This is a genomic window from Pseudomonas sp. MWU12-2037 (genome assembly GCF_023242345.1).
GTDB lineage: Bacteria > Pseudomonadota > Gammaproteobacteria > Pseudomonadales > Pseudomonadaceae > Aquipseudomonas > Aquipseudomonas gingeri_D.
The window spans coordinates 1-115,343 of record NZ_JALLIZ010000003.1 but is presented as its reverse complement, the minus strand read 5'-3'; the positions used below and the strand labels follow the sequence as shown (position 1 = coordinate 115,343).

The following is a 115,343-nucleotide window of genomic DNA, read 5'->3' as shown; positions in this document are numbered from 1 at the left end:
TCCAGGTCTCGATGGGCGATGTCACCCATGTAACTTCCGAAACGATCCATGGTTACCGGGTCGTGCGCAGCTTTGGTGGCGAAACCTACGAGAAACTGCGTTTCGAGCAGTCCAGCCAGCGCAATACCGACAAGCAATTGGCAATGACCAAGACCGGGGCCATCTATACGCCGACGCTGCAGCTGGTGACCTACACCGCCATGGCCGTGGTGATGTTCCTGGTGCTGTACCTGCGCGGCGATGCTTCGCCGGGCGACCTGGTGGCCTATATCACCATGGCTGGCCTGTTGCCCAAGCCGATTCGCCAGCTCTCTGAAGTCAGCTCGACCATCCAGAAAGGGGTCGCGGGTGCCGAGAGTATCTTCGAGCAGCTCGACGAGCCTGCGGAAGTCGATGACGGTACGGTCGAGCATGAGCGTGTCGAAGGTCGGCTTGAAGTGCGTCATCTCAGCTACCAGTACCCCGATACCGACAAGCGGGTGCTCGATGACATCAGCTTTGTCGTCGAGCCCGGGCAAATGGTCGCCCTGGTTGGGCGTTCGGGCAGTGGTAAATCTACCCTGGCCAGCCTGATCCCACGTTTCTATCAACACCAGCAGGGACAGATTCTGCTCGATGGCGAGGAAATCCAGAGCTTTACCTTGCGTAACCTGCGTCGCCACATTGCCCTGGTGACCCAGCAGGTCACGCTGTTCAACGATACCGTCTCCAACAACATCGCCTATGGCGACCTCGCGGGGGCTTCGGCCGAACAGGTGCGTAAAGCGGCGACCGAGGCTTATGCCGACGAGTTCATCATTAAAATGCCGCGAGGCTATGACACCCTGGTGGGCGAGGACGGCGTGCTGTTGTCTGGTGGCCAGCGTCAGCGCATTGCCATTGCGCGGGCCTTGCTCAAGGACGCGCCGCTGCTGATCCTCGACGAGGCGACTTCGGCACTCGACACCGAGTCCGAGCGGCATATCCAGGCGGCATTGGATCACGTCGTCAGCAACCGGACGACACTGGTAATTGCTCACCGTCTGACAACCATCGAGAAGGCCGATCTGATTCTGGTGATGGACGAAGGGCGGATCGTCGAGCGCGGCACCCACGCTCAGCTGTTGGCCCAGAACGGTTATTACGCTCGTCTGCACGCCAAGGAATTCCAGGAAGGTGACGAGCCGGGCCCGACCAAGGTGGTGGGTATCTGCTGAGGGGCTTCACCGGTTTGAGCGCGACTATCGACTGCTATTGAGGCAGTCGGCGCTTTTGCCTGTGTTAATATCGCGCCCCTGTTCATTTGTATGTGGGTTGCTCCATGAAGTTGTCCATGCCGCGATTCGATCAAGCCCCTGTCTTGGTGGTCGGCGATGTCATGCTCGACCGTTACTGGCATGGTGGTACCTCACGGATTTCTCCTGAGGCGCCGGTGCCGGTGGTCAAGGTCGAGCACATCGAGGATCGCCCCGGTGGTGCCGCCAACGTTGCCCTGAACATCGCCGCTCTGGGGGCCCCGGCGTCGCTGGTGGGTGTCACCGGTGACGACGAGGCCGCCGACAGCCTGACCAACAGCCTCAAGGGCGCCGGGGTCCGGGCTCTGTTCCAGCGCATTGCGCACCAGCCGACCATCGTCAAGCTGCGGGTCATGAGTCGTCACCAGCAGTTGCTGCGCATCGACTTTGAAGAACCCTTCGCCACCGATGCGCTGGCCCTGGGGGCTGAAGTCGATGGCTTGCTCGAAGGCGTCAAGGTGTTGGTGCTGTCCGACTACGGCAAAGGCGCCTTGAAGAATCATCAGGTCCTGATCCAGGCCGCCCGGGCGCGGGGTATTCCCGTGCTGGCCGACCCCAAGGGCAAGGACTTTTCGATCTACCGTGGCGCGAGCCTGATCACACCGAACCTCAGCGAGTTCGAAACCATCGTCGGCGGTTGTGCCGATGAGCATGAGCTGGTGGCCAAGGGTGCCCAGTTGATGCAGGACCTGGACCTCGGTGCCTTGCTGGTGACCCGTGGCGAGCATGGCATGACCCTGCTGCGCCCCGATCATCCGGCGCTGCACCTGCCGGCCCGGGCCCGTGAAGTGTTCGATGTGACCGGTGCCGGCGATACGGTGATCTCGACCCTGGCCGCGGCCATTGCCGCGGGCGAAGAACTGCCCCACGCAGTGGCCTTGGCCAACCTCGCCGCCGGCATCGTGGTCGGCAAGCTGGGTACAGCGGCCATTAGTGCACCTGAGCTGCGCCGGGCGATCCAGCGCGAGGAAGGTTCCGAGCGCGGTGTGCTGGGCCTGGAGCAATTGCTGCTGGCGGTCGACGATGCGCGGGCGCACAACGAGACGATCGTGTTCACCAACGGCTGCTTCGATATCCTCCATGCCGGTCACGTGACCTACCTGGAGCAGGCGCGGGCCCAGGGCAATCGCCTGATCGTCGCGGTCAATGACGATGCCTCGGTAAGCCGCCTCAAGGGCCCTGGCCGTCCGATCAACAGCGTTGATCGGCGCATGGCCGTGCTGGCCGGCCTGGGGGCCGTGGACTGGGTTATCAGTTTCCCCGAGGGCACCCCGGAGAACCTGCTGGCCCAGGTCAAGCCGGATGTGCTGGTCAAGGGTGGCGACTACGGGATCGACCAGGTGGTCGGTGCTTCCATCGTGACGGCCTATGGCGGTACGGTGAAAGTGCTTGGGCTGGTGGAAAACAGCTCGACCACGGCGATTGTCGAGAAGATCCGCAGCAACTGACTAAGCGCCGGGCCCATGTGTGGAGCCGGCTTGCCGGCGATGAGGTCCTTGACCTTGTGGTGACTATACGGTCGCCATCGCCGGCAAGCCGGCTCCCACAGGGATGGCGTACATTCCTCCCTGTCAGCGCCCGGTTTTCACCGGCACGATCTTGCGCAGGATCTGCCGGGCCTTGCCGGTCAGGCGCCTGATCTTCGAGTCCTTTTCAGGCTCCGCCATCCCCTGCTGCCGGACCCAGTCCTTCCAGCGAATCCGCTCCTCGCGCACCACCCAGCCTTCCTGTCGGGCAAAGCTTTCCGCCAGGTACAGGCCACGGGTACTGGCCGGGTGCAATTGATCCTTTTTCAGGGTGTACAGCTCGGCACACGGTCGTCCGTCCTTGAGTGGCATCAGGTACAGATCGGGACGACTGCGGTCCAGGCGCGCCACCAACTGATCGTTCTCCAATCGTTCGTCGACATGGAACAGGCTCAGGGATTTGGCGTCGCGGGGGACCTCGAGCCGCAGGTCATAGATCAACTGCAGTGAAGCGGTGGGCAGGTGCACGTAGGTCTGCGGTCGTTCCATCAACTGCAGCGCGCCGCAGCGTACCGGCCTTGCCGCGCCGGACAAGGGCGTCAGGCGAAAGGGCAGGGCTTCGCGATAATGCAGCGCCGCGGAGTAGGGCGCCGGCAGCCAGGTGTCGTTGAAGCGCCCGGTCAGCCAGCCTTCCGGGGTTTCCAGCAGGCACTCTTCGGCGATTTCGGCAATCGCGGTGAGCAGCGGAATGGCCAGTTCATGGGCCGGCACATAACCGGAAATCAGCTTGAGCACCACGTCGCCGCGATCCTGGCGGCGCTGGCGGACCAACACCCAGTAGTCGCGGTTGTGCCAGTGCAGGGTCAGTCGCACCGAGACGCCGAGGTTGGCCAGTTCCAGGGTGAAACGCTCGGGGTCGTCCACCGCGACCGGTTTGCGTTTGTGCAGGGTTTGCGCAAAGTTCAACGGCATCCCGACGCTCTGGTAGCTCAAGCCTTCGGGGGTCGCCTCGACGAGTAATGGCAGGGTCTTGAAGTCGCTGGGGTTCTTGCGTATCAGCGTCCGCGGCATCTCGGCTCCTTCTTGCGTCGGGGTCGGCCGCTTGGGCGGCATCAGTTTTGGCGAATGACCCGGGCCACCGTCGCCACATTGTGGGCCAGGTGCAGCGGGTTGATGGTGCCGACAATAGCACTGGCAACACCGGGCTGTGCAAATAGCAGTTCAAAGCTGGCCCGCACCGGGTCGATACCGGGGGCCAGGCAGACGTGGCCGCTGGCCAGGGCCTTTTTCACCAGGATCGCCTTGCCGTGGGCAGCAGCATAGTCAATGACCGGTTTCTCGCCCTGTTCGTTCAGATTGTAGGTGATCATAGCGCAATCACCTTGTTCCAGAGCTTTCAGGCCGCCTTCGACGGTTTTGCCGGAAAAACCGAAAGCACGGATCTTGCCTTCGGCCTTCAAGGCGGCGAGGGTCTGGTAGACCTCGCTGTGTTCGAGGATCGCCAGGTCGTTGCCGTCGGAGTGCACCAGCACCAGGTCGATAAAATCGGTTTCCAGGCGTTGCAGGCTGCGCTCCACGGAGAATCGTGTATGGACGGCACTGAAGTCATGGCTCGACTGGCCGGCTTCGAACTCTTCGCCGACCTTGCTGACGATCACCCACTCCTGGCGCTGTCCGCGCAGCAGCGGGCCCAGGCGTTCTTCGCTGCGACCGTAGGCCGGTGCGGTGTCGATCAGGTTGATGCCCAGATCGCGGGTCAGATGCAGCAGTTGGCGGGCTTGCTGGTCGTCGGGAATCTGGAAACCGTTGGGGTATTTGACTCCCTGGTCGCGGCCGAGCTTGACGGTGCCCAGGCCCAGGGGGGACACCTGCAGGCCGGTACTACCGAGGGCTCGATGCAGGTCGTGCAGGGTCGGCAGGCTCATGGCAGCAGTTGCTCCCAGGGGGTTGGCGCGATGGTCGGTTTCGGCAGTTCGGGCAAGGTGGTTGCGGGGCCGGGGCGGATACCGTCGCGTTCCAGGCTCTTGATCACGCGGTCGGCGAAGTCCGGCGCCAGGGCCAGCTTGGTCGGCCAGCCCACCAGCAGGCGATCCTGCTCGGCGAGGAAGGCGTTGTCCGGACGGGTCAGGCCCGATTGCAGCGGCTCGGCGCGCTCCACCCGCAAGGTAGCCCATTGCGCCTGGCTCAGGTCGACCCAGGGCAGCAGGTTGCCGAGCTCCTTCTGGGCGCTGGCGATCTGGGCGGCGGGCTCGCGGGCGACGCCTTCGGCCTCGGCGATATCGCCGCCGAGGTACCAGACCCACTGGCCATCGGCCGCCGGATGGGTGGTCACGGTAATCCGTGGCTTGGGCCCGCCGCCCAGGCAATGGGCGTACAACGGCTTCAGGCTCGGGCCTTTGACCAGCACCATGTGCAAGGGGCGTGTCTGCATGGCCGGCTGGCTCAGGCCGAGGGCCTTGAGCAACGCGGCGTTGCCCGCCCCGGCGCTGAGCACAATGCGTTGGGCATGGATATCGCGGCCATCGACCCGCAGGCCCACCAGTTGCTCGTTGTCCAGCAGGGGTTCGATATCGTGGCCGGCCAGCAGGCCGTCACCGGCCAGTTCGGCCAGGCGGGTGATCAGGCTCGGCACATCGATCACCAGTTCGGCCAGGCGATAGACCTTGCCCTTGAAGCGCGGATTTTGCAGGGCGGGCGGCAGTTGCTCGCCCTTGACCTGGTCGACCCGACCGCGCACGGCCTTGCTGGCGAAGAAGCTGGTGAGGTTGCCGGCCAGGGTGCCGGGAGACCACAGATAGTGGGCTTCGGAGAGCAGGCGCACGCCCGACAGGTCGAGCTCGCCGTTGCCGGCCAGGGCCTCGCGCCAGCGCCGCGGCATGTCGGCGATGGCTTCCGAGGCGCCGCTCAGGGCACCGTGCAGGGCGTATTTGGCACCGCCGTGGATGATGCCCTGGGATTTGAGGCTCTGCCCGCCGCCGAGGCTGGCGCGTTCCACCAGTACCGTCGAAAACCCCTGGCGGCGCAGGCGCGCGTTGAGCCAGAGACCGGCAACGCCGGCGCCGACAATCAGGACATCGGTGGAGAGAGCGGATGGCATGCGGCGACCTCGGTGTTCAAGACAAGGCTCGCAGTATACAGGTGGCGAGCGGGCTAGTGCCCGGCGGTCTTCGAGAACAGCTGGATCACCACCACGCCGAGCACGATCAGGCCCATGCCGAGCATCGCCGGGATATCCAGCTTCTGCCCATAGAGAAACAGCGCCGCGACGCTGACCATGACAATGCCCATCCCGGCCCAGACCGCGTAGGCCACGCCCACCGGCACCGTGCGCACCACCAGGGTCAGCATCCAGAAGGCGATGGCGTAACCGACGATGATCAGCAACAAGGGGATCGGCGTGCTCAGGCCCTTGACCGCTTTCATGGAGACGGTGGCGATGACTTCGGCGCAGATGGCGATGGCCAGGTAGTAGTAAGCGTGCATGGGACAATCTCTCGTATTTGGGCCTGCTGATAAGGTTGGCATTCTAGAGACTCATCAGATGGGGTAAAGTCATTACCTATCTGAAAAAAAGATGGGTTGCTCATGAGTATTCAGTGGAACCTGGAGCAGATGCGCCTGTTCGTCGGCGTTGCCGAGCAGCGTTCGTTTTCCGCCGTGGCCCGCCAGCAGCGCAAGGCGCAGTCGGCGGTCAGCAATGCGATCGCCCTGTTGGAGACCGATCTGGGGGTGACGCTGTTCGAGCGTAGCAGCGGCCGCCAGCCGAAGTTGACCGAGGCCGGGACCGCGTTGCTGGAGGAGGCGCGGGAAGTGCTGCGCCAGTGCGATCGTCTCAATGGTAGGGCGCTGGCCTTGATGCGTGGCGAGGAAGCCTGTTTGCGCCTGGCCCAGGACGAGGCCATGCCCTATCAGCCGGTGCTCGACAGTCTGGAAGCGCTGTCGGAGCATTACCCCAGCGTCGAGGTGCAACTGGCCAGCGGTGCCCAGGGTGATGTCGCGCGCAAACTGGTGGAGCGACGGGCGGACCTGGGCCTGCTGTTCCACCACGACCAGATGCCGCAAACCCTGGAGCGACGGGCGCTGGGCAGTGTCGAAATGGTCACGGTGTGCGCGGTCAATCATCCGCTGGCGGCTTCGCTGCGGGTCAACCGTCAGCAACTGGCCCGGCATCGGCAATTGCTTATTTCCCCGCAACAGAGCGGTTACCCCGGCGACGAACAGCTCAGTCCGCAGGTCTGGCGGGCGGACTCCTTCTACGTGATGGCCGAGCTGTTGATGCGCGGCCTGGGCTGGGCCTGGCTGCCACGGCACGTGGTGCAATATCCGGCGTACCAGAACCAGATGGTCGAGCTGAGCAGCGAATGGACGCCGCCGGCGCTGGTGGTTGAACTGGTCTGGCGTCGCGACGAGCCCCTGGGGCCGGCGGCGCGCTGGCTGGCCGAACGGTTTGCCGAGCACTTGCAGGCGATCGGCTGAAAAAGTCGATAAACTCCGTCGCCATGAATAGAACTCTCTACAGTTTTTTGTTTCATCTGGGGCTGCCGCTGGTGGCGTTGCGTCTATGGCTGCGGGCGCGCAAGGCGCCGGCTTATGCCCGGCGGGTCGGCGAGCGCTTTGCCCGTGGCCTGCCGACATTGCGCCCGGACGGGATCTGGGTGCACGCCGTGTCGGTTGGCGAGAGTATTGCCGCCGCGCCGATGATTCGCGCCTTGCTGGCGAAGTATCCGCAGCTGCCGATCACGGTCACCTGCATGACGCCCACCGGTTCCGAGCGGATCAAGGCGTTGTTCGCCGACGAGCCGCGCATTCAGCATTGCTACCTGCCCTATGACTTGCCGTGGGCGGCGGCGCGTTTTCTCGAGGCGGCGCGGCCAAAGCTGGCGGTAATCATGGAGACCGAGCTGTGGCCCAACCATATCCATCAGTGCGCCAGGCGCGGGATTCCGGTGGCGTTGGCCAATGCGCGACTGTCGGCGCGTTCGGCCAAGGGTTATGGCCGATTCGCCCGCCTGACCCGACCGATGCTGGAGGAAATGAGCCTGATCGCGGTGCAGACCGAGGCCGAAGCCGAGCGTTTCCGGCAACTGGGGGCACGGCCTGAATGCGTCGAGGTGACCGGCTCGATCAAGTTCGATTTGAGCATCGACCCGCAACTGCTGGTGCGCGCCGCTGAACTGCGTGGGCAATGGCAGGCACAGGAACGGCCGGTGTGGATCGCCGCGAGCACCCATGAAGGTGAGGACGCGGTGGTGCTGGCGGCCCATCGGCAATTGTTGGGCAACTATCCGAACGCCTTGCTGATCCTGGTGCCGCGTCACCCGGAGCGCTTCGACAGCGTGTTCGCCTTGTGCCAGGAGCAGGGTTTTACGACGGTACGGCGTTCCAGCGGCGAGCCTGTCTGTGCGCAAACCTCGGTGTTGCTCGGTGACACCATGGGCGAGCTGCTGTTTCTCTACGCCTTGGCTGACAGCGCGTTCGTCGGCGGCAGCCTGGTGCCCAACGGCGGGCATAACCTGCTGGAGCCGGCGGCGCTGTGCAAGCCGGTGTTGAGCGGGCCGCACCTGTTCAACTTCCTCGAGATCGCTGCGTTGATGCGTGAAGCGGGGGCGTTGCAGGAAGTGGAGGATGCCGAAGGCCTGGCGGTGGCGGTGCAGCGCCTGTTCGAGTTGCCGCGGGATGCGCAGAAGATGGGTGAGGCGGGGCTGAAGGTGATGCGGGCCAACCAGGGCGCGTTGCAGCGTTTGTTGGATGGGTTGGGGCGTTTGTTGTCGCGCTAGAACCTCAATCAAGGATGAACACGATTTTGTGGCCGCAATACGTCCTGTAGGAGCAGGGCTTGCCCGCGAAGAGGGCCTTACTGGCGCCAAAAGCTTCGCGGGCAAGCCCTGCTCCTACAGGTTTCGTGGAGTTCTCAAGGTCCCGATCAATACTTTGGATTGCCCTTGAGATTGGCCGCGGCCGCCTTCGCCAGATCCGGTGGCAGGAAGTCCTTGTCCGGGTTGTAGTCGGCCTTCAGGTAGCGCTGCAGGTCGCTCAGGTCGCCCGGGTTCAAGGTGCCCGCCGCCTGCTTCAGGCGCAGGTTGTCGAGAATGTAGTCATAGCGGGTGTTGTTGTAGTCGCGCACCGAGGTGTACAGCTGACGCTGGGCATCCAGCACATCGACGATATTGCGCGTCCCCACCTGATAACCGATTTCGGTCGCTTCCAGCGCACTCTGGTTGGAGATGATCGACTGCTTTCGCGCCTGCACCTGTTCCACATCGGTGTTCACCGCACGATGCAGGTTGCGGGTGTTTTCCACCACCTGGCGACGCAGGGCTTCACGCTGCTGCTCGGTCTGGCTCAGGCGCGAAGTGGATTCACGCACTTGCGAGCTGGTCAGGCCGCCACTGTAGAGCGGCACGCTCAATTGCAGGCCGATCGTGGTCTGCTTCACTGGGCCGGCGTAGCTCTGGGGCAGCAAGTTGGGATTGCCCAGGCCGAAACCGTCGTTGTCGCCGGCCTCGTACTTGGCCACCGCGTCGAGGGTCGGGGCATGGCCGGCCTTGCGCTGCTTGAGGGTTTCCTCGGCGGCGCTGACGGCGTAGTTGCTCGCCAACAGGTTGAGGTTCTGCCGGGCCGCGGTGTCGACCCAGGCCTTGGCGTCATTCGGGGTCGGCGCCAGCACCGGCAAGGTGTGGACGATGCCCTGGATCGAGTTGTACTGACGGTTGGTCAGGGTGATCAGGGCTTCGAAGGCATCCTCCACCGAGCGCTGGGCAGCGATCCGGTTGGCCCGCGAGGTGTCGTAGCTGGCCTGGGATTGCAGCACGTCGGTCTTGTCCGACAGGCCGACGTCGAAGCGCTCGTTGGACTGGTCGAGCTGGCGCTTGAACGCCGCTTCCTCGGCCTTGGTCGAGGCCAGGGTGTCCTGGGCGCGCAGTACCGCGAAATAGCTTTCGGCGCTTTGCAGGATCAGGTTCTGCTCGGTCGCCGAGAGTTGCAGGGCGGCCTGTTCGTTGACGTCCTTGGCGGCCTGGTACTGGAACCAGCGATCGGCCCGGAACAGCGGCTGGGACAGGGTCGCCTGGTAGGTCGTGGCGCTGCGGTTGAGGTTCATCGACGGCTGGTCGATGGAGGTCTGGACATTGTTCGTACTGGCGCCGGCCGACAGGTTCGGCAGCAGGCCGGCCCGGGCCTGGGGCACGACTTCCTTTTGCGCGTCATAGTTGGCGCGGGCGGCGGCCAGGTCGGCGTTGTTGCCCACGGCTTCCTGGTACACGCTGACCAGATCGGTCTTGGCCGTCAGGGGCGTTTCAGCTGCCCAGACCAGTCCGTTGGTCGCACAAGACACGGCCAGGGCCAGTGAAAGTTTGCGCAGCATGAGGCAGTTCCTAGAGTAAATATTACGGTGGTAATGCGATGGCCGAGGCTACTGCCCGGCCTGCCCAGCGTCAAGAAGTAGCGAGTGTAGTGCCGGGGGCGGGTCGGCAACAATCCTGTATATCTGCCATTTATCCAGACGAATAAGGGGGAGATGGCATTATGTCGCAGTCTTCTCTACACTCGGCTGGTTCTTGTCGGGGTGCCTTGCTGTGAGGCTGAGATCGGATAATTCCGGATCCCGTTGAACCTGATCAGGTTAGCGCCTGCGTAGGGAACAAGATTTCTCGTCCCCCGGCGAGTCCTCTTGTGCTCCGTCCGGGATGTTGTTCGACAATCGAACAGCCTTCACGAGGACCGAGCACAGCACCAGTCCTGGTGCGTCCGTGCCTTTCAGGTTCGTCCCGACAATCCCCCTGGATGCCGTCTGGAGAGCCGTGATGAGTTCAAAATTAAAAGATGCCGCCAACCTCAGCGATTCAGCCAAGGTCGACGAGCAGTCGGTACAGCCTTTTACCCGTTCGCAGAAAATCTACGTGCAGGGCTCGCGCCCGGATATCCGTGTGCCGATGCGCGAAATCAGCCTGGATATCACGCCGACCGACTTCGGCGGCGAGGTCAATGCCCCGGTGCTGGTCTACGACACCTCCGGTCCCTACACCGATCCGAACGTGATCATCGACGTGCGCAAGGGCCTGGGCGATGTGCGCTCGGCCTGGATCGACAGCCGTGGCGACACCGAACGCCTGACCGGGCTGAGTTCGAACTTCGGTCAGCAGCGCCTCGCTGACCCGGAGCTGACCAAGCTGCGTTTCGCCCATGTGCACAATCCGCGTCGGGCCAAGGCCGGCGCCAACGTCAGCCAGATGCACTACGCGCGCCAGGGCATCATCACCGCCGAGATGGAATACGTCGCCATCCGCGAGAACCTCAAGCTGGAGGAAGCCCGCGCCGCTGGCCTGCTCAAGCAACAGCACCCGGGCCACAGTTTCGGCGCGAGCATCCCGAAACAGATCACCGCCGAATTCGTCCGCGAGGAAATCGCCCGCGGTCGCGCGATCATCCCGGCCAACATCAACCACGTGGAGCTGGAGCCGATGATCATCGGCCGCAACTTCCTGGTGAAGATCAACGGCAATATCGGCAACAGCGCCCTGGGTTCTTCCATCGAGGAAGAAGTGGCCAAGCTGACCTGGGGCATCCGCTGGGGCTCGGACACGGTCATGGACCTGTCCACCGGCAAGCACATCCATGAAACCCGCGAGTGGATCATCCGCAACTCGCCGGTGCCGATCGGTACCGTGCCGATCTACCAGGCCCTGGAGAAGGTCAATGGCGTGGCCGAGGACCTGACCTGGGAGCTGTTCCGCGACACCCTGATCGAACAGGCCGAGCAGGGCGTCGACTACTTCACCATCCACGCCGGCGTACTGCTGCGCTACGTGCCGATGACCGCCAAACGCGTCACCGGGATCGTTTCCCGTGGCGGTTCGATCATGGCCAAGTGGTGCCTGGCGCATCATAAAGAGAACTTCCTCTACACCCATTTCGACGAAATCTGCGAAATCATGAAGGCCTACGACGTCAGCTTCTCGCTGGGCGACGGCCTGCGTCCGGGCTCGATTGCCGACGCCAACGACGAAGCGCAGTTCGGCGAGCTGGAGACCTTGGGCGAGTTGACCAAGATCGCCTGGAAGCACGACGTGCAGTGCATGATCGAAGGCCCGGGGCATGTGCCGATGCAGTTGATCAAGGAGAACATGGACAAGCAGCTGGAGTGCTGCGACGAGGCGCCGTTCTACACCCTTGGCCCGCTGACCACTGACATTGCGCCGGGCTACGACCACATCACCTCCGGTATCGGTGCGGCGATGATCGGCTGGTTCGGTTGCGCCATGCTCTGCTACGTCACGCCCAAGGAGCACCTGGGCCTGCCGAACAAGGATGACGTGAAGACCGGGATCATCACCTACAAGATCGCCGCCCATGCCGCCGACCTTGCCAAGGGTCACCCGGGCGCGCAGATCCGCGACAACGCCTTGAGCAAGGCGCGCTTCGAGTTCCGTTGGGAAGACCAGTTCAACCTGGGCCTGGACCCGGATACCGCACGGGCCTACCACGACGAGACCCTGCCGAAGGATTCGGCCAAGGTCGCGCATTTCTGCTCGATGTGCGGGCCGAAGTTCTGCTCGATGAAGATTACCCAGGAAGTCCGTGAATACGCGGCCAACCAGCGGATCGAAGCGGTCGATGTGGAGGCGGCGCAGGGCATGGCGGAGCAGGCGGAGCGCTTCAAGCGTGAAGGTAGCCAGTTGTACCAGAAAGTCTGATCTGATTCGGGATGAGTGGCGCCTGTGCGGGCCTCTTCGCGGGCAAGCCCTGCTCCTACAGTTCGGTGTCGTGCGCCAAATCTGTGTTCGACGCAAAACTGTAGGAGCAGGGCTTGCCCGCGAAGGCGTCCGCACGGGCGCCGCTGCATTCACAATAAAAACACCTATCTCCGAGATACCACTCTTGAGCACACCCAGCAGTACCTACTCCCCCGATCTCGCGGTCCCCTCCGACAAGCGTGTGTTCGGCGCGCGCGATCTGTTCTCCCTGTGGTTTTCCCTCGGCATCGGCCTGATGGTCCTGCAAACCGGTGCCTTGCTGGCACCGGGCCTGGGCCTGTCCGGTTCGTTGCTGGCGATCTTCCTCGGCACCGTGGTCGGCGTCCTGCTGCTGGCCGCCGTCGGCGTGATCGGCAGCGACACCGGCCTTGCCTCCATGGCCGCGCTGAAGCTCAGCCTCGGCCAGTACGGCGCCAGCCTGCCGGCGCTGCTCAACCTGCTGCAACTGGTGGGTTGGGGCGCGTTCGAAATCATCGTCATGCGCGATGCGGCGAGCCTGTTGGGCGCTCGGGCGTTCAGCGAGGGCAGCCTGTTGGCCAACCCGCTGCTCTGGACCCTGGTGTTCGGCGCGCTGGCGACCCTGCTGGCGGTCAGCGGTCCACTGACCTTCGTGCGCAAGATCCTGCGCAAGTGGGGCATCTGGCTGCTGCTGGCGGCCTGCCTGTGGCTGACCTGGAACCTCTTCGCCAAGGCCGACCTGGCGGCGCTTTGGGCGCAGGGCGGTGATGGCTCGATGCCGTTTGCCGTGGGCTTCGATATCGCCATTGCCATGCCGCTGTCCTGGTTGCCGCTGATCGCCGACTACTCGCGTTTCGGCAAGCGCGCGAAAAGCGTGTTCGGCGGCACGGCGTTGGGCTTTCTGATCGGCAACTTCTGGCTGATGAGCCTGGGCGTGGCCTACACCCTGGCATTCGCTCCCAGCGGTGAAACCAATGCCTTGCTGCTGGCCCTGGCCGGTGCCGGGTTGGGGATTCCGCTGTTGCTGATCCTGCTCGACGAGTCGGAAAACGCCTTTGCCGATATCCACTCTGCGGCGGTCTCCAGCGGCATCCTGCTGCGCTGGAAGGTCGAGCACCTGGCCCTGGCCATCGGTGTGCTTTGCACCCTCATCGCCTGCTTCGCACCCTTGGCGCAATACCAGAACTTCCTGTTGCTGATCGGCTCGGTGTTCGCGCCGCTGTTCGGCGTGGTGCTGGTGGATCACTTCATCCTGCGTGGACGCAGTGCCGCGGGCGCCTCGTCGCTGTTGCGCTCGCCGGCACTGCTGGCCTGGTTGGGCGGTGTGTCGACCTACCACCTGCTGGCCAATTTCCATCCGGAGCTGGGCGCAACCCTGCCGTCACTGGTGGTGGCAGGGCTGCTGCAAGGCTTGCTCGGTCGTGCATTCAACGTCGGGCGGGGAACAGCTCGGGCTTGAGCACGCCGTTGAGGCGCTGGTAGGGAATGCTCATTTCGATCAGGCCCATGGCGTAGGGGGCGATGGTCGTCACGTTGTACTTGAGGATCACGCCGTCGCTGGCCAGGGTGACGTTCGGGGTTTGCCGGAAGGGCCAGGACGCAATGAAGTCCTGGTCCAGCCGGTTGTTGATCTGCCAGTTGTTATGGGCGACCTTGGCCAGCTTCCAGAATGTCTCTTCCTGGCCGGGCAGCAGCATGTCCTGCAAGCTCAGGGCCTTGTGATCCTGGCGCGACCAGGTGAGGAAGCCGCGCCCCGGCATGCCGTGCTCGGCACCATCGTCCAGGTAGCTGGCGAGTTCGACGATCACCAAGCCGTCATGCTGCTCACGTACCTTGGCCTCCAAGTAGCTGCTGTGGCCGCTTTCGGCGGTGGCGAGGAATTGTTCCCGATAGAGCTTGAGCGAAGTCGGCAGCGGCGCCTCGGGCGAGGTCCGGCCCATCTGCAGCAACGCCCGCTCCACCGCTGCGTCCAGTTGCGGCTCATCGGGGAAATGCACGGTATTGATATTCACCAGCGGGCAGTCCGGATTGCTGCAGCCCGGCTTGACCTGTTCGGAAGCGTCGCTCTTGACGCTCAGCAGGGTCTTCAGGCTTGGCTGGAACAGGCTCTGGCAGGCGCCCAGGGTCAGGGCGATGAGCGTCAGCGCGGCGATTTTAAAAAACGACATGGGTGTCCTTCGTCAGCGAAAGAAAGGTCAAGTGATCGTGCTTCGACTGTCAGCGGCGTACTCGGTTCGCCACTACGCTAATTAGAGTAGGTTTCAGGGGCGCCCGTCTATCCCGGCGAGGGGAAAGGGCTGCATCATGGCACTTCGGCGCGTTAGGATGGCGCGAAGTCGAGGGAAAGCCTCGCTGCTATCACAATGGGGAACATGATGACGGACAGCACCAGGACCAGCCCGACCACGGTCGAGGTCATCCTCCGGGAGAACTGCTTCAAGGGCTTCTATCGGCTCGATCGCCTGCACCTGCGCCATGAACTGTTTGACGGCGGCATGGGCAATACGATCAATCGCGAAGTCTTTGTCCGGCACGATGCCGTGTGTGTCTTGCCCTACGATGCCCGGCGCGATGAAGTGCTGCTGCTGGAGCAGTTCCGGGTCGGCGCCATGGGCAAGGCGGAGAATCCCTGGATGATCGAGCTGGTCGCCGGTCTGATCGACAAGGACGAACAACCGGAAGAGGTTGCCCACCGCGAGGCACAGGAGGAAGCTGACCTGAACCTGACGGCCCTGTGGCCGATCTCCCGGTACTTTCCGTCGCCGGGGGGCAGCAACGAATTGGTGCATCTGTACCTGGGGCGTTGCGACACCCAAGGGGCTGGCGGCCTGTACGGGTTGCCGGAAGAAAATGAAGATATCCGTGCCACGGTCTGGGCGTTCGAAGACGCCCTGCAAGCCGTGCGCGATGGGCGAATTGCCAACGCGGCGTCGATCATTGCCTTGCAATGGCTGGCGTTGAACCGCGCTGAAGTGAGGGGGCTATGGTCGTAAGTCTGTTGCGCGAACGTTATCGGGTTGACCTGGTGGGGCTGCAAGCGGCCTGCGAGGCCAACTATGCGCGCCTCATGCGGTTGCTGCCGCAGATGCGCGAGCAGCAGCGCGCGCGGCGCATTGCCATGACCCAGGGCGAGCAGATGCTCGGCGTGCTGGCGCTGGAGGTGTTGCAGGACAATCCCTACACCACCACCTTGCTGGTGCGCCAGGAACACAGCCTGCCGTGGTTGCCGGTGCCGCAGTTGCAGGTACAGGTCTACCACGACGCGCGCATGGCCGAGGTGATCAGTGCCGAACATGCCCGGCGTTTTCGCAGTATCTATCCGTATCCGAACTCGGCCATGCACCAGCCGGACGAAAAAGCCCAGCTCAATGTGTTTCTCGGGGAGTGGCTGAGTCATTGCCTGGCCTGCGGCCATGAGTTCGAGGCGGTTCGCTAGTCGAGCTGTCTTGTCCCGGGATTTTACGACGTCGTATTAAACGGCGGTTCTACCTTTTGATTTTCATCCGGCGGCTGGTATACCCTGAAATTCGGCGCGGTTGTTCAGGGTTCAACGTGGCCGCGCGGAGAGTCAGTGTCCTCATTCCTCAAGGCCTGGATCTTCTCGTGGCGCGGTAGTGGATGGGGAGTCCCTTGGGACCGTAACATGGGTAGGGGATAAAGATTTCAGGACCAACAGATGACGACTTGTGAAATTATTGACCTTGTCGCGATAAAAACGACCCCAGTACAGTTATCACCTTTTCCGTATAGCATTATTGATCATGTATTGTCTGATCGGTTTTTGTCGACGCTTCAGCAGGACTTTCCGTCTATTGACGATGCGGGTAGTTTTCCCCTGGCGAGCGTCCGGTATGGGGCGTCCTTCGCTCAGTTGATCGATGAGTTAAACAGCGATGCGTTTCGCCAGGTGATTGCGGAGAAGTTTGCGATTGATCTCGCTGACAAGCCGGTCATGATTACGGTGCGTGGCAAGGCCGATCATAAAGATGGGCGCATTCATACGGACAGCAAAAGCAAACTGATTACCGTGCTGTTGTACCTCAATGAGGAATGGTCGGTTGATACGGGCCGATTGCGTTTGTTATATGGCCCGCATGATCTCGAAAATTATTGTGCCGAAGTGCCGCCGACGGCAGGTACCATGTTGCTTTTCAAGGTCGCTGAGAATGGCTGGCACGGTCATAAACCCTTTGTCGGGACGCGCAAGGTCCTGCAGCTCAATTATGTCGTGAGTGAGGCGATCTTGAATAAACATGCCGCTCGCCACCGGTTCTCTGCAAAATTCAAAGCCTGGCGCCGCTATTTTCTGGGTCAAAAAGCCTCATGAAGGTTCTAGTGGTCAAGCTCACCTCCATGGGGGATTTGCTTCACGCGCTCCCGGCGATTAGCGATGCCGTTAAGGCTATTCCAGGTATTCAGTTTGACTGGGTGGTGGATGAGGCCTTCGCCGAGATTCCCACGTTACATGCTGCGGTTAATACTATCGTGACGACCGCGCATCGTCGCTGGCGTCGTGATATATGGCTCAGTATTAAGCGCGGTGAGCTGGTGGCGTTGTGGAAAAAGGTTCGCGCGAAAAAATATGATGTCGTCATCGATGCGCAAAATAATTTAAAAAGCGCCGCGGTCATGAGCTTTGCCCGCGGCTTACGTCACGGGATGGACAGGCGCAGTGCCCGGGAGTCGTTTGCAAGTTGGATGTGCGATAAAACCTTTACCATTCCACGGGGGTTGCATGCTGTTGCCAGGCAGCGCCAGTTATTTGCCAAGGCCTTAGGGTATGCGCTGCCTGATTCATTACCTGATTTTGGGATTGATCAACAGCGATTACCTGTGTTGCCTGTTGCCTTGCCAGCCCCTTATGTGGTGTTTGTTCACAGTACTACCTGGGCCGCCAAACATTGGCCTGAACGGTATTGGCAACAACTAATAAAGCTTGCTGCGCAAGCCGGTTATCACGTTGTTTTACCGTGGGGGAATCCCAACGAGCAGGCCCGTGCGATTCGACTTGCCGAGGCGTCAGTACACGCCATCGTCTTGCCGCGTTTATCGATCACCCAGCAAGCGACGGTGATTTTACAGTCGCAGGGTGCTATTTGTGTCGATACAGGGCTTGGGCATTTGACGGCGGCGCTTGATAAGCCGGCTGTTCATCTTTATGGTCCAACGGACCCCGCATTGATTGGTGCGACGGGGTTGCATCAGCAGCATCTGACCGCTGAATATGAATGCGCGCCTTGTTATCGACAGCACTGTAAGTTTGGAGTGGACGCTGCCTGTTTTGTGCAGGGTGTGCGCCCGGAGCAGGTGTGGGCACAATTTGTGGCGCGTCTTGAAGTTGCTGCAACGGATAGACAGGCTCTGTCCTCTTGAAGTCTACGAGCTCGTCGCTTCTGCGCAATGGAAGCGATGAGGTCGTGGGTTTCAAAACCGTGGCGAACGCCTGTGCTGATTTCCAGCTTGTATCCGGTTAAATGTGAAGTGTGTCCGGTTCGCCTATTTCCTCTTTGCCGATTCTCCGACCATAATTGCGTGCTGCACGATTTTTAACCGAACCGTTCAGAACGACCCCTCAGCATTTTGCAGGAGAGCCTCTTGCCGAGCGAATCCATTCAGTCGACCACCGCGGACGCCGTGTTGCTGGTGCAACTGTCCGACAGCCATCTGTTTGCCGAGGCGGACGGCACGTTGCTGGGCATGAATACCCGGGACAGCCTGCAACGGGTGATCGATTGCGTGCTGGCGGAGCAACCCGCTGTCGACCTGCTGCTGGCCACGGGTGACTTGTCCCAGGACGGTACGGTGGCGTCCTATCGGCAGTTCCGTGAGTTGAGCGAGGCGATCGACGCGCCGGCGCGCTGGCTGCCCGGCAATCACGACGAGTTGCGGGAAATGGCCGAGGCCGCTCACCACAGCGATCTGCTCGAACCGGTGGTGGATATCGGCAACTGGCGGATTACCCTGCTGGATTCCGCCGTACCGGGCTCGGTCCCCGGCTATCTGCAGGACGAACAGCTGCAGTTGCTCGCGCAAGCCCTGAGCGAAGCGCCGCAGCGCCATCACCTGGTGTGTTTCCACCATCATCCGATTTCCATCGATTGTGCCTGGATGGAGCCCATCGGCCTGCGCAATCCGGAGGCACTGTTCGCCGTGCTCGACCGCTTTCCCCAGGTTCGCGCGCTGCTCTGGGGGCATATCCACCAGGAACTGGACCGCGAGCGCAACGGCGTACGCCTGCTGGCGTCGCCCTCTACCTGCGTGCAGTTCGCGCCGGGTAGCGAGGATTTCAAGGTCGACGACAAGTCACCGGGCTATCGCTGGCTGCGCCTGCATTCGGACGGACGGCTGGAGACGGCGATTTCCCGGGTCCGCGGCTTCGATTTCGAGGTCGACTACGGCGGCACCGGCTACTGATCACTTCTTCTTAATGGGTAGGAAACGTCTCAGGGCGAGTCAGCGCGCCGGAGTCAGGCTAAACTGCGCGTCTTTGCCTGTGCGGTGCCCGGCTCCTGTGTGCGGGAGCCTGCCAATGGAGAACGCTCACATGTCCGGTTCGATCCTGTATATCCACGGTTTCAACAGCTCTCCGCTGTCGAAGAAGGCCACTCAGTTGATCCAGCTGATGGAGCGCCTGGGCCTGGAAGCGCAGCTGCGGGTGCCGGCCCTGCATCATCATCCGCGCCAGGCGATACCGCAGCTGGAAGCGGCGATTGCCGAACTCGGTCGTCCACTGCTGGTCGGCAGCTCGCTCGGCGGCTACTATGCGACGTGCCTGGCCGAGCGCCATGGGCTGAAGGCGTTGCTGGTCAACCCAGCGGTGGCGCCGCACCGGATGTTCGACGGTTTCCTCGGTCCCCAGCAGAACCTCTACAGTGGCGAAACCTGGGACCTGACCCTCGATCACGTGACGGCCCTGGCCGAGCTGGAAGTCCCGGCGCCCCGGGACCCGCAACGTTTCCAGGTCTGGCTGCAGACCGCCGACGAAACCCTGGACTATCGCGCCGCCCAGCAGTATTACCGGGCCTGTGCCTTGCGTATCCAGGCCGGCGGCGATCATAGTTTCCAGGGCTTTGCCGAACAATTGCCGGCCTTGCTCAGCTTTGCCGGCATCGGTGCCGATACATACCAGGCGATCGATTTCTCGCAGCTCTGATGCCCTGAGGCGCGGAGCCCGAGAATGACCCCTATTCACAGACGACTGACGACGAGACCCCATGGCCACTCCCAGCGCTAGCTCTTATAACGCAGACGCCATCGAAGTCCTCTCGGGCCTCGACCCGGTGCGCAAACGCCCGGGCATGTACACCGACACCAGTCGGCCGAACCACCTTGCCCAGGAAGTCATCGACAACAGTGTCGACGAAGCCTTGGCCGGGCATGCGAAATCGGTACAGGTGATCCTGCACGCCGACCACTCCCTGGAAGTCTCCGACGACGGTCGCGGCATGCCGGTGGACATTCATCCGGAAGAGGGTGTGTCGGGCGTCGAGCTGATCCTCACCAAGCTCCACGCCGGCGGCAAGTTCTCCAACAAGAACTACCAGTTCTCCGGCGGCCTGCACGGCGTGGGGATTTCCGTGGTCAACGCCTTGTCGACCCAGGTGCGGGTCCGGGTCAAGCGCGACGGCAACGAATACCAGATGACCTTCGCCGATGGCTACAAGGCCACCGAGCTGGAAGTGGTCGGCACCGTCGGCAAGCGCAACACCGGCACCAGCGTGTACTTTGCGCCGGACCCGAAGTATTTCGATTCGCCGAAGTTTTCCGTCAGCCGCCTCAAGCACGTGCTCAAGGCCAAGGCGGTACTGTGCCCGGGGCTGCTGGTCAGCTTCGAGGACAAGGCCACTGGCGAGAAGGTCGAATGGCATTACGAAGATGGCCTGCGTTCCTATCTGGTGGATGCGGTCAGTGAATTCGAGCGCCTGCCGGACGAACCTTTCTGCGGCAGCCTCGCCGGTAACAAGGAAGCGGTGGACTGGGCCTTGCTGTGGTTGCCGGAAGGCGGCGACAGCGTCCAGGAAAGCTACGTCAACCTGATCCCCACCGCCCAGGGCGGCACCCACGTCAATGGCTTGCGCCAGGGCCTGCTCGATGCCATGCGCGAGTTCTGCGAATTCCGCAGCCTGCTGCCGCGCGGCGTGAAGCTGGCGCCGGAAGACGTCTGGGAACGGATTGCCTTTGTCCTGTCGATGAAGATGCAAGAGCCGCAGTTCTCCGGCCAGACCAAGGAGCGGCTGTCGTCCCGCGAAGCCGCCGCCTTCGTTTCCGGGGTGGTCAAGGACGCCTTCAGCCTGTGGCTCAACGCCAACCCCGAGCTGGGCATGCAACTGGCGGAACTGGCGATCAACAACGCCGGCCGCCGCCTGAAGGCCAGCAAGAAGGTCGAGCGCAAACGCGTTACCCAAGGGCCGGCGCTGCCGGGCAAGCTGGCCGACTGTGCCGGGCAGGACCCGATGCGTGCCGAGCTATTCCTGGTGGAAGGTGATTCCGCCGGCGGTTCGGCCAAGCAGGCGCGGGACAAGGAGTTCCAGGCGATCCTGCCGTTGCGCGGGAAGATCCTCAATACCTGGGAAGTCGACGGCAGCGAAGTGCTCGCCAGCCAGGAAGTGCACAACATCGCCGTGGCCATCGGTGTCGATCCGGGTGCGGCGGACATCAGCCAGCTGCGCTACGGCAAGATCTGCATCCTCGCCGACGCCGACTCCGACGGCCTGCACATCGCGACCCTGCTCTGCGCCCTGTTCGTCCAGCATTTCCGCCCGCTGGTGGATGCCGGACACGTCTATGTGGCGATGCCGCCGCTGTATCGCATCGATCTGGGCAAGGAAATCTACTACGCCCTCGACGAAGGCGAGCGCGATGGCATTCTCGATCGCCTGGTGGCCGAGAAGAAGCGCGGCAAGCCCCAGGTCACCCGATTCAAGGGCCTGGGTGAGATGAACCCGCCGCAACTGCGGGAAACCACCATGGATCCCAATACCCGGCGCCTGGTGCAGTTGACCCTGGACGATTTCGAAGCCACTTCGGAAATGATGGATATGCTTTTGGCGAAGAAACGTGCCGGCGACCGCAAGACCTGGCTGGAATCCAAGGGCGACCTGGCCGAGGTCCTGACCTGATGCGCGGCTGTCCCGGCGGCGAACCACGACTGCCGGGCCCGCGCCTGTTGAACACCCCCGAATTCACCAGCGCGGCGCTATCACCGCCGCGCCAGACAACGAACTGATGAGGCCCGCATGAGCGACTCCCTTGATCTCAGCCTGGATGGCGTAGAACGCCGGTCATTGGCTGACTTCACCGAACAGGCCTACCTCAACTACTCCATGTACGTGATCATGGACCGTGCGCTGCCCCATATCGGCGACGGCCTGAAGCCGGTACAGCGGCGTATCGTCTACGCCATGAGTGAGCTGGGGCTGGATGCCGACGCCAAGCACAAGAAATCCGCGCGTACCGTCGGTGACGTGCTCGGCAAGTTCCACCCCCACGGCGACTCGGCCTGCTACGAAGCCATGGTGCTGATGGCCCAGCCGTTCAGCTACCGCTATACCCTGGTGGACGGCCAGGGTAACTGGGGTGCGCCGGACGATCCGAAGTCCTTCGCGGCCATGCGCTACACCGAATCGCGCTTGTCGCGTTACTCCGAAGTGCTGCTCAGCGAACTGGGCCAGGGCACCGCGGACTGGGTGCCGAACTTCGACGGCACCCTCGATGAACCGGCGGTGTTGCCGGCGCGTTTGCCGAATATCCTGCTCAACGGCACCACCGGTATCGCCGTGGGCATGGCCACCGACGTGCCGCCGCACAACCTGCGGGAAGTCGCCAATGCCTGTGTGCACCTGCTCGATGAGCCCAGCGCCAGCGTCGAGGACCTGTGCAAGTTCATCCCTGGCCCGGATTACCCGACCGAAGCGGAAATCATCACCCCGCAAGCCGACCTGCTGAAAATCTACGAAACCGGGCGTGGCTCGGTGCGCATGCGCGCGGTCTATCGCATCGAAGACGGCGATATTGTCGTGCATGCCCTGCCGCACCAGGTCTCCGGGGCCAAGGTGCTGGAACAGATCGCCGCGCAGATGCAGGCCAAGAAGCTGCCGATGGTCGCCGACCTGCGGGATGAATCCGACCACGAGCACCCGTGCCGTATCGTGATCATCCCGCGCTCGAACCGTATCGACCTCGACGAACTGATGCAGCATCTGTTCGCCACCACTGATCTTGAGTCCAGCTACCGGGTCAACATCAACATCATCGGCCTCGACGGCAAGCCGCAGTTGAAGAACCTGCGCGCCTTGCTGGTGGAGTGGTTGTCGTTCCGCGTCAACACCGTGCGCCGGCGCCTGAAGTTCCGCCTGGACAAGGTTGAGAAGCGCCTGCACCTGTTGGACGGCTTGCTGATCGCCTACCTCAACCTGGATGAAGTGATTCATATCATCCGCACCGCGGAGCACCCGCGGGCCGAGTTGATCGCGCGTTTCGACCTCAGCGAGATCCAGGCCGACTACATCCTCGACACCCGCTTGCGTCAGTTGGCGCGCCTGGAAGAGATGAAGTTGCGCAACGAGCAGGATGAGCTGCTCAAGGAACAGGCCAAGCTGCAAGCGCTGCTGGCCAGCGAAGCCAAGTTGAAGAAGCTGGTCCGCACTGAACTGGTGGCCGATGCGCAAACCTACGGCGACGACCGTCGTTCGCCGATTGTTGCCCGTAGCGAAGCCAAGGCCCTGTCGGAAAACGAGCTGATGCCGACTGAGCCGGTAACGGTCGTTTTGTCGGAAAAAGGTTGGGTTCGCTGTGCAAAAGGCCATGATATTGATGCCACGGGCCTGTCCTACAAGGCCGGTGATGGCTTCAAGACCTCGGCGGCGGGGCGCTCCAACCAGTTCGCGGTGTTTATCGACTCCACCGGGCGCAGCTACTCGGTGGCGGCCCATACCTTGCCTTCGGCCCGTGGCCAGGGCGAGCCGCTGACCGGTCGTCTGACGCCGCCGCCAGGGGCCAGCTTCGAATGCGTGCTGCTGCCTGAAGACGAGGCCTTGTATGTCATCGCTTCCGATGCCGGGTATGGTTTCGTGGTCAAGGGTGAAGACCTGCAGGCCAAGAACAAGGCGGGCAAGACCCTGCTGAGTCTGCCCAACGGCTCCAAGGTGATGCCACCCAAGTCGGTGGCCGACCGTGAGCAGAACTGGCTGGCGGCGGTGACCACCGAAGGCCGGCTGCTGATCTTCAAGGTCAGCGACCTGCCGCAACTGGGCAAGGGCAAGGGCAACAAGATCATCGGCATTCCCGGTGAGCGCGTGGCCAGCCGCGAGGAATACGTCACTGACCTGGCGGTGATTCCGGACGGTGCGACCCTGGTGTTGCAGGCGGGCAAGCGTACCTTGTCGCTCAAGGCCGATGACCTGGAGCACTACAAGGGCGAGCGTGGCCGGCGTGGCAACAAGCTGCCACGGGGCTTCCAGCGGGTTGACGCGTTGTTGGTAGAAGGCCTCGGTTAAAGCGGTTTAGAGCGTTCGTCCAGCGTTTTAGCAGGAAGAACGCTACCGTGGCACTGGAGTCATGGCGCATATTCACGGATGATATGCGCCACTTGCGGCACCCGCGTGGCGGCGTGCCCAAACGAATTTTTGGATCAGACTGTGGCAGGGCCTTATGGCGGCCACCTGGATGGGATGATGACTGTTCTGCGCCTTCCTTTTATTCTGCTGCTGACGGGCCTGCTCGGCCTGGCCGGCTGCAGCGTGCACCAGCCGGTGTCCTTGTATCAGCTGGACAGCGGCACGCCGGGCCAGCCTCAGCAGAGCTCGGGGATGTCGGTGGTGCTCGGGCCGATTTCCCTGGCCGATTACCTGCAACGCGAAACCCTGCTGCAGCGCCAACCTGATGGCAGCCTGACCGCGGCGACCGACGGTCGCTGGGCTGGCAGCCTGTCGTCCGATATCAATCAGTTGCTGGTTCGCCAGCTGGCCTGGCGCCTGGACAGCCAGCGCGTGGTCCTGGCCCCGGCGATTGCCGGGAGCACCCCGGATGTGCAGGTGTTGTTGTCGATTACCCGACTGGATTCCGGCACCCATCAACCGGCGATTCTCGACGCGCAGTGGCGTTTGCTCGACCGTCGTGGGCAGGTACGGGATAACCGCATCGTCCACTTGGAACAGCAGCACACCGGCACCTCGGCGGCACAGGTCCAGGCCCAGGGCGAGCTGTTGCAGCGCCTGGCCGAGCAACTGAGCGTGGCGCTCAAGCCATTGGCCAATCAAGCGCCGCTGGTTGAAAACCGCAAGGCGGCGGCTCCGGCACCGGCCAAACAGGCCGGGCCGGAGAAGCCGAAGATCCCGATGGCTTCGCCGATTCGTACGGATATGGAAGTGTTTCGCTTCTGATTCGACACTTGGTCAGAGCCTCCGCGCCTGGCTGTCAGTGCCAGCCGCCCTCGCTACCAGTAGTCCGGTTTGATGATGGCGGGTTTCTTTGGTAGCGGGACTTTTGGCGGTAGCTGACAAGCCGCTAATTCAGTATCGCTTATAGATCGGCGTATCCAGTGCGAATGGAGTTTGAGTGATCCGGGGGCTTCCCGGGCCAACTCACCATTCTCGCTCCTGTGGGGCACGATCACTCCCAGCGTGAGCTGTGCAAAATCTGTTCTGATGGCGGCTAACGCTGGCGCGAGATCGGTATCTCCTGACACTAGAACGATTTGTCCGATTTGTAGCGGCTCTGCTTGGCAGGCCGCTCGATACATGCCCAGTGCCAGGTTCACATCCGTCTCTTTTTCCTCGAGCTGCCAGATAGCCACTTGGTCAGAGCGTGACGCTTTTTGTCCTTTGACGAATCTGGGGGCGAACCCTCTGGCAAGGCGATGATTACCGAGTACGACCGTGACCCCTTTTGTTTGCAGTGCTCGGATATAGCGGCTTTGAGCGTCATTGGATGCCTGGCCACGGGTTGCCAGTCGAGCAATGACAGGAGAGGTATAGTAATGAACCGACGCCGTTTCACAGGCCGGGTTCTGAGCCTGCAGAATGCGGGAGAGGATGGCCGGCAGGTCCAGCCACTTATAGGGCGAGCCGTGAAGAGCTCCGTAGTAGAGGTTGTACCCGTCTACGAAAAAAGCGGTACGCACAAATTCAGATCCTTGAAAACGAAAAAACCGGCTATTGGGCCGGTTTTTTCACCTGAGGCTGAGGCTGAACTTAATCGGCCCGCCAGAGGTTGAGTCGTGCGCTCAGACTACTCATTTTTGAGCAGTGGAGCAACAGCGCTTGAATCCAGGAGTGATTCAAGTTTTTTCACTGCGTCTTGGCCCGCGTCTCGTGCATCCGCGCCAGTTGCCGTTCCAGCATCGACGGATACGGCTCCATCAAGCGTTCCACGCAGCAGGCACCCTCGGGGCTGGCAATCGGCCGAATACGCGCACGCTGGCGAATCAGCGGGTCATCGCTGATGCGTCGTTCCACCAGCAGCAGGTTGCGGCTGTGTTGCGACAGCGCCAGGGCGTCCTGGGCGGTTTCCGTCAGCAGCAGGTCGATCTGGCTCAGGCCGAACAACTCATCGCCCAACGTAAGACCCAGCTGCAGTTGCAAGGTAATGCCACTGTCGGCCACCTCGATCTGCAACTGATGGCCCAGGGCCCGGAGCAGCTCGCCACAGCAGATGGCGTTGGTCAGGTAGTCATCACCGCTGTCTTCGGTGTGGAAGAGCATCAGGGTGCTGCCGTCGTTCAGCGTGTGCAGATCGCTCTCATACAACGAGGCGGCCTGGTCCAGGCAATCGCGGTAACGGTCCAGCAGTTCCGTCAGGCGCGCGCGTGGCAGGCGCCGCAACTGGTCCTGGGCACCCAACTGCACCGCCAGCACCGCGCTGTGCTGTGGCTGGCTCGGTGCTACCGGCTGTGGTTTCACTGCCGCGCCACTCGCGGGCCGTGGGCTTTCCCGCAGGTCGGCGAACGGGTCTTCGTCGTCGTCCAGTTCGTCTTCCACGTTGCTGACAATATGCCGCGGAGCCGGCTTGGGTGTCGGCGCCGCCGCGGTCTCGTCGAAGCTCGGGTCGCGCAGGTTGCGGACCTGGAACGCCGGCTCGACGTCCTCTTCTTCCTCGACGTAGTCATTCTCGTCGTAGTCGATTTCCGGCTCCGGCTCGGGCTCCGGTTTGACCGGGGCGAAGCGCGAATGCAACTGGCGCGCGAGATCGCCGATTTCATCCTGGCGCTGGGTCGCCGGGGTGTGTTCGTCCATGTCCCGCAGCCAGACCCGCAATTGCAGCAGCGGCGTGGAGATATGCCGGCCCAGGCGCAGGCTCAAGGCCAGGGCCAAGGCCAGCAGGATCGCACTGAGAATGCCCATGCTTTGCAGGCTGATGGTCATCGGCTGTTGGAATTGCGCCATGTCCAGGCTGATGCGCAGATGCCCGGCGGTCACGTCCTGGAAGGTGATCTTGGTCTGGTACAGCCCTTCGGCTTCACCCAGCAGGCCGTTTTTCGGACGCTGGCCGGCTTCGGCGAGGATGCGGTTATCCACGCTGTAGATGGCCGCGTGGGCCACCAGCGGGTTCTTCGTCAGGTTGTTCAGCAGCACGTTGAGGCTGAGGATGTCGTTGGACACCAGCAGTTCCGTGGCAGAGGTGGCCGTCTGGGTGGTCAGGCTCTGGCCGAGGGCATCGGCCTGCTGGTGCATGGCTTCCTTGAACTGCAATCCCATCACGCAGGCGTAGATGACCAGCGCCAGCGCGACGAGGATCACGTTGTGGCTGGCGATGCGCAAGGCGAGCGGTACACGGCGGTGACGCAAGGCCCGGAAGATCAGCAGGAAGAAGTTATCGGTTTTGACTGGCGTGGGCCGGTTCACTGAGCGCGGCTCTTTTGTCCGTGAAGTTGACGCGCAGTATAGCGAGAGGCCCTAGACCGGCAAAGCGCTGGCTGTGCCCGATGGTCAGTGAAAGTGGGTAGAATGCGTTTTTTTTAACGAGCGGGGGTGCGCTTTGCGCGAAATCGTCCTGATCAGCATCACCGGAGAGGACCGTCCGGGTCTGACCGCAGCCATTACTGGCGTGCTGGCACAAGGTGCTGTGAACATTCTCGATATCCGCCAGGCGGCTATCCACGGCAGTCTGGCGTTCGGCATCCTGGTCGAGTTTGCGGACGCCGCGCGGGCCGCGTCGATACACCTGGACATTGAGGCCAGCCTGCCCGGGCGCGCGCAGCAGGTGCGTTTCAGTCGGTTTTCCGAGGCTGAGCATCAGGACTGGTTGGCGACATCGGGCGGCAAGCGCCATGTCGCGACCCTGATGAGCCGCCAGGTCACCGCCGAGCAGTTGCAGCGGGTGATTGCGATCACGGCGCGCCATGGTCTGGAAGTCGAGCGGATCGACCGTTTGTCGGCGCACACGCCGTCCGCCGCACCGTCGGCCCTGAGCAAGAGCTGCTTCGAAGTCTCTCTGAACGGCGAACTGACCGATCCGCAAGCCTTGCGCCGCGAGTTCCTGAACGCGGCCCAGGAGCTGAATGCCGATATCGCCCTCCAGGAAGACTCGCTGTTCCGTCGCCACCGTCGCCTGGCGGTGTTCGACATGGACTCGACCCTGATCGAGGCCGAAGTGATCGACGAACTGGCCAAGGCGGCCGGCGTGGGCGAACTGGTCTCGGCCATCACCGAGCGGGCCATGGCCGGCGAGCTGGATTTTCGCGCCAGCTTCAAGGAGCGCCTGGCGCTGCTCAAGGGCCTCGACGTCAGTGTGCTGGACGCCATCGGCGCCTCGCTGCGCCTGACCGAAGGCGCCGAAGTGCTGTTCGCCGAGTTGAAGCGCCTGGGCTACAAGACTGCAATCCTGTCGGGGGGCTTCACCTATTTCGCCAAGCAATTGCAGGCGAAGCTGGGTATCGATTATGTCTTCGCCAACGAACTGGAAGTGGTGGACGGCAAATGCACGGGCGTGGCCATCGAGCCGATTGTCGATGCCCAGCGCAAGGCCGATCTGCTGCGTGAGCTGGCCGAGAAGGAAGGCCTGAGCCTGGAGCAGACCATCGCGGTCGGTGACGGCGCCAATGACCTGCCGATGCTGGCGATTGCCGGATTGGGCGTGGCGTTCCGCGCCAAGCCGCTGGTCAGGCATTCGGCCAAACAGGCGATCTCGACACTGGGCTTGGATGGGGTGTTGTATCTGCTGGGCGTGCGGGATCGCTGAAGCCGGCTACAGGATTTTCCACAGCGAGCCGAAGTCGTCTTCGGCAACGCCCAGGCCACCGGCACTCGGATCGGTCTTGGGTGTCACCGGCTGTTCGAGCAGGCGGTACTCGAACTGATTGAAGCTGCCGGTGCTGGCCAGACGCTTGTTCAGCCCGGCCCGGCGTTCTTCACCATTGCTGTTGATGATCACCTTGTGTCCTTCCTGGAACGGCAGGCGTGGCGCCAGCAGCGTGGCCGGTACGCCGATGGCGCTGATTTCCGGCAACAGCAGGGCCCGCAGATACTGACTGTGGCCTTCGCCGCCGCGCAACAGTTGCAGGCCGCAAGGCTGGGCATGGGGCGCCACCAGCTCGATGCCCATCTGCGTGCCGCCGCTGCGCACCTGGCGGATCCAGCGCACCACGGCGACACTCCAGCCCTGGCTTGAGGGGTCCTGGACCCCGACCATTTCCCCTGCCTGCAATTGCGCGGGTACTTCCTTGGGCCAGGCCAGGCAGTAGCCGCCGGGGCTGTGGTTGATGATCTGCAGGCCATGGGTCGGGAAATCTTCGGCGCTATTGAAAGCGGCCTGGCTGCTGTCGGCATCACTGACGTGATACTGGATTTCCTCGTAAGGCAGCAGGGTGTCGGCGCTGCCGGCGCGCTGGGCGTCGAAGGCGTGGTTCCAGGCATCCTTTTCTGCGCTGTTGGACAACTGCACGGTGAATTGCGCGGCCTTGCTGGCCGTCGGGATCTTGAGGATATCGCTGAAGGAGCGCTGGCCGCCGAGGTAAAAGTGCAGCGCGCTCATGCCGACACACAGGGTCACGGTGCCCTGGCCCGGGGTGCGCTGGAAGGTTCGTTCGGCGGCTTCGCCCCAGGCGGCGCTGAGGTGTTGCAGTACGTCGAGGCTCAAACCGCTGGGGACTTGCAGGCGCGACTGGCCGCGCAGGTCGGCGGGCAGCGCGAGGTAGTCCTTGATGGCTTCGACCAGGGGCAGCGTGTCGATGCCGATCAGGTTCGGCAGTTGCTCGACCGCGAACAGCGACGTGTAGCGTGGCGGCGCGTCGCTTCCGGGGGCGACGGAGAACAGGCTGGACGCCTGCTCGGCACCTTGCAGCCGGACCTGGGCGCTCCAGGGTTCGAGCACCTCTGCCAGGCGGGCAATATTGTTCTGGCGCATCTGGTTGCTGCGTGCGCACCCCAGCAGCAGGGCGACAATATAGGTGTTCTCTACGCTCAGGGGCAGCGGCTGGCTGGCCTGCTCGTCGAACACCGGCGTGTTCTGCACCTGATGGGCAAGGGCCACCTGATAGAGCTGGTGCACCTCGAACCAGAGGCTTTCCGGTACCGGACAATAGAGCTGGCTGGCGCGCACCAGCGGGCCGTTGAGGCAATGCAGCGCCCGTTGCAGGGCGGTGGTCAGCAGGGTGCGGTCCTTGCCACCCTTTGAGGCCACGCGCATGGCGATCTGCTTGTAGCCGATGGCCAGGTGGTTTTGCAGGGCCTGGCAGAGGTTGGCGACTTTTCTCGGGCGTTCGTCGAGGACGATGGACTGGTTGAGAAAGTGTCGTTCCAGGTGCTTGCAGACGTAGTACACCTCGGGGCGCAGCAGTTCCAGCAGTTGCAGGCGGTTTTCGCTGGGGGTGAGCAACAGGTTGAGTTCGCCCAGGCCCTGATACAGCAGGCGAGCGGTTTCCCCGAGATTGGCTTTCGGCAGGCCGGCGATCCAGCGCTTGAGGTCGCGCGGTGTCGCATCGCAGAAAGACAGGCTCAACTGCGTAGGCGTCGGTGCGCGCAACAACAGATGGGGACTCGGATTGCTCATGTAGCGGTCCAGCTCCGGCAGCGAAACAACCCGGGCCCACTACAGGCCAGGATGACAAAAAAACGATAGCAAAATAATGCCACACCTCTAGCAGGGCCGCGGGACATTTGCAGCCTTACCGGTCCAATCCGACTGTGACCCGTTGTCCCTGCCCTGGTCTTTCGGGCTTGCGAAGGCAGCTCGCAAGCCGTAAAGATCCAGTGTACATCAGGCCTGGACGGGAGCGCCGAGGCCTTGGCCCATGCGCACGGGCGAGCCCGCGACCAGCCCTTCAGTCCATTGTACCTGCTGTGGCCCGAACAGCACGATGGCGGTGGAGCCCAGTTTGAAACGGCCCAGTTCGGCGCCTTTTTCCAGATGAATGGGCTGGCGCGCGGCTTCGTCGTAGCGCACGGTTTTCAGTTCGCGCTTGGGCGGTGTGACCAACCCGGCCCAGACGGTTTCGATCGAGGCGACGATCATCGCACCGACCAGGACCACGGCCATCGGCCCGCGCTCGGTATCGAACAGGCAGACCACACGTTCATTACGGGCGAACAGCTCCGGGACGTTTTCCGCCGTGGTCTGGTTGACCGAGAAAATCCGGCCCGGCACGTAGACCATTTCCCGCAGAGTGCCGGCCAGGGGCATATGCACCCGGTGGTAGTCCTTCGGCGACAGATAGATGGTGGCGAAGTCGCCGCCCATGAACGGTGCGGCGGCGACCGCGTCGCCACCGAGCAGTTCCAGCACGCTGTAGCTGTGGCCCTTGGCCTGGAACACCCGGCCGTGTTCGATCGGACCGAGCTGGCTGACCGCACCGTCCGCCGGGCAGAGAATCGCCCCCGGGGTTTCATCCAGCGGCCGCGCGCCGTCTTTCAAGGCGCGGGTGAAGAAAGCATTGAAGTGCTCGTAGGCGGTCAGGTCTTCGACCAGCGCCTGGGACATATCCACCTGGTAGCGCTTGGCGAACCAGGCGGTAAAGGCGTTCTTGAACCAGCGCACGCGGCATTCGGCGATGCAGCCGGCCAGGCGCGACAGCAGGTGATGGGGCAGCAGGTACTGGCTGAGGATGAACAAACGCTTTTTCATCAAGAATCCTTGGAAATTTCAAATCTCTACGGGGGTGTCGGGGTGGTTGCCCCATTCGCCCCAGGAGCCGGCATAACCTTTGACGCGCGGGTAACCGAGCGACTTGGCGACCAGGTAGGTAAAGCCAGAGCGATGGTGGGTCTGGCAGTGGGTGATCACTTCCTTGTCCGGGGTGATGCCCAGGTCGGTGAGGATCTGCGGCATGTCGCGGCGGATGCGCAACTGGCGCTCCTTGTCCATGCCGGCGGTCCATTCGAAGTTCACCGCGCCGGGGATGTGCCCACCCTTGGCCGCGAGGACTTTCTCGCCGCTGTATTCCAGCGGGCCGCGGGCGTCCCAGATGGCCAGGTCGGCGGCACCGAGGCGGCTTTGCAGGTAGTCGCGGGTGGCGGTGGGTTCGTCGTGCAGGGTCAGGGTGACGGGGCCGCCGACGCTCGCGGGGATGTCGCTGTCGACGGGCAGGCCTTCGCCCAGCCAGGCGTGCAGGCCGCCATCCAGATAGTGGTAACGGCTGTGACCGATCACGTCCAGCAGCCAGATAAAGCGTCCGGCCCAGCCGCCGCCTTCGTCGTCATAGACCACGTAGACCGCGTCCGGGTTATGCCCCAGTTCGCCGAACAGCGCTTCGAGCAGTGCCTGCGGCGGCATCAGGCCGGGGGCCGGTGGCTGGCCCAGTTGGGTGCGCTTGGGATCGACGAAACGGGCCCCGGGAATATGCCCGCTGGCATAACGGGCGCTGCTGGTCAGGTCCACCAGGATCAGCTCGGGGGCGCCGAGGCGGGGCAGCAGGTCGCCGGGCTCGATCACCAACGGCAAGCCAGAGAAGTCAGGCATGTGAGGTCTCCAGGGCGCAAAAAAGGGAAGATTGTAACGCAGCGTCAGGCGCCACGGTTGGTAAAGGCGTGCAGCGCCTTCTCGATGCACTGTGCGGTTTTGCCGAAGGCCTGCACGGTCATTTCCGAGAAGGGCCCGCCGCCCTGGTCGGCCACCACCAGCATGATCACCCGGCCATTATTGCTCAGGGAGCGCAGCAGCAGGTGTTCGCCGGGAAACTGTGCCCGCAGGTTGCCGGGCAGCAGGGCGGAGAACTGGGCGTTGTTGGCCGGGGTCAGGCGAATCTGCGCCGGCTGGCTCAGCAGTCGTTGCAGGACCGGGCTCGAGCTGACCTGCAGCACCAGGCTGGCCGACTCTTTCGCCAACCCGGCGATCTGGTGCACCCGCAGGGTGCTCTGGGTCCGGTCGGCCATCAGGATCATCACCCGGCGCAGGCCGCAGGTGCTCAGGGCGTCGCGGGCGATGCCGGTCAGGTGCATGGCGTTGGTGAACCGGCTGGGTTCGGCGAGCAGTTCGGCACAATGTTTGCGCCAGAGGGCCAGGGCTTCGGGCGAAGGATCCACTGCCGGTAGCAGGCCGCTGTGGACGCGGCGCATGCTGCCGCGCCAGATCAGGGCTTCGGCCGGGTGCCAGAGATCCGGCATGCTGTGCTGGTTGGCGCTTTGTGCCGCCTGCTGGTGCAGTTGCTGCTGCAACTCATCCATGGGTTGTTGCAGGTACAGGCTGGTCAGGTATTGCCAGCGCAGATGGTGCGGACTGTCCCAGGCCTGTTGCGCCGAGAGGGCCAGGCCGTTGGCCAGCAGCACCGTGTTGGAGGGCTGGTTCAGCCAGCGGCGTAGCTCCGGATCGGCGTCGAGCTGCTGTTGCTGGTGCAGGCGGTGCTCGCTGTCACGGGCGATGTGCAGCGCCCTGGCCAGGGTACGCAATTCGGTTTTCAGCAGATGATAGCCCTGGGTCACCCAGTTCGGCAGGCGCCAGATATCGGCCATTGCCTGGCACAGGTCGAGCAGGCGTACGCCGAACAGTTCCTGTTCGACGGCCGCGGCCGATTCATTCTTGTGAATCACCCGCAGCTCCCAGTCTTCGAGCAGGTTGGGATGCGTCAGGGCCAATGGCCAGAGGGGCGAGAGAAACAACAGGCTGCCCCAATGGATGTCCTGCCAGAGCCGCGCCAGGCGCGCGGCGAACAGGCCGTTGGCCTGTTGGCTGGCGTGCTGGCTGATCAGTTGGAGCTGACGCAAGGCGATGGGAATCTCTTCCGGTGCCTTGGCCGGCAGGCGCGCCAGCAGCTCCTCGGTGCGTTTCAGGCCCAGGCGATTGATCGCCACCTCAAGGTTTTCCGCAGGCTCGGTCATGCTGCCATGGGTGTGCTGGTTGGCCTCGCAGATCACACTCAGCGCCAGGGCCGGGCTGTCCTGCATAAGCTCGGCGATATCGCGCAATGAGCTGCGATTGTCGCGGATGGCGCGGCAGACCCGGTCGTGACTGTCCTGGGGGACGGGCAAGCGCACGGCTTGCAGCAGCTTGACCCAGCCCTGCAACGTGTTGGGTTTTTGTGTGGAGACAGTCGTTTCGTTAGCCATATTCGAGCGCGATCATCATCACTGTTAACAGGCCCGTAATGGGCTGGGCAGGCGCCGCGCAATCGACCGTGCAAGCTGGCACATGGCCGGTTTTCTGGCTTTTCGCCTGAACTGGCTATAGTCTGGCGCAGATTCGCCGATAAGGAGAAGAAGAGATTTATTAACTTCCGAATATGACCTTGAACCCGACTCAGTAAGTGCTCTCTACCTATGGCTAAAATTATCGGCATCATCGTCGTATTCGCGAGCGTGCTCGGCGGGTACGTGCTTTCCCACGGCAAGATTGCCGCGCTGATCCAACCCTTCGAGGTGATGATCATCGGCGGTGCGGCCTTCGGTGCGTTCCTGCAGGCCAACCCGGGCTACATGACGATGCACGTGGTCAAGAAATCCTTGAGCATGTTCAGTTCGCGTTTTACCCACACCTTCTACCTCGAGGTCCTGGGGCTGATCTACGAGATCCTCAACAAGAGCCGTCGCGAAGGCATGATGGCGATTGAAGGTGATATCGAAGACGCCGCCGCCAGCCCGATCTTCGCCAAGTATCCGGCGGTGCTCAAAGACGAGCGCATGACCGCGTACATCTGCGACTACTTGCGGATCATGTCTTCCGGCAACATGGCGCCCCATGAACTCGAAGGGCTGTTCGACATGGAGCTGTTCTCCATGAAGGAAGAACTCGAGCATCCGGCCCATGCCGTGACCGGCGTCGCCGATGCCATGCCCGGCTTCGGTATCGTCGCGGCGGTACTGGGGATCGTGGTGACCATGGCCTCCCTCGGTGAGGGCGACCAGAAGTCCATCGGCCTGCACGTAGGCGCGGCACTGGTGGGTACCTTCTTCGGTATTCTCGCCGCCTACGGTTTCTTCGGTCCATTGGCGACTTCCCTGACCCACGATGCCAAGGAAGAGCTGAACATCTACGAAGCGATCAAGGCTTCCCTGGTGGCCTCGGCTTCCGGCATGCCACCGTCGCTGGCGGTGGAGTTCGGGCGCAAGGTCCTGTATCCGAAGCACCGTCCCAGCTTCGCCGAGCTGGAACAAGCGGTTCGCGGTCGCTGAGTCATGGAAAACAATCAGCCGATCATAATCAAGCGCGTCAAGCGCTTTGCCGGTGGGCATCACGGCGGCGCCTGGAAAATCGCTTTCGCCGACTTCGCGACGGCGATGATGGCGTTCTTCCTGGTGCTGTGGCTGCTGTCCACCGCGACCCCGGAACAGAAGATCGCCATCGCCGGCTATTTCAAGGACCCGATCGGCTTCTCCGAGAGCGGTACGCCCTACATCATCGACCTGGGTGGTTCGCCGGTGCTGGCACCGGACAAGACCCTCAACCCGGAAGTCAAATCCCAGCCGCAACCGGACAAGGTCACGGTCGACACCGATCAGGTCGAGAGCATGGCCGAGCAGGTGGAGAAAGAGCGCCTGGAATTGCTGATGCAGGAGCTGCATAAAAAGGTTGATGAGAGCCCTGAACTGCAGAAGTTCAAGGACCAGATCAAGTTCGAGATCACTCCGGATGGCTTGCGTATCCAGATCATGGATGCGGAAAACCGGCCGATGTTCGACTCCGGCAGCGCGCGCCTGAAGCCTTACTTCGAAGATATCCTGCTGGCCATGGCCGACACCATCAAGGCGGTGCCGAACAAGATCAGCGTCAGCGGCCACACCGATGCCAAGCAGTACGCCGGTACCGGCGGCTTCAGTAACTGGGAGTTGTCGGCCAACCGCGCCAACGCGGCCCGCCGTGCCCTGGTGGCCGGCAGCTATCCGGACACGCAAGTGGCGCGGGTGGTGGGTTACGCCTCGTCGTCACTGTTCGACAAGGCCGATCCGTTCAATCCGGTCAACCGCCGTATCGATATCGTGGTCTTGACCAAGAAGGCCCAGAAGGCCATCGAAGGCGAGCAGGGCTCGGATGACGCACCGCCGGCCCCGACCCCGACCGAGGGGCAGGGCGCACCGGGTGAAGTGCCCGCCGATCCGAACGCGCTGCCGGCCGATAAGCAGCCGCTGCCGGCTCATGAGCTGCGGCAACGGTTGAACATCTTCGAGGACGGTGTGCTGAAGATGGATGAGCCGGGCAAGCCCAAGACAGGCTCATAAGTCAGACAACAAGGCCGCGATGATCGCGGCCTTGTTGTTTCGGTCAACTCAATAGCTGTCTTGCGGCAGGCTGGCGATGATAGAGCGGTAGCTGTTCATCCGCTGCTGCTGCACACGGCCGTCTTCCAGGGCCTTGAGCAGGGCGCAGCCGGGTTCGCGATCATGTTTGCAATCGCGGAAGCGGCAGGTGCCGATCAGGTCGTTGAACTCGATAAACCCCGCCTCGACATCGGCGCGGCTCACGTGACCCAGGCCGAACTCGCGAATCCCCGGGGAGTCGATCAGCTCACCGCCGCCAGGGAAGTGGAACAACCGCGCGGTAGTGGTGGTGTGGGTGCCCTGGCCGGACAGCTCGGAGAGCGGGCCGACACGGGTGCCCACCTCGGGCAGCAGGCTGTTGACCAGCGAGGACTTGCCGACCCCGGACTGGCCGACAAACACACTGATGCGCCCGTCCAGTTGTTGCTGGAGCTGTTCCATGCCGTTGCCGTGATGGGCCGACACTTCCAGCAATGGATAACCCAGTTGCCGATAGACCGCCAGCAACGCATTCAGCGCCGGGGCATTCTGCTCGTCGATCAGGTCGAACTTGTTCAGCAGCAGCAGCGGTCGGATACCGGCATGCTCGGCCGCCACCAGGTAGCGGTCGATCAGGTTGGCATGGGGCTCGGGCAGCGGCGCGAAGACAATCACGATCATGTCGACGTTGGCCGCCACCGGCTTGAGCTGGCCACGGCTGTCCGGGCGCTTCAGTTCGGTGGTGCGCGGCAGTTGCGCGACGATCACGCCGATGCCCTGGTTGCCGGCACGCCAGACCACCTGGTCGCCGGTGACCAGCGCCGGCAGGTTGGCCCGCAGGTGGCAGCGGAACACCTGGCCCTTGAGCTCGCCTTCCAGCGCCTCGACTTCGACCTGCACGCCGAAGTGCGCGATCACCAGGCCCGTCTGCTCGGCCCCCAGGTCGCCGCCTTCCAGTGCCTCGACGGCCTGGGATTCGCGTTTGGCGGCGCGTGAGGCGCGTTCGCCCTGGATCTTTTCGATGCGCCAGTTCTGGCGGCGGTTGAGCTGGCGTTTGGCCATGGGTGTTCCGTATCGTTGAATCGGCGGGGAGGGTCAAGCGGTCGCGAGTTTAGCACGCCCGGCAAGCGCGGCCTGCGCTAAACTGTGCGGCTACGCCGAGGAGCCAACCCATGCAAAACCCACAGAACCTGATCTGGATCGACCTGGAGATGACCGGCCTGAACCCGGACACCGACGTCATCATCGAAATGGCGACTATCGTCACCGACAGCGATCTCAACACCCTGGCCGAAGGTCCGGTGATCGCGATCCATCACAGCGATGCGATCCTGGCCGGCATGGACGAGTGGAACACCCGTCAGCATGGCGGTTCGGGCCTGACCCAGCGCGTGCGTGACAGCCGTATCGACATGGCCGAAGCCGAGGCGCAGACCATCGCCTTCCTGGAGCAGTGGGTGCCGAAAGGCAAGTCGCCGATCTGCGGTAACAGCATCTGCCAGGATCGACGCTTTCTCGCGCGTCATATGAAGGCCCTGGAAAACTATTTCCACTACCGCAACCTGGACGTGTCCACCCTCAAGGAATTGGCCGCACGCTGGGCGCCGGAAGTGCGTGACAGCTTCCAGAAGGGCAGCACGCACCTGGCACTGGACGATATTCGCGAGTCGATCGCCGAGCTGCAGCACTACCGCAAGCACTTCATCAAGTTCTGAGTCACACCGATGATTAGCGCGCTGCGCCCTTTTGGGGCGCGGCGCAAATCAGTAGACTGCCGGCCTTCACCTGCCCGGATCGCCATCATGTTGCTGATGCTCTACCTCGTCGCCATTACCGCTGAAGCCATGACCGGTGCCCTGTCGGCCGGACGTCGTGGCATGGACTGGTTCGGCGTGGTGCTGATCGCCTGTGTCACCGCCCTCGGCGGCGGTTCGGTGCGCGACGTGTTGCTGGGGCATTACCCGCTGACCTGGGTCAAGCACCCTGAGTATCTGGTACTGACCTCGGTCGCGGCCTTGGTGACGGTGTTTATCGCGCCGTTGATGCGTCACTTGCGTTCACTGTTCCTGGTGCTCGATGCCCTGGGCCTGGTGGCCTTTACCCTGATCGGCTGCATGACCGCCCTGGAAATGGGGCAAGGCATGATGGTGGCTTCGGTCAGTGGGGTGATCACCGGGGTGTTTGGTGGAGTACTGCGAGATATTTTCTGCAACGATATTCCCCTGGTCTTCCGCCGTGAACTCTATGCCAGCGTCTCGTTCGCCGCCGCCTGGTGTTTCCTGGGTTGTACCTATTGGCAGTTGCCCAGCGAACAGGCGATCTTGATCACACTATCCGGTGGTTTCCTGCTGCGCTTATTGGCCATTCGCTTTCACTGGGAAATGCCGAAGTTTGTTTATAACGATCAGGCCTGATAGTGGACCTATATATCTATTGTTTGATCTCTTATTGTTGATCTGTTTCGCAGGCATCGGATCAATAAATTCCGTTTTTATTTAGAAAAGGACTGCGCGTAGCCTTGTGACTCATCAGGAGTAATAAGGATATTGCGATGCTTGAGTCTTTTCCGCCTGGCAGCCTCCCTTCGCGCCCCCTTGCGCAGGGTGGAAAGCTACTGTTCGACCCGGACCTGAATCACTATCAGATTTCGGGTGGTGTCTTGAACAAAGACAGCCTGATCTATCTGGAAACGGTTCGGCGCACGTTGAAGAAGTATGATGTTTCTTTACCGGGTCTTTATCTGCAGGATAGGGAAATCTATGCGGCCCTGGGCGAAAAGGCCTATCTCCTGGGGCGGATTTATACGCAAGGAGTGAATGAGCAGCGCATTATTTATCCTTGCTTTAGAGATCGTTTTGTATTCGATTTCATGCAGGAAATATCGACCTTTTCTCTCTGGAAAGAAATGACTGAGGAGTCAAGGGCGGAGTATGCAGATCTCAAGTCGAAATTGATAAAGGCGCCCGCCGCCGAAGAACAGCGGATCAACTTTGTGCTGACCCAGGATTTCACGACCCAGGCCAGTCTGGAGGGCGGGGATTTCAGGGGGAAAAAAGAAGAGCTGGGGTTTCTGAATGGACTGCTTTCTCTTTACCAGGTGGGCGTCGCACAGGCAAGGATGAGGGCGTTGCGAGGGGTGGTCCTGACGAATGCCGGGGTGTCGGCTACGAAAAACAGTCGACGCAAGCGAGCCGTAGGGCATTCGTTGAATCTCCTGGTGGGTGATGATGTTGCCGATATCAGGCTCTATCAGGTTATCGCTTCGCAAAGTGTTACCGACCGTGCGTCCATGCAGTTGCTTTCCACCTACTACAGGCGATGGAAAGGGCGTATCAAGACACGGAAAAACTTTATTGATTTTTTGTCAGCCATCAATCTTCGCTCAATTCCCCTTGGTTACCTTAGCGGGCTTCACCAATTAACGGCATTGAGAGAGCATAACCTGGCCCAAACGCTTCTTTCTCTACCTAACGTAAACTCTGCTGAATGGCGGCGGGTGTTGCTCAGTGTCCACGAGGAGTTTACGACGCTTAGAGGAAGAATCCTGGCCGGTATACTCAGTCCTGGCGCTCGTCCGTATTTAACCTGGGACGCGGCTTATACCCTGAGCAATAGTCGTCTGCTGATAGGCTATGCTTCTCCCACCACGGGGGGGCTGCCTTTTGATGGGGTTGTCAACATTATAGGGCATGGCATCGATATAGAGAGTCGTGTGCTCGGGGACGCAGAAAAGGTAGCGGGTTGGCTATACAGCAATTTACTCGCGACCTATGCCGAGGCTGGGTTTAAAAAATTAAAGGTTGTCAATTTTCAGTCTTGCCATATTTCTCAAAGTCTGGCCACCCACATCACGCTTCTTCTTCTGGAGAAGGCGCTGCCTCATTTTGAAACGGACAAGATTCCCAATGTGCTTGTCGTCAGCAGTCCCACCGCGCCTCTTGTATTAACCGCCGAGCCACCCCTCGGACATCTGTCGAGTCGCTGGCAAGCGCAATATCTGGTTTTTCCGGGTCACGTTCTCAAGGCGTTCAGGTATCTCATCAATACCTACCCCACTATTCAGTTGGCGGTCAAAGAACATTTTGAATGGCCGGGTCATGATCCCGATTTGAGTAATCCTTCATTCATTGAGTACTTGAGGAGTACCAATGTTCTCAAGGTGAGTCGGATATCTCCCATCGCCGGTTCTGAGCTGGAAAACGTATCGCTCAGGTATTTGAGGGGGGTTGTAACGGAGTATTTTGATGTTCGGCAGCGCGGTGTTGATGAATATACCCGGCTCATCAGCGAACATTTTCCCGAAAACGTTGACGCAATTCGCTCATTGGTCACGGTCGCCTCTATAGCGGAGGGATCACAGTTATTGCCCGTCGGTGAAGTCAAGACAATCAGAAAAGTAGTGTTTTTTCTGGCGAGTTTGAAGCTGGCCAGGGCGCGACGTGATTTCGTGGGCGGCTATAATCTGTATACAAGCACGAAATTAAAATTTCTGATCGACCCTTATGATCCTGTCGGTCCGTTAAAAATAAGGAGTTTTACGGATGTGATTTTCAGGCTGTGTGGTAGCCCGGTACCTAGCAGCGAGACGAATTACCAGCTTGCTTACAGGAAGATGTTTTTACTCGATAAGCAGGATTACTTCGAGATGACCAACATCAATATCGATGCGGCCGCTCGTGAGTTTTTCAAGAATATACCCTATGTCAATTTCACTCCGGCGGTGTTCCATTCTTTTCAAGAGGCGAGTCCGCAGTCGAATACTATCGTGGTGGACGCGGCCCTGCGACAGGGCCTTGTGGGTAGCGAACAGTTTGGCGTGTCGACGCGGGATCTGAGAGCGGTGCTCGAGTCGGGCGAGGAAAACAGAATTCTTCCCGCCATCGATCAGCTGGAAAACAGCCTGAAACGAAAGAAGGCGCTGGTGCAGGACTCGGCGTCCTTGAGAAGCCTGCAAGAGACCCAGGAAAACCTCGGCCGCGCGAAAACCGCCATCGAGAAAAAGCAACTGTCCCCCGCCGTCCTGAAGAGCACCGCGCGGGTGGCCGCCGGCTCCAGTCGATTGCTCGGGGCCTTCGGCGTCTTCGTGGACTTCCGCACCCAGCCCTTCCACTTGGACTTTTCTTCGGTCAAGTCGGGCCTGTTCACCACCAGCGACTCATTGGCGGTGATCAAGGGGGTCTTTGATTTCACCACCGACATCGGGCCGGTACTCGCCTTGCGCCTGGCCTCCAGTGCTTCGCGAGCGCTCTGGCAGGCGAGGCTTGATCATCTGTTCTTCAAGATGAACAAGGTGTTGCTGCCCCTGGATGTGCTGTTCACGGCGGTCAGTCTGTACCGCAACGTCGAGGGCGCCCGCTTGGCGAAGAGCGCCGAAGAGCAGGCGCTCTATATCACCATGACGGTGATCGATGGCGCCTCGTTCGGTGTGAGTCTGGCGGGATTTATCCTGATTGGCGTGCCCGGGGTAGGAGTCGCTCTGATCCTTGTGGGCATGGCCCTGGCCGTTGTGAATATCCTCTTGAATGCCATCGTCAGCCTCGCCCAGCTGGAGAATTATCGCTGGGATGAGAAGGTGGGGCTGTTCTTCAGTAATCTGTTCGGCGCCTCGACGCTGCCGGGGATCCTGACCCAGCAGCAGATGCGCCAGGCGGCGGATCGGCTGTTCGAGGGGAATGCCGATCACACGCAAGGTGCCATCAGCAGCGGCTTGTATGAAGAAGGTATCGATCTTCTTCTGACGCCGATGATCAATGACGTGGACGATCAGGATCAGACCAACCCGATCAAGGACATCGGGATGGTGAGCCAGGACACCAGTGTTCGCCAGCAGCCCAGGGGCTACACGTTGTCGCCGGCGGGGCTTGGTCCGGCTGATTTGGCCGTTTGGTCGGATGCCAAGGGCAAGGGCAAAAGCGAGCAGGTCTACAAGGGCTGGTACCTGCGCCGTCGGGAGGCTCGCCGGGGGCGAGAGCGCAAGCTGATGGTGACGATGCCTTCCACGCCGGGTACGCAGCTGGAGGTACTGGATTTCGGTCCGACACCGACGATCCTGCTGTTCGGTGCCACGCCTCATCTACTGCTGGAGGCCAATCCGTTCGGCTGGGCGGCGGGAGAGTCCCCGCAGGAGCAGGCCCTCAACAAATACCAGGTCAGGCTGCACCCCGAGACCGCCTACACCCTGCAGTTCAAAAAGAGCGTACTGACCTCAAAAGACTTTGACTCGAACTTTGGCAGCCGAACGGAGTTGATCGTGCCCGAGGGGGCGTTCCTGCGTTTGCCTCAAGTGAGCCTGGACCTGTCCGGCCAGGAGGATGCCCGCGAAACGCTGGCGGAGTTGGACCTGTCCCTGCCTTCGCTGGAGGTCGTCAAGTTCAAGGACAAGAGTACTTTCCGGCTCGACCTGGTGAATGCCGCTGACCACGGCGCCTGCGCGCTGGAGCAGGTGGTGCGGACCGTCCAGCTGCCGGCCTATATCCGCTTCAAGAGCGGAGAAACCCACCCCGTGATGGCGGTGGTGGGGGAAGGCTCACGGATCACGCTGAGAAACTCGACGGGACGTTCGCTGCTGCTGTTGAGGCGGGAGGTTCGTCGTTGCGAGATTGAGATACAGGCATCGGTCAGCGGTTTTGCAGTTTCCGTTTAGGTACGAATCTGACGGTTAAATAAAGTTTAAGCACTTTAAGGGAATATAAGTGATGAGTGACAGGAAAGTAATAAAGATTACCGGGCATGCCGCCCCGACGGACTCGAAGCTGGAAAAGGTCGAGTTGATTCTGACGGATACTTCGCTGAGATATTATGATCTCATCACCCGGCTGGACCCACGGGTGACATCTGTTAACAGGCAATCGTTCAAGGTGGAGGATCGTGATCAAGCCAAGCTGCAGGTGTCGTTGGAGGGCAATTTTTTTGTCAGCGAAGTCAAAGATGATGAGTTGATTCTAAGAAAGAACATAGAGAATAATTTAAAGCTCATTCTGCAAAACCAGACCATTACCTTGAATCCCGATCTCTATTACGGAAATCGTTTATATAATGTTCTGGAAATGGATTTGCCGGAACTTCCCATTCCCGGGAATAACCAGCCGGTGATGTTGGGGAGCGCCGCCAGTCGGCCCTATGACTCGACAGCGCTGGTATTCAATGCAGAGAAGGAGGCGGATCTCGATCGATACCCAGGCGACACCCTGGTCAATTACGAAATCAAGCTGACCCGGCATGACGGGCAGCCGACGATCCCGACAACAGGGTATCTGAGTTTTGAGGAGATAAAGAAAGCCAAAGCAAAAGGTTTCGTTATTCTTCCGAGTGTTCCGACGTCAGCCTTCCATTTGAGCTCCCTGCAGTTTTCCTACCGTATTACGACGCGTGGGGGCGCTCGAGTCAGCTCTTTGGAGGACGAAAAAAAAGATTTCCTGCTGATCATGGCTCGCGCGTCAAGCCATCAGCTTATCGATATGAAGGCCATCAACAAGACCCATAGCCTCGACTTTTTGGAGATGAAATGTCTATTGAATGGCCAAGACCTGTTCAAGTATTTGAATATCGACTTTCCTCGGTTCAGGGTTTTTTATGATTCGGGAAGTGAGGTGTCCTATAACAGTGTGCACCACCTTGAACTTTCGACGGCAGTCAAGAAAATAGAGCATGGGCTGCTGATTGATATGGCGTCGCTCGCATCGGTCACTTATCTTGATCAGGAATCTTTTTTGCGCATGAAGGGATTGGCGTATTTTGAACAGGCACCACCGGAAATCGTCAATTTTTCCTATGAAATGCTCGACGCACATTATCAGCCGTTGGGCGAGGAGCCCTATGTAGGTCGTGGTCACTTTAGAAAAGTCATCGAAGACGCTGCCACGACGCGATTGTTCAATTTGGACAGGCAGGGCGACCCCTACTTTTTTCAGTTGGATATCAAGGACCCTTTAAAAGAAAATACCTCGGTTTGTTATTATCGAATCCTTCTGACGCCTCTCTTTCCCTCGGCGGCAATGGATCAGGTATTTTTCTCCGAAATTGACTTTTACTTTGATCGCGCGCTGACATTTTCAGCGATTGCCCAAGGGGTGGATCTCCCCCATGAGGACCTGGATATAGATCCCGTGGTCGAGGATTCCAAGCTGGAAGCGTTTCTTGAACAACATGTTTTGGCCTATACGGAGATTCCTTTCTCTTTTGAAAGAATGGCGAAAGATGTGTTCATGCGCGGGGGCTTTCCCGAAGCGGTGGCGAAGAATGTCTCTGTTCATGGCTATTCGAAAACCGGAAGAAAGCTATTCAGTAGCGCCTGGCTGAAAAAAGCCAGCCTCGAAGAAACACCCGCCTGGTGGCGGGGTGTGGAAATACTGGTGCTCTGTATCTGGATGAAAAAAAGTGCCCTTTCGGCAACCCCTTCACCTTACACATACCGCGCGGAAAGGGAGTTTGAAGGGGGCACTTATGACGCACCGTATTTTCTGGCCGTCGAAGGGAAATTCAATCCGTATACCTACATTCCCTGCCTGAAAGGCAACCATGAATATGAACTGGACCCGCTCTTTTCCAACATCCTGTATGTGGGCCAGGGGCGCAGCAAGGTTCAAGGTCGCGGCTCACCGAATACGATTTATCTGATGTGGGACTCCCACACCACCTTTGATTTAGCCGCGGAGGAAGACCTTCGCAAGGGCATGGCGCCTTCTCGTCTGAAGCTGATGGGGGTCGAACTGGAGCACATCACGATGCAGGTCCCGGGGCCGGAGGATGAGCGTTGGGGGAGTATCGTTTTAGAGTGGGCCGTGCTGGTCGATCCTGAAAAGGAGCTGGCCGCGACCCAGGATTCCGTGCTTCTGGCCAGGTTGGGGGGGCGCCAGACGTCGCTCAAGGAAGGCTCGTTGACGCTGGTCAATTTCTTGAAGGAGCCGATCGGCGAGTTTCTGGAAATCGAGATAAGGGGACGCCGGTACAGCCTGGAAGTGTCGCAAAACGACGGAAAGGTCCATTGGCGGCGACACGTTGACCTCAGTCGTGAAACGCTGGGTGAGAAAACCGTTCTGCGTCAGTGGAGTGGCAAGACAGAGTACGTGTTGCGCAACAGCATTCTGGGGCAGGCCAATACGCCCCTTTATCCCAGCGAAGACGGTCAGGATATTTTGATCGCGCGGGGTGACGTGGCCTATCTGCATGGCGGTCGGCATGAAACCCAGCTGGTCGGAAATTTACCCGAGAACTTTTTCTACCTCAACCAGGGTGGAACCGACAATGTGATTGCCAACGGTTATAGAAATACCATTGAAATTTCCGACGTATTGGGCGGGGACAAGGTGCTCTTCCTGTCTACAAAGAAGGAGGCGGTCAACTTTATTTCAGCCCCTGCTGTCAGTTTCAGAACGGCGCAAATAAGAGAGGATGACCTGTTCTTTTTTCTGGAAACGGACGAGCACCTGCTGACGATTTGCTTGAAAGGCATTCTGGCGTGGCAACGCTCCGCGCAAAAACGACTCAGCCTGCTGCTTGAGGAGGGGATGTTCAGCGCCGATCAGTTGATTGAGTTTTTGAAACAGTCGGAGCGGAGTCATCGAGAGGAGGCTTATCGGTTCCAGTCGGCTCTACCGGAGCCGGCTCTTCAACAAGGCTTTACTCAATTGGCCGATAGGGTGGCTGAGGATAAGCACTCCAAGGCGTATCTGAAGGATCAGATCAACCGGTATGACGTGGTCGAAAAGGAATAAGGAGAAGCCCTGATGTCTGCGCAAGTCAAGTTATTGGAGATGAACGAAGGCCGTTATAAGGTAGCGTGCCCTTTTTATGGAGAAAAGGACTATGCCTTCACGTTCAAATTTACCGCTGCTCACGCGGTCTGGCAGGCCCATGATGCCGATTCCGCCAGTCTTGTCGCCAAACCGAATATCTGGATGGGTGAAGAGAAAGAAGATCATTATGTTATTGAACAACGGCCAGGGGCTGCTGAGGAACGGGTGCTTTCTTATCGGCTAGGCCGGAGTTTTACATTGGTCTGCCTGAACGATCAGTTGTATCTGATGCTCAGGGTCTGGGAGGAAGATAAGGAGGGCAAGGTTTCAGCGGCGAGTCGGCGTAATAAAAGCGCGGTGAAAGTCGCCACCCGCGTGGTCTCGGGAAAAGTCGAACCGCTGATGTTCTCCCATCAGGATCCCTGTGTCATCAAACTGGAAACCAGGGAGGGGCTCTCGACCGTCAAGGTATGGAGCACTAAAAAAAACGCGGAAGCGCCCTATATTCTGAGTGATTTCGGTGACGCATTTAATGATTTTTTCTCTGGTTTTAGTGAGTTTCAGTTCAATACCATTCCCGTGGCCATTAAAAATGGTCAGCACTCCTTGCGCCTGGAGAGAGTGGCGGCCTGGGTGGGCAACGCCCAGCCAGAGGGGGTGGAAAATTTCAGGGATTATCTGGAAGAAAAAGATCAGGTATTGAAGTGCTTTGGATATCGGCAATTACCTCTGGAACGCTTGTCTGCCTATTATCCGTTTCAGAAAAACAGATGGGGCACACTCAATGACGAGCTGTTTTACGCCGTGGAAAATACCCATTTCGATATCGAAACGACTCAGGGGCTGTGCTTTGATGCATTTAAAAATAAAGTCTCCCTTTCTTTAACGCCTTCGGCAGGCCAAGGGGCCTCGGGCAGTTTTATGTTGAATGTGTTGTTGAAGGAGCCGAGGTTGTTTGAGATCACGACGGTCGGCTCGTTGATTGATACGTGGAGTCGCAAGGAGCCGGTCTTTTCAAAGCGGCAATACGGGTTGAACTTTAAGAAAATTGTGGAGGACGTGGAGCGTTTTGATCCGGCCGCGACCTTTGTTCCCGGTGCTCACTATAAAGATCGAACCCTTGCGGAAATGATCAAGATCGGCGCATTGGCGAGCAGGCTTCCGCTCTTTATGGAACAGCTGCGGGTGTCGAATTTTGAGGTGACGGGGCAACTGAAGGCAACCATGAGTCAGCTTCAGGCCAAACTGAACGAAGATAAAAAGGCCCTTTACACCCGTCGAGCCGATATTGGCGTTCTCACCTGCAAGACCTCCGTGCCACAGAACAGCATCGTATTCACTGTGCAAATGCTAAGGCGAATGAAGGTCGACTCAGTGACTGGGGAACTGAGTCATGAAGAGAAAATGGTTTTCCATGACGATCAGGGTAACGACCGTGGGGCGATAGACTTGAAGGATTTCCCGTGTTTCCTGCTGCTTTCTCTGAGTGATGATCGAAAGGCCTTCAACGTATGCGCTGCCCGTACTGACAGCGATCTTTCCCGCGGGCTGGACGCTTCTTTGACGTATGCGATTGCCCCCGTCGCCGATCAAACCAAGCCTCAAGACAATCAAACCATCGATGAAGTCATGCTGACGCTCGGCCTGGGAAGTACAGGGGGAGGCGGCCCGATGATCTCGATCAAGGATTTGAGTTTTTGGCGTAGTGCATTGTGGCGCCGTGAGGGGTTGCTGACGGTCGGGGATAAGGTCGACAAGGACTATAACGTGAAAACATTGGCCCACTTAAGCTTTTCCGGTTCGCTCAATCCTCTGGTCGAACAATATAAGAAATCTTTGAAGGTTTAGGTGGGTGTATGCAAAAGTTATCGTTTGACTACAGCCTGAATCAATATGAGATATCAGGCGCTGGGCTGGACAAGGAAAAGCTGGCCTATCTTGAGTCCATCCTGAAGGTCTTGAAGCGCTACGCGGTTGTTTTTCCAAGTCTTTATTTGGAGGATACAACGATCAGGGCAACGCTGGTCGGGAAGACTTACACCCTGGGCGAAATCTATACCCAGGGGAGCGGGGAGCAGCGAGTGATCTATCCCTGTTTTCGACATCAGTGGAGCTTTGATTTTACCCGGGATATTCAGTCCTTTGTGCTTTGGCAGGAGATGAATGAATCGCTGAGAGCGACTTATTCGAAGCTTGAGTCGGATTTGTTGACCGCAAGAGAGGGCGTTGCGCACGCGCGGGTCCATTTGGCCTTGCTCAAGGATTTCATCGCAATGGCCAAGGCCGAGGGCAATCACCTGACTGAAAAGCGGGAAGAGTTGAGCTTTTTGAAGGGGTTGATCTCACTCTATTATCTGGGTGTCGTCCAAAAAAAATGGCGGGTGTTTCAGGGTGTCAACTTACCGGTGAGCCCCTCCCGACCGGGTGTGCGTGTGAAACGTGCTGTGGGCACGTCGCTCAATCTGCTGATTGGTGAGGATATTGCCAGTACCCTGCTGTATCAATCACTTATAACCTATGAAAATCAACATCCGTTGACGCTGATCGATTTTTATTTTTCCCACAAAAATAGAGGTGCGTTGAAAGATCCCGATGATTTAATCAAGTTCTCCATTTCGTTTAAAGAGGTATTTCGACGGATCTATGGCAGCGAATGGCAGATCAGTGCAATCGCTTTTCCCACCATTGTCGATGTCTTGAACCCCAGTGCGGCAATCCCCATGGATCCAGAGGACGCTCATCGATATATCGGCAATCTGGATAAGGAGTTTGTACGTTTCAGAAAGGAAAATCTGGATCGGTTGATTGGGCTTGATCAGGACTTGGGCGTCCACAGCATCAGCAGCTACCATCAGGCGCGATCACATGATATCGATACGTTCTTCGGTCGCGGCCGACCCAGCCCGATTAATGTCCTATCGATTGATTACATCAGCCCACGGGCGGCAGGTGCTCCGTTTGACGGCATCATCAACATCGTCGGTCATGCGGATATTTTTGGTTTGGCCGGCGTCTCCAGTGCTGAGAGAGTAGCCGGCTGGATATACAGTAATGTTACGAGCGTATTTGGAAAGGAACCTGCCAGGTTCAAGGAAATCAGGTATCTTAATTTTGCCGCGTGTAATTTCCCCAAGGCCATGGCGGAGTATGTCGCGGCGCTTTTTGTCGAGCGCTGCCTGGAGGCGGGGCGCTTTAATGTACGGGGCGGGGACGGTGTAGAAAGGCGCTGGATCCCGAATATAACCGTTATTTGCAGTCCTCACGCTTCTTTGGTGGCGTCCGCAAGCTCGGGCCTGGTGCCGTTCAATGCGACGGATATAAAGGATAGAATGGCTCCTCTTCCTGGTGTCGTGCTAAGAATCATGAAGGAGATGCAATCGGCCGAGTTTATTGATTTTATATCGAAGACTGGCGCTTGGGATTTTGCTGCGCCCGCGGTTCAGCGCTTCTTGCAGGAAACCCATGTGTTTTCCGTCGCCGGTCTGGTCAAGGAGGCTTTTCAAGGCGGTGTTGTATCAGAGGCTGAGTTTGACCAGGCCAAGCAGGAAAAAGCGTCTGGTTATAGTGTTTATGAGCGCGATCTGGAAGAGGAGCGAAAGAGGAGAAGGGCTGAGACAGTTGCGATTGGTGAAATGCCGTCGTTGCTGCTTGGGCCTTTGGCAGAGGCGCGGCATATTGCCCGCATGGAACACTTGGCTTATGAGATGGTTTCCATCAGGCCCAAGGGCGCGGAAGCGTTTTTACGGGTCAACACATTTGAAACCATGCGCCAGTTGCACGGGTATTATGCGGAAATAAAAAATCGCTATCTCTCTCGCAAACCGGATGGAACCATTGATGCCGATGCGAAGGTCAATAGTCAACAGTACAAGAGGGCCTTGGAGGATTTGAGAGCAGAAAACAGAATCAAGATTCTGATTGATCCGTTCGATCCTGGATATCATTACAAACGGCAGTTGATACTCAAGGGCTTTCGTGAGCATTTAGGTATTGCCTATCGGGAGTTTCAGGATTTCCCGTTCTACAGTGCGCACTATTCCCCGTTGTATGGTGTGCAACCTGATAATTATGCAACGACGTCCTACTACAGTCAGCAGTTGGCGCAGATTCTCTTTGTCGTTACCAAGCAAGAGTACAGGGAGATGACAGGGATTGAGGTGGACAGGATTCACATGTCCCCTGAAAGTAGTGTGCCGGACTCTATCTTCACTAAGGTTCAGCAGCACTTTAACGCTTTGACCATGAGGGCAATAGTGATTGGTGCACCCCTCTATCTCAGTCTTTTGGGCAGCGAGCAATTTGGCGTGTCGACGCGAGACCTGAGAGCGCTGCTCGAATCAGGCGAGGAAACCAAGATTCTTCCCGCCATCGATCAGCTGGAAAACAGTCTGAAACGAAAGAAGGCGTTGCTGCAGGATTCGACGTCCTTGAGACACCTGCAAGAGACCCAGGAAAACCTCGGTCGTGCCAAGACCGCCATCGAGAAAAAGCAGCTGTCCCCCGCCGTCCTGAAGACCAGCGCCCGCGTGGCCGCCGGTTCCAGCCGATTGCTCGGGGCCTTCGGGGTCTTTGTGGACTTCCGTACCCAGCCCTTCCACCTCGATTTTTCTTCGCTCAAATCGGGACTGTTTACTACCAGCGATTCATTGGCGGTGGTCAAGGGTGTTTTTGATTTCACCACGGATATCGGGCCGGTGCTGGCCCTGCGCCTGGCCTCCAGCGCTTCGCGAGCGCTCTGGCAGCCGAGGCTTGATCATCTGTTCTTCAAGATGAACAAGGTGTTGCTGCCCCTGGATGTGCTGTTCACGGCGGTCAGTCTGTACCGCAACGTCGAGGGTGCCCGCTTGGCGAAAACCGCCGAGGAGCAGGCGCTCTATATCACCATGACGGTGATCGATGGCGCCTCGTTTGGGGTGAGCCTGGCGGGATTTATCTTGCTGGGTGTGCCCGGGGTGGGGGTGGCGCTGATCCTGGTGGGGATGGCCCTGGCGGTGGTGAACATCCTTTTGAATGCCATCGTCAGTCTTTCCCAGTTGGAGAACTATCGCTGGGACGAAAAAGTGGGGTTGTTCTTCAGCAACCTGTTCGGCGCCTCAACGCTGCCGGGGATCCTGACCCAGCAGCAGATGCGTCAGGCGGCGGATCGATTGTTCACCGGCTTGCGGGAAGAGGGCATCGATCTTCTTCTGACGCCGATGATCAATGACGCGGACGATCACGATCAGACCAACCCGCTCAAGGATATTGGTGCGGTCAGCCAGGACACCAGCGTTCGCCAGCAGCCCAGGGGCTATACGTTGTCGCCGTCGGGGCTGACCTCGGATGACTTGACGTTCTGGGCGGATGCCAAGGACAAGGAAAAGACCGAACAGGTCCATAAGGGCTGGTACCTGCGCCGCCAGGAGGCTCGCCGGGGGCGAGAGCGCAAGCTGATGGTGACGATGCCTTCCACGCCGAGCACACGGCTGGAGGTACTGGATTTCGGTCCGATACCGACGATCCTGCTGTTCGGCGCCACGCCTCATCTGCTACTGGAGGCCAATCCGTTCGGCTGGGCGACGGGGGAGTCCCCGCAGGAGCAGGCCCTGAACAAATACCAGATCAGGCTGCATCCCGAGACCGCCTACACCCTGCAGTTCAAAAAGAGCGTACTGACCTCAAAAGACTTTGACTCGAACTTTGGCAGCCGAACGGAGTTGATCGTGCCCGAGGGGGCGTTCCAGCGTTTGCCTCAAGTGAGCCTGGATCTGTCTGGCCAGGAGGATGCCCGCGAAACGCTGGCGGAGTTGGACCTGTCCCTGCCTTCGCTGGAGGTCGTCAAGTTCAAGGACAAGAGTACTTTCCGGCTCGACCTGGTGAATGCCGCTGACCACGGCACCTGCGCGCTGGAGCAGGTGGTGCGGACCGTCCAACTGCCGGCCTATATCCGCTTCAAGAGCGGAGAAACCCACCCCGTGATGGCGGTGGTGGGGGAAGGCTCACGGATCACGCTGAGCAATTCGACGGGACGTTCGCTGCTGCTGCTAAGACGGGAGGTTCGTCGTTGCGAGATTGAGATACAGGCGTCGGTCAGCGGTTTTGCGGTTTCTGTTTGAATCTCCAGGTCAGAGCGGGACTGGACCCAGGGCACTGCGCTCGGAATGTTGGCGCAGCGCCCACTGCACATGCTCCTGGACCAGTTCCGACGGATGGTCCCGGCGGGTATTGAGGGCTTCAAGCACGGGGATCGTCGAGGGCGCATTCCCCAGCCCGACCGCCAGGTTGCGCAACCAGCGCTCATACCCCGCCCGGCGCAGTGGCGAGCCCTCGGTGTTTTTCAGAAAGGTCTCTTCGTCCCACAGGAACAGCTCGGCCAGCCCGGCATTGTCCAGGCTGTGTCGGGGCTTGAAGTCGCCTTCATCGGATGCGCGGGCGAAACGGTTCCATGGGCAGACGATCTGGCAATCGTCACAGCCAAACACCCGGTTGCCGATCAGCGGCCGCAACTCTTCCGGGATCGCGGTTTTCAGCTCGATGGTCAGGTACGAGATACAGCGCCGTGCGTCCAGCACATAGGGTCCGACAAACGCCGCCGTCGGACAGATATCCATGCATGCCGTGCAGCGCCCGCAATGTTCTGTGGCATGGGGAGCATCCACTGGTAGAGGCAGGTCGACAAACAGTTCGCCGAGAAAGAAGTAGCTGCCGGCCTTGCGATTGAGCACCAGGGTGTTCTTGCCGATCCAGCCGAGCCCGGCCTGTTCGGCAATGGCCTTTTCCAGCACCGGGGCGCTGTCGACGAAGGCGCGGTAGCCAAAGGGTCCGATAACCTGCTGGATACGCTCGGCGAGCTGTTGCAGGCGTTTGCGGATCAATTTGTGATAGTCACGGCCCAGGGCATAGCGCGAGACATAGGCTTTTTCCGGTTGGCCCAGGCGCTGGGCCATCTGCGTGTCGCCCGGGAGGTAGTCCATGCGCAACGACACCACTCGCAACGTGCCGGGCACCAGCTCGTCGGGGTGTGAGCGTTTGCTGCCGTGGGCGCCCATGTAATCCATGTCGCCGTGATAGCCGGCATCGAGCCAGCGTTGCAGGTGCCGCTCATGCTCGCCCAGCTCCAGACCGGCGATGCCGACTTGCTGAAAGCCCAGTTCACGGCCCCATTCCTTGATGGATTGGGCGAGGGCGGGGAGGTCGACGCTATTTACAGGCATGAGACAGGAGAAACCTAGGCTTTGGTGCGTATAATTCTGCCAGACATCAGAGCTCGACGACGCATGCCGCAGACCAAACCGCCTTTTTCCGATATTCAGTCATTGACCCTCGCCACCCTGCCGAGCCTTCCCGCACGAGAACTGGACGCCCACAAAGGGCAGTTCGGCCATGTGCTGTTGATCGGCGGCGACCGGGGTTTTGGCGGCGCCATTCTGCTCGCGGCCGAAATGGCCTTGCGCGGTGGTGCCGGGCTGGTATCCCTGGCGACACGTCCGGAACATGTGGCGGCCTCCCTGGCTCGGCTGCCGGAGGTGATGGCGCTGGGCATCGAGTCGGCCAATCAGCTGATGACGGTGCTGGCCCAGGCTGGCGTGCTGGTGGTCGGCCCGGGGCTCGGTCAATCCGCGTGGAGTCGCAGCCTGTTGTCACTGGCGGCCAATGCCGGGTTGCCGCAAGTCTGGGATGCCGACGCCCTGAACCTGCTGGCCACGGGCAGCTTTACCTTGCCGGCGGACAGCGTGATCACCCCTCATCCAGGCGAAGCGGCACGCTTGCTGGGGATTTCCACGGCCGCTGTACAGGCGGATCGTCCCGCCGCCGCCCTCCGGCTGGCCCGGCGGTACCAGGCGGTCTGCGTGCTCAAGGGGGCGGGCAGCCTGATTGCCGCGCCGGACGGGCGCTTGTCGATCTGCGAACGCGGCCATCCGGCCATGGCCACCGCCGGGCTGGGCGATGTCCTCTCCGGTTTGCTCGGCGCCCTGCGCGCCCAGGGCTTGCCGGCTTACGACGCCACTTGCCTGGCGGTATGGCTGCACGCCAGTGCCGGCGAGCAGTCGGGTAAAAACGGCCGAGGACTGGCGGCCAGCGATCTGATCCCGGTCATTCGACAGTTGCTGGAGGAGCAATCACCGTGTCTGAACTAACCCTTCAACTGCCGGATGAAGAGGCCATGGTCGCCTTCGGCCGGAAAATCGCCGAAGTCACCCGTGGCATCGGGGTGATTTTCCTCGAAGGCGATCTCGGCGCCGGCAAGACCACCTTGTCCCGGGGCATCATTCGCGGCCTCGGCCATGCCGGCGCGGTGAAAAGTCCGACCTTTACCCTGGTTGAACCGTACGAAATCGCTGATATCCGTGCCTTCCATTTCGATCTGTATCGCCTGGTCGACCCGGAAGAGTTGGAATACATGGGGATTCGTGATTATTTCGACGGCGCGGCCCTGTGCCTGGTGGAGTGGCCACAGCGGGGCGAGGGCTTTTTGCCAAAGCCCGACCTGACCATTACCATTAGCCCGCATAATGGCGGTCGTTCGCTGTATCTGTTGTCCCAGGGCGCCCGAGGCGACTCCTGGTGTGCCGAACTGGCATTGGAAATCAAATAAATGATGGGGTTTGGTATGCGCCTTCGCGCGTTGGTTGCTGTCGTGGGATTGTTGCTGGCGGCACTGGCCGTTGACGCCGTTGCGGCGACACAGGTCAAGAGTGTTCGCCTGTGGCGGGCCCCGGACAACACGCGTCTGGTGTTCGACCTCTCCGGCCCGGTCCAGCACAGTGTGTTCACCCTGACTTCTCCGGATCGGCTGGTGATCGATATCAATGGCGCGACCCTGGGTGGCCCGTTGAATGTGCCGACCGCCAACACCCCGATCAACAGCGTACGGGCGGCCCAGCGCACACCGACCGACCTGCGGGTGGTGGTTGACCTGAAAAAGGCGGTCACCCCGAAGAGCTTCGTCCTGGCGCCGAACGCGCAGTATGGCAACCGCCTGGTGGTCGACCTGTTCGACAACCCCGCCGATGCCGCGCCACCCGCGGCACCGGCCCCGACGGTGGCAACCGTGCCAGCGGTCCCGGTGACGCCAACGGAACCGGCGATCAAGCTGCCACCGGCGCCGGCGGGCAAGCGTGACATCATTGTGGTGATCGACGCCGGCCACGGTGGCGAAGACCCGGGTGCCTCCGGCTCCCGTGGCCAGCACGAGAAAGACGTGGTGCTGGCCATCGCCCGCGAACTGCAACGCCAGGTTGGCGGTATGAAGGGCTACCGCGCCGAGCTGACCCGTACCGGCGACTACTTTATCCCGCTGCGCGGACGTACCGAGATCGCCCGCAAGAAAGGCGCCGATCTGTTCGTCTCGATTCACGCGGACGCCGCCCCTTCGGCCGCGGCCTTCGGTGCCTCGGTGTTCGCTTTGTCCGATCGCGGCGCTACTTCCGAGACTGCCCGTTGGCTGGCGGACAGTGAAAACCGCTCCGACCTGATCGGTGGGGCCGGTAACGTCAGCCTCGACGACAAGGACAAGATGCTTGCCGGCGTGTTGCTCGACCTGTCGATGACCGCTTCGCTGACCTCCAGCCTGAACGTCGGACAGAAGGTCCTGAGCAACATCGGCCGGGTTACGCCGCTGCACAAGCAGCGCGTCGAGCAGGCCGGGTTCATGGTGCTGAAGTCGCCGGATATCCCGTCGATCCTGGTGGAGACCGGGTTTATCTCCAACTCCAACGAGGCGTCCAAGCTGGCCTCTTCGAATCACCAGCAGGCCCTGGCGCGCTCCATCAGTGCCGGTATCCGCCAGTTCTTCCAGCAGAACCCGCCACCGGGCACCTATATCGCCTGGCTGCGGGATTCCGGCAAGATCGCCGAGGGCCCGCGTGACCATCGCGTGGCCCCGGGCGAGACCCTGGCCATGCTCGCCGTGCGCTACCAGGTCTCGGCGTCGACCTTGCGCAGTGCCAACAACCTGACCAGCGACGAGCTGAAGGTCGGGCAGAACCTGACGATTCCGGGTGCGGAACTGGCGGCCAAACAATGAGTGAAGCCTTGAACAGCAGTTCTCGTATCGAACTGCTCAGCCCGCGACTGGCGAACCAGATCGCCGCCGGTGAGGTGGTCGAGCGCCCGGCCTCGGTGATCAAGGAACTGTTGGAAAACAGCCTGGATTCCGGCGCCAGGCGCATCGATGTGGATGTCGAACAGGCCGGGGTCAAGCTGCTGCGGGTGCGCGACGATGGCAGCGGCATCTCCGCCGACGACCTGCCGTTGGCCCTTGCGCGCCACGCCACCAGCAAGATTCGCGACCTGGAAGACCTGGAACGGGTGATGAGCCTCGGTTTCCGTGGCGAGGCCCTGGCCTCCATCAGTTCCGTCGCCCGGCTGACCCTGACTTCCCGCACCCGTGACGCCGACCAGGCCTGGCAGGTGGAAACCGAAGGTCGCGACATGGACGCCCGGGTGCAGCCGGCGGCCCATCCGGTGGGCACCTCGGTGGAAGTCCGCGACCTGTTTTTCAACACCCCGGCGCGGCGCAAGTTCCTCAAGGCCGAGAAGACCGAGTTCGATCACCTGCAGGAAGTGATCAAGCGCCTGGCCCTGGCCCGTTTCGACGTGGCCTTTCACCTGCGCCATAACGGCAAAAGCATTCTCAGCCTGCACGAGGCCCATGATGATGCGGCCCGTGCCCGGCGCGTGGCGGCGGTCTGCGGCGCGGGTTTCCTCGAGCAGGCCCTGCCCATCGAAGTGGAGCGCAACGGCCTGCACCTGTGGGGTTGGGTCGGTTTGCCGACCTTCTCCCGCAGCCAGGCGGACTTGCAGTATTTCTATGTGAATGGCCGCGCGGTGCGCGACAAGCTGGTGGCCCATGCGGTGCGCCAGGCCTATCGCGATGTGCTGTTCAATGGCCGGCACCCGACTTTCGTGCTGTTTTTCGAGGTCGATCCGGCGGTGGTCGACGTCAACGTGCACCCGACCAAACACGAAGTGCGGTTCCGTGACGGGCGCATGGTCCACGATTTCCTCTACGGCACCCTGCACCGCGCCCTGGGCGACGTGCGCCCGGAAGATCACCTGGCCGCGCCTGCTGCGGTGGCCGGCATGGTCCGGCCGACAGGGATCGAGGCCGGCGAGTTCGGTCCCCAGGGTGAAATGCGCCTGGCGGCCAATCTGCTGGAGCAACCCCAGTCGCAGCCTGCGTCCGCCTTTGCGCCGGCGGCCGGATCGGGCTCGGGGGCCGGTTATCAGTATCAGTACCGCCCGCAATCGACCCAGATGCCGCCCGCCGCCGAGGCCCAGGGCGTCTATCGCGAGTTTTTCGCGCCGCTGCCGGATGCGCTGGCATCGCCGACCCTGCCCGACAGCCAGGGCGATGTGCCGCCCCTGGGTTATGCGCTGGCGCAGCTCAAGGGCATCTATATCCTCAGCGAAAACGCCCAGGGCCTGGTGCTGGTGGATATGCACGCCGCCCATGAGCGGATCATGTACGAACGCCTGAAGATCGCCATGGCCAGCGAAGGCCTGAGCGGCCAGCCGTTGCTGGTGCCCGAATCCCTGGCGGTCAGCCAGCGCGAAGCCGATTGCGCCGAAGAACATGTCGGCTGGTTCCAGCGCCTGGGCTTCGAATTGCAGCGCCTGGGCCCGGAAACCCTGGCGATCCGGCAGATCCCGGCCCTGCTCAAGCAGGCCGAGGCCAATCGCCTGGTCCAGGACGTACTGGCCGACCTGATGGAATACGGCACCAGCGACCGGATCCAGGCGCACCTGAACGAATTGCTCGGAACCATGGCCTGCCACGGCGCGATTCGCGCCAACCGGCGCCTGGCCCTGGCGGAAATGAACGGTTTGCTGCGGGATATGGAAAACACCGAGCGCAGCGGCCAGTGCAACCACGGTCGGCCCACCTGGACCCAGCTCGGGCTGGATGATCTGGACAAACTGTTCTTGCGCGGTCGCTGATGATGGCTTCCAAGGCACTACCGCCGGCCATTTTCCTGATGGGTCCGACGGCGGCGGGCAAGACCGACCTGGCCATCGAGCTGACCAAGGTGCTGCCGTGCGAGCTGATCAGCGTCGATTCGGCCCTGGTCTACCGGGACATGGATATCGGCACGGCCAAGCCCTCGAAAGCACTGCTGGCGGAGTTTCCCCACCGTCTGATCGATATTCTCGACCCGGCACAGAGTTATTCGGCGGCGGAGTTTCGCAGCGACGCCCTGGCGGCGATGGCCGAGATCACCGCGCGCGGCAAGATTCCGCTGCTGGTGGGCGGCACCATGCTCTATTACAAGGCGTTGCTGGAGGGCCTGGCGGAGATGCCGGCGGCCGATCCGCAGATCCGTGCCGAAATCGAGGAAGAAGCCGCACGTTTGGGCTGGCAGGCCCTGCACGACCAACTGGCGGTCATCGACCCGGTCTCGGCGGCGCGCATCCACCCCAATGACCCCCAGCGCCTGAGTCGGGCGCTGGAAGTCTATCGGGTCAGCGGATCGAGCATGACCGCCCACCGCCAGCGACAATCTGCGCAAAGTACTGACGCAGCCGCTTCGGGACGGCCGCAATTGCCCTATACTGTTGCCAACCTGGCTATCGCCCCGGCGAATCGCCAGGTTCTGCACGACCGAATTGCACAAAGATTCACACAAATGCTGGAACAGGGGTTCGTAGACGAGGTCGTAGCTCTGCGTGGGAGAAGTGACCTGCATGTCGGGTTGCCGTCCATACGTGCTGTGGGCTACAGGCAAGTCTGGGAGCATCTGGAGGGCAAGCTGACGTCAGCCGAAATGCAGGAGCGCGGCATCATTGCCACGCGCCAGTTGGCAAAGCGCCAGTTCACCTGGTTGCGCAGCTGGACGGATCTGCACTGGCTCGACAGCCTGGACTGCGACAATCTGCCACGCGCCTTGAAATACCTTGGGACGATCTCCATATTGGGCTGAGTCCTTGCAATTGCCGTCTATCCTTGGGGGAAAGGCGGTACAAGCCATCCATTTACCCATTTTTTATTATTGATCCTTAAAGGAGTGCGGCACATGTCAAAAGGGCATTCGCTACAAGACCCTTACTTGAATACCTTGCGTAAAGAGAAGGTCGGGGTTTCCATCTATCTGGTCAACGGTATCAAACTGCAAGGCACGATCGAATCCTTCGACCAGTTCGTGATCCTGCTGAAGAACACCGTCAGCCAGATGGTCTACAAGCACGCCATCTCGACAGTGGTGCCGGTTCGTCCAATTCGTCTGCCTAGCGCAACCGAAACCGAACAGGGTGACGCTGAGCCAGGTAACGCCTGATAGGAGTCTCCTTTGTTCTTTGAGCGCCACGGTGGTGGTGAACGGACCATTCTCGTTCACTTGGAAGGTCAGGACCCTGAGGCGCGCGAAGATCCGCAGGAGTTTCAGGAGTTGGCAGTATCGGCAGGTGCCGAGACCGTCGCGTTCTTCAACGTGCCGCGTCATCGGCCAACCGCCAAGTATCTGATTGGCACTGGCAAGGTCGAGGAGCTTCGCGACCTGGTCAAGGCCGAGCAGGTCGATATCGTGATTTTCAATCACATCCTCACGCCCAGCCAGGAACGTAACCTCGAACGTGTCTTCGAGTGTCGCGTGCTGGATCGCACGGGCCTGATTCTCGATATTTTCGCCCAGCGCGCCCGCACCCATGAAGGCAAGCTCCAGGTCGAACTGGCCCAGCTTGAGCACATGAGCACGCGGTTGGTCCGCGGCTGGACTCACCTTGAGCGGCAGAAAGGCGGTATCGGCCTGCGCGGTCCGGGTGAAACCCAGCTGGAAACCGACCGGCGCTTGCTGCGGGTACGCCTGCGGCAGATCAAGGGGCGCCTGGAAAAGGTCCGCAGCCAGCGCGAGCAGTCTCGCCGCGGGCGCAAGCGGGCCGATATCCCGACGGTGTCGCTGGTGGGCTATACCAACGCCGGCAAGTCGACGCTGTTCAATGCGGTCACCGAATCCGACGTGTATGCGGCGGACCAGCTGTTCGCCACCCTCGACCCGACCCTGCGCCGTCTCGAACTCGACGACCTCGGGCCGATCGTGCTGGCCGACACCGTGGGGTTTATCCGCCACCTGCCGCACAAGCTGGTTGAGGCTTTCCGGGCTACGCTCGAAGAGTCGAGCAACTCCGACCTGTTGCTGCACGTGATCGACGCCGCGGAACCGGACCGGATGCTGCAGATCGAGCAGGTCATGGTGGTACTCGGCGAGATCGGGGCCCAGGACTTGCCGATCCTCGAGGTCTACAACAAGCTTGATCTGCTCGAGGGCGTCGAGCCGCAGATCCAACGCGATGAAGACGGCAAGCCACAGCGGGTCTGGCTCAGCGCCCGGGACGGGCAGGGGCTGGAGCTGCTCGAACAGGCGATTGCCGAGTTGCTGGGCAACGATTTGTTCGTCGGCACCTTGCGCTTGCCGCAGCGTTTTGCTCGACTGCGTGCACAGTTCTTCGAGATGGGCGCGGTGCAGAAGGAAGAACACGACGAAGAAGGCAGTTGTCTGCTGTCCGTCCGTTTGCCCAGGGCCGAGCTCAATCGAGTGGTCTCGCGCGAAGGGATGAAGGCGCCGGAATTCATCGAACAACACACTTTGCAATAAAAGCCTGGGAAAGCGGTTGTGCCGCGTTGACAGGCATTCTGTAGCATTGGTCGGCGCGCCGCGGGCGCGTCTTTGCTTTATCAGATGGAGAGCGCTATGGCTTGGAATGAGCCGGGTGGCAACTCGAACAATCAGGATCCTTGGGGTGGCAAGCGCCGTAACAACGGCGACCGCAAGGGGCCGCCGGATCTCGACGAAGCCTTCCGCAAGCTGCAGGAGAGCCTGAACGGGTTGTTCGGTGGCGGTAAGAAACGCGGTGACGATGGCGGTTCGGGCGGTGGCAAGGGCGGCGGTTTCGGCCTGCTGGGCATTGGCCTCGTCGTGCTCGCGGCCATGTGGCTGTACAGCGCGGTCTATGTCGTCGATGAGCAGGAGCAGGCTGTCGTGCTGCGCTTCGGCAAGTACTACGAAACCGTAGGGCCGGGCCTGAACATCTATTTCCCGCCGATCGACAAGAAGTTCCTGGAGAACGTCACGCGTGAGCGGGCGTACACCAAGCAGGGCCAGATGCTGACCGAAGACGAGAACATCGTCGAAGTGCCGCTGACCGTGCAGTACAAGATCAGCAACCTGCAGGACTTCGTGTTGAACGTCGACCAGCCGGAAATCAGTCTGCAACAGGCCACCGACAGTGCCCTGCGCCACGTGGTGGGTTCCACCGCGATGGACCAGGTGCTGACCGAAGGGCGCGTGCAGATGGCTGGCGAGATCAAGGAGCGTCTGCAACGCTTCCTCGACACCTACCGTACCGGTATCACCGTGACCCAGGTGAACGTCCAGAGCGCCGCCGCGCCCCGTGAAGTCCAGGAAGCCTTCGACGACGTGATCCGCGCTCGCGAAGACGAACAGCGTTCGCGCAACCAGGCCGAAGGTTATGCCAATGGCGTGGTCCCGGAAGCCCGTGGCCAGGCCCAGCGTATCCTCGAGGATGCCAACGGTTATCGCGACGAAGTGGTGTCCCGCGCCAAGGGTGAGGCCGACCGCTTCACCAAGCTGGTGGCCGAGTACCGCAAGGCTCCGGAAGTCACCCGTGAACGCCTGTACCTGGACACCATGCAGGAAGTCTTCAGCAACACCAGCAAGGTGCTCGTGACCGGTAACAAGAACGGCCAGAGCAACCTGCTTTACCTGCCGCTGGACAAGATGATCCAGAGCGGTTCCGGCGCCGCTACGCCGGCCAAGGTGGTGGGGTCGATGGCCAGTGGCAACACTGATGTCACGCCGCACATCACCGAGCCGCAACCCACTCGCACCCGGGAGAGCCGCTGATGAGCAATAAATCACTGATCGCCCTGGTCCTCGGGGTCATCGTGGCAGTGGCTGCCTGGAACTGCTTCTACATTGTGTTGCAGACCGAGCGGGCCGTCCTGCTGCAATTCGGCCGTGTGGTCGAGGCCGATGTCCAGCCAGGCCTGCATGTGAAGCTGCCCTACGTCAACCAGGTGCGCAAGTTCGACGCCCGCCTGATGACCCTGGATGCTCCGACGCAGCGCTTCCTGACCCTGGAAAAGAAAGCCGTGATGGTCGATGCCTACGCCAAGTGGCGGGTCAAGGACGCCGAGCGTTTCTATACCGCGACTTCCGGTCTGAAGCAGATTGCCGACGAGCGTCTGTCCCGGCGTCTGGAGTCGGGCCTGCGTGACCAGTTCGGTAAACGCACCCTGCACGAAGTGGTCTCCGGTGAACGTGATGCGCTGATGGCTGACATCACCGCCTCGCTGAACGCCATGGCCGCCAAGGAGTTGGGTATCGAAGTGGTCGACGTCCGGGTCAAGGCCATCGACCTGCCGAAGGAAGTCAACCGCAGCGTCTTCGAACGCATGAGCACCGAGCGTGAGCGCGAGGCTCGTGAGCACCGCGCCAAGGGTAACGAACTGGCCGAAGGCATTCGTGCCGACGCCGATCGCCAGCGCCGTGTATTGTTGGCCGAAGCCTATCGCCAGTCGGAAGAAGCCCGCGGTGATGGTGATGCCCAGGCCGCCGCAATCTATTCCAAGGCCTACGGCCAGGACCAGGAGTTCTACGCGTTCTACCGTAGCCTGCGCGCCTACCGTGAAAGCTTTGCGGACAAGAGCGACGTGCTGGTGCTGGACCCGAGCAGCGACTTTTTCCGTTATCTGGAAAAAGCCAAGCCCTGATCCAAGACGTATCGTGTCCCCCCTCCGCCCGGCAGCTAAAATGCCGGGCGGGGTGATCCTTTCGGAAAACGGGTGTATGATGCGGCAGCCGGGAAATTCCCGGCTTTTTTGCGTCTGTATGTTTGATTGGCGGACGGCGGGTTGATCGACCCGACAGGTTTTTCGAGGAAAGTGGTAGGCGAAGCCGATTTCAGGCTGTTCGTCGCGTCGTTCTTGCGCGCGTGTTAACCATTTTCTGCTTCACTCAAGGCTCGCCTGTGGGCTTGCTGCCCAGATCATAGGGGAAAGGCGTTAATGGCAACGGTAGATCGCTGGCTTCTGCCAGATGGCATCGAAGAAGTACTGCCGCCTGAAGCGGCGCGCATCGAAGTGGCGCGGCGTCAGGTGTTGGACCTGTTCCAGAGCTGGGGCTATGAGTTCGTTGTCACCCCGCATATCGAGTATCTGGAATCCTTGTTGACCGGCGCCGGCCAGGACCTGGACCTGCGCACCTTCAAGGTGATCGACCCGCAGTCGGGTCGGCAGATGGGGTTTCGCGCGGACATCACGCCGCAGGTGGCGCGTATCGACGCCCACACCCTGCGTCGCGAAGGCCCGAGCCGCCTGTGCTACGCCGGCAGTGTGCTGCATGCACAGCCGCGGGCCCTGTCGTCCTCGCGCAGCCCGATCCAGTTGGGCGCCGAGTTGTACGGCGATGCCAGCCCGAGCAGCGACGTCGAAGTCATCAGCCTGATGCTGGCGATGCTGCAACTGGCCGATGTGCCGGATGTACACATGGACCTCGGTCACGTCGGTATCTACCGTGGCCTGGCTCGCGCCGCCGGTTTGTCCGGTGAAGTGGAACAACAGTTGTTCGATGCCCTGCAACGCAAGGCGATCGATGAAGTGATCCAACTGACCGAAGGTTTGCCGGCCGATCTGGCCGCGATGCTGCGGGCGCTGGTGGATCTGTGTGGCGGCCGCGAAGTGCTGGTGGCGGCCCGTGAGCGCCTGGCGGGTGCCCCGGCGCAGGTCGCGGCGGCGCTGGATGACCTGCTGGCGATTGCCGAGCGGCTGTCCACGCGCTTCCCGCAATTGCCGTTGTATTTCGACCTGGGCGAGTTGCGCGGTTACCACTACCACACCGGTGTGGTGTTCGCGGTGTTCGTTCCGGGTGTCGGCCAGGCCATCGCCCAGGGCGGTCGCTACGACGATATCGGCGCGGACTTCGGCCGTGCACGTCCGGCGACAGGCTTTTCCACCGATTTGAAAACCCTGGTGACCCTGGGGCGTGCCGAAATCGAGCTACCGTCTGGCGGTATCTGGATGCCTGACAGCACGGATGCGGCACTCTGGCAGTTGGTCTGCCAGTTGCGCGGCGAAGGTCAGCGTGTGGTCCAGGCCTTGCCCGGACAACCATCGGCCGCCGCCCGCGAAGCGGACTGCGACCGGCAATTGATTCAGCAGAACGGGCTTTGGCAAGTATTGCCGCTGGCTTCTTGAGTTTTCCCGCCGGCGGCTGCCGGCACCAAGTTTGCGCGAATGAGGACAAGTGTTATGGGTAAGAATGTCGTAGTCCTGGGCACCCAGTGGGGTGATGAGGGCAAAGGCAAGATCGTTGATCTGCTGACCGAACATGCTGCCGCCGTGGTGCGCTATCAAGGTGGCCACAACGCTGGCCACACCCTGGTGATCGACGGTGAGAAAACCGTCCTGCACCTGATCCCGTCGGGTGTACTGCGTGAAGGCGTCCAGTGCCTGATCGGCAACGGCGTGGTGGTTGCACCGGACGCCCTGCTGCGGGAAATCACCAAGCTGGAAGAGAAAGGCGTACCGGTGCGCGAGCGCCTGCGTATCAGCCCGTCCTGCCCGCTGATCCTGTCCTATCACGTCGCCCTTGACCAGGCGCGCGAAAAAGCCCGTGGCGAGCTGAAGATCGGTACCACCGGTCGTGGTATCGGCCCGGCATACGAAGACAAGGTCGCGCGTCGCGGCCTGCGTATCGGCGACCTGTTCCATCGCGAGCGTTTTGCCGCGAAGCTGGGCGAGTTGCTCGACTACCACAACTTCGTGCTGGTCAATTACTACAAAGAGCCGGCCATCGACTTCCAGAAGACGCTCGATGAGTGCATGGAATACGCCGAGATGCTCAAGCCGATGATGCTTGACGTCACCGCCGAGCTGCACAACCTGCGTCGTGCCGGCAAGGACATCATGTTCGAAGGCGCCCAGGGTTCGTTGCTGGACATCGACCACGGTACCTACCCGTACGTCACCAGCTCCAACACCACCGCCGGCGGCATCGCCACCGGTTCGGGCGTGGGTCCGATGTACCTGGATTACATCCTGGGCATCACCAAGGCCTACACCACCCGTGTCGGTTCGGGCCCGTTCCCGACTGAACTGTTCGACGATGTCGGCGCGTTCCTGGCCAAGCGTGGCCACGAGTTCGGTGCAACCACTGGTCGTGCCCGCCGTTGCGGCTGGTTCGATGCCGTGATCCTGCGTCGCGCCATCGACGTCAACAGCATCTCGGGCCTGTGCCTGACCAAGCTGGACGTGCTCGACGGTCTTGAAACCATCAATATCTGCGTGGGTTACAAGAACGAAAACGGTGCGGTCATCGACGCGCCGACCGATGCCGACAGCTATATCGGCCTGGAGCCGGTGTACGAAGAAATGCCGGGCTGGACCGAGTCGACCCTGGGGGCCAAGACCCTGGAAGAGCTGCCAGCCGCCGCTCGTGCTTACATCAAGCGCGTCGAAGAATTGGTCGGTGCACCGATCGACATTATTTCGACAGGTCCGGATCGCAACGAAACCATCGTTCTGCGTCACCCGTTCGCCTGATAAGCCGTTGATGTAGATCACAAAGACCCCCTTTTGGGGGTCTTTGTCGTTTCTGCCTGTTGTTCGGCACGGGCCTTGCTGGGATTATCCTCTAAAAAGGGTGCTATCAAATTAATGGCGCCAAAGTCGAGGAATCTCCAGTGTCGGCCATTCTCTCACTGTTACAAAGCCGTCTATTGCGGCCTGTGTTCGTTACTCTGGGTATCGCTCTTTTGGTGCAGGTGCTGGTGGCGGTCGCTCTGACCCGAAGCACGGTCACTGCGCTGGAGGCTGATCTGGGCGCTCGCCTGGGTATCGACAGCCAGAAGCTGTCCGGGGAGCTGGAGCAGGCGGGCAAAGAGGTGACGTCGAGTCTCGACAGCCTTTCGGTCAATACGCGCCAGCGTCTGAACAGCGGCTTGTCCTCGCGACTGAAGGATGAGCAGGCCCAGTTGCGTACGGCGTTGGAGAAGGATCTGCAGGATTCGGCCAACGACATGGCGCAGCTATTGGCTTCCGTGGCCCCGCGAGCCATGTGGGATAACGATGTACCGACCCTTTCCGAATTCGCCCGTCGCGCCCAGCGCAATCCGAATGTTCTGTTCGTGGTCTATGACGATGCGGCTGGCGAACACCTGACCCGCTACTTGAACCGTGAAAACCCGATCAACCAGGCTCTTTTGGCCAAGGGTGAGGGTGAGCGGGCGCTGGACAAGGTGCTCAGTGCGGCGAAGAACGATCCATCGGTCTACTACGTCGAAGCGTCGATCAGCCCTAACGGTGTGGAGATCGGCAAGGTGCGGATGGGGGTTTCCACAGCCTCGGTCGAGACCGAACTGAAGGCGCTGGACCAGCGTTTTACGGCCTTGATCGCCAGCAGCGACAAGCTGGTGGGCGATAGCCTGCAAGGGGCGTCGGCGGACAGTTCCAAGGCCATGCAGGCGCGCTTGCAATCGGCTCAGGCCACCGCTTCGCAAATGCAGGCCAATACCACTGCAACCGTGCAGGATGCGGCGCAGACCCTGCGTTGGCGGATCGGCATGGGTCTGGCCCTGGTCGGTCTCGGCGTGCTGCTGTTACTGGCGGTGGTGCTCGGGCGGCGGGTGGTCAACAAGCTGCACCTGCTGATTGCGGCCTTGAATGATCTGGCGGCGGGAGAGGGTGACCTGACCAAGCGTGTCCAGCTCAACAGTAATGACGAGATTGGTGACATGGCTTCGGCGGTGAACTGTTTTGTCGAAAAGCTGCAGCCTATCGTGCGGGAAGCGGGTGATGTGGCCCAGCGTACCGGAGTGGAAATCGGCCAGATGACTTTGCGCAACGCCGGTGCCGATGCCGCCGCAAATTTGCAGCGTGACGAAGTGGCGCAGAGCTTGCGCGAATTGTCGAAGATGGCCGATGACGCGCAGACCGAAAGCCATGCGATGCAGGCGGCGTTGAAGCAGGTGGTGGATATTCGCCAGGCGACCGATGAAAACACCCGGACTTCGAATCAGGTCGGCAATCTGATCGAGGCCCTGGCTGGACAGGTGGATACCGGTTCCAAGGTAATCGAGCGGCTGGCGCAGCAGAGTGAGCAGATTGAAGTGGTGCTGACGGTGATTCACGGGATTGCCGAGCAGACCAATCTTTTGGCCCTGAACGCGGCCATCGAGGCGGCGCGGGCGGGTGAAACCGGTCGCGGGTTTGCCGTGGTGGCGGATGAGGTGCGAGCGTTGGCGAGCAAGACGCAAAGCTCCACCGGCGATATCCAGGCGCATATCGGTGCTTTGCAGCAGGGCGCGCGGGAGGCGGTGGCGGCTATTGGGCAGGCGGGGCGTCAGGCCAGTGAAGGTTTGGCGGTGTTGCGCAGCAGTGTGAAGTTGCAGCAGAGCGTGCAGTCGTCGGTGGAGCAGGTGCATGCGGCGATTGGTCTGGCGACCAAGGCGGCGGCCCATCAGGCCGAAGGCGCGCATGCGGTGCGTGGGCGGGTCGAGGTGATCCATGCCCAGGCCGAGCGCGCGGCGCAGGCGGTGGTGGAGACCACGGCCAGCGGCAAGGTGCTCGACAGCCTGGCGGGGCAGCTCAAGGCGAGCCTGGGGCAGTTCCGGGCCTGATGCGGGGTGTCAGTGCTGGCCTCTTCGCGGGCAAGCTCCGCTCCCACGGGATTTGTGTCGCGCCGCCAATCTACGGCCAGGCGCGGACACTGTGGGAGCGGAGCTTGCCCGCGAAGAGGGCCTCAAGAGCGCTAAAGTACTTTCAGGCATGCTCCTGGCCTTAGCCGCGCCATCAATGCCGCTGAGAGTAGGGGTAAGAGTGAGTTGAAATGATTGAACCCCAGAAACGCAAAAACCCGCTTTCGCGGGTTTTTGTGAGATTCCAGAGTGTTACTCTGAAACTTGAATTGGTGCCCAGAAGAAGACTCGAACTTCCACGACCTTGCGGTCACCAGCACCTGAAGCTGGCGTGTCTACCAATTTCACCATCTGGGCAGCATCAGCAGCGTTGCGCGCCGTTGATGGGTCGCACTATACGGAGAGCCTTTTGATCTGTAAACCCCTGTTTTTGCTTTTAATTAAATCTCGGGTGCGGCTCGGTATCCGCCGGGGGCGGGTGGTGGAGCCGGAAGATTTGCAGGAGGTAGAAACGCAAAAACCCGCTTTCGCGGGTTTCTGTGAGATTCCAGAGTGTTACTCTGAAACTTGAATTGGTGCCCAGAAGAAGACTCGAACTTCCACGACCTTGCGGTCACCAGCACCTGAAGCTGGCGTGTCTACCAATTTCACCATCTGGGCAGTATCGTCAACGTCTCCGTCGTCGATGGCGCGCACTATACGGAGGCGCCTTTTAACTGTAAACCCCTGTCATGAAAAAAACCAAAAAAAACGCTTCAATGTGCATCAGCCGGCATTTTTCACGCGGACAAATGGGTTTTAAGGCCGCCTGTGTGCCTGAAATTTCCCGTTTCAATACGCGTATGCCAAACTAACCCGCATATAGACAAGGTGAAATTTATCTAATGGCCGATTGGCAGTCCCTCGATCCCGAGGCCGCTCGTGAAGCGGAAAAATACGAAAACCCCATTCCTAGCCGCGAGCTTATCCTGGCGCACCTGTCCGAGCGTGGATCGCCGGCCAGTCGCGAGGAGCTGGTGGATGAGTTTGGTCTGACCACTGAAGATCAGATCGAGGCTCTGCGCCGCCGCCTTCGTGCCATGGAGCGCGATGCGCAACTGATTTACACCCGCCGCGGCACTTACGCGCCGGTGGACAAGCTCGACCTGATCCTCGGTCGTATCGCCGGCCACCGCGACGGTTTCGGTTTTCTGATCCCGGACGACGGCAGCGACGACCTGTTCATGAGCCCGGCGCAAATGCGTCTGGTGTTCGATGGCGACCGTGCCCTGGCGCGGGTGTCCGGCCTGGATCGGCGCGGACGCCGTGAAGGCGTGATCGTCGAAGTGGTGTCCCGTGCTCACGAGAGCATCGTCGGGCGTTACTTCGAAGAGGGCGGTATCGGCTTCGTGGTCGCGGACAATCCGAAGATCCAGCAGGAAGTGCTGGTGACCCCGGGCCGCAACGCCGACGCCCGTGTCGGTCAGTTCGTCGAGGTGAAGATCACCCACTGGCCGACGCCGCGCTTCCAGCCCCAGGGCGATGTGATCGAAGTGGTGGGCAACTACATGGCGCCCGGCATGGAGATCGATGTCGCGCTGCGCACCTACGACATTCCCCACGTCTGGCCCGAGGCCGTGCTCAAGGAAGCCGCCAAGCTCAAGCCGGAAGTCGAGGACAAGGACAAAGAGAAGCGCGTCGACCTGCGCCATCTGCCGTTCGTCACCATCGACGGCGAAGATGCCCGCGACTTCGACGATGCGGTCTACTGCGAAGCCAAGCCCGGCAAGCTGCGCCTGTTCTCCGGCGGCTGGAAGTTGTACGTGGCGATTGCCGACGTTTCCAGCTATGTGAAGATCGGTTCTGCGCTGGACACTGAAGCTCAGGTCCGCGGTAACTCGGTGTACTTCCCCGAGCGCGTGGTCCCGATGCTGCCTGAGCAGCTGTCCAACGGCCTGTGCTCGCTGAACCCGCATGTCGACCGCTTGGCGATGGTCTGCGAGATGACCATCAACAAAAGCGGGCAGATGACCGACTACGTGTTCTACGAAGCGGTGATCCACTCCCATGCCCGTCTGACCTATAACAAGGTCAGCGCGATCCTGGAGCAGCCGAAGACCACCGAAGCGAAGAAGCTGCGTGGCGAGTATTCGGAAGTGGTTCCGGACCTCAAGCAGCTCTATGCCCTGTACAAGGTGTTGCTGGCGGCCCGTCATACCCGTGGCGCCATCGACTTCGAAACCCAGGAAACGCGGATCATCTTCGGTTCCGAGCGCAAGATCGCGGAAATCCGTCCGACCACCCGCAACGATGCCCACAAGCTGATTGAAGAGTGCATGCTGGCGGCCAACGTGGCCACCGCCGAGTTCCTCAAGAAGCACGAGATTCCGGCGTTGTACCGGGTGCATGACGGTCCGCCGCCGGAACGCCTGGAAAAACTCCGTGCCTTCCTCGGTGAACTGGGCCTGTCCCTGCACAAGGGCAAGGACGGTCCGTCGCCGAAGGATTACCAGGCGTTGCTGGCCAGTATCCAGAGCCGCCCGGATTTCCACCTGATCCAGACCGTGATGCTGCGCTCGTTGAGCCAGGCGGTGTACAGCGCCGATAACCAGGGCCACTTCGGCCTGAATTACGAGGCCTACACCCACTTCACCTCGCCGATCCGTCGTTACCCGGACCTGCTGACGCACCGCGCGATCCGCAGTGTCATCCACTCCAAGCAGGACACCCCGCACGTGCGTCGTGCCGGCGCGATGACCATTCCGAAGGCGCGGATCTATCCGTACGACGAGGCGGCGCTGGAGCAGTTGGGCGAACAGTGCTCGATGAGCGAGCGGCGTGCCGACGAAGCCACCCGTGACGTGGTGAACTGGCTCAAGTGCGAGTTCATGAAGGATCGCGTGGGCGAGTCGTTCCCGGGTGTGGTCACTGCCGTGACCGGTTTCGGCCTGTTCGTCGAGCTGACCGATATCTACGTCGAAGGCCTGGTGCATGTCACTGCCTTGCCGGGCGATTACTACCATTTCGATCCGGTCCATCACCGCCTGGCGGGCGAGCGCACCGGTCGCAGCTTCCGTCTGGGCGACACGGTGGAAGTGAAGGTCATGCGCGTCGATCTCGACGAGCGCAAGATCGACTTCGAAATGGCCGAGAAAACCCTCAGCGCGCCGATCGGTCGCAAGAAACGTGGCACTGAAGCCACCGCTCCTGCCCCCGCGCCTGTCGCGAAAGCGCCGGAGCCGGCCAAGGCTGGGCGTCGTGGCGCGGTGGCGAAGAAGTCGGACGAGGCTTATCGCCCCAGCGATGCAGCGGCGAAAAACGCCGAAGTGCGCCGCAGTCGCGAACTGAAGCAGGCGTTGTTGGCCGAAGCCAAGAACGGCGGTAAAGGCAAGACCGAGGGAAAGCCCGCGCGCGGGACGTCGTCGGAAAAACCGAGCAAGCATCGTAAAGGCCCGCCAAAAGCGGGCGCTGGTCCCGCGAAAAGCGGCGGGGCGCGTAAACCCAAGGGCAAGTCATGAGTCAGTTGGAAAAAATCTACGGCGTCCATGCCGTAGAGGCGTTGTTGCGTCATCACCCGAAACGCGTCAAGCAGATCTGGTTGGCCGAAGGCCGCAGTGATCCGCGGGTCCAGGTGTTGCTGGGGCTGGCCGCGGAAAACCGCGTGTCGGTCGGCCAGGCCGAACGCCGCGAGATGGATGCCTGGGTCGAAGGCGTGCACCAGGGCGTGGTGGCGGACGTGAGTCCGAGCCAGGTCTGGGGTGAGGCAATGCTCGACGAACTGCTCGATCGCACCGAAGGCGCACCGTTGATCCTGGTGCTCGACGGCGTGACCGACCCGCACAACCTGGGTGCTTGCCTGCGCACCGCCGATGCGGCGGGTGCGTTGGCGGTGGTGGTGCCCAAGGACAAGTCGGCGACCCTGACGCCGGCGGTGCGCAAGGTGGCTTGTGGCGCGGCGGAAGTGATTCCGCTGGTGGCGGTGACCAACCTGGCGCGGACCCTGGAAAAACTCCAGCAGCGCGGCCTGTGGGTTGTCGGCACGGCGGGCGAGGCAGAGCAGGAGTTGTACCAGCAGGACCTGACCGGCCCGACCATCCTGATCATGGGCGCCGAAGGCAAGGGCATGCGTCGCCTGACCCGCGAGCATTGCGACTACCTGGTGCGCCTGCCGATGGCGGGTAGCGTCAGCAGCCTCAACGTGTCCGTGGCCACCGGTGTGTGCCTGTTCGAAGCGCTGCGCCAGCGCAGCGTCAAGGCCGCCACCAAAAAGGCCTGATCCGCACCTCCCTTGCAGGAGCCGGCTTGCTGGCGATGAACGATTACGCGGTCTTCCTGAAGCACCGCGGCGTCTGCATCGCCAGCAAGCCGGCTTCCACAGTGATCGCATTCACCTCGGTTGTGATTCAAGGGTCAAGGCGGCGGTGCTTGTTGCGATGGGTTGTTCAAATAATCACCAATTGTCTTGCGCCCCTCGCCCCCCTTCTCTACAATTGCGCCCCTTGCCGTGATGGCTGGCGCATCCGTGCCTACTCCAGGCAAGACACACAAGTGTCATTCACTCCTTGTCTGACCGTTTTTGAGCGGCAGGCTACAACCCGTAAGGAGCATTCATGCGTCATTACGAAATCATCTTTTTGGTCCACCCGGATCAAAGCGAACAAGTCGGCGGCATGGTAGAGCGTTACACCAAGCTGATCGAAGAAGACGGCGGCAAAATCCACCGTCTGGAAGATTGGGGCCGTCGTCAACTGGCCTATGCAATCAACAATGTTCACAAGGCTCACTACGTGATGCTGAACGTTGAATGCACTGGCAAGGCCCTGGCCGAGCTGGAAGACAACTTCCGCTACAACGATGCTGTGATCCGTAACCTGGTCATCCGTCGCGACGAAGCCGTTACCGGCCAGTCCGAGATGCTCAAGGCTGAAGAAAACCGCAGTGAGCGCCGTGAGCGTCGCGACCGTCCTGAGCACTCCGACGCCGATGGCGTTGAGGGTGATGACAGCGACGCCAGCGATAACGCTGACGAGTAATCCACGGACCTTTTGAGGAGCCAATTACATGGCACGTTTCTTCCGTCGTCGTAAATTCTGCCGCTTCACCGCTGAAGACGTGAAAGAGATCGATTACAAAGATCTCAACACCCTGAAAGCCTACGTATCCGAAACCGGCAAAATCGTTCCAAGCCGTATCACCGGTACCAAAGCTCGTTATCAGCGTCAGCTGGCCACCGCTATCAAGCGCGCCCGCTTCCTGGCCCTGCTGGCCTACACCGACAGCCACGGCCGCTGAGACCGGGCAGTCGACACGCAGTAAAGGATTGAATGCATGCGCGCCTTAGCTGGTTTCATCATGCGCGGACGTATGCAGGCCATGCTCGTCGTGGCCGGATCTGCGGCATTGCCGCTGTTGTTCTGGTTGAGTGCCGCCGCCGGGTGCCTTGTGCTCCTGCGGCGCGGTTCGGACGTCCTTGGCGTCATTGGTCTGGGTGTGTTGTCGGTGCTGCTGTTCTGGCACTTCAACATCCAGAAAGACCCCACGGCCCTTCTGGTGCTGCTCGGGTCTTGCAGCCTGGCGCTGGTTTTACGCGCCGGCTACTCCTGGAACCGCGTGCTGCTGGTCAGCATGGCAGTAGGGTTGGTATGTGCGGTGAGTCTGGGGACGATTTTCAGTCCCTTCATCGAAGGGTTGGCGCAGACGTTTGAACAAGTCGTGCCGCTGGCTCTCGGTGAGGTCTACCAGAAGTTGTCGGTAGATCAGCGAGCGTTCCTCGCGTCACTGGCCGTGCCCCTCTTGATCACCTCGACGGCGATCTCGCTGCAGGTCTTTAGTGTTATGTGCCTGATTCTTGGGCGCTATTGGCAAGCGTTGTTGTACAACCCCGGTGGTTTCGGACGCGAGTTTCGCGAAATCCGGATCCCCAAGAAGGTGGCGCTGTCGCTGCTGGCCATCATGTTTGTCGCGCCGTTTATCGGCCTGCATGCATTGATTCTGTTGCCGCTGTGCAGTGTTCCGCTGGTCTTCGCCGGCCTGTCCCTGATTCACGGGCTGGTGGCGAAGAAGAAACTGGCCAGTTTCTGGCTGGTGGGGATGTACGTCACGCTCGTGCCATTCATGCACTTGCTCGGTCCGTTGCTCATGGTATTGGCCATTGTCGACAGCCTGATTGATTTTCGCGGACGCCTGGCGTCGAAAGAGGCCGATAACGGTTCCGCGAACGGTGAAGGTTAAAAGTTAAGAGGATTTCCACATGCAACTGATCCTTCTGGAAAAAATCGCCAACCTGGGCAACCTGGGCGATAAGGTAAACGTTAAGGCCGGTTACGGTCGTAACTACCTGCTGCCATTCGGCAAAGCCACCGCTGCGACCGCTGCCAACCTGGCTGCGTTCGAAGAGCGTCGTGCCGAGCTGGAAAAAGCCGCAGCAGACAAGAAAGCTTCGGCTGAATCGCGTGCCGCCCAACTGGCTGAGCTGGAAGTGACCATCACTGCCACCGCCGGTGACGAAGGCAAGCTGTTCGGTTCGATCGGCACCCACGACATCGCTGATGCCCTGACCGCCTCCGGCGTTGAAGTGGCAAAAAGCGAAGTTCGTCTGCCGAACGGCACCATCCGCAACGTGGGTGAATTCGACGTGGCCGTGCACCTGCACGCCGAAGTCGAAGCAACCGTACGCGTTGTCGTGGTGGCTGCTTAAGCAGTACCCAATCGTCTGGCGACTTGCGCGCCAGGCGGTTAACATCGGGCACGACTCTGTTCATTCAGGTCGTGCCTTTTGTTTTTTGGTAACGTCCTTTTGCAAACCCCCTGATTCCAAGTGGCCATGAACGATATCTCCGCTCCCGAGCAATACGACCTGCAAACCGCCGCGCTGAAAGTGCCGCCCCATTCCATCGAGGCCGAACAGGCCGTGCTCGGTGGTCTGATGCTGGACAACAACGCCTGGGAGCGCGTGCTCGATCAAGTCTCGGACGGCGACTTCTATCGACATGACCACCGCCTGATCTTCCGCGCCATCGCCAAGCTGGCCGATCAGAACATGCCGATCGACGTGGTGACCCTGGCCGAGCAGTTGGACAAGGAAGGGCAGACCTCCCAGGTCGGCGGCCTGGGTTACCTGACGGAACTGGCGAAAAACATTCCGTCGGTGGCCAACATCAAGGCCTACGCCGCGATCGTTCGCGAGCGGGCGACCCTGCGCCAGTTGATCGGCATCAGCACCGAAATCGCCGACACCGCGTTCAACCCGCAAGGTCGGACCGCGGCGGAGATTCTCGACGAGGCCGAACGGCAGATTTTCCAGATCGCCGAAGCGCGGCCCAAGACCGGCGGTCCGGTCAGCGTCAACGACCTGTTGACCAAGGCCATCGACCGGATCGATACGCTGTTCAACACCGACAACGCCATCACCGGCCTGTCCACCGGCTACACCGACCTCGACGAGAAGACCAGCGGCCTGCAACCGTCCGACCTGATCATCGTCGCCGGTCGTCCGTCCATGGGCAAGACCACCTTCGCCATGAACCTGGTGGAGAACGCGGTACTGCGCAGCGACAAGGCGGTGCTGGTGTACTCCCTGGAGATGCCAGGCGAATCGCTGATCATGCGTATGCTGTCCTCCCTCGGCCGGATTGACCAGACCAAGGTCCGTGCCGGTCGCCTGGAAGACGACGACTGGCCACGGCTGACCTCGGCGGTCAACCTGCTCAACGACCGCAAGCTGTTTATCGACGATACGGCCGGTATCAGCCCGTCGGAAATGCGTGCGCGGACCCGTCGCCTGGTGCGTGAACACGGCGATATCGCCCTGATCATGATCGACTACCTGCAGTTGATGCAGATCCCCGGTTCCAGCGGCGACAACCGGACCAACGAGATTTCCGAGATCTCCCGGTCCCTCAAGGCCCTGGCAAAGGAATTCAACTGCCCGGTGGTGGCCCTGTCCCAGCTCAACCGTTCCCTGGAGCAGCGGCCGAACAAGCGCCCGGTGAACTCCGACCTGCGGGAATCCGGAGCGATCGAGCAGGACGCCGACGTAATCATGTTCGTGTACCGCGATGAGGTCTATCACCCCGAGACCGAACACAAGGGCATCGCCGAAATCATCATCGGCAAGCAGCGTAACGGCCCGATCGGTTTTATCCGCCTGGCCTTTATCGGCAAGTACACGCGCTTCGAGAACCTGGCGCCGGGTAGCTACAACTTCGACGACGACGAGTAAGAGCGTTGCGGTTGAGGCGCGTTATTCATTTGGCGCTCTGATGAGCGCGCGATAAAACCTCCAGTGTATGAATCTGTTCCTGGGTATAGCCGTGATTCAGGCGTAACTCGGCGAGACTGAAGATGGTCTGGCTGGCGAACAGGGCCGTGATGAAATAGCGGTTTTTTTCGATGCTGCCGTCACGGCCCTGGACGTCGACCGCGAAGGCGACCGACTCGACGTTGTAGCCGGTCGCGGCTTGACGGATGGGCACAGCGTTGTCGTATTCGTAGCGCGTATTGATTCTCGACAGGATGTTATCGCCGGACAGGCAGACGGCGGCCGGTTCCGGTCGGCCGTTGCGAAAGCGGATCAGGTCCAGCGTGGCGTCCTGTCGGACCGTGGCCGCGAAAGGGTCGCGGCGCTGGTGGCTGACGATCAGCGGAATCAGCATGCCGCCATAAACCCCCAGTATTTCGCCTCTCCTGAGGTGGTGCCTGGCTGAAACCAGAAACCTCCCGACCAGATGCTCTTCCGGCGTGGCGCGGATGTATTCGCGTTCGAAGCGTTCTATTTCCAGTTTGTCTTCGTAGAGTTGCGCGACCTGTTCATAGCCGTGCAATTGCAGATAAGGCACGACCAGTTGAGCGCGAGCCTTTGACTGCTGACTCCCTTCAGCGTCGGAATAGTGAATGGCGACAACGGTCATGGGGTAGCCGTCCAGATCGCGCAAGGGATAGCGACCGTTGTCGGCACGGTCGTAGGTGAGGGGGGAATTCAAATGGGACCGGTAGGATTTCTGGCTGCGCATGCGCTGCCGTTCAAGTGCCGTGAAGGTCTTGTTATCGAGAGGGCTGGACGGCGTACCGTCTGTTGCCTGGACCGGCAGGCTACCTGTCGTGGTGAGATCTGAGGGGGCGGCATCTTGATGCAACACCCACTCACCGTCGGCTTTGCGTTGCAGTAACGGTTGATAAAAGCTGTAGGGGCTCCTGGCGTTCAGCAGCCGCCAACCCTCGGGTGTCCGCCTGACGGGGTAGTAGCGGTCGCCGTCGCGGATATAGTGCGAGTAAGCATGGGCGGCGAGGGGCTTGTGGTGGAGACTCCAGTAAACTCCGTCGTCGCGCAGGTCGAGGCCGGACACGGTTGTGCCGCGCACGGCGAAGCTCTCCGGGAGCCGGGTGTCGGCGTCCGGCCCGGGTCTCTCCAGTGCGTGGCAGGGAACGCGCAATGCCGGCGTCTGGCTGCGTAGTGCCGAGGCTTTACCGAAGACGGTCTGTTTCAGATCCATCGCCGCGCGCTTTTCGTCGAGGCTGATGTGATGTGCGTTGTTCAGGGCCAGTTGCATCAGTTTCGGCATCGCCAGCCAGGCGCTCGTGTACAGGTCTCGCGGGCCGGACAGCGTGTTGCCCTGCCGGTCTTGAAGCTGGTAGAAAGCGCCTGTTTTCTTCAGGCGCCTGTAGGTCAGGCTGTGGTGCTCGCCGATGGCCTCCACGGCGGCGGTGTCGATGTCCGGATCCCACAGTTCAAGACGAATATCCTGCGGCCAGGCTTCCAGGGTTTCCAGCAATGAAAAAGCCAGGCGGTCACTTTGCTGGGGGTGTGGCCAACCCGGATAAAGGCCTTCGAATACCCGTGAGATGCGAACCTGCTCCAGGGCCCGGCCAATCTCCTTTTTTAGCGTCGGCTCTGTTTCGGACGCGCCTTGCTCCTGTATGTCCAATGAGAAAACGGCGTCGGCCAGATAACTTTTGGGCAGTTCGGTGTTCTCTTGGCGCATGCGTCGTTGCGGCGCGGTGTCGGGTTGTTCGGTCTCGCTATACAAGTGCTCGAACAGGGCCAGGCTGTTCAGTTTCACCTGGGCCAGCAGATTCAGCGCCAGTTGGTTGCGTTGATCAAGATGGGGAATGGGGTTCTCCAGCAAGGTGTCGATCTCTTCCAGGTCGAGTTCCGCGAGCACCGCATCGAGCAACTTCCCCGCCATCCAGAGCGGTTCGGGAATACTCACTGGATTCAACCCGGCGCCATACTGGATAACCACCTGCGAACCCGCGCGCAAGACTTCCAGCAATTTGTACGCCGGCCATCCCGGCAGTCGGGTCAACAGATAGGACTGGATCCTGGGAGACAATTGCGAGACCACATCGCCCTTGGCCCGGTCGAGATCGAAGTGTTCGATTTCCTGAAAGATCCACAGGCGCTTGAGGCTATCGAGCAGCAGGGGCGGTGTCCGGCGGCTGAACTGATGAATCTGTCGCAGCGTCTCGAGGCGGGTGCCGCTGAACGTCAGGGCAGCGCTCGCCAGCGGTTCGGACAGCCGGGCGGCGCGGGGTTCCAGGCGTGCGATCAACTGCTGTTGCGACCAGGTCGAGACGTTCTCGTGAATCGTCCGCCAGGCGCCGACGCCGTTGTGCCGCAAGGGAGGCGAGTAACTGTCCGGATAACCCATCAGCACGATATGCCAGTGGCCGGTGTCTTCGTTGTACTCGACCTTGTAATACTGCTGGTCCAGTTTCAGGACGGTCGCCCGCGCCCATGGGTACAAACCCAGTGCGTTCGCCTGCCAATGCTCATCGGGGGGCTTGATCGCCGACTGATAAGGCGTCAGGTCCGGCTTCCAGAGAAGCGTGCGGCCCTGAAAACGGACGGGGATCAACTCGGGCAGCCCCTCTACCGTGGCGGCTGTCTGGCTGTTTGGCTCCGCCTCGGCCACATTCAGCAAATGGATCAAGCCGGCGTTCACTTCCCCGGGGCTCCAGGTAAAGAGGTCCTGATAGACGGCGGCCGCGAGTTGGCTGCCTGGCGGCGCCAACAGGGTCTGCTTGAATCGGGGAATGAATGCCTTCAGGCCGGACAGCAGGTCCAGGCGCGCCGTGTGGTAGTCATCCAGCAATTGTTCGCGGGTGATGGCATTGGCCCGCGCGCTGGGAGGCGCCAGTCTGCCGACATCGCTTTCAAGGCGTTGCAGGCGCTGCCAATGAATCTCTTCGAACAGCTCACCTTCAATACTTGCAAGGCTGATGAGGCTCCTCAATTGGGTGGGCGAGCGTCCGCGGGCGGCGTTGTTGAGCTTGACCGTCAACAGGCTGCCCTGATAGTCGATCGGCATGAGTTGGCTGATCAATTGCCGAAAGTCCGCCGAGCGCATTTGCTCCAGGTAATCCTCCTGAAGCTCGACAAGCGACGAATATTCCTTGAGCGGCGATTCGGGGTGCCCTGGGAAGTAGGCGGCGCAACGCCCGCTGCTGTTCTCTGGATCGGCGGCGAAATGAGTGACGCCGGGTAAGCCGTGGCCGAGCAGTTTGACTTGCTGATAGAGCGGGAGCTTTCCGGTTCTCTTACTGACGGGCAACAGAAAGTATTTCAGGCGGGCCCTGCACGCGTAGGTGATGTCCTTTTTCATGAAGGCTATCCAGAACGCGACTTTGAAGCGGCTCCACTCATGGCGCACAAAATGCTCAAGTTTGCTATCGAAGAGCATGACCTCGTCGGCTGGGCGGTCCAGGTCCAGTATCTGCTTGAGGTGATGGCGGTAGCGCAACCCGAGATCGAGATTGCGGCAGTACCGGGCAAATGCTTCGACGGTGAGGCGACTTTTCAGGCCTGCCGCTTTTCCCGAGGGATAGATGGCCGAGCCGCTGCCGAAAGCACTGCTGTGGGTTTCCCATTGCTCGAAGTTGTAAAGCGCAGCTTCCAGCAATGAGTGCTCGGGACTGGCGTCGTAGATGGGGATGCCCAGCAGGCTGTCCTTTTTCCAGCGTTTGGCCAGGGTGGCGGCCTGCATGTCGGTGAGATCGGGAGAGAGGGGGCTCAGGCCAAGCTCCAGAATGGGCTCGGCAAAGATTTCTATGCTTTTGAGTTGACTCAGGATGTTCATGGCCAGGGTCCTCGATGCATGATTCTCCAGCATGGCCGAGCGCAGGCCTGCGTACTGTTCGGCGGTGGCGTTTTTCAGCCAGGCCGGCAGGCGGGATCTGATGAAGGTGGCGTGGGGCAGCGCCTCGTGATCGTTTTCTTCCGACGTCGTGGGCATGGCGCGGCTCATTCCTGGCTTGACGGTGGCTGGCTGGGGCTTGGGGTTTCCAGGCTCGTCTCGGGCGCGGCGAAGGTGATGCGCGTCCCCGCTTCGCTATAACCGTAATTCCAGCGCAGCTCTTCATCGGCGGGAATGTCCCGGGTGGTAAAAAAGCCGCTCAGGACGAAGGGTTCCAGACGCCCCTCGGCGATCTCCACATCGACGGGAAAGCTTGCCCCTTCGACGTTGTAGCCGCTGCCGGCTTGCCGGACCGGGAGGCGGCCCTCGTATTCGAAAATGGAATTGATGCGTGAAATGATGTTGTCCCCCGTCAGCACCAGCCGATCCCATGTCGGCTTGTCGGGGAGGGGGCCGGGCAGCACATCGATCACGAACGGATCGCGACGGGCATTGCTGACGTGAAACGGGATGAAGTTACCGCCATACACGCCGATGGCCTCCCCGGCTTTCAACGGCCTTCTGGCCACCACCATGGCTTGGCCGATCATGCTGCTTTCCTGGGGAAACTTGGCATCCTCCGCGGTGAACTGGCGCAGCAGCAGCTTTTCCTCGTAGAGCTGGGCAACCGCTTCATGGTTCTCCCATTTCAAGTAAGGCAGGATGTCCTTGGCCTGGTAACGCACTCCCGAGTCGGTGATTTCGCTCATGTGCTGGATTTTTCTGATGCGCAACGGGTTACCCGACAGGTCCCGCAAGGGATAGCGGCCATTGTTCACGCGGTCATACTCGCCCATCCGGTTGGGCTGGCGCTGATAGGACTTGATGGCTTTCATGCGCAGCAGGTCTTCGCGGGTGAAGGGCTCTGGTTTGACGTACTCAAGTGCCGACACCATGGTCGTTTCACTCTCCACAAGCTGGATCTTGCTGTGTCCCGGACCTGGGGCACCGCCTTTCAAGCCGATGGCGGTGTTGATTTCCCAGTGCCCGTCCCTGCGCTGCAGCACCGGGCGATAACAGCGGAAAGGATTGCGGGCGTCGATCAGCTTCCAGCCGAGATCCGAAGACTCGACCTGGTAATAGCGCCCTTCTTCCTCGATGTAGTGTCGGGAAAGGGCACCCCGATAAAGGCCATCGCCGATGGGCGTCAGGTCGCTCGGTGATGTTTCCTGTGCGAAGTGAATATCCAATGCGTTGCCGGGTGGGTAAGACCGTGAGCGTAGCGAGGCAGGAATCCGCCGTACGATCACCGGCGAAGTGCTCAACTGGGTGATTCTGTGAGCCAGCGATTGCTTGAGGACGTTGTTTCGATTCGGACCGCTGAAGCCCAGGTTGTCGAGTTCGGTTTCGGGCAGGGCTTGCCCGATGGCCGAGTAGAGGTCACTCGGGGCCAGGATCTGTTCGCCGTCGGCGTCGTAGACCCGATAGCGTGAACCTTCACGGAGCAGGCGCCTGACGGTCGTCGCGCTGTCATTCCCGACACTGGCGGCAGGCGGTTCGACCAGTGTCTGCGAATACAGTTCCAGGCGAACGTTGCCCGACCAGCCCGGCAGTGCTTCAAGGGTCTGGAACGCCAGTAGGTCCGAGTCTGGATTGAAGGTCGTGTGCAGATAAAGGCCCTCATGGAGTCGGGCGGTATCCACGCTCTGCAGGGAGAGCTCGGCTTCGTCTTTCAGATAGGGCAGCAGGCCTTTCTGGTCCAGGATCTGCCGGGCTTCGGCAGGGCTGATGGATTTCTCCATGGCTTGCACATAACTTTTCGGCAGGTCCGGAAAGTCCTGGCGGATCTGCTCGGGCAAGGGGCCTTCGATCTGTTCGCTCTGTTGATAAAGGTCCTCGAATTGTTCCGATGTGTGTTGCCTGGAGGTAAGGGAAAGGGCAGCGCTGTCGTTGTCCGGGGGGCTTCCCAGCAATCGCTGATGCTGGAGTTTCCGGTCGAGCTGGAAGCGTTTCAAGGTGTCGATCAATTGCGCCGGCGGCGCCTGGTTCTCGCGGTGAAGTTCAAGCAGCAGGTTCGAATCGCTGGCGCTGGCGTGCAGGATCGGCGCCAGATCTTCGGGTTGGGTACCCGTTGCGACCGGGCCCAAGCGCCTGAGCCGCTTCAGGTCGCTCCAGTCTTGTGGTCTTTCATGCACGGTACGCCAGGCCCCGCTGCCGTTTTGCAGCAAGGGCGGTGAATACGCCCATGGGTCGTCGGGATGGCGAATGGACCACCCGGACGGGGGCCCGAAAGTGCCGACCTCATAGAGTTGTTCGTCCAGCGACAGGTAGTGCTTGCCTTGATAGTGGTACAGGCCCTGTTCATCGGGGAGCAGTGTTTCAGGGAGTTCAAGGGATTGGCGATAGGGGCTCAGGTCCTCTTTCCACAAGCCAAATCGATTGGATGACAGCTTGACGGGAAGCAACGAGTTGACGAAGCGCCCGGCCTTGACGGCGCCCGCGCTCGCGCCCATGAATGCGACCTGTTCTGCGACGTCCATCAGGTAGTTGAGGGCTTCCACCTTTTCGTCTCGCCGCCAGGCATCGAATCCCAGATAGGCCTCCTGGATCAACTGTGCCCCGGTGAAGATCAGCAGGATGTCGCCTATCACGGGGATGAACGATGCCGCGAGGAGCAAGGCACTGAAGCCGGCCTTTGCGTAGGCCTCCCGCAGTTCTTGGCGGGCTTGGGTATCGATATCCGCCGTGGGGACCACAACCTCCCGCCCATGTCGCTCGATCTGTCGCACGCGCCGGTCGCGCAGGCTTTTGAATACGTTGCCTTTGATCGGGTGCAGCGCCAGAAACACCGGATTGGGCCAAGGAACGGGACCGGTCTTCGGCGCCCATTTTTGCCGCAGGGCCCGTCTGATCATCTGGTCGAGCAGCTTTCCCTGATGGCTGAGCGGGAGGAATCGTGAAAAGAACTGCCGGTAGCCGGGCGACAGCAGCCGGCGGTTCAACTCGTCTTCGAAATCCTTGATTGAGCCGTAGCGTGCCAGGGGACGGATCGGGTCCTGCGGTATGTAGACGATGCACGGATTTGTCCCGTCTTCGGCGTCCAGGCCGATCACCAGCACTTCGCTGACGTCCATGCCGAGGAACTCGAGCAGCGAGCAGGCTTGGGTGCCATAGCGGACAACATAACGATCCTGCAGTACGTCGAGCAGCACCCGGTGGGAGGCGACCGAGATCTCGTGCTGGAGGATGGCCAAGTGTATCGCTACGGCGAAGGCGTCCTTGTAACTCCTGATCAACGCATCCTGGGTGCTGCTGTCGACAGCACCATCGGGTTGGGCTGGCTCCGAGAGAATAGAACGCAGGTGACTCTGATAGAGGCTGCCGAAGTCCAGGTTGCGACAGACCAGGGCGAACTCCTCGGGTTTGATCGGGGTTTTGCCGTCTCGGGCTCCAGACGTCAGGTAAATCCCCGAGCCGGCACCGAAGGCCTCGGCGCTGGCCAGCGATTCGTCGAAATTGTGCAGGGCCGCTGACAGAAGCGTTTGCTCGGTGGTCGTGCCCTGGACCGATATCAATCCGAAGAAATAGTCGTTTTTATGCTCGTGAACAAAAGTCGCCTGTTCGACATCCAGGGTGAGTTGGAAATTGACGGTGATGGCGTGCTCCAGCAACGGTTTGACGAATTGCACGGGCGATTGCAGTTTGGCCATCATCTGCCGGACTTCATGTCGGGAATTGCTGCTGGCTATCAGGCTCTGGCGCAGGGCGTCGCGTTGTTCGCGGGAAGCCAGGAGCAGCCAGGGGGGCAAATGATCTTTGATCACCTCGAAATGAGACTGTTGGTTCGGGAGCGGGGGAGGGGATGGAATCATGACGGTAGCCTTGCCGGGTTTTTGAGGCTCCAGCTAACGACAAGGTGGATGTATGGCTGCACTAGATAGTTGTCGGCCTGTGCTCGGCGGATGGGCGCGGGTAAAACCCGACGGTTATCGTCGGACTTGATCAAAATTTGTGCTATATTCCGCGCCCGCGAATTTTCATCTCGACACCGGTCATCGCCATGCAAGCAGCCAAGCCGTTATTTGACTATCCCAAGTACTGGGCCGAATGTTTCGGGCCCGCGCCCTTCCTGCCCATGAGCCGGGAAGAGATGGATCAGCTTGGCTGGGATTCCTGCGACATCATCATCGTCACCGGTGACGCCTACGTTGACCATCCGTCCTTCGGCATGGCGATCATCGGCCGGCTGCTGGAGTCCCAGGGCTTCCGCGTCGGGATCATTGCCCAGCCGAACTGGCAGTCCAAGGACGACTTCATGAAGCTCGGCGAGCCGAACCTGTTCTTCGGGGTCGCGGCCGGCAACATGGACTCGATGATCAACCGCTACACCGCCGACAAGAAAATCCGCTCCGATGACGCCTACACGCCAGGCGGCCTGGCCGGTAAACGTCCGGATCGCGCCAGCCTGGTCTACAGTCAGCGCTGCAAGGAAGCCTACAAGCATGTGCCGATCGTCCTCGGCGGCATCGAGGCTTCGCTGCGCCGGATCGCCCACTACGACTACTGGCAGGACCGCGTGCGCAACTCGATCCTGATCGACGCCAGCGCCGATATCCTGCTCTACGGCAACGCCGAGCGGGCGATTGTCGAAGTCGCCCAGCGCCTGTCCTACGGCCACAAGATTGAAGACATCACCGATGTGCGCGGCACCGCGTTCATCCGTCGCGACACGCCGGCGGGCTGGTACGAAGTCGACTCCACGCGCATCGACCGGCCGGGCAAGGTCGACAAGATCATCAACCCGTACGTCAACACCCAGGACACCCAGGCCTGCGCCATCGAGCAGGAAAAGGGCCCGGTTGAAGACCCGCAGGAAGCCAAGGTCGTGCAGATCCTGGCCAGCCCGCGCATGACCCGCGACAAGACCGTGATCCGCCTGCCGTCGGTGGAAAAGGTCCGTGGCGATGCGGTGCTCTATGCCCACGCCAACCGCGTACTGCACCTGGAAACCAACCCGGGCAACGCCCGTGCGCTGGTGCAGAAGCATGGCGATGTCGATGTCTGGTTCAACCCGCCGCCCATTCCGATGACCACGGAAGAAATGGACTATGTGTTCGGCATGCCTTATCAGCGTGTCCCGCACCCGGCGTATGGCAAGGAGAAGATCCCGGCCTACGACATGATCCGGTTCTCGGTAAATATCATGCGTGGCTGCTTCGGCGGCTGTACCTTCTGCTCCATTACCGAGCACGAAGGGCGGATCATCCAGAACCGTTCCGAAGAGTCGATCATTCGCGAGATCGAAGAGATCCGCGACAAGGTGCCGGGCTTTACCGGGGTGATTTCCGACCTCGGCGGTCCGACCGCGAACATGTACCGCATTGCCTGCAAGAGCCCGGAAATCGAATCCGCGTGCCGCAAGCCGTCGTGCGTGTTCCCTGGCATCTGCCCGAACCTGAATACCGACCACTCGTCGTTGATCCAGTTGTATCGCAGCGCCCGTGCCTTGCCGGGTGTGAAGAAGATCCTGATCGCTTCCGGCCTGCGTTACGACCTCGCGGTCGAGTCGCCGGAGTACGTCAAGGAACTGGTGACCCACCACGTCGGCGGCTACCTGAAGATCGCCCCGGAGCATACCGAGGAAGGTCCGCTCAACCAGATGATGAAGCCGGGCATCGGCAGCTATGACAAGTTCAAGCGCATGTTCGAGAAGTACTCCAAGGAAGCCGGGAAAGAGCAGTACCTGATTCCGTACTTCATTGCCGCGCACCCGGGCACCACCGACGAAGACATGATGAACCTGGCGCTGTGGCTCAAGGGCAACGGCTTCCGGGCCGACCAGGTGCAGGCGTTCTATCCGTCGCCGATGGCCACCGCCACGGCCATGTACCACTCGGGCAAGAACCCGTTGCGCAAGGTCACCTACAAGAGCGACGCGGTGACCATCGTCAAGAGCGAGGAGCAGCGCCGGTTGCACAAGGCGTTCCTGCGCTACCACGATCCGAAGGGCTGGCCGATGCTGCGCGAGGCGTTGCAGCGCATGGGCCGTGGCGACCTGATCGGGCCGGGCAAGGACCAGTTGATTCCGCTGCACCAGCCGGCGACCGACAGCTACCAGAGCGCGCGCCGGAAGAACTCGACGCCGGCTGGCAGCCACAAGGTGGCGAAGGACACGACCACCAAGATCCTCACCCAGCACACCGGCCTGCCGCCCCGTGGCAGCGATGGCGGCAATGCCTGGGACAAACGCGAACAGGCCAAGGCCGCCGCGTTTGCCCGCAACCAGCAAGCCGCCAAGGAGCGTTCCGACGCAGCCAAGGGCAAAGGCAAGAAGCCGACCCGCAAGCCGGTGGTGCCGCGCTGATTGGATGATGCGGTCCTTGTAGGAGCCTGGCTTGCCAGCGAAGCTTTTGGCAGTCTTTCGGGCCTCTTCGCGGGCAAGCCCGGCTCCTACAGTTCAGCGTCGAATACAGATTTTGCGTACGACATGAATCTGTAGGAGCCTGGCTTGCCAGCGAAGCTTTTGGCAATCTTTCGAGCCTCTTCGCAGGCAAGCCAGGCTCCTGCAAGGGTTTGCTTGCGTCCTGAATGATGGCCTTTTGCGTTCTAGTGGGACCCTGAGTCCTTTGTTAAGGTGGCGCGATTCCCACGTCACCCGACGCAAGTCTTCTCAAGGATGAACACCTGTGAGCAACCCGCTCCCTGGCATCGGCATGGATTCCAGCCCCTCGCAATTCCTCGCCCGCCAACGTATCGAAAGCCAGATCAACCTGCCGAAGCTCTTTGCGGCGATTGATGCCGACCCTGGCATCGTCGGGGCCGGCGTGGTCTATATCGACGCCGACTTCAACGTCGTCACCCTGCGCGAATTCCAGCCGATCTGCAGTATCCAGCCCAAGCGCATCATCTTGCGCGAGGCGCAGAAGTACATCGCGCCCACGCAGTTCGCCCAGCAGGTACAAAGCAATCCGCGTGAATCGCGTCTGGCGATGGAGGCGGTGAACACTACGCTGTCGTGCGCGGGGGCGGTGATCAGTTGGGTGGTGATCGCCAGTGGCAGCGTCCTGGTGCCCTTTACCGCGGGTGCCAGCGGGGTCGTGGTTGCCATCGCTTATACGGCCGCCGGTGCCAGCAGCTTGCAGTGCGTCAACGGTCTTGTCCGCACGGGGTTGGAGATTGCCAAGCCTGAAGTGAATGACTGGCTGGACAGCGAAGCCTGGTACCAGAACGCGTCCATCGGCCTCGACGCGGCCTCGCTGGTGGGCGTTGGCGCTTCCGCCCTCACCACCATCAAGCTGGTGCGGATCGCCAGGGCCACCACCGGGAAAACCCTGCGCGAGGTGCTGCGTGGCCTGAACCGGCAAGAGCGGTCCAAGCTGACCAAGGAATTGCTCAGCATCAACGACCCGCGGATGACGTCGAAGATGCTCAAGCTCAGGCAACTGGCAGGTGAGTTGCCCAAACGCTATACCACCACGCAGCTCAAGCATGGCACGGTCACCCAGATCAAGGACTCCCTCGGTGCGGCCATCGGCCTGACCGGAAGCGCCTTGTCCGGCAATGTCAAAACCATCGCCGTGGGACTCTACGAGGAGTTCGACGAGTGAGCGAGGAGCTGACACTGCGTGGCTTTTTCCGCGAACACTTTCTCGGGTTTATCGCCGGGATCCTTGCGGCTTATTTTTCGCTGGGGTTGTGTGTCGTCCTGGCCTTCGTGACCTACTTCGAGCACCTGCCCCTGGCCGACAGTGGGATGTACATCCTCCTGATGGGAGCTGTACTGACGCTGCTGATCGTCCATGGCAACCTCATGGTCCTGTGGGGCCGGCCACAATGGGTGTGGTTGCTGGTTGGCGTGTTCGTGGCCTGCCTGTTGTTCGTGCTGCCGATGATCACGTATGACCCCCATCGGGGTCTCTACGGGCTGGCGTTGTTGTTCCCCTTGCTGGGGTTGCTGTTTCTCAACAGCCAGGGCCAGCGGGACATGCGTCGCAAACTGGTGGATATCCGCCAGCAGCGGGAGACGCTGCGACGTGCTCTGGCACGGCGTAGAGCCTGATGTTCCTGGTGGATCTGCCACGTTTCCTGGCGCGCTATTTCCCGACCTTCATCGGCGGTATTTTCGCGGCGTTGGCCTCGCTGGCCTGCGCTATTCCCTTGATGACGGATTTTTATTTCCCTGGCACCTCACTGGGTGAACAAGCGACCTGGTCCTTCCTGGGTGGCGTGGCGATAACCCTGGTCGTGGTGCACTGCAATTTCATGGTGGTGCGCGGCAGGCCGCAGTGGGTGTGGGGATTGGTCGTGGTGCTGGTGGTGTGCCTGTTGAGCGTATTGCCGACCCTCGAGGATCGTCCGCATAAAGTCATCTATGCACTGGCTGTGCTGTTTCCGCTGCTGGGGCTGCTCTTGCTCAACAGCAAGCGCCACCGCGAAATGCGCAGCAAGCTCGTCGATATTCGCCACCAGCGCGAAGCCCTGAAAAATGCCCTGAAGGCCCGGCGCAAACCACGCTGAGAACGTCGTTCGACCATTCGCCCCGTTTCTGTGCGACTCTCTGCACTACGCCCTCAGGCTGGCGCCATTCTGGTGCTGTGCTTAGCTGAGCGAGCACGACTCACGCCGAAAGCGCAGGACTTGGCCAAGTGGCATAAGTCTTGCGCGCACAGGTATAAGCCCAGGCTCGCAGGAGGCACGCCGTGTCGATCCATGTCGCATTGCACCATGTCACGCATTACCGCTATGAACGCGCCATCGAGCTCGGTCCGCAGATCGTTCGCCTGCGTCCGGCGGCCCACAGTCGCACGCGGATTTTGTCCTATGCGCTGAAGGTCCAGCCCGAGCAGCATTTCATCAACTGGCAACAGGACCCCCAGGGCAACTACCTGGCGCGGCTGGTGTTCCCGGAAAAAACCACGGAACTGCGCATCGAGGTCGACCTGGTCGCCGAGATGGCGGTGTTCAACCCGTTCGACTTTTTCCTCGAGCCCTACGCCGAGAAAATCCCGTTCACCTACGCCGCCGATGAAAAGCACGAGCTGTCGCCCTATCTGGAAAAGCTGCCGCTGACGCCCAAGTTCCAGGCCTACCTGGACGGCATCGACCGCACGCCGTTGCCCAGCGTGGACTTCCTCGTGGCCCTCAACCAGCGCCTGAGCGAAGACATCGGCTACCTGATCCGCATGGAGCCGGGCGTGCAGACGCCCGAGCAGACCCTCGTCAACGCCTCCGGCTCCTGCCGCGACTCGGCCTGGTTGCTGGTGCAACTGCTGCGTCACCTGGGGCTGGCGGCGCGTTTTGTCTCCGGCTACCTGATCCAGCTCACCGCCGATGTGAAAGCCCTCGACGGCCCATCCGGCACCGAGGTCGACTTCACCGACCTGCACGCCTGGTGCGAAGTCTATCTGCCGGGTGCCGGCTGGATCGGCCTGGACGCCACTTCCGGGCTGTTCGCCGGGGAAGGGCATATTCCGTTGGCCTGTAGTCCCGATCCGTCGTCAGCGGCGCCAATCAGTGGCCTGGTGGAACCTTGCGAGTGCGAGTTCAGCCATGAAATGTCGGTGGAGCGGATCTGGGAGGCGCCGCGCGTCACCAAGCCCTACACCGAGGAGCAATGGCTGGCGATCCAGGCCCTGGGCCGACAAATTGATGCCGATCTGCTCGAAGGCGATGTGCGCCTGACCATGGGCGGCGAGCCGACCTTCGTCTCCATCGACGATCCCGACGGCGCCGAGTGGAACACCGCCGCCCTGGGCCCGGACAAACGCCGGCTGTCCGCCGAACTGTTCCAGCGCATGCGCAAGCGGTATGCCCCGCAAGGCCTGGTGCATTTCGGCCAGGGCAAGTGGTATCCGGGCGAACAGTTGCCGCGCTGGTCGCTCAACAGCTACTGGCGCCGCGATGGCGTGCCGATCTGGCATAACGACGCGCTGATCGCCGATGAGCAGGAAGATTACGGTGCCGACGGCGAAATGGCCGGGCGTTTCCTGGCGAGTGTTGCCGAGCGTCTGAAACTGCCGAGCCGCTTCGTGTTCCCGGCCTACGAGGATAATTTCTACTACCTGTGGCGCGAGGGGCAGTTGCCGATCAACGTCACGGCCACGGACCCACGACTGGATGACGAGCTGGAGCGCGCGCGGCTGCGCAAGGTGTTCTCCCAGGGCCTGGACAAGGTCATCGGCCAGGTGCTGCCGCTGGCCCGCACCGCCGCCAATGACCATTGGCAGAGCGGGCGCTGGTACCTGCGGGACAGCCATTGCCGGCTGGTACCGGGGGATTCGCCGCTGGGTTATCGCCTGCCGCTGGCGTCCCAGCCTTGGGTGACGGCGGCGGAATATCCCTTCGTGCACCCGACCGATCCGAACCAGGATCTGCCCGAGTTGCCGGACACCGCCGCCCTCAAGGTCCACGGCGAGCCCGTGGTCAGCGAAGAGCGGGTGCCGAAGATCGACGAGTCCGCCGCCTGGCTGACCCGCACCGCCTTGTGCGCCGAAGCCCGGGGCGGGCGCCTGTACCTGTTCATGCCACCGCTGGAGCGGGTCGAAGACTATCTGGAGTTGGTCAGCGCCATTGAGGCCACCGCCGAGGAACTGCATTGCCCGGTGTTGCTGGAAGGCTACGAGCCACCCCACGATGCGCGTCTGGCAAACTTCCGGATCACCCCGGACCCGGGCGTGATCGAGGTCAATGTACAGCCGTCCGCCACCTGGGACGAGTTGGTGGAACGCACCGAGTTCCTCTACGAGGAGGCGCGCCAGACTCGCCTGACCACCGAGAAATTCATGATCGACGGGCGCCATACCGGCACCGGCGGCGGCAACCATTTTGTTCTCGGCGGCGCCACGCCGGCGGACTCGCCGTTCCTGCGCCGTCCCGACCTGCTGCGCAGCCTGATCAGCTATTGGCACAATCACCCGTCGCTGTCCTACCTGTTCTCCGGGCTGTTTATCGGCCCGACCTCCCAGGCGCCACGGGTGGACGAAGCGCGCAACGACTCGCTGTACGAACTGGAAATCGCCTTCGCGCAGATGCCGCAACCGGGCGAGGAATGCCCGCCCTGGTTGGTGGATCGGCTGTTGCGCAATCTGCTGATCGACGTGACCGGCAACACCCACCGTGCCGAGTTCTGTATCGACAAACTCTACTCGCCGGACGGTGCCACGGGGCGCCTGGGCCTGCTGGAACTGCGCGCCTTTGAAATGCCTCCCCACGCGCGCATGAGCCTGACCCAGCAATTGTTGCTGCGGGCGCTGGTGGCGCGGTTCTGGCGCGAGCCCTATGCACCGCCCAAGCTGGCGCGCTGGGGCACCGAACTGCACGATCGTTTCCTGTTGCCGCACTTTATCGAACAGGACTTCGCCGATGTGATCGTCGACCTCAACGCCGCCGGTTATCCCCTGCGCGCCGAGTGGTTCGCCGCACACTTGGAGTTCCGTTTCCCGAAAGTCGGCGACTACGCGGTCAACGGCATCGAGCTGGAAGTTCGCCAGGCCCTCGAACCCTGGCATGTGCTGGGCGAGGAGGGCGCGGTCGGCGGTACGGTGCGCTACGTGGATTCGTCCCTGGAGCGCCTGCAGGTCAAGTTGAGCGGCCTGGCGCCGCAACGCTATCTGCTGACCTGCAACGGCGTGGCGGTCCCGCTGCAACCCACCGGGCGGGTCGGCGAATTTGTCGCCGGCGTGCGTTATCGCGCCTGGCAACCGGCCAACTGCCTGCAACCGACCATCCCGGTTCATGCGCCGTTGGTGTTCGACCTGCTCGACACCTGGATGCATCGCTCCCTGGGCGGTTGCCAGTACCATGTCGCCCACCCGGGCGGGCGCAACTATGAGACCTTGCCGGTGAACGCCAACGAAGCGGAAAGCCGGCGCATGGCGCGGTTCTTCCGCCTCGGCCACAGTCCTGGCACGCTGCCGGTTCCGACGTTGAAGATCAACGACGAACTGCCGATGACATTGGACTTGCGACACACATAAATCTGACAGGGCGCACGGAGTTTTCGCGTATCCGTGCGCCATCTGTCTGCGTTAACCTTGATTGCCCTTGCCGTCTGCCGAGCTTTCCATGCCCGACCTGCTTGACCGCTACCCGCTGACACCGGGGACCTATCACGAACTGCTGGACGACGGCGGCGCCGTGCGTGCGCATTGGCGGCCGCTGATCGACCAGTTGCAACGCAGCACGCCTGTACAACTGGCTCAGCGCCAGGCCTTGTTGGCCCGGCAGATCCAGGAAAACGGCGTGACCTACAACGTCTATGCCGACCCCAAGGGCGCCGACCGGCCCTGGGAACTCGACCTGTTGCCGCATATCATCCCCGCTGACGAATGGCAGCGGGTGGCAGCGGGCATTGCCCAGCGTGCACGGCTGCTGAACGCGGTGCTGGCCGATCTCTATGGCCCGCAAACCCTGATTCGCGACGGCCTGCTGCCCGCCGAGCTGGTCTTCGGCCACAACAATTTCCTCTGGCCGTGCCAGGGCATCCAGCCACCGGCGGGGACCTTCCTGCACATGTTCGCCGTGGACCTGGCGCGCACGCCCGACGGTCGCTGGTGGGTCACGGCGGATCGGACCCAGGCGCCTTCCGGGGCCGGTTATGCCCTGGAAAACCGCACCATTGTGTCGCGGGCCTTTCCCGATCTGTACCGCGACTTGCGGGTACATCACCTGGCCGGGTTCTTCCGCACCCTGCAGGAAACCCTGGTACGCCAGGCGCCGAGCGATGCCGAGGCGCCGCTGGTGGTGCTGCTGACCCCGGGACGTTTCAACGAAAGCTATTTCGAACACCTCTACCTGGCGCGCCAACTGGGCTATCCGCTGGTGGAAGGCGGCGACCTGACGGTGCGCGACGCCACGGTCTACCTCAAGACCCTGAGCGGCTTGCAGCGGGTGCACGCGATCATGCGCCGGCTCGACGACGACTTCTGCGATCCGCTGGAGCTGCGCACCGACTCGGCCCTCGGCGTGCCCGGCCTGCTGGAGGCGGTGCGCCAGGGCCGGGTGCTGGTGGCCAATGCCCTGGGCAGCGGCGTGCTGGAGTCTCCCGGCTTGCTGGGCTTCCTGCCGAAGATCAACCAGCATCTGTTCGGTGAAGAACTGATCCTGCCGTCCATTGCCACCTGGTGGTGCGGCGAACCGCCGGTGCTGGCCCAGGCCCTGGAAAAACTGCCTGAGCTGTTGATCAAGCCGGCGTTTCCGTCCCAGAGTTTTGTCCCGGTGTTCGGCCGTGACCTTGATGACGAACAACGCCAGGCCCTGGCCGAGCGCATACGCGCACGGCCTTACGCCTATGTCGCCCAGGAGTTGGCGCAGTTGTCCCAGGCACCGATCTGGCAAGCCGAGGAGGGCGCCCTGCAACCGAGGGCTATCGGCATGCGCGTGTACGCCGTTGCCAGCGCCGAGGGTTATCGGGTGTTGCCCGGTGGCCTGACGCGGGTGGCTGCCGACGCTGACGCCGAGGTGGTGTCGATGCAGCGCGGTGGTGCGAGCAAGGACACCTGGGTGCTCAGCGAGCGCACGCCCAGCGGTGAGCAATGGCGCACCCAGCGTTCCCTCGGGGTCCGTGACCTGGTGCGACGCGATCCCTACCTGCCGTCGCGGGTGGTGGAAAACCTGTTCTGGTTCGGCCGCTACTGCGAGCGTTGTGATGACAGCGCGCGGTTGTTGCGGATCATGCTGGCGCGTTATGTCGACGGCGATGATCCCCAGGCCCTGCAGGCGGCGGTGGAGCTTGGCGAAAGCCTGATGCTGCTGCCGGACGAGGGCGAATTGCCCGAGCGCCTGCTGGCGGCCCTGCTCGGCGATGACTGGCCGTTCAGTCTGCGCTCCAATCTGCAGCGCTTGCAGTGGGCGGCGTCCCAGGTACGCGGCAAGCTGTCGCGGGAAAACTGGCAGGCGCTGGTGGAGTTGCAGCGCGAAGCCCTGAGCCTGGAAAGCGAAGACCCGAACTTGGGCGAGCTGCTGGACTTCCTCAACCGCCTGGTCATGTCCCTGGCGGCGTTGTCCGGCTTTGCCCTGGACGACATGACCCGCGACGAGGGCTGGCGTTTCCTGATGATCGGTCGGCGCATCGAGCGCCTGCAGTTTCTCAGCAGCAGCCTGGCGGCCTTCCTGCGCGGCATCGCGGTGTTCGATCAGGCCGGGCTGGAGTGGTTGCTGGAGCTGGGCAACAGCAGCATCACCTATCGTTCGCGCTACCTGGCGGTGCCGCAGCTGATCCCGGTGCTCGACCTGTTGCTGCTGGATGAGCAGAACCCCCATGCGGTGCTGTTCCAGCTGAAACTGGTGAGCCGCACCTTGCGCCGTTTGAACGATGACTTCGGCGTCCCACGGGAGTTGGGGCTGAACCAGTTGGTCGAGCGCCTGGGGCGTTTCGATCTCGGCAACCTGGAAGGCGCCTTGTTCGGCGAGACCGGCGTGCGCGATGTGCTCGACGGCCTGGCCGAGCTGTTGCAGGAAGTCGCCGATGCCAGCGGCCAGGTCTCCGATCGCCTGGCCTTGCGGCATTTTGCCCATGTCGACGATGTCAGCCAGCAGACGGTGTCCGTGTGATGAGTGCCCTCTACCAGATTTTCCACGATACCCACTATCACTACGACAGCCCGGTGTCCCTGGCCCAGCAACTCGCCCACCTGTGGCCGCGGGCTTGTGACTGGCAAGTGTGCAGCGAGCAGATGTTGAAGATCAGCCCCGAGCCCACCAGCCGCCGGGATGAGCTCGATGTGTTCGGCAATCCGTTGACCCGGCTGGCGTTCGAGCGGCCCCATGACGAGTTGCTGGTCAATGCCTGGCTGAATGTCGAGGTGCTGGCGCGGCCGGCGGTGGACTTCAATTTGTCCGCCGCCTGGGATGACACACGCAACGCCCTGACCTACAGCGGCCAGGTATTGAATCCGGAAACTCTCGAAGCCTGCCGTTATCGTTTCGAATCGCCCTACGTGCATCTGAAGAAAAGCTTCGTCGAGTTTTCCGAGAGCTGTTTCCCGCTCGGGCGTCCGTTGCTGGTGGGGGTCCAGGCGTTGATGGAGAAGATTTTCAGCGAGTTCACCTTCGATGCCGAGGCGACCCAGGTCGCCACGCCGCTGGTGGAGGTGCTGGAGCGGCGGCGCGGGGTCTGCCAGGACTTCGCCCACCTGATGCTCGCCTGCCTGCGCTCGCGGGGCCTGGCGGCGCGTTATGTCAGCGGCTACCTGCTGACCCAGCCACCGCCCGGCCAGCCGCGCCTGATCGGTGCCGATGCCTCCCATGCCTGGGTGTCGGTGTTCTGTCCGGTGTCGGGCTGGGTGGATTTCGATCCGACCAACAATGTGCAGCCGGCCTTGGAGCACATCACCCTGGCCTGGGGCCGGGATTTCTCCGATGTGTCGCCGTTGCGCGGGGTGATTCTGGGGGGCGGCAACCATGACCCGGAAGTCCAGGTGACGGTGATGCCGATGGGGGATGTGGGGCGGTCGGTCAGCTAAGCCGGATATGACTTCGAAAACGCTACGGAACCTGTGGGAGCAGAGCTTGCTCGCGAAGCTTTTGGCGGTTTTGAGGGCCTTTTCGCGGGCAAGCCCGGCTCCTACAGTTTGGCGTCGAGCGCGGGTTTTGCGTACGCCCTGAATCTGTAGGAGCAGAGCTCGGTGCAATCAGGCGTTCGGGGTCGGATCCTGTGCCTCGGTTGCTTCGTCTTCCGCTTCCGGGTTCAACAAGGCCGCGGCCTCTTCTTCGGCGGTGGTTTTCTTGCGTTGCAGCTTTTCCTCTTTCTTCTGCTCTTTGGCCAGGTCGCGCTGACGTTTGGCAAAGGAGTAATTGGGTTTGGCCATGGGCGATCCTCTGGGGTCGAAGGTGAGGTTGAGCGGCGCGTATTCTGCCTGTGTTCGTGGCGCAGCACACGAAACAATGGTTTTTCGCGACAGGCTGACCCCAGAGTAAAGGCTGGCAGGCGACTCTCCAAGGATTAAACCTCGCGCGACGGCCTTTCAAAGGTACCGCTGGCCCCGCAGGCATAAGCGGCGAGCAAGCTTTGCAACAGGCTGTTAATTGACATGGTAGACGCTCCGTTGGCTGAGAACGTCCTAATGTTAGAGGGCGCCAGTTCGTCTGGCTGGTTGATTGTATCCATCGAAGCGATAGCTTAGGATTGTATACAATCTGTTGATGCAGATCAGGAGAACTGAGCCATATTTTGGTTATTCTCCCCATTTGAGCCCTTGATTTTCATACCCTGCCTTGGAGATTCACCATGTTCGCCAAAGTTGTTGCGGTATCCCTGCTGGCCCTCGCCAGTGGCCAGTTGCTTGCCGCCGAATGCAAGGTCGATGTCGACTCCACCGATCAGATGTCCTTCAAGCTTCCCAATGACGCCAAGGAAATCAGCATCGACAAGAGCTGCAAGAACTTCACCGTGAACCTGAGCCATGCCGGCAGCCTGCCGAAGAACGTCATGGGCCATAACTGGGTGCTGAGCAAGGCCTCCGACATGGCCGGGATCGCGGCTGACGGCATGGGTGCCGGGATCGACAAGAACTACCTGAAAGACGGCGACACCCGCATCATCGCCCACACCAAGATCATCGGTGCCGGTGAAAAAGACTCGGTCACCTTCGACGTGTCAAAACTGATCGCTGGTGAGGACTACGAGTTCTTCTGCTCGTTCCCGGGCCACAACTCGATCATGAAAGGCAAGCTCGCGGTCAAGTAACCGGTGCCGCAACCCTGGCTCCAGCGGTCAGGGTTGATCCTTCATCTTGAGATTCAGGCGAATACGTTTGCCTTGCAGGTCCTCCAGGCTCAGGGTTCCGCCGAGCCTGGAGGGTTTGCGATTGCCGCCGATCACCCGCCCCTGATCGTCCAGCGCATGGCAGGTGAGGACCTGGCCCGGCCCGAAGAGGGCGTCGGGGTCGGTAATCTCCCAATCGCACAAGCCCTCATACTGTTTCTCCCCCGAGCTTGGAAACCCCGACACCCCCGGTCGCAGGTTGTCGCGCACGGCAATCGAGCCGCCATGGGTAATGCTGCGGTTCAGGTTGTCAGGTCCGTAGAACGCCTCGGTCTCGAAGTCCACTTCACTCAGATACAGTTTGCAGTCCGGCAATTCGTAGCCCAGGGGCACCTTGAAGTCGGAGCTGCGGGGCATGTCGGCGAGGGCGGTATTGAAATGCAGCACCGGTGGTTGATAGGGGCAGCCGGTCTGGTTGGCTTGCGGGATGTAGTGCGCGTTGGCGCGCAAGGCGATTTGCGCCGGCATCTGGGCGATCAGCAGAAAATGCGCGGCGCTGGGCTGGCCGGCCGCCTGCTTGTCCGGCGTACTGGCGGCGGTGGCAACCCAGCAGACCACCCCGAGCGCGCCGAGCAGCGGAAAAAAACACGGGTGCCGGAACACGGGTTGCGCGTGCAACTTGGGGGATTTGCGATTGAGCAACATCGGGTGGGGCCCTGCCAACAACAAGATGCGGCGAAGACTGCCCAGTGACCGATGTTGCCTCAAGTGCTAGGCGGAAAAATAGACGATTCCTACGACATTCCCGCCGAATAAATCACGGCGCAAATGGCATCTCACGCTTGTGATGGGTTTTTTCGTACGTCCGACAAATGATGTCGAAAGCTTCCTGGCGCACCGGCTCGCCGTGCAGGAAGGCGTCGATCTCGGCATAGGTCACGCCGTGGGAGGCTTCGTCGGGCTTGCCCGGTGCCAGGTCCTCGAGGTCGGCGGTGGGGATTTTCTCCACCAGGAACTCCGGTGCGCCGAAGTGCCGGGCGATGGCCCGGACCTGGTTTTTCACCAGGCCGCTCAACGGCGCCAGGTCGCAGGCGCCGTCACCGAACTTGGTGAAGAACCCCATCACCGCTTCCGCCGCGTGGTCGGTGCCGATCACCAGGCCATGGGCGGCGCCGGCGATGGTGTACTGCGCGACCATGCGCATGCGCGCCTTGGTATTGCCAAGGACGAAGTCCCGCGACACGGCGGCCTTGCCTTCGAAGGCGGCGACTTCGCCAGCCAGGGATTTGACCGCCGGGCCGATATTCACCGTGTGGCGTTCGTCGGGGGCGATAAAGTCCACCGAGGCCTGGGCTTCATGTTCGTCGAACTGGGTTTCGTACGGCAGGCGCACCGCAATGAAGCGGTAATCCAGGTTGCCGGTACGTTCGCGCAGTTCACGCATGGCGCGTTGGGCCAGCAGGCCGGCGGTCAATGAGTCGACACCGCCGCTGATACCCAGCACCAGGGTCTTGAGCCCGGAGTTCAGCAGGCAATCCTGGATAAAGGTGACCCGTCGCGCGACTTCGGCTTCGAGGGCGGCCTGGTCGGCGAACGGTGGCTGGACCTTGAGCTGTTCAGCAATCTGGCGCTGTACGGCTTGCATGATTCACTCCTTGCGGGATGGGGTCTGGAACAGGTTGATCGGTACCACTGGACGAGTTTCTAGCCGGGGACCTGGAACACATGGCGCAGGTAGGCCACGAAATTCGGGTCCTTGCACTGGGCCTTGCCCGGCTCGTCGGAGATCTTCGCCACGGGTTGGCCATTGCAGGCAGTCATTTTAAGCACGATGCTCATCGGTTCCACCCCTTCGATGTCGCAGGTGAGGTTGGTGCCGATGCCGAAGCTGACATTGATCCGACCGCGTAGCGCGCGAAATATCCCCAGGGCCTTGGGCAGACTGAGGCTGTCGGAAAACACCAGGGTCTTGCTCATCGGGTCGATACCCAGCTGGTGATAACGATTGATGCATTTTTCGGCCCAGATCACCGGGTCGCCGGAATCGTGGCGCAAACCGTCGAAGAGCTTGGCGAAGTACAGGTCGAAGTCCGTGAGGAAGGCATCGGTGGTGATGCAGTCGGTCAGGGCGATGCCGAGCAGGCCGCGGTACTCGCGGACCCAGCAGTCGAGCGCGGCGATCTGGCTGTCGATCAGCCGTGGACCGAGTTGCTGGTGGGCCATGATCCACTCGTGGGCCATGGTGCCCAGGGGCTTCATGTCGAATTCGCGCGCCAGGTGCACGTTGCTGGTGCCGACGAAGCGTCCGGGGAAGTCGTGCTTGAGCACGCTGACCACTTCTTCCTGGACCCGGTAGGAGAAGCGCCGGCGGGTGCCGAAGTCGGCGACCTGCAGTTCCGCCAGTTCATCGGGGGAGGCATTGGCGTTCAGCCAGTCGAACTTGCGGTACAGCTGTTCGCGGGCCTGGCTCAGCAGGGTTTCCTGGTAGCGATAGCGGTTGCGCACTTCGCTGACGATGGCCAGCAGCGGCACTTCGAACAGGATCACATGCAGCCACGGGCCGCGCAGGCGGATAAACAGCTCGCCGTTCTCGATCCCGGTGTGGATATAGCGCAGGTTGAAGCGGAACAGGCCGAGGAAGCGCAGGAAGTCCGGCTTGAGGAAGCTGATGCGTTCCAGGAAACCCAGCTGGTCGGCACTCAGGCTCAGTTCGGCGAGGCGTTCGACCTGGTAGCGGATTTCCGCCAGGTACGGGCGCAGGTCTTCACTGTTGCGGCAGCGGAAATCCCATTCGACTTCGACGTTGGGGTAGTTGTGCAGCACCGCCTGCATCATGGTCAGCTTGTAGAAGTCGGTGTCCAGCAGGTTCTGCACAATGCGATCGCCAAAGGCCTTATCGCTCATAACGGGTATCTCCATGCCGGTCGCGCGTTACAGCGGCGTCCTGGCAGTTCTTGAATGAAGACCGCTAGTGGCGCATATCCGTTGGCGGTTTTACCAGCGATTTTTGTTGCGGGTGCCGGCCTCTTCGCGGGCAAGCTCCGCTCCCACAGGTTCCCGGTCGTGCGCAGAACTCAGGTACGACTCGAGACTGTGGGAGCGGAGCTTGCCCGCGAAGAGGCCCGAGAGGGCAGCGCAATACCCTCAAGGTTGCACGGGACTGTCGATCTGCTCCAGCATCCAACTGACAAAATCCCGCACCTTCGGCACCTCCGCCGAATGCTCCGGGTAGGCCAGGTAATAGGCGTCGTGGTTGGGCATCGCATGAGGCCAGGCGAGCACCAGCTTGCCCTCCATCAGTTCCTCCTCCACCAGGAACCTGGGCAGCAAGGCTACGCCGCAGCCGACCTGGGCCGCCCGGATACACATATAGAAGGTCTCGAAACGCGGCCCGTGGTAACTGTGTTCGGTGTGATACCCCTGGCTGTCGAACCAGTCGTGCCAGGCCTGGGGCCGCGAGGCGTTCTGCAGCAGGACCAGCTCGCTCAACTGCGTCGGATCGCTGAAGGGCTTCTCCGGCAGGCAGCCCGGCGCGCACACCGCCACCAGCTCTTCACCGAACAGCTTCACGCACTCGGTGCCCGGCCGCGAACCCTGGCCGAAATAGAACGCCAGGTCGCTGCGGCCCTGCAGCAGGTCGTCGGCTTCCTGTTCGTTGCACAGGTCCAGGTGGATATGCGGGTGACGCAGGCGCCAGCCCTTGAGCCGCGGCACCAGCCAGCGGGCGCCGAAGGTCGAGGGCGTGGATACCCGCAGGACTTCGGTTTCACCGCCGTAGGAACGCAGGTAGTGGGTCGACATCTCCACCTGTGTCAGGATTTTTCGGACTTCCACCAGATACAGATCCCCGGCCGGCGTCAGTTGCAGGCGTCGCCGTACCCGGCGAAACAGCAGGTGCTGCAACAGTTCTTCCAGCTGCGCGACCTGTTTGCTCACGGCACTCTGGGTCAGGTTCAGCTCTTCTGCCGCGCGGGTGAAGCTCAGGTGGCGGGTGACGGCTTCGAAACATTGCAGGGCCGTGATCGAAGGCAGGTATCTTTTATTCAGCATGGACGGGCCTTTTTCTTCTGTCTTGCGCTGCATGAATAAATGGAATGATATCTCGCCTAATCGTCGTTTGTTGGCAAAGCTGAAGGCCGCTACAACTGAAGGTCTGAATCGTCGTGTTGTTTTCGACTAAAGCTTTCCGTTTTCGCCTACAGGAGTGACCCCCATGGTTGCCGCATTGCTTGATCGTCTTGGTGTGGACCCGGCGCTGTATCAACAGGGCAAACAGCCCGTGCATTCGCCCATCGACGGCAGCCGCATCGCCGGCGTGAACTGGGAGGGCGCGGCTGAGGTCGAGCAGCAGGTCAGCCGTGCCGAGCACGCCTTCGATGCCTGGCGCAAGGTTCCGGCACCGCGCCGTGGCGAGCTGGTGCGCCAGTTCGGTGAAGTGCTGCGCGAATTCAAGGCCGACCTTGGTGAGCTGGTTTCCTGGGAAGCCGGCAAGATCACCCAGGAAGGCCTGGGTGAAGTGCAGGAAATGATCGATATCTGCGACTTCGCCGTGGGCCTGTCGCGCCAGCTGTACGGCTTGACCATCGCCTCCGAGCGTCCGGGCCACCATATGCGTGAGTCCTGGCATCCCCTGGGTGTGGTCGGCGTGATCAGCGCCTTCAACTTCCCGGTCGCGGTCTGGGCCTGGAACACCACCCTGGCACTGGTGTGCGGCAACTCGGTGATCTGGAAACCTTCGGAAAAGACCCCGCTGACCGCGCTGGCCTGCCAGGCCCTGTTCGAGCGTGTACTGAAGAACTTCAGCGATGCGCCCGAGTACCTGAGCCAGGTGATCATCGGTGGTCGCGACGCCGGTGCCGCCCTGGTCGATGACCCGCGTGTGGCGCTGATCAGCGCTACCGGCAGCACCCGCATGGGCCGTGAAGTGGCGCCGAAAGTGGCCGCGCGCTTTGCCCGCAGCATTCTCGAACTGGGCGGTAACAACGCCATGATCCTCGGCCCAAGCGCCGACCTGGACATGGCCGTACGGGCGATTCTGTTCAGCGCCGTCGGCACCGCCGGCCAGCGCTGCACCAGCTTGCGGCGTCTGATTGCCCATGAATCGGTCAAGGCGGAAATCGTCACCCGTTTGAAAGCGGCCTATTCCAAGGTCCGTATCGGTCATCCGCTGGAAGGCAACCTGGTCGGCCCGCTGATCGACAAGCAAAGCTTCGAGAACATGCAGGACGCCCTGGAGCAGGCCCTGAGCGAAGGCGGCCGGGTGTTCGGCGGCGAGCGCCAGTTGCAGGACAAATTCCCGAATGCCTATTACGTGTCGCCGGCCATCGTCGAGATGCCGGAGCAGAGCGAAGTGGTCTGCCACGAAACCTTTGCCCCGATTCTCTACGTGATCGGTTACACGGAGTTCGCCGAAGCCCTGCGTTTGAACAATGCGGTGCCACAAGGCCTGTCTTCGTGCATCTTCACCACCGATGTGCGCGAGGCCGAGCAGTTCATGTCGGCGGTAGGCAGCGACTGCGGCATTGCCAACGTCAACATCGGCCCGAGCGGTGCGGAGATCGGCGGCGCCTTTGGCGGCGAGAAGGAAACCGGTGGCGGTCGCGAGTCGGGTTCGGACGCCTGGCGCGGTTACATGCGCCGCCAGACCAATACCGTGAACTACTCGCTGGAATTGCCGCTGGCCCAGGGCATTACCTTCGACTGACGGGTTTCATTTTCGGAGTCTGGCAATGCCGTTACGTGAAGAATGTCTATGGGAAACACTGACGCCGCAGCGGCCTGACGCACCGTCCTTCAAGGGCGAGTTGAAGGTCGATGTCTGCGTGATCGGCGCCGGTATCACCGGGCTCTCGGCCGCGATTCACCTGCGTGAACAAGGCAAGAGCGTCTGCGTGCTGGAAGCCCATCGTACCGGCCACGGCGGTTCCGGACGCAATGTGGGGCTGGTCAATGCCGGGATGTGGATTCCCCCGGACGAGATCGAGGCCGGTTTCGGCGAAGCGGTGGGCAGCCAGCTCAACCGCATGTTGGGGGCGGCGCCGGCCCTGGTCTTCAGCCTGGTGGACAAGCATGGCATCGATTGCCAGCTGCGCCGCGAAGGCACCTTGCACATGGCCCACAACGCCAAGGGCGAGGCTGATCTGCGCAGCCGTGAAGCGCAGTGGAAACGTCGTGGCGCACCGGTGGAGTTGCTGACCGGCAAGGATTGCGAAATCGCCACCGGCACCCAAAAAATCGGCGCCGCCTTGCTCGACCGGCGCGCCGGCACCCTCAATCCCATGGCCTATACCTCGGGCCTGGCCAAGGCCGCGTCGCGGCTGGGGGCGCAGCTGTTCGACCATTCCCCGGTCACCCGCCTGGAACGCCAGGGCCAGCGCTGGTCGGTGCAGACCGCCGAGGGCGCGGTCAGCGCCGAACAGGTGGTGATGGCTTCCAATGCCTACACCGAAGGCGAATGGACCGAACTGCGGCGCAACTTCTTTCCGGGCTACTACTACCAGGTCGCCTCCAGCCCATTGACCGAAGAAGCCGCTCGGCAGATTCTGCCGGGCGGGCAGGGCTCCTGGGATACCCGCCAGGTGCTCAGCAGCATTCGCCGCGATGCCGACGGTCGCCTGTTGCTGGGCAGCCTGGGCAACGGCAACCAGAAACCGGCGTGGTTCCTGCGGGCCTGGGCCGACCGCGTGCAACAGCACTATTTCCCCTACCTGAAAAAGGTCGACTGGGAATGCACCTGGACCGGTTGTATCGCCTTTACCCCCGACCATCTGATGCGCCTGTTCGAACCGGCGCCCGGTTTAGTGGCAGTCACCGGCTACAACGGGCGTGGGGTGACCACGGGGACGGTGGTCGGCAAGGCGTTCGCCGATTACCTGTGTAACGGAAATCCTCAGGCCCTGCCGATTCCCTTCGCGCCCATGCGGCCGATACCGGCGGTGGGCCTGCGCAGTGGTCTCTACGAGGCTGGCTTTTCGCTGTATCACGCGGGCCAGTGCCTGCGGATTGTCATTTGAAACAACAAAAAATGCCGAATCGGACGGCGCTTTTGTTCGAGACGGCTAGCCTGTAATGGTGCGCGATGTAGCAGTCGCGCACCGCGAGTGTGCACTTCGGTGACGCACGTTGTTACAGGGTGGTTGCACGCCCTTCGGCGCCATGGTTGCAATAGTGGCACCGCTGGGTTGCACCTTTTTCCTTGAAAGGTTCCACCTTCCGCGGTTTAGACGGTTGCACGCCCAGTTAAAAAGGGCCCGAAACAGTCCATAAAACAATAAGACAGCGACTTTTTGCAGAACAAAAAACCTATGGCACGCCCCTTGCTCTGAGCATTCATTGAAGTCGCAGTGCCAACTAAAAAAACCTTGGAGCACCACCTCATGTCCCAGACGTTTTACAAGAAAGGCTTTGTAGCCCTCGCAGTGGCTGCTGCGTTGGGTGTTTCTGCGTTTGCTCAGGCTGACGTCAAGATCGGCGTGGCGGGTCCGATGACCGGTGCCAACGCTTCTTTCGGCGAGCAGTACATGAAAGGTGCGCAAGCGGCGGCGGATGCGATCAACGCGGCCGGTGGCGTCAACGGCGAAAAAATCGTCCTGGTCAAGGGCGATGATGCCTGTGAGCCAAAACAGGCGGTAACGGTCGCCAAGGACCTGAGCAACCAGAAAGTCGCCGGCGTCGTCGGGCACTTCTGTTCCTCTTCCACCATCCCGGCTTCGGAGATCTACGACGAAGCGGGCATCATCGCGATCACCCCGGGCTCTACCAACCCTCAGGTGACCGAGCGCGGTCTGGGTGCGATGTTCCGTATGTGTGGTCGTGACGACCAGCAGGGCATCGTGGCCGGCAACTACATCGTCGACGTGCTCAAGGGCAAGAAAGTCGCGGTCATCCACGACAAGGACACCTATGGCCAAGGCCTGGCGGATGCCACCAAGGCCCAGTTGATCAAGCGCGGTGTGACTCCGGTTATCTACGAAGGCCTGACCCGTGGCGAGAAGGACTTCAGCGCCCTGGTGACCAAGATCCGTGCCGCTGGTGCCGACGTGGTCTACTTCGGCGGCCTGCACCCGGAAGCCGGTCCGCTGGTCAAGCAACTGCGCACTGAAGGCTTGAAAGACGTCAAGTTCATGTCTGACGACGGTATCGTCACCGACGAACTGGTGACCACTGCCGGTGGTCCGCAATACGTCGACGGTGTACTCATGACCTTCGGCGCCGACCCACGTCTGCTGCCGGACAGCAAGGCGGTCGTTGACCAGTTCCGCAAGTCGGGCTACGAGCCGGAAGGTTACACCCTCTATGCCTACGCCTCGGTACAGACCCTGGCCGCGGCTTTCAACGGCGCCAAGTCCAACAAGGGCGAAGAGGCGGCCAAGTGGCTGAAAGCACACCCGGTCAAGACCGTGATGGGCGAGAAGACCTGGGACGCCAAGGGCGACCTGAAGATCTCCGACTACGTGGTCTACCAGTGGGACAAAGACGGCAAATACCATCAGCTGGAAAAACAGAAGTGACATGAAGGCCTGACCCGGCTGGCGCCCCGTGCGCCAGCCAGTCGCCAAGCGTGTCCGTGCAGTACCTGTCTTTTCTCGTAGAGCTGCACATGGCTGTGCTGCGACGGTGGTTGAACCCCGACCGTCGCGGTGCGCTTCTGTGCAGTCTCTCAAATGCGTGAGATTGCGTTATGGATGGTATTTTCCTGCAGCAACTGGTCAACGGCCTGACCCTCGGGTCGGTCTATGGCCTGATCGCCATCGGCTACACAATGGTCTATGGCATCATCGGCATGATCAACTTCGCCCACGGCGAGGTTTACATGATTTCCGCTTACCTCGCGGCAATCAGTCTGGCTCTGCTGGCTTACTTCGGTATTGAATCCTTCCCGCTCCTGATGCTCGGCACGCTGGTCTTCACCATCATCGTCACCGGGGTGTATGGCTGGGTCATCGAGCGTATCGCCTACAAACCCCTGCGCAACTCCACCCGCCTGGCACCGCTGATCAGCGCCATCGGGATTTCGCTGATCCTGCAGAACTACGCGCAGATCGCCCAGGGCGCCAAGCAACAGGGCGTCCCCACGCTGCTCACCGGTGCCTGGCGCGTCGATGTCGGCAGCGGCTTTGTCCAGCTCACCTACACCAAGGTCTTTATCCTGGTGGCCGCGTTCCTCGGCATGGGCCTTTTGACCTATGTCATCAAGTACACCAAGTTGGGCCGCATGTGTCGCGCGACCCAGCAAGACCGCAAGATGGCTTCGATCCTGGGGATCAACACCGACCGGGTGATTTCCTATGTGTTCATCATCGGCGCGGCCATGGCGGCCCTCGCGGGTGTGCTGATCACCATGAACTACGGCACTTTCGACTTCTATGCCGGCTTCGTGATCGGCATCAAGGCGTTTACCGCCGCAGTGCTCGGCGGCATCGGCTCGCTACCGGGCGCCATGCTCGGCGGGATCATCCTCGGCATCTCCGAATCGCTGTTCTCCGGCCTGGTCAACTCGGATTACAAGGACGTCTTCAGCTTCTCGCTGCTGGTCCTGGTACTGGTCTTTCGGCCGCAAGGCCTGTTGGGCCGTCCTCTTGTGTCGAAGGTGTAAGCAATGTCCTCAACCACTCAAAAATCGCTCGATATCAAGAAAAGCCTGGTTGACGCCATTCTCGCCGGCCTGGTTGCACTGATTGTCTTCGGCCCCATCGTCGGGGTCGTCCTGGAGGGCTACAGCTTCAACCTGCAACCGACCCGCGTCGCCTGGCTGGTGGCGATTGTGATGCTCGGCCGTTTTGCCCTCAGCCTGTTCCTGCAGACACCCAAGGGCCTGCGGATTCTCGAAGGTTTCGAGAGCACCGGTTCCGGCGTGCATGTGCTGGCGCCGGACTACAAGTCGCGCCTGCGCTGGATCATCCCGATCATGATCGCGATCGCGGTGATCTTCCCGGTCTTCGCCAACTCCTACCTGCTGGGTGTGGTGATCCTCGGTCTGATCTATGTCCTGCTCGGCCTGGGCCTGAACATCGTGGTGGGCCTCGCCGGCCTGCTCGACCTGGGTTACGTGGCGTTCTACGCCATCGGTGCCTATGGCCTGGCGCTGGGTTATCAATACCTCGGGCTGGGGTTCTGGACCGTCCTGCCGCTGGCTGCCATCACCGCCGCGCTGGCGGGGTGCATCCTCGGCTTCCCGGTCCTGCGCCTGCACGGTGACTACCTGGCCATCGTGACCCTGGGCTTCGGCGAGATCATCCGACTGATCCTCAACAACTGGCTGTCGCTGACCGGCGGTCCGAACGGGATGCCGGCGCCTCTGCCGACCTTCTTCGGCCTGGAGTTCGGCAAGCGCGCGAAGGAGGGCGGGATTCCCTTCCATGAGTTCTTCGGCATCGCCTACAACCCGGACGTGAAGTTCTATTTCATCTACACCGTGTTGTTCCTGGTGGTACTGGCCGTGCTCTACATCAAGCATCGCCTGACCCGCATGCCAGTGGGCCGCGCCTGGGAAGCCTTGCGTGAAGACGAGATCGCCTGCCGCGCCATGGGCTTGAACCACGTGCTGGTGAAACTCTCGGCGTTCACCCTGGGGGCTTCCACCGCCGGTCTGGCGGGGGTGTTCTTCGCCACCTACCAGGGTTTCGTCAACCCGACTTCCTTCACCTTCTTCGAGTCCGCGCTGATCCTCGCCATCGTGGTGTTGGGCGGCATGGGCTCGACCATCGGTGTGGTGATCGCGGCGTTTGTACTGACCGTGGCGCCGGAGCTGCTGCGTAGTTTCGCCGAATACCGTGTATTGCTGTTCGGCGTATTGATGGTGTTGATGATGATCTGGCGGCCACGTGGCCTGATCCGCATCAGCCGCACCGGGGTGACCCCACGCAAGGGCGTCCTGGTGGGAGGGACTGGCCAATGAGTAATGACATCGTTCTGAAAGTCGAAAAGCTGATGATGCACTTCGGGGGGATCAAGGCCCTCAGCGACGTCAGCCTGCAAGTCAAACGCAACTCGATCTTCGCCCTGATCGGCCCCAACGGCGCGGGCAAGACCACGGTGTTCAACTGCCTGACCGGCTTCTACAAGGCCACTGGCGGCAAGATCGAACTGAATGTACGCGACAAGCGCACCAACGTGATCCAGCTGCTGGGTGAGTCCTTTCGCCTGGGGGATTTCGCTTCGCCGAAAACCTTCTTCAGCCGGCTCTACTACAAGATGTTCGGCGGTACCCACCTGGTGAACCGTGCGGGCCTGGCCCGGACCTTCCAGAACATTCGCCTGTTCAAGGAAATGTCGGTGCTGGAGAACCTGCTGGTGGCCCAGCACATGTGGGTCAACCGCAACATGCTCTCCGGCATCCTCAATACCAAGGGCTACCGCAAGGCTGAAAGCGACGCCCTGGACACCGCGTTCTACTGGCTGGAAGTGGTCGACCTGGTGGACTGTGCCAACCGCCTGGCCGGCGAGTTGTCCTACGGCCAGCAACGCCGCCTGGAAATTGCCCGGGCCATGTGCACGCGGCCGCGGATCATTTGCCTCGACGAACCGGCGGCGGGCCTCAACCCCCAGGAAACCGAAGCGCTGAGCGCGATGATCCGGCTGCTGCGCGACGAGCATGACCTGACCGTGGTGCTGATCGAGCACGACATGGGCATGGTCATGAGTATTTCCGACCACATCGTGGTACTGGACCACGGCAACGTGATTGCCGAGGGCGGTCCGCAAGACATCCGCAACGACCCGAAAGTGATTGCCGCCTACCTGGGCGCCGATGAAGAGGAACTGGTATGAGTCAACCTATCCTCGAACTGAAGAACCTGGAAGTGTTCTACGGGCCGATCCAGGCCCTGAAGAAGGTCTCGTTGCACATCAACGAAGGCGAAACCGTCAGCCTGATCGGCTCCAACGGCGCGGGCAAGTCGACGCTGCTGATGTCGATCTTCGGCCAGCCGCGAGCCGCCGCCGGGGAGATCATCTACCGGGGCGTCGACATTACCCACAAGTCGTCCCACTACATCGCCTCCAACGGTATCGCCCAGTCGCCGGAAGGCCGCCGGGTATTCCCGGACATGACCGTGGAAGAGAACCTGCAGATGGGCACCATCCCCATTGGCGACAAGTTCGTCGACGAGGACATGCAGCGCATGTTCGAGTTGTTTCCACGGCTCAAGGAGCGGCGTAACCAGCGGGCCATGACCATGTCCGGCGGCGAGCAGCAGATGCTGGCGATTGCCCGGGCGCTGATGAGCCGGCCCAAGCTGCTGTTGCTGGACGAGCCGAGCCTGGGCCTGGCGCCGATCGTGGTGAAGCAGATCTTCGCCACCCTGCGCGAGCTGGCGGCCTCGGGCATGACCATCTTCCTGGTGGAGCAGAACGCCAACCACGCCCTGCGCTTGTCGGACCGGGCCTATGTGATGGTCAACGGCGAGATTCGCCTCAGTGGCACCGGCAAGGAGCTGCTGGTCAACGAGGAAGTGCGCAACGCCTACCTGGGCGGACATTAGAGTCCTACAGGTTTGTGCGACCCTGAAACGCCCCGTGATCTTCGGATCCGGGGCGTTTTTTTGTCTGTCCACAGCCTGGATCCGAAATTGTGGAAAACAATCTGCGCAACCTGCCAAAGTGCGACATGAAACCGCTGCAAATGATTGTTTTGTCATCAATTTGACTTGTCCCCGTTTGCTGTGGAGGTGGCTGTGGGTAACGTGGGAGTAGCTGGCTGAGAGCCTTTGAAACCGTGGCTTGCAGCGCGCTGGTTGTTTTTTGATCAGTGGTGTTTTGCAAAGCGCCGGGACGTTTTGTCAACAGGTATATTGTCACGCCTTGCGCCCGACAAGCCGCCTGCACAGCCTGTGGATAACTCTGTGGGCAAACTCTGGAAACATGCCCCTGGGTGGCGTAATTACTGGCCTGGAGCCACTGGCGTGAAATCGTCCCCAGGGGATTTTTCGCCGGTGGCTACACAACGGTTGTTCCGGGGTCAAGGGAAAAACTTTTGAAATACCGCTGGAGGCCTTGTGTACAGCGGATCGGCGGGTTTTCGAGTTGCCCCCGGATACTGTGGACGGGGCTGTGGATAAGGTGCGCACAGCAGGCGCCAGGCCACGGTTTGCGTGGCTTTGCTGTGATTGGGTGTTTTTTGTACAGTTGCGTTGTTTTCAAGATTCCATTTCTTCAGTGGCCGGCGTTGAGGCATGCTGCGCAACGACCGTATTCATATCTGGCGGCCCGCGGGCCGAGCAAGGAGAACTCCATGACATCCACGTTGTTTATCACGGGCGCGACTTCCGGTTTTGGCGAGGCCTGTGCCCGTCGTTTTGCCGAGGCCGGCTGGAAGCTGGTGCTCACCGGTCGTCGTGAGGAGCGCTTGAATGCCTTGTGCGCCGAGTTGTCGAAGCAGACCGAAGTGCATGGCCTGGTGCTGGATGTGCGCGACCGCAAGGCCATGGAAGAAGCCATTGCCAACCTGCCGCCGAGCTTCGCCAAACTGCGCGGTCTGATCAATAACGCGGGCCTGGCCCTGGGGGTCGATCCGGCGCCCAAGTGCGACCTCGACGACTGGGACACCATGGTCGACACCAACATCAAGGGCCTGATGTACAGCACCCGCCTGCTGCTGCCACGGCTGATCGCCCATGGTCGTGGGGCGGGGATCATCAACCTGGGGTCGATTGCCGGCAACTACCCGTATCCGGGCAGCCATGTCTATGGCGCGAGCAAGGCGTTCGTCAAACAGTTCTCCCTGAACCTGCGCTGCGATTTGCAGGGCACGGGGGTGCGGGTGACCAATATCGAGCCGGGGCTGTGCGAGAGCGAGTTCTCGCTGGTGCGTTTTGCCGGTGACCAGGCGCGTTACGACGCGACCTATGCCGGTGCCGAGCCGATCCAGCCGCAGGACATCGCCGATACGATCTTCTGGGTGCTCAACACTCCGGCCCACGTCAATATCAACAGCCTCGAGCTGATGCCGGTGAGCCAGACCTGGAGCGGGTTTGCCATCGAGCGCAACAAGGGCTGAGAACGTTAGCTTATTGTGGCGAGCGGGTTTGGCCTGATGCCTTGCAGCCAAGGCCAGGCACTGTCCCCTGTGGGAGCAGAGCTTGCTCGCGAAGAGGCCCTTGAGGCCGCTAAAAGCTTCGCGGCGGTGCGGCGATCCGACAAGCACCGCTCCCGCAATGTCTTCAAGTGCCTGCTTGTGCTTGGCTCAGCCGAAATACTCGGCCAGGCCACTCAGGCAGGTCGCCAGGTGATAAGGGGTGGTCGACGGCATATCCTTCCGGCTGACCTCGCCCTTGGCGTCCAGGCACTCGTGCCAGCCGCCCGGGTGCAGGAAGTGCTGCTGCAAGGCCGCCAGCTGGTGCTGTAGGCGCGCCGAGTTATCCACACGCAACGTCAGCGCCCGCAGGTATTCAGCCTGGGCCCAGATCCGTTGGGTGCCGTCGCGCAGGCTGCCGTCGATGCCCAGCATGCCGCTGACCGCGCCGCTTTGCGGATCGACGCCTGACTGCTCGGCAAAGGCGAACGCGCGATCCAGCGAGCCATGCAGCGCCGTGCCGCGCAGCAAGGGCGATGACTCCAGCAGGAACAGCCATTCGAACTGATGGCCCGGTTCGAACCAGTTATCCACAGCCCCCAGCGGTTTCTCCAGCATCACGCCGTGGTGGCGGTCGATAAAGCGTTGCTGCATGCCGGCGGCCAGGGCCAGCAGTGCGCCCTGGGTGGTGGCGTCTTCACGTACCGACAGGGTCGCCAGAAAAGCTTCGGCCAGGTGCATCAACGGGTTCTGCAACGGCCCGCTGCCCAGGGGCGACCAGTCACGCTCCAAACTCGCTTCATACAGGCCGTCGCCATTGGCGAAACGCACGGCGATCACTTCCAGGGCGGCGTTGAGCACCGACTCCACCAGCGGCTCGCGGACCTTGGCCCAGTAATGGGCGCAGGCGAAGAGAATAAAGGCGTGGGTGTAGAGATCCTTGCGGGTGTCCAGCGGCTTGCCGTGGGGGTCGACGCTGTAGAACCAGCCGCCGTACTCGGCATCGTGGAAATGCCGTTGCAACGAACGGAACAGCGCGCTGGCGCGTTCAGCGGCGGCCGGGAAAGCGGCGTCGCCGATCAGGCTGGAAAACAGATACAACTGACGGGCGCAGGCCATGGCGCGATAGCGTTGCGCGGGCAACGGCCGATGGTCGGCGTCGAGCGCCTCGTAGGGCAGCGCCATCTCGGCGTTCCAGCCGGGGCCTTGCCACAGCGGCACGATGACCTGGCGGAAGTGGTCTTGCACGGTGTTGAACAGTGCACTCAATTCAGGCGTGGAGGCGGAGCTGGAAACATCGGGCATCGGCTGGCGTCGTCAGGGCAAGGGCGGTTGCGCGACATGTTAACAGGCGGCCGCTGGCGATGCTGTTCCTTGTGGTGAGCGGGCAAGCCCGCTCGCCACAAAGTCTCAGCCCGCGAGCAACCAGACCCCGGTGGCCGCCGACGCAACACCGGCCACCCGCACCAACGGTGCCGCGGCTTGCGGCAACACCCGCACCACGGCATAACCCAGTGCATGCAAAGTCGCGGTCGCGACCACAAAACCGGCCGCATAGGTCCACGGGCTCGACATCTCTGGCAGTTCAAGACCGTGGGCCACACCATGGAACAAGGCAAACAGCGCCGTCGCCGCCAGCGCCAGGCTCAACGGTGGCCGTACCGCCAGCGCCACCGCCAGGCCCAGGGCCAATACCGATGCGGCAATCCCGCTTTCCAGTGCCGGTAACGCCAGCCCTTCGAAACCCAGTACCCCGCCGAGCAGCATGGTTCCGACAAAGGTGCAGGGCAACGCCCAGCGCGCGCTGCCTTTTTGCTGCGCCGCCCATAAACCGACGGCCACCATCGCCAGCAAATGATCGATGCCGCTGACCGGATGGCTGACACCCGCCATCCAGCCGCTGTCGCCGTGGCCGGGATGGGCAAAGGCGATGGCTGGCATAAGCAGCAGGGCGAGGGTACCGAGGATTTTTTTCAAGGTCATGGTTGGGCTCCGTATTGTTGAAGTAGCGGTTGGCCAGGCATCAGGCTGCTGTCAGCAGGCCCTGGCGTTCGATAAAGGCGACGATGGCGTCCAGGCCATGTCCGGTTTTCTGGTTGCTGAAGACAAACGGCTTGTCACCGCGCATGCGCCGCGTGTCGCTGTCCATCATCTCCAGGGACGCGCCCACCAGCGGTGCCAGGTCGATCTTGTTGATCACCAGCAGGTCGGACTTGCAGATCCCCGGCCCGCCCTTGCGCGGCAGCTTGTCGCCGGCCGAGACGTCGATCACGTAGATCGTCAGGTCGGAGAGTTCCGGGCTGAAGGTCGCCGAGAGGTTGTCGCCGCCGGACTCCACCAGGATCAGGTCCAACCCCGGGAAGCGACGGTTCAACTGGTCGACGGCTTCGAGGTTGATCGAGGCATCCTCGCGAATCGCGGTGTGCGGGCAGCCACCGGTTTCCACGCCGATGATCCGCTCCGGGGCCAGGGCTTCGTTGCGCACCAGGAAGTCGGCGTCTTCGCGGGTGTAGATATCGTTGGTGACCACCGCCAGGTTGTAGCGGTCGCGCAGGGCCAGGCACAGGGCCAGGGTCAGGGCGGTCTTGCCGGAGCCCACCGGGCCGCCGATACCGACACGCAGAGGTTGTGCGTTCATCATGTTCTCCTAGGAACGAAACAGGCGGCTGTACTGGCGCTCATGGGCCATGCACGCCAGGGACAGGCCGAAGGCGGCGCTGCCGATGGATTGAAGGTCCTGGGCCGTGGCGGCTTGCTGGGCCTGTTGCAGCAGGGGCAGCAACTCGCTGGTCAGGCGCTGGGCGGCTTGCTGGCCCAGGGGCAGGGTTTTCATCAGCACGGCCAGCTGGTTTTCCAGCCAGCTCCAGAGCCAGGCGGCCAAGGCGTCCTGGGGACTGATCTGCCAGGCACGGGCGGCCAGCGCCCAGCCCAGGGCCAGATGCGGTTCGCTTTGCTGTGCGAGGAAGGTTCGGGCGGTGTCATCCAGTTCCGGCAGGCCGCTGAGCAACTGCTGCAGGGAATAACCCATCTGCCGGCTTTCCTGATACAGCTCGCGGGTTTCACGGCTGGCGCGGTGTTCTTCGCAGAGCTGTTGCAACTCGCCCCAGTTTTCGTCCGCCGCTGTCTGGCAATGGGCGAGCAGCAGCGGCGCTTCGAAGCGGGCCAGGTTGAGCAGCAATTGATCGGCGATCCAGCGCCGGGCGCCATCTGCGTCCTTGACCCGGGCCTGTTCCACGGCCATTTCCAGGCCTTGGGAATAGCTGTAGCCGCCGATGGGCAATTGCGGGCTGGCCAGGCGCAACAGCGCCCAGGCCGGGTTCATGGGCGCACACCGAACTGGTGCAGGCGCGGCGGGTAGTTGAAGTCTTCGTCGCCGTGGCGGGAGTGGTGATGGCCGCCGCCGTAGGCACCGTGTTCCGGCTGGAACGGCGCTTCGAGGGTTTCGGTATGGGCGCCAAGTTGTTCGAGCATGGCCTTGAGCACGTAGTCGTCGAGCAGCCTGAGCCAGCCGTCGCCGACTTGCAGGGCGACATGACGGTTGCCCAGGTGATAGGCGGCGCGGGTCAGTTCGAAGGCATTGCGGCAGGTGACGTGCAGCAGTTGTTCGGGGCGTGCGCAGACCCGCACGATGCGGCCGTCCTCGGCTTCCAGGTATTCACCGTCGTACAGCGGTGGCTGGCCACGTTCAAGGAATAGTCCTACGTCCTCACCCTCGGCACTGAAACAGCGCAGGCGACTTTTGCTGCGGGCTTCGAAGTTCAGGTGCAGCTCGGCGGCCCAGGTGGATTGCGCTTCGATTCTGCGATGAATCACCAACATCAGGAGGCTTCCGGCAATGAGCGATGGTTGAGCTAGAGCAAGGGGCTTGCCAATCGTTCGCCGCGTAGGAAAGTCCCGTCAGAAAGCGCTGGATGCCTGAAAAGGGAGCGTAGTCATGTTTCAGAATGTTTCAAGATGGTGCGCAAGTGATGTAAGTGCGCTTTTGTGGTGCCTGGCGGGCCTCATCGCCGGCAAGCCGGCACACAGGTCCGCGTTTCAACGCCAGGATTGCGTCGTGTCGAACTGTAGGAGCCGGCTTGCCGGCGATCCGGGTGCAGGGCACCCGTTCCGGTTACTCGGTACTGCCCAGACCCTGCCAATGCTTCAATCCGATAAAGATGAAGCGCAGTTGCTGGGTGATCTTGGCCTGGGGCGTCAGATGTTCCGGCAAGGGATCGGACGGTGGGTCGATGATATCCGGCAGGGTGGCGAACACACTCTTGACGATCAGGTCGGCCATGACCGCCAACCCGGCGGGGTCCAGGTGGTCGAGCTTGGGCATCAGGCCCAGGTCGGTCGCCAGGTCCGTGCTGATATTTTCCCGCAACGCCCCGATGGCCTGGCGCACCGGCTGCGAACCACCGTATTGCTCACGGGCGAGAAACAGGAACTGCGAGCGATTGGCCGCCACCACATCGAGAAAAATCCGCACCGACGCATCGATGATGCCGCCCATGACGAACTCGTTATGGCGCACCAGCCGGATGGTTTCGCGGAAGGTCTGGCCGACTTCGCGGACCAGGGCCAGGCCGAGCTGGTCCATATCGTCGAAATGTCGGTAGAAACCGGTGGGCACGATGCCGGCGGTCTTCGCCACTTCCCGCAGGCTCAGGCTGCCGAAGCCACGGCCGGATTCCATCAGGTGCCGGGCAGCGTCCATGAGCGCATGTCGAGTCTGTTGTTTCTGTTCGGCGCGGGGCAGCATCGCAAGGGTATTTTCTGGATGAAGAGAGCGGCGCACTCTAGCAAATCAGCTTTGCCGGCGTCGAACCAAGAGAAGGGGGCAATCGCGGGATTTCGAATATTCAGGGTCCTGAAATATCAAAGCCCGGTCCAGGAGACCGGGCTTTGTTCCAGGCCAGCAAGGCCTTAACTCAGGCTGCTGTTGCGTTCGATCACACGGTCACCGCCGTCTTGGACCAAACCTTTCTCTTCCAGGCGAGCACGGCCACCTTCGGCGAATTTGTCGTTCTCACCAATGGAGGTCTTGCTGGAGCCGTTCTCGGCCAGGGCTTGACCCAGTGGTGTACGGTCAGAGCCGTTCTCGCTGACGTTATCTTCCTTCTTGTTGAAGGTGGTGTGATCGGA

At 61.3% G+C, this 115,343-nt stretch carries 86 protein-coding genes, 2 tRNA genes, 1 pseudogene and 1 riboswitch (1 of these 90 running past the window's edge); of the genes and pseudogenes, 59 read left to right on the top strand and 30 right to left on the bottom strand.

From position 1 onward, the window contains the following. Window positions 1-1,196 carry the 3' portion of a lipid A export permease/ATP-binding protein MsbA gene (gene msbA / locus M5B42_RS06405; protein WP_152737709.1) on the top strand. It extends 625 nt beyond the left edge of the window, so 1,196 of the gene's 1,821 nt are visible here — the last part of the coding sequence; the start codon falls outside the window, past its left edge; its stop codon occupies window positions 1,194-1,196. 104 nt (window positions 1,197-1,300) lie between these two features. Beyond that, a complete protein-coding gene (hldE, locus tag M5B42_RS06400; protein ID WP_103498041.1) occupies window positions 1,301-2,722 on the top strand; it encodes a bifunctional D-glycero-beta-D-manno-heptose-7-phosphate kinase/D-glycero-beta-D-manno-heptose 1-phosphate adenylyltransferase HldE in 1,422 nt (473 codons plus the stop codon). 123 nt (window positions 2,723-2,845) lie between these two features. Here the strand turns inward: hldE and M5B42_RS06395 are convergent, their stop codons facing one another. Genes M5B42_RS06395 through M5B42_RS06380 form a run of 4 tightly spaced genes read right to left on the bottom strand, consistent with a single transcriptional unit; the run spans window position 2,846 to window position 6,223 of the window. After that, window positions 2,846-3,811: a metal ABC transporter ATPase gene (locus tag M5B42_RS06395; protein ID WP_103498042.1), complete on the bottom strand. Its 966-nt coding sequence runs from the start codon at window positions 3,809-3,811 to the stop codon at window positions 2,846-2,848. 41 nt (window positions 3,812-3,852) lie between these two features. Continuing rightward, window positions 3,853-4,665 (bottom strand): aldo/keto reductase, encoded by an 813-nt coding sequence (locus tag M5B42_RS06390; RefSeq protein ID WP_152737707.1) that lies wholly within the window; start codon window positions 4,663-4,665, stop codon window positions 3,853-3,855. Then, a complete protein-coding gene (locus tag M5B42_RS06385) occupies window positions 4,662-5,837 on the bottom strand; it encodes an FAD-dependent oxidoreductase (protein WP_248745312.1) in 1,176 nt (391 codons plus the stop codon). The genes M5B42_RS06390 and M5B42_RS06385 overlap by 4 nt, the downstream gene beginning before the upstream one ends. Window positions 5,838-5,890: 53 nt before the next feature. After that, window positions 5,891-6,223, bottom strand: a complete 333-nt coding sequence (locus tag M5B42_RS06380; RefSeq protein WP_103498045.1) for a multidrug efflux SMR transporter — start codon at window positions 6,221-6,223, stop codon at window positions 5,891-5,893. Between the two features lie 108 nt (window positions 6,224-6,331). Here M5B42_RS06380 and M5B42_RS06375 point away from each other — a divergent pair, with 108 nt between their 5' ends. Continuing rightward, window positions 6,332-7,216, top strand: a complete 885-nt coding sequence (locus M5B42_RS06375; RefSeq protein ID WP_248745514.1) for a LysR family transcriptional regulator — start codon at window positions 6,332-6,334, stop codon at window positions 7,214-7,216. A gap of 23 nt (window positions 7,217-7,239) precedes the next feature. Next, a complete protein-coding gene (waaA, locus tag M5B42_RS06370) occupies window positions 7,240-8,517 on the top strand; it encodes a lipid IV(A) 3-deoxy-D-manno-octulosonic acid transferase (protein WP_248745311.1) in 1,278 nt (425 codons plus the stop codon). 146 nt (window positions 8,518-8,663) lie between these two features. On the opposite strand, the gene M5B42_RS06365 is transcribed toward waaA, so the two are convergent. Then, window positions 8,664-10,103 (bottom strand): TolC family outer membrane protein, encoded by a 1,440-nt coding sequence (locus M5B42_RS06365; RefSeq protein ID WP_248745310.1) that lies wholly within the window; start codon window positions 10,101-10,103, stop codon window positions 8,664-8,666. Between the two features lie 187 nt (window positions 10,104-10,290). Continuing rightward, a riboswitch (TPP riboswitch) is annotated at window positions 10,291-10,396 on the top strand. Window positions 10,397-10,542: 146 nt separating this feature from the next. Here M5B42_RS06365 and thiC point away from each other — a divergent pair. Continuing rightward, window positions 10,543-12,432 (top strand): phosphomethylpyrimidine synthase ThiC, encoded by a 1,890-nt coding sequence (gene thiC, locus M5B42_RS06360; RefSeq protein ID WP_248745309.1) that lies wholly within the window; start codon window positions 10,543-10,545, stop codon window positions 12,430-12,432. A gap of 184 nt (window positions 12,433-12,616) precedes the next feature. Beyond that, a complete protein-coding gene (cytX, locus tag M5B42_RS06355; RefSeq protein WP_248745308.1) occupies window positions 12,617-13,909 on the top strand; it encodes a putative hydroxymethylpyrimidine transporter CytX in 1,293 nt (430 codons plus the stop codon). On the opposite strand, the gene M5B42_RS06350 is transcribed toward cytX, so the two are convergent. Next, window positions 13,878-14,618: an RsiV family protein gene (locus M5B42_RS06350; RefSeq protein WP_248745307.1), complete on the bottom strand. Its 741-nt coding sequence runs from the start codon at window positions 14,616-14,618 to the stop codon at window positions 13,878-13,880. The two genes, cytX and M5B42_RS06350, sit on opposite strands and share 32 nt — an antisense overlap. 207 nt (window positions 14,619-14,825) lie before the next feature. Here M5B42_RS06350 and M5B42_RS06345 point away from each other — a divergent pair, with 207 nt between their 5' ends. The 9 genes from M5B42_RS06345 (at window position 14,826) to M5B42_RS06305 (ending at window position 24,830) form a co-directional block, all read left to right on the top strand. After that, window positions 14,826-15,443 (top strand): NUDIX domain-containing protein, encoded by a 618-nt coding sequence (locus M5B42_RS06345; protein WP_103496879.1) that lies wholly within the window; start codon window positions 14,826-14,828, stop codon window positions 15,441-15,443. Continuing rightward, entirely contained in the window at window positions 15,434-15,886 is a 453-nt protein-coding gene (locus M5B42_RS06340) for a DUF1249 domain-containing protein (RefSeq protein ID WP_248745306.1), read from the top strand. Before M5B42_RS06345 ends, M5B42_RS06340 begins: the two co-directional genes overlap by 10 nt. 240 nt (window positions 15,887-16,126) lie before the next feature. Beyond that, entirely contained in the window at window positions 16,127-16,777 is a 651-nt protein-coding gene (locus M5B42_RS06335) for a 2OG-Fe(II) oxygenase (protein WP_248745305.1), read from the top strand. 8 nt (window positions 16,778-16,785) lie between these two features. Continuing rightward, complete coding sequence (gene waaC, locus M5B42_RS06330) at window positions 16,786-17,823, top strand: lipopolysaccharide heptosyltransferase I (protein ID WP_248745304.1); 1,038 nt, start codon at window positions 16,786-16,788, stop codon at window positions 17,821-17,823. Window positions 17,824-18,045: 222 nt separating this feature from the next. Then, on the top strand, window positions 18,046-18,864 hold the full coding sequence (cpdA, locus tag M5B42_RS06325; RefSeq protein ID WP_248745303.1) for a 3',5'-cyclic-AMP phosphodiesterase: 819 nt from the start codon (window positions 18,046-18,048) through the stop codon (window positions 18,862-18,864). A gap of 130 nt (window positions 18,865-18,994) precedes the next feature. After that, window positions 18,995-19,603, top strand: coding sequence for a YqiA/YcfP family alpha/beta fold hydrolase (locus M5B42_RS06320; protein ID WP_103496874.1), 609 nt, complete (start codon window positions 18,995-18,997; stop codon window positions 19,601-19,603). 61 nt (window positions 19,604-19,664) lie between these two features. After that, window positions 19,665-21,569: a DNA topoisomerase IV subunit B gene (gene parE / locus M5B42_RS06315; RefSeq protein ID WP_103496873.1), complete on the top strand. Its 1,905-nt coding sequence runs from the start codon at window positions 19,665-19,667 to the stop codon at window positions 21,567-21,569. Window positions 21,570-21,686: 117 nt separating this feature from the next. Further along, on the top strand, window positions 21,687-23,945 hold the full coding sequence (gene parC / locus M5B42_RS06310) for a DNA topoisomerase IV subunit A (RefSeq protein ID WP_248745302.1): 2,259 nt from the start codon (window positions 21,687-21,689) through the stop codon (window positions 23,943-23,945). 177 nt (window positions 23,946-24,122) lie between these two features. Continuing rightward, entirely contained in the window at window positions 24,123-24,830 is a 708-nt protein-coding gene (locus M5B42_RS06305; RefSeq protein WP_177101388.1) for a PqiC family protein, read from the top strand. Between the two features lie 53 nt (window positions 24,831-24,883). On the opposite strand, the gene M5B42_RS06300 is transcribed toward M5B42_RS06305, so the two are convergent. Both M5B42_RS06300 and M5B42_RS06295 read right to left on the bottom strand, forming a co-directional pair. Beyond that, complete coding sequence (locus M5B42_RS06300) at window positions 24,884-25,570, bottom strand: NYN domain-containing protein (protein WP_248745301.1); 687 nt, start codon at window positions 25,568-25,570, stop codon at window positions 24,884-24,886. Window positions 25,571-25,736: 166 nt separating this feature from the next. Further along, window positions 25,737-27,290, bottom strand: coding sequence for an AhpA/YtjB family protein (locus M5B42_RS06295; RefSeq protein ID WP_178129787.1), 1,554 nt, complete (start codon window positions 27,288-27,290; stop codon window positions 25,737-25,739). 133 nt (window positions 27,291-27,423) lie between these two features. On the opposite strand from M5B42_RS06295, the gene serB reads away from it, so the two are divergent. Then, a complete protein-coding gene (gene serB / locus M5B42_RS06290; protein WP_103496868.1) occupies window positions 27,424-28,626 on the top strand; it encodes a phosphoserine phosphatase SerB in 1,203 nt (400 codons plus the stop codon). A gap of 6 nt (window positions 28,627-28,632) precedes the next feature. Here serB and M5B42_RS06285 read toward each other — a convergent pair whose 3' ends face one another. The 4 genes from M5B42_RS06285 to M5B42_RS06270 form a co-directional block, all read right to left on the bottom strand. Then, window positions 28,633-30,435 (bottom strand): molecular chaperone, encoded by a 1,803-nt coding sequence (locus tag M5B42_RS06285; protein ID WP_248745300.1) that lies wholly within the window; start codon window positions 30,433-30,435, stop codon window positions 28,633-28,635. 207 nt (window positions 30,436-30,642) lie between these two features. Further along, window positions 30,643-31,506 carry an archaetidylserine decarboxylase gene (gene asd / locus M5B42_RS06280; protein WP_152737698.1) on the bottom strand — a complete coding sequence of 288 codons (864 nt, stop codon included), beginning with the start codon at window positions 31,504-31,506 and terminating at the stop codon, window positions 30,643-30,645. Between the two features lie 18 nt (window positions 31,507-31,524). After that, a complete protein-coding gene (rhdA, locus tag M5B42_RS06275) occupies window positions 31,525-32,340 on the bottom strand; it encodes a thiosulfate sulfurtransferase (protein ID WP_248745299.1) in 816 nt (271 codons plus the stop codon). 44 nt (window positions 32,341-32,384) lie between these two features. Continuing rightward, entirely contained in the window at window positions 32,385-33,923 is a 1,539-nt protein-coding gene (locus M5B42_RS06270; RefSeq protein WP_248745298.1) for an HDOD domain-containing protein, read from the bottom strand. Between the two features lie 210 nt (window positions 33,924-34,133). Here M5B42_RS06270 and motA point away from each other — a divergent pair, with 210 nt between their 5' ends. Together motA and motB are read left to right on the top strand one after the other, a co-directional pair. Continuing rightward, window positions 34,134-34,985 carry a flagellar motor stator protein MotA gene (gene motA, locus M5B42_RS06265; RefSeq protein ID WP_103496863.1) on the top strand — a complete coding sequence of 284 codons (852 nt, stop codon included), beginning with the start codon at window positions 34,134-34,136 and terminating at the stop codon, window positions 34,983-34,985. Between the two features lie 3 nt (window positions 34,986-34,988). Then, window positions 34,989-36,029: a flagellar motor protein MotB gene (motB, locus tag M5B42_RS06260; RefSeq protein WP_248745297.1), complete on the top strand. Its 1,041-nt coding sequence runs from the start codon at window positions 34,989-34,991 to the stop codon at window positions 36,027-36,029. Between the two features lie 48 nt (window positions 36,030-36,077). On the opposite strand, the gene rsgA is transcribed toward motB, so the two are convergent. Next, window positions 36,078-37,109 carry a small ribosomal subunit biogenesis GTPase RsgA gene (gene rsgA, locus M5B42_RS06255; RefSeq protein ID WP_152737694.1) on the bottom strand — a complete coding sequence of 344 codons (1,032 nt, stop codon included), beginning with the start codon at window positions 37,107-37,109 and terminating at the stop codon, window positions 36,078-36,080. Window positions 37,110-37,219: 110 nt separating this feature from the next. Between rsgA and orn the strand changes: the two genes are divergently transcribed. The 6 genes from orn to M5B42_RS06225 all read left to right on the top strand — a co-directional run bounded on the left by orn (window position 37,220) and on the right by M5B42_RS06225 (window position 51,876). After that, window positions 37,220-37,762, top strand: a complete 543-nt coding sequence (orn, locus tag M5B42_RS06250) for an oligoribonuclease (protein ID WP_103496860.1) — start codon at window positions 37,220-37,222, stop codon at window positions 37,760-37,762. A gap of 84 nt (window positions 37,763-37,846) precedes the next feature. After that, complete coding sequence (locus tag M5B42_RS06245; RefSeq protein WP_177101505.1) at window positions 37,847-38,461, top strand: trimeric intracellular cation channel family protein; 615 nt, start codon at window positions 37,847-37,849, stop codon at window positions 38,459-38,461. 137 nt (window positions 38,462-38,598) lie between these two features. Further along, window positions 38,599-42,690, top strand: a complete 4,092-nt coding sequence (locus tag M5B42_RS06240) for a hypothetical protein (protein ID WP_248745296.1) — start codon at window positions 38,599-38,601, stop codon at window positions 42,688-42,690. Window positions 42,691-42,742: 52 nt separating this feature from the next. Then, a complete protein-coding gene (locus M5B42_RS06235) occupies window positions 42,743-45,760 on the top strand; it encodes a hypothetical protein (protein ID WP_248745295.1) in 3,018 nt (1,005 codons plus the stop codon). A gap of 12 nt (window positions 45,761-45,772) precedes the next feature. Next, window positions 45,773-47,629: a hypothetical protein gene (locus tag M5B42_RS06230; protein WP_248745294.1), complete on the top strand. Its 1,857-nt coding sequence runs from the start codon at window positions 45,773-45,775 to the stop codon at window positions 47,627-47,629. Window positions 47,630-47,637: 8 nt separating this feature from the next. Continuing rightward, a complete protein-coding gene (locus tag M5B42_RS06225) occupies window positions 47,638-51,876 on the top strand; it encodes a hypothetical protein (protein WP_248745293.1) in 4,239 nt (1,412 codons plus the stop codon). Window positions 51,877-51,885: 9 nt separating this feature from the next. Here M5B42_RS06225 and queG read toward each other — a convergent pair whose 3' ends face one another. Next, window positions 51,886-52,974 carry a tRNA epoxyqueuosine(34) reductase QueG gene (gene queG, locus M5B42_RS06220; RefSeq protein WP_152737691.1) on the bottom strand — a complete coding sequence of 363 codons (1,089 nt, stop codon included), beginning with the start codon at window positions 52,972-52,974 and terminating at the stop codon, window positions 51,886-51,888. A 63-nt stretch (window positions 52,975-53,037) separates the two neighbouring features. On the opposite strand from queG, the gene M5B42_RS06215 reads away from it, so the two are divergent. The 12 genes from M5B42_RS06215 to M5B42_RS06160 all read left to right on the top strand — a co-directional run bounded on the left by M5B42_RS06215 (window position 53,038) and on the right by M5B42_RS06160 (window position 67,393). After that, a complete protein-coding gene (locus M5B42_RS06215; RefSeq protein ID WP_248745292.1) occupies window positions 53,038-53,898 on the top strand; it encodes an NAD(P)H-hydrate dehydratase in 861 nt (286 codons plus the stop codon). Beyond that, window positions 53,886-54,356, top strand: coding sequence for a tRNA (adenosine(37)-N6)-threonylcarbamoyltransferase complex ATPase subunit type 1 TsaE (tsaE, locus tag M5B42_RS06210; RefSeq protein WP_177098563.1), 471 nt, complete (start codon window positions 53,886-53,888; stop codon window positions 54,354-54,356). Before M5B42_RS06215 ends, tsaE begins: the two co-directional genes overlap by 13 nt. Before the next feature lie 3 nt (window positions 54,357-54,359). Further along, entirely contained in the window at window positions 54,360-55,787 is a 1,428-nt protein-coding gene (locus M5B42_RS06205) for an N-acetylmuramoyl-L-alanine amidase (RefSeq protein ID WP_248745513.1), read from the top strand. Window positions 55,788-55,795: 8 nt separating this feature from the next. Next, window positions 55,796-57,703 carry a DNA mismatch repair endonuclease MutL gene (gene mutL / locus M5B42_RS06200; RefSeq protein WP_177098565.1) on the top strand — a complete coding sequence of 636 codons (1,908 nt, stop codon included), beginning with the start codon at window positions 55,796-55,798 and terminating at the stop codon, window positions 57,701-57,703. Beyond that, a complete protein-coding gene (gene miaA, locus M5B42_RS06195) occupies window positions 57,703-58,683 on the top strand; it encodes a tRNA (adenosine(37)-N6)-dimethylallyltransferase MiaA (RefSeq protein ID WP_103498406.1) in 981 nt (326 codons plus the stop codon). Before mutL ends, miaA begins: the two co-directional genes overlap by 1 nt. A gap of 93 nt (window positions 58,684-58,776) precedes the next feature. Beyond that, entirely contained in the window at window positions 58,777-59,037 is a 261-nt protein-coding gene (hfq, locus tag M5B42_RS06190) for an RNA chaperone Hfq (protein WP_040063849.1), read from the top strand. A 12-nt stretch (window positions 59,038-59,049) separates the two neighbouring features. Then, the gene (gene hflX, locus M5B42_RS06185; protein WP_103498405.1) at window positions 59,050-60,351 is read left to right on the top strand and encodes a ribosome rescue GTPase HflX; all 1,302 of its coding nucleotides are present in this window, start codon (window positions 59,050-59,052) and stop codon (window positions 60,349-60,351) included. Window positions 60,352-60,447: 96 nt separating this feature from the next. Then, window positions 60,448-61,620 carry an FtsH protease activity modulator HflK gene (gene hflK / locus M5B42_RS06180; protein WP_248745291.1) on the top strand — a complete coding sequence of 391 codons (1,173 nt, stop codon included), beginning with the start codon at window positions 60,448-60,450 and terminating at the stop codon, window positions 61,618-61,620. Next, window positions 61,620-62,489: a protease modulator HflC gene (gene hflC, locus M5B42_RS06175; RefSeq protein WP_103498403.1), complete on the top strand. Its 870-nt coding sequence runs from the start codon at window positions 61,620-61,622 to the stop codon at window positions 62,487-62,489. Before hflK ends, hflC begins: the two co-directional genes overlap by 1 nt. Before the next feature lie 294 nt (window positions 62,490-62,783). After that, window positions 62,784-63,971 carry an ATP phosphoribosyltransferase regulatory subunit gene (locus M5B42_RS06170; protein WP_103498402.1) on the top strand — a complete coding sequence of 396 codons (1,188 nt, stop codon included), beginning with the start codon at window positions 62,784-62,786 and terminating at the stop codon, window positions 63,969-63,971. 54 nt (window positions 63,972-64,025) lie between these two features. Then, window positions 64,026-65,318 carry an adenylosuccinate synthase gene (locus M5B42_RS06165; RefSeq protein ID WP_103498401.1) on the top strand — a complete coding sequence of 431 codons (1,293 nt, stop codon included), beginning with the start codon at window positions 64,026-64,028 and terminating at the stop codon, window positions 65,316-65,318. 140 nt (window positions 65,319-65,458) lie between these two features. Continuing rightward, window positions 65,459-67,393 carry a methyl-accepting chemotaxis protein gene (locus M5B42_RS06160; RefSeq protein WP_248745290.1) on the top strand — a complete coding sequence of 645 codons (1,935 nt, stop codon included), beginning with the start codon at window positions 65,459-65,461 and terminating at the stop codon, window positions 67,391-67,393. A gap of 288 nt (window positions 67,394-67,681) precedes the next feature. Here M5B42_RS06160 and M5B42_RS06155 read toward each other — a convergent pair. Next, window positions 67,682-67,768: transfer RNA gene (locus tag M5B42_RS06155), tRNA-Leu, on the bottom strand. A 216-nt stretch (window positions 67,769-67,984) separates the two neighbouring features. Next, window positions 67,985-68,071 (bottom strand) — tRNA-Leu (locus M5B42_RS06150). A gap of 224 nt (window positions 68,072-68,295) precedes the next feature. Between M5B42_RS06150 and rnr the strand changes: the two genes are divergently transcribed. From rnr to dnaB, 7 genes are all read left to right on the top strand, one after another. Next, window positions 68,296-70,908, top strand: a complete 2,613-nt coding sequence (gene rnr / locus M5B42_RS06145; RefSeq protein ID WP_103495654.1) for a ribonuclease R — start codon at window positions 68,296-68,298, stop codon at window positions 70,906-70,908. Then, window positions 70,905-71,666, top strand: a complete 762-nt coding sequence (rlmB, locus tag M5B42_RS06140) for a 23S rRNA (guanosine(2251)-2'-O)-methyltransferase RlmB (RefSeq protein WP_100939697.1) — start codon at window positions 70,905-70,907, stop codon at window positions 71,664-71,666. Before rnr ends, rlmB begins: the two co-directional genes overlap by 4 nt. A gap of 334 nt (window positions 71,667-72,000) precedes the next feature. Beyond that, window positions 72,001-72,423 (top strand): 30S ribosomal protein S6, encoded by a 423-nt coding sequence (gene rpsF / locus M5B42_RS06135; RefSeq protein ID WP_040063859.1) that lies wholly within the window; start codon window positions 72,001-72,003, stop codon window positions 72,421-72,423. A gap of 28 nt (window positions 72,424-72,451) precedes the next feature. Further along, window positions 72,452-72,682 (top strand): 30S ribosomal protein S18, encoded by a 231-nt coding sequence (gene rpsR / locus M5B42_RS06130; RefSeq protein ID WP_002551829.1) that lies wholly within the window; start codon window positions 72,452-72,454, stop codon window positions 72,680-72,682. A 36-nt stretch (window positions 72,683-72,718) separates the two neighbouring features. Further along, a complete protein-coding gene (locus M5B42_RS06125) occupies window positions 72,719-73,621 on the top strand; it encodes a hypothetical protein (protein WP_248745289.1) in 903 nt (300 codons plus the stop codon). 19 nt (window positions 73,622-73,640) lie between these two features. After that, complete coding sequence (gene rplI, locus M5B42_RS06120; RefSeq protein WP_017125059.1) at window positions 73,641-74,087, top strand: 50S ribosomal protein L9; 447 nt, start codon at window positions 73,641-73,643, stop codon at window positions 74,085-74,087. 126 nt (window positions 74,088-74,213) lie between these two features. Further along, complete coding sequence (dnaB, locus tag M5B42_RS06115; RefSeq protein WP_103495657.1) at window positions 74,214-75,611, top strand: replicative DNA helicase; 1,398 nt, start codon at window positions 74,214-74,216, stop codon at window positions 75,609-75,611. A 25-nt stretch (window positions 75,612-75,636) separates the two neighbouring features. Here dnaB and M5B42_RS06110 read toward each other — a convergent pair whose 3' ends face one another. Continuing rightward, window positions 75,637-79,623, bottom strand: a complete 3,987-nt coding sequence (locus M5B42_RS06110) for a DUF6543 domain-containing protein (protein ID WP_248745288.1) — start codon at window positions 79,621-79,623, stop codon at window positions 75,637-75,639. A gap of 8 nt (window positions 79,624-79,631) precedes the next feature. After that, window positions 79,632-83,312 carry an SET domain-containing protein gene (locus M5B42_RS06105; protein ID WP_248745287.1) on the bottom strand — a complete coding sequence of 1,227 codons (3,681 nt, stop codon included), beginning with the start codon at window positions 83,310-83,312 and terminating at the stop codon, window positions 79,632-79,634. Between the two features lie 251 nt (window positions 83,313-83,563). Here M5B42_RS06105 and M5B42_RS06100 point away from each other — a divergent pair, with 251 nt between their 5' ends. From M5B42_RS06100 to M5B42_RS06070, 7 genes are all read left to right on the top strand, one after another. Continuing rightward, complete coding sequence (locus M5B42_RS06100) at window positions 83,564-85,867, top strand: YgiQ family radical SAM protein (protein ID WP_103495682.1); 2,304 nt, start codon at window positions 83,564-83,566, stop codon at window positions 85,865-85,867. Window positions 85,868-86,189: 322 nt separating this feature from the next. Continuing rightward, window positions 86,190-87,110, top strand: coding sequence for an NAD synthetase (locus M5B42_RS06095; protein ID WP_248745286.1), 921 nt, complete (start codon window positions 86,190-86,192; stop codon window positions 87,108-87,110). After that, window positions 87,107-87,562 (top strand): hypothetical protein, encoded by a 456-nt coding sequence (locus M5B42_RS06090; protein ID WP_248745285.1) that lies wholly within the window; start codon window positions 87,107-87,109, stop codon window positions 87,560-87,562. The genes M5B42_RS06095 and M5B42_RS06090 overlap by 4 nt, the downstream gene beginning before the upstream one ends. Then, complete coding sequence (locus tag M5B42_RS06085; protein ID WP_177098574.1) at window positions 87,562-88,020, top strand: hypothetical protein; 459 nt, start codon at window positions 87,562-87,564, stop codon at window positions 88,018-88,020. Before M5B42_RS06090 ends, M5B42_RS06085 begins: the two co-directional genes overlap by 1 nt. A 182-nt stretch (window positions 88,021-88,202) precedes the next feature. After that, window positions 88,203-91,478 (top strand): transglutaminase family protein, encoded by a 3,276-nt coding sequence (locus M5B42_RS06080; RefSeq protein WP_248745284.1) that lies wholly within the window; start codon window positions 88,203-88,205, stop codon window positions 91,476-91,478. Between the two features lie 88 nt (window positions 91,479-91,566). Then, on the top strand, window positions 91,567-94,053 hold the full coding sequence (locus M5B42_RS06075) for a circularly permuted type 2 ATP-grasp protein (RefSeq protein WP_248745283.1): 2,487 nt from the start codon (window positions 91,567-91,569) through the stop codon (window positions 94,051-94,053). Further along, window positions 94,053-94,964, top strand: a complete 912-nt coding sequence (locus M5B42_RS06070; RefSeq protein WP_103495665.1) for a transglutaminase family protein — start codon at window positions 94,053-94,055, stop codon at window positions 94,962-94,964. The genes M5B42_RS06075 and M5B42_RS06070 overlap by 1 nt, the downstream gene beginning before the upstream one ends. Window positions 94,965-95,132: 168 nt before the next feature. On the opposite strand, the gene M5B42_RS06065 is transcribed toward M5B42_RS06070, so the two are convergent. Continuing rightward, entirely contained in the window at window positions 95,133-95,309 is a 177-nt protein-coding gene (locus M5B42_RS06065; protein WP_248745282.1) for a hypothetical protein, read from the bottom strand. A gap of 419 nt (window positions 95,310-95,728) precedes the next feature. Here M5B42_RS06065 and azu point away from each other — a divergent pair, with 419 nt between their 5' ends. Further along, entirely contained in the window at window positions 95,729-96,187 is a 459-nt protein-coding gene (azu, locus tag M5B42_RS06060; protein WP_248745281.1) for an azurin, read from the top strand. 27 nt (window positions 96,188-96,214) lie between these two features. Here azu and M5B42_RS06055 read toward each other — a convergent pair whose 3' ends face one another. From M5B42_RS06055 to M5B42_RS06040, 4 genes are all read right to left on the bottom strand, one after another. Continuing rightward, window positions 96,215-96,910, bottom strand: a complete 696-nt coding sequence (locus M5B42_RS06055; RefSeq protein WP_248745280.1) for a hypothetical protein — start codon at window positions 96,908-96,910, stop codon at window positions 96,215-96,217. 112 nt (window positions 96,911-97,022) lie between these two features. Continuing rightward, window positions 97,023-97,850, bottom strand: a complete 828-nt coding sequence (gene nadE / locus M5B42_RS06050; RefSeq protein ID WP_103495668.1) for an ammonia-dependent NAD(+) synthetase — start codon at window positions 97,848-97,850, stop codon at window positions 97,023-97,025. A gap of 59 nt (window positions 97,851-97,909) precedes the next feature. Continuing rightward, window positions 97,910-99,109 (bottom strand): nicotinate phosphoribosyltransferase, encoded by a 1,200-nt coding sequence (pncB, locus tag M5B42_RS06045; protein ID WP_103495669.1) that lies wholly within the window; start codon window positions 99,107-99,109, stop codon window positions 97,910-97,912. 240 nt (window positions 99,110-99,349) lie between these two features. Further along, entirely contained in the window at window positions 99,350-100,255 is a 906-nt protein-coding gene (locus tag M5B42_RS06040) for a LysR family transcriptional regulator (RefSeq protein ID WP_103495683.1), read from the bottom strand. Between the two features lie 163 nt (window positions 100,256-100,418). Here M5B42_RS06040 and M5B42_RS06035 point away from each other — a divergent pair, with 163 nt between their 5' ends. The 8 genes from M5B42_RS06035 to M5B42_RS06000 all read left to right on the top strand — a co-directional run bounded on the left by M5B42_RS06035 (window position 100,419) and on the right by M5B42_RS06000 (window position 110,201). Continuing rightward, window positions 100,419-101,909, top strand: coding sequence for an aldehyde dehydrogenase family protein (locus M5B42_RS06035; protein ID WP_103495670.1), 1,491 nt, complete (start codon window positions 100,419-100,421; stop codon window positions 101,907-101,909). 25 nt (window positions 101,910-101,934) lie between these two features. Beyond that, window positions 101,935-103,218 (top strand): FAD-binding oxidoreductase, encoded by a 1,284-nt coding sequence (locus tag M5B42_RS06030; RefSeq protein ID WP_248745279.1) that lies wholly within the window; start codon window positions 101,935-101,937, stop codon window positions 103,216-103,218. Between the two features lie 363 nt (window positions 103,219-103,581). Then, complete coding sequence (locus M5B42_RS06025; protein WP_103495672.1) at window positions 103,582-104,715, top strand: branched-chain amino acid ABC transporter substrate-binding protein; 1,134 nt, start codon at window positions 103,582-103,584, stop codon at window positions 104,713-104,715. A gap of 170 nt (window positions 104,716-104,885) precedes the next feature. Further along, window positions 104,886-105,800 (top strand): branched-chain amino acid ABC transporter permease LivH, encoded by a 915-nt coding sequence (locus M5B42_RS06020; protein ID WP_103495673.1) that lies wholly within the window; start codon window positions 104,886-104,888, stop codon window positions 105,798-105,800. A gap of 3 nt (window positions 105,801-105,803) precedes the next feature. Beyond that, window positions 105,804-107,102: a high-affinity branched-chain amino acid ABC transporter permease LivM gene (gene livM, locus M5B42_RS06015; RefSeq protein ID WP_103495674.1), complete on the top strand. Its 1,299-nt coding sequence runs from the start codon at window positions 105,804-105,806 to the stop codon at window positions 107,100-107,102. After that, on the top strand, window positions 107,099-107,974 hold the full coding sequence (locus M5B42_RS06010) for an ATP-binding cassette domain-containing protein (RefSeq protein ID WP_248745278.1): 876 nt from the start codon (window positions 107,099-107,101) through the stop codon (window positions 107,972-107,974). The genes livM and M5B42_RS06010 overlap by 4 nt, the downstream gene beginning before the upstream one ends. Further along, window positions 107,971-108,687, top strand: a complete 717-nt coding sequence (locus M5B42_RS06005) for an ABC transporter ATP-binding protein (RefSeq protein ID WP_100939676.1) — start codon at window positions 107,971-107,973, stop codon at window positions 108,685-108,687. The genes M5B42_RS06010 and M5B42_RS06005 overlap by 4 nt, the downstream gene beginning before the upstream one ends. Before the next feature lie 749 nt (window positions 108,688-109,436). Beyond that, complete coding sequence (locus tag M5B42_RS06000; protein ID WP_177090443.1) at window positions 109,437-110,201, top strand: SDR family oxidoreductase; 765 nt, start codon at window positions 109,437-109,439, stop codon at window positions 110,199-110,201. Between the two features lie 186 nt (window positions 110,202-110,387). On the opposite strand, the gene M5B42_RS05995 is transcribed toward M5B42_RS06000, so the two are convergent. From M5B42_RS05995 to M5B42_RS05965, 7 genes and pseudogenes are all read right to left on the bottom strand, one after another. Further along, on the bottom strand, window positions 110,388-111,521 hold the full coding sequence (locus M5B42_RS05995) for an AGE family epimerase/isomerase (RefSeq protein WP_248745277.1): 1,134 nt from the start codon (window positions 111,519-111,521) through the stop codon (window positions 110,388-110,390). 105 nt (window positions 111,522-111,626) lie between these two features. Next, window positions 111,627-112,199, bottom strand: coding sequence for a HupE/UreJ family protein (locus tag M5B42_RS05990; RefSeq protein WP_103495678.1), 573 nt, complete (start codon window positions 112,197-112,199; stop codon window positions 111,627-111,629). A 40-nt stretch (window positions 112,200-112,239) separates the two neighbouring features. Continuing rightward, window positions 112,240-112,854, bottom strand: coding sequence for an urease accessory protein UreG (gene ureG, locus M5B42_RS05985; RefSeq protein ID WP_103495679.1), 615 nt, complete (start codon window positions 112,852-112,854; stop codon window positions 112,240-112,242). A 9-nt stretch (window positions 112,855-112,863) separates the two neighbouring features. Then, window positions 112,864-113,538 (bottom strand): urease accessory UreF family protein, encoded by a 675-nt coding sequence (locus M5B42_RS05980; protein WP_103495680.1) that lies wholly within the window; start codon window positions 113,536-113,538, stop codon window positions 112,864-112,866. Then, the gene (ureE, locus tag M5B42_RS05975) at window positions 113,535-114,035 is read right to left on the bottom strand and encodes an urease accessory protein UreE (RefSeq protein ID WP_100939670.1); all 501 of its coding nucleotides are present in this window, start codon (window positions 114,033-114,035) and stop codon (window positions 113,535-113,537) included. The genes M5B42_RS05980 and ureE overlap by 4 nt, the downstream gene beginning before the upstream one ends. Before the next feature lie 292 nt (window positions 114,036-114,327). Next, complete coding sequence (locus M5B42_RS05970) at window positions 114,328-114,960, bottom strand: TetR family transcriptional regulator (protein ID WP_103495681.1); 633 nt, start codon at window positions 114,958-114,960, stop codon at window positions 114,328-114,330. Between the two features lie 164 nt (window positions 114,961-115,124). Continuing rightward, window positions 115,125-115,343, bottom strand: a pseudogene (locus M5B42_RS05965) (hypothetical protein); the annotation flags it as partial.

Excerpts from the sequence above, each read along its gene's own strand:
- hldE (WP_103498041.1), top strand. The coding sequence starts at position 1,301 with ATGAAGTTGTCCATGCCGCGATTCGATCAAGCCCCTGTCTTGGTGGTC.
- M5B42_RS06395 (WP_103498042.1), bottom strand. The coding sequence starts at position 3,811 with ATGCCGCGGACGCTGATACGCAAGAACCCCAGCGACTTCAAGACCCTG.
- M5B42_RS06390 (WP_152737707.1), bottom strand. The coding sequence starts at position 4,665 with ATGAGCCTGCCGACCCTGCACGACCTGCATCGAGCCCTCGGTAGTACC.
- M5B42_RS06385 (WP_248745312.1), bottom strand. The coding sequence starts at position 5,837 with ATGCCATCCGCTCTCTCCACCGATGTCCTGATTGTCGGCGCCGGCGTT.
- M5B42_RS06380 (WP_103498045.1), bottom strand. The coding sequence starts at position 6,223 with ATGCACGCTTACTACTACCTGGCCATCGCCATCTGCGCCGAAGTCATC.
- waaA (WP_248745311.1), top strand. The coding sequence starts at position 7,240 with ATGAATAGAACTCTCTACAGTTTTTTGTTTCATCTGGGGCTGCCGCTG.
- M5B42_RS06365 (WP_248745310.1), bottom strand. The coding sequence starts at position 10,103 with ATGCTGCGCAAACTTTCACTGGCCCTGGCCGTGTCTTGTGCGACCAAC.
- thiC (WP_248745309.1), top strand. The coding sequence starts at position 10,543 with ATGAGTTCAAAATTAAAAGATGCCGCCAACCTCAGCGATTCAGCCAAG.
- M5B42_RS06350 (WP_248745307.1), bottom strand. The coding sequence starts at position 14,618 with ATGTCGTTTTTTAAAATCGCCGCGCTGACGCTCATCGCCCTGACCCTG.
- M5B42_RS06345 (WP_103496879.1), top strand. The coding sequence starts at position 14,826 with ATGACGGACAGCACCAGGACCAGCCCGACCACGGTCGAGGTCATCCTC.
- M5B42_RS06340 (WP_248745306.1), top strand. The coding sequence starts at position 15,434 with ATGGTCGTAAGTCTGTTGCGCGAACGTTATCGGGTTGACCTGGTGGGG.
- M5B42_RS06335 (WP_248745305.1), top strand. The coding sequence starts at position 16,127 with ATGACGACTTGTGAAATTATTGACCTTGTCGCGATAAAAACGACCCCA.
- M5B42_RS06320 (WP_103496874.1), top strand. The coding sequence starts at position 18,995 with ATGTCCGGTTCGATCCTGTATATCCACGGTTTCAACAGCTCTCCGCTG.
- parE (WP_103496873.1), top strand. The coding sequence starts at position 19,665 with ATGGCCACTCCCAGCGCTAGCTCTTATAACGCAGACGCCATCGAAGTC.
- parC (WP_248745302.1), top strand. The coding sequence starts at position 21,687 with ATGAGCGACTCCCTTGATCTCAGCCTGGATGGCGTAGAACGCCGGTCA.
- M5B42_RS06305 (WP_177101388.1), top strand. The coding sequence starts at position 24,123 with ATGACTGTTCTGCGCCTTCCTTTTATTCTGCTGCTGACGGGCCTGCTC.
- M5B42_RS06285 (WP_248745300.1), bottom strand. The coding sequence starts at position 30,435 with ATGAGCAATCCGAGTCCCCATCTGTTGTTGCGCGCACCGACGCCTACG.
- asd (WP_152737698.1), bottom strand. The coding sequence starts at position 31,506 with ATGAAAAAGCGTTTGTTCATCCTCAGCCAGTACCTGCTGCCCCATCAC.
- rhdA (WP_248745299.1), bottom strand. The coding sequence starts at position 32,340 with ATGCCTGACTTCTCTGGCTTGCCGTTGGTGATCGAGCCCGGCGACCTG.
- M5B42_RS06270 (WP_248745298.1), bottom strand. The coding sequence starts at position 33,923 with ATGGCTAACGAAACGACTGTCTCCACACAAAAACCCAACACGTTGCAG.
- motA (WP_103496863.1), top strand. The coding sequence starts at position 34,134 with ATGGCTAAAATTATCGGCATCATCGTCGTATTCGCGAGCGTGCTCGGC.
- motB (WP_248745297.1), top strand. The coding sequence starts at position 34,989 with ATGGAAAACAATCAGCCGATCATAATCAAGCGCGTCAAGCGCTTTGCC.
- rsgA (WP_152737694.1), bottom strand. The coding sequence starts at position 37,109 with ATGGCCAAACGCCAGCTCAACCGCCGCCAGAACTGGCGCATCGAAAAG.
- orn (WP_103496860.1), top strand. The coding sequence starts at position 37,220 with ATGCAAAACCCACAGAACCTGATCTGGATCGACCTGGAGATGACCGGC.
- M5B42_RS06240 (WP_248745296.1), top strand. The coding sequence starts at position 38,599 with ATGCTTGAGTCTTTTCCGCCTGGCAGCCTCCCTTCGCGCCCCCTTGCG.
- M5B42_RS06235 (WP_248745295.1), top strand. The coding sequence starts at position 42,743 with ATGAGTGACAGGAAAGTAATAAAGATTACCGGGCATGCCGCCCCGACG.
- M5B42_RS06230 (WP_248745294.1), top strand. The coding sequence starts at position 45,773 with ATGTCTGCGCAAGTCAAGTTATTGGAGATGAACGAAGGCCGTTATAAG.
- M5B42_RS06225 (WP_248745293.1), top strand. The coding sequence starts at position 47,638 with ATGCAAAAGTTATCGTTTGACTACAGCCTGAATCAATATGAGATATCA.
- queG (WP_152737691.1), bottom strand. The coding sequence starts at position 52,974 with ATGCCTGTAAATAGCGTCGACCTCCCCGCCCTCGCCCAATCCATCAAG.
- M5B42_RS06215 (WP_248745292.1), top strand. The coding sequence starts at position 53,038 with ATGCCGCAGACCAAACCGCCTTTTTCCGATATTCAGTCATTGACCCTC.
- M5B42_RS06205 (WP_248745513.1), top strand. The coding sequence starts at position 54,360 with ATGGGGTTTGGTATGCGCCTTCGCGCGTTGGTTGCTGTCGTGGGATTG.
- miaA (WP_103498406.1), top strand. The coding sequence starts at position 57,703 with ATGATGGCTTCCAAGGCACTACCGCCGGCCATTTTCCTGATGGGTCCG.
- hfq (WP_040063849.1), top strand. The coding sequence starts at position 58,777 with ATGTCAAAAGGGCATTCGCTACAAGACCCTTACTTGAATACCTTGCGT.
- hflK (WP_248745291.1), top strand. The coding sequence starts at position 60,448 with ATGGCTTGGAATGAGCCGGGTGGCAACTCGAACAATCAGGATCCTTGG.
- hflC (WP_103498403.1), top strand. The coding sequence starts at position 61,620 with ATGAGCAATAAATCACTGATCGCCCTGGTCCTCGGGGTCATCGTGGCA.
- M5B42_RS06170 (WP_103498402.1), top strand. The coding sequence starts at position 62,784 with ATGGCAACGGTAGATCGCTGGCTTCTGCCAGATGGCATCGAAGAAGTA.
- M5B42_RS06165 (WP_103498401.1), top strand. The coding sequence starts at position 64,026 with ATGGGTAAGAATGTCGTAGTCCTGGGCACCCAGTGGGGTGATGAGGGC.
- rnr (WP_103495654.1), top strand. The coding sequence starts at position 68,296 with ATGGCCGATTGGCAGTCCCTCGATCCCGAGGCCGCTCGTGAAGCGGAA.
- rlmB (WP_100939697.1), top strand. The coding sequence starts at position 70,905 with ATGAGTCAGTTGGAAAAAATCTACGGCGTCCATGCCGTAGAGGCGTTG.
- rpsF (WP_040063859.1), top strand. The coding sequence starts at position 72,001 with ATGCGTCATTACGAAATCATCTTTTTGGTCCACCCGGATCAAAGCGAA.
- rpsR (WP_002551829.1), top strand. The coding sequence starts at position 72,452 with ATGGCACGTTTCTTCCGTCGTCGTAAATTCTGCCGCTTCACCGCTGAA.
- M5B42_RS06125 (WP_248745289.1), top strand. The coding sequence starts at position 72,719 with ATGCGCGCCTTAGCTGGTTTCATCATGCGCGGACGTATGCAGGCCATG.
- rplI (WP_017125059.1), top strand. The coding sequence starts at position 73,641 with ATGCAACTGATCCTTCTGGAAAAAATCGCCAACCTGGGCAACCTGGGC.
- dnaB (WP_103495657.1), top strand. The coding sequence starts at position 74,214 with ATGAACGATATCTCCGCTCCCGAGCAATACGACCTGCAAACCGCCGCG.
- M5B42_RS06110 (WP_248745288.1), bottom strand. The coding sequence starts at position 79,623 with ATGCCCACGACGTCGGAAGAAAACGATCACGAGGCGCTGCCCCACGCC.
- M5B42_RS06100 (WP_103495682.1), top strand. The coding sequence starts at position 83,564 with ATGCAAGCAGCCAAGCCGTTATTTGACTATCCCAAGTACTGGGCCGAA.
- M5B42_RS06085 (WP_177098574.1), top strand. The coding sequence starts at position 87,562 with ATGTTCCTGGTGGATCTGCCACGTTTCCTGGCGCGCTATTTCCCGACC.
- M5B42_RS06075 (WP_248745283.1), top strand. The coding sequence starts at position 91,567 with ATGCCCGACCTGCTTGACCGCTACCCGCTGACACCGGGGACCTATCAC.
- M5B42_RS06070 (WP_103495665.1), top strand. The coding sequence starts at position 94,053 with ATGAGTGCCCTCTACCAGATTTTCCACGATACCCACTATCACTACGAC.
- M5B42_RS06065 (WP_248745282.1), bottom strand. The coding sequence starts at position 95,309 with ATGGCCAAACCCAATTACTCCTTTGCCAAACGTCAGCGCGACCTGGCC.
- azu (WP_248745281.1), top strand. The coding sequence starts at position 95,729 with ATGTTCGCCAAAGTTGTTGCGGTATCCCTGCTGGCCCTCGCCAGTGGC.
- M5B42_RS06055 (WP_248745280.1), bottom strand. The coding sequence starts at position 96,910 with ATGTTGCTCAATCGCAAATCCCCCAAGTTGCACGCGCAACCCGTGTTC.
- nadE (WP_103495668.1), bottom strand. The coding sequence starts at position 97,850 with ATGCAAGCCGTACAGCGCCAGATTGCTGAACAGCTCAAGGTCCAGCCA.
- pncB (WP_103495669.1), bottom strand. The coding sequence starts at position 99,109 with ATGAGCGATAAGGCCTTTGGCGATCGCATTGTGCAGAACCTGCTGGAC.
- M5B42_RS06040 (WP_103495683.1), bottom strand. The coding sequence starts at position 100,255 with ATGCTGAATAAAAGATACCTGCCTTCGATCACGGCCCTGCAATGTTTC.
- M5B42_RS06035 (WP_103495670.1), top strand. The coding sequence starts at position 100,419 with ATGGTTGCCGCATTGCTTGATCGTCTTGGTGTGGACCCGGCGCTGTAT.
- M5B42_RS06030 (WP_248745279.1), top strand. The coding sequence starts at position 101,935 with ATGCCGTTACGTGAAGAATGTCTATGGGAAACACTGACGCCGCAGCGG.
- M5B42_RS06025 (WP_103495672.1), top strand. The coding sequence starts at position 103,582 with ATGTCCCAGACGTTTTACAAGAAAGGCTTTGTAGCCCTCGCAGTGGCT.
- M5B42_RS06020 (WP_103495673.1), top strand. The coding sequence starts at position 104,886 with ATGGATGGTATTTTCCTGCAGCAACTGGTCAACGGCCTGACCCTCGGG.
- livM (WP_103495674.1), top strand. The coding sequence starts at position 105,804 with ATGTCCTCAACCACTCAAAAATCGCTCGATATCAAGAAAAGCCTGGTT.
- M5B42_RS06010 (WP_248745278.1), top strand. The coding sequence starts at position 107,099 with ATGAGTAATGACATCGTTCTGAAAGTCGAAAAGCTGATGATGCACTTC.
- M5B42_RS06005 (WP_100939676.1), top strand. The coding sequence starts at position 107,971 with ATGAGTCAACCTATCCTCGAACTGAAGAACCTGGAAGTGTTCTACGGG.
- M5B42_RS06000 (WP_177090443.1), top strand. The coding sequence starts at position 109,437 with ATGACATCCACGTTGTTTATCACGGGCGCGACTTCCGGTTTTGGCGAG.
- M5B42_RS05995 (WP_248745277.1), bottom strand. The coding sequence starts at position 111,521 with ATGCCCGATGTTTCCAGCTCCGCCTCCACGCCTGAATTGAGTGCACTG.
- M5B42_RS05990 (WP_103495678.1), bottom strand. The coding sequence starts at position 112,199 with ATGACCTTGAAAAAAATCCTCGGTACCCTCGCCCTGCTGCTTATGCCA.
- ureG (WP_103495679.1), bottom strand. The coding sequence starts at position 112,854 with ATGAACGCACAACCTCTGCGTGTCGGTATCGGCGGCCCGGTGGGCTCC.
- M5B42_RS05980 (WP_103495680.1), bottom strand. The coding sequence starts at position 113,538 with ATGAACCCGGCCTGGGCGCTGTTGCGCCTGGCCAGCCCGCAATTGCCC.
- ureE (WP_100939670.1), bottom strand. The coding sequence starts at position 114,035 with ATGTTGGTGATTCATCGCAGAATCGAAGCGCAATCCACCTGGGCCGCC.
- M5B42_RS05970 (WP_103495681.1), bottom strand. The coding sequence starts at position 114,960 with ATGCTGCCCCGCGCCGAACAGAAACAACAGACTCGACATGCGCTCATG.